This is a genomic window from Streptomyces sp. NPDC043996, assembly GCF_056435225.1.
The window spans coordinates 1-115,343 of the sequence record NZ_JBWKEY010000004.1 but is presented as its reverse complement, the minus strand read 5'-3'; the positions used below and the strand labels follow the sequence as shown (position 1 = coordinate 115,343).

80 protein-coding genes, 11 pseudogenes and 2 CRISPR repeat arrays (1 of these 93 running past the window's edge) are annotated in these 115,343 nt (G+C 70.0%); of the genes and pseudogenes, 46 read left to right on the top strand and 45 right to left on the bottom strand.

The window, feature by feature from the left end; translation table 11 throughout:
* Positions 1-795 (top strand): annotated as a pseudogene (locus AC07A4_RS11360) (transposase family protein) (it extends 11 nt beyond the left edge of the window).
* A gap of 179 nt (positions 796-974) precedes the next feature.
* Positions 975-1,355, top strand: coding sequence for a VOC family protein (locus AC07A4_RS11355; RefSeq protein WP_478596155.1), 381 nt, complete (start codon positions 975-977; stop codon positions 1,353-1,355).
* Positions 1,356-1,379: 24 nt separating this feature from the next.
* Here the strand turns inward: AC07A4_RS11355 and AC07A4_RS11350 are convergent, their stop codons facing one another.
* Positions 1,380-2,168 (bottom strand): hypothetical protein, encoded by a 789-nt coding sequence (locus AC07A4_RS11350; protein WP_478596152.1) that lies wholly within the window; start codon positions 2,166-2,168, stop codon positions 1,380-1,382.
* Between the two features lie 583 nt (positions 2,169-2,751).
* Here AC07A4_RS11350 and AC07A4_RS11345 point away from each other — a divergent pair.
* Positions 2,752-2,997, top strand: a complete 246-nt coding sequence (locus tag AC07A4_RS11345) for a hypothetical protein (protein WP_478596150.1) — start codon at positions 2,752-2,754, stop codon at positions 2,995-2,997.
* Positions 2,998-3,119: 122 nt separating this feature from the next.
* On the opposite strand, the gene AC07A4_RS11340 is transcribed toward AC07A4_RS11345, so the two are convergent.
* Both AC07A4_RS11340 and AC07A4_RS11335 read right to left on the bottom strand, forming a co-directional pair.
* Positions 3,120-3,494: a potassium channel family protein gene (locus AC07A4_RS11340; RefSeq protein ID WP_478596147.1), complete on the bottom strand. Its 375-nt coding sequence runs from the start codon at positions 3,492-3,494 to the stop codon at positions 3,120-3,122.
* A gap of 233 nt (positions 3,495-3,727) precedes the next feature.
* Complete coding sequence (locus tag AC07A4_RS11335; RefSeq protein WP_478596144.1) at positions 3,728-3,859, bottom strand: hypothetical protein; 132 nt, start codon at positions 3,857-3,859, stop codon at positions 3,728-3,730.
* A gap of 111 nt (positions 3,860-3,970) precedes the next feature.
* On the opposite strand from AC07A4_RS11335, the gene AC07A4_RS11330 reads away from it, so the two are divergent.
* A complete protein-coding gene (locus AC07A4_RS11330; protein ID WP_478596142.1) occupies positions 3,971-4,333 on the top strand; it encodes a hypothetical protein in 363 nt (120 codons plus the stop codon).
* Positions 4,334-4,760: 427 nt separating this feature from the next.
* Here AC07A4_RS11330 and AC07A4_RS11325 read toward each other — a convergent pair whose 3' ends face one another.
* Complete coding sequence (locus tag AC07A4_RS11325; protein WP_478596139.1) at positions 4,761-5,393, bottom strand: 2-phosphosulfolactate phosphatase; 633 nt, start codon at positions 5,391-5,393, stop codon at positions 4,761-4,763.
* A gap of 134 nt (positions 5,394-5,527) precedes the next feature.
* On the opposite strand from AC07A4_RS11325, the pseudogene AC07A4_RS11320 reads away from it, so the two are divergent.
* Positions 5,528-5,704 (top strand): annotated as a pseudogene (locus AC07A4_RS11320) (IS5 family transposase); the annotation flags it as partial.
* Positions 5,705-5,778: 74 nt separating this feature from the next.
* A pseudogene (locus tag AC07A4_RS11315) lies at positions 5,779-6,027 on the top strand (hypothetical protein); the annotation flags it as partial.
* 8 nt (positions 6,028-6,035) lie between these two features.
* Here AC07A4_RS11315 and AC07A4_RS11310 read toward each other — a convergent pair.
* The 4 genes from AC07A4_RS11310 to AC07A4_RS11295 all read right to left on the bottom strand — a co-directional run bounded on the left by AC07A4_RS11310 (position 6,036) and on the right by AC07A4_RS11295 (position 10,159).
* On the bottom strand, positions 6,036-6,650 hold the full coding sequence (locus AC07A4_RS11310) for a peptidase inhibitor family I36 protein (protein WP_478596137.1): 615 nt from the start codon (positions 6,648-6,650) through the stop codon (positions 6,036-6,038).
* A gap of 156 nt (positions 6,651-6,806) precedes the next feature.
* Positions 6,807-7,505 carry a response regulator gene (locus tag AC07A4_RS11305; protein WP_478596135.1) on the bottom strand — a complete coding sequence of 233 codons (699 nt, stop codon included), beginning with the start codon at positions 7,503-7,505 and terminating at the stop codon, positions 6,807-6,809.
* Between the two features lie 15 nt (positions 7,506-7,520).
* Positions 7,521-8,747: a sensor histidine kinase gene (locus AC07A4_RS11300; RefSeq protein ID WP_478596132.1), complete on the bottom strand. Its 1,227-nt coding sequence runs from the start codon at positions 8,745-8,747 to the stop codon at positions 7,521-7,523.
* Positions 8,748-9,325: 578 nt separating this feature from the next.
* Positions 9,326-10,159: a helix-turn-helix domain-containing protein gene (locus AC07A4_RS11295; protein WP_478596131.1), complete on the bottom strand. Its 834-nt coding sequence runs from the start codon at positions 10,157-10,159 to the stop codon at positions 9,326-9,328.
* Between the two features lie 602 nt (positions 10,160-10,761).
* Here AC07A4_RS11295 and AC07A4_RS11290 point away from each other — a divergent pair.
* Positions 10,762-12,534, top strand: coding sequence for a dihydroxyacetone kinase family protein (locus AC07A4_RS11290; protein WP_478596129.1), 1,773 nt, complete (start codon positions 10,762-10,764; stop codon positions 12,532-12,534).
* A 138-nt stretch (positions 12,535-12,672) separates the two neighbouring features.
* Here AC07A4_RS11290 and AC07A4_RS11285 read toward each other — a convergent pair whose 3' ends face one another.
* Together AC07A4_RS11285 and AC07A4_RS11280 are read right to left on the bottom strand one after the other, a co-directional pair.
* The gene (locus tag AC07A4_RS11285) at positions 12,673-13,326 is read right to left on the bottom strand and encodes a disulfide bond formation protein B (RefSeq protein WP_478596127.1); all 654 of its coding nucleotides are present in this window, start codon (positions 13,324-13,326) and stop codon (positions 12,673-12,675) included.
* An 18-nt stretch (positions 13,327-13,344) separates the two neighbouring features.
* Positions 13,345-13,509 carry a DUF5993 family protein gene (locus AC07A4_RS11280; protein WP_478596124.1) on the bottom strand — a complete coding sequence of 55 codons (165 nt, stop codon included), beginning with the start codon at positions 13,507-13,509 and terminating at the stop codon, positions 13,345-13,347.
* Between the two features lie 131 nt (positions 13,510-13,640).
* On the opposite strand from AC07A4_RS11280, the pseudogene AC07A4_RS11275 reads away from it, so the two are divergent.
* The 5 genes and pseudogenes from AC07A4_RS11275 to AC07A4_RS11255 all read left to right on the top strand — a co-directional run.
* Positions 13,641-13,829 (top strand): annotated as a pseudogene (locus AC07A4_RS11275) (transposase); the annotation flags it as partial.
* Between the two features lie 150 nt (positions 13,830-13,979).
* Positions 13,980-16,553: a hypothetical protein gene (locus tag AC07A4_RS11270; RefSeq protein WP_478596121.1), complete on the top strand. Its 2,574-nt coding sequence runs from the start codon at positions 13,980-13,982 to the stop codon at positions 16,551-16,553.
* Positions 16,496-16,636, top strand: coding sequence for a hypothetical protein (locus tag AC07A4_RS11265; protein ID WP_478596118.1), 141 nt, complete (start codon positions 16,496-16,498; stop codon positions 16,634-16,636). Before AC07A4_RS11270 ends, AC07A4_RS11265 begins: the two co-directional genes overlap by 58 nt.
* Positions 16,637-16,700: 64 nt before the next feature.
* Positions 16,701-17,441 (top strand): class I SAM-dependent methyltransferase, encoded by a 741-nt coding sequence (locus AC07A4_RS11260; RefSeq protein WP_478596115.1) that lies wholly within the window; start codon positions 16,701-16,703, stop codon positions 17,439-17,441.
* 95 nt (positions 17,442-17,536) lie between these two features.
* On the top strand, positions 17,537-17,665 hold the full coding sequence (locus tag AC07A4_RS11255) for a hypothetical protein (RefSeq protein WP_478596113.1): 129 nt from the start codon (positions 17,537-17,539) through the stop codon (positions 17,663-17,665).
* Between the two features lie 43 nt (positions 17,666-17,708).
* Here AC07A4_RS11255 and AC07A4_RS11250 read toward each other — a convergent pair whose 3' ends face one another.
* Positions 17,709-19,094, bottom strand: a complete 1,386-nt coding sequence (locus AC07A4_RS11250; protein WP_478597479.1) for a RodZ domain-containing protein — start codon at positions 19,092-19,094, stop codon at positions 17,709-17,711.
* Between the two features lie 390 nt (positions 19,095-19,484).
* Positions 19,485-20,273 (bottom strand): annotated as a pseudogene (locus AC07A4_RS11245) (oxidoreductase); the annotation flags it as partial.
* Between AC07A4_RS11245 and AC07A4_RS11240 the strand changes: the two are divergent.
* Positions 20,213-20,854 carry a helix-turn-helix domain-containing protein gene (locus AC07A4_RS11240; RefSeq protein ID WP_478596110.1) on the top strand — a complete coding sequence of 214 codons (642 nt, stop codon included), beginning with the start codon at positions 20,213-20,215 and terminating at the stop codon, positions 20,852-20,854. The pseudogene AC07A4_RS11245 and the gene AC07A4_RS11240 overlap by 61 nt on opposite strands.
* On the opposite strand, the gene AC07A4_RS11235 is transcribed toward AC07A4_RS11240, so the two are convergent.
* Positions 20,848-22,677 carry an acyl-CoA dehydrogenase family protein gene (locus AC07A4_RS11235; protein ID WP_478596107.1) on the bottom strand — a complete coding sequence of 610 codons (1,830 nt, stop codon included), beginning with the start codon at positions 22,675-22,677 and terminating at the stop codon, positions 20,848-20,850. The two genes, AC07A4_RS11240 and AC07A4_RS11235, sit on opposite strands and share 7 nt — an antisense overlap.
* A 311-nt stretch (positions 22,678-22,988) precedes the next feature.
* On the opposite strand from AC07A4_RS11235, the gene AC07A4_RS11230 reads away from it, so the two are divergent.
* On the top strand, positions 22,989-23,879 hold the full coding sequence (locus tag AC07A4_RS11230) for an NAD(P)-dependent oxidoreductase (RefSeq protein ID WP_478596104.1): 891 nt from the start codon (positions 22,989-22,991) through the stop codon (positions 23,877-23,879).
* 115 nt (positions 23,880-23,994) lie between these two features.
* Here AC07A4_RS11230 and AC07A4_RS11225 read toward each other — a convergent pair whose 3' ends face one another.
* Entirely contained in the window at positions 23,995-24,231 is a 237-nt protein-coding gene (locus AC07A4_RS11225; RefSeq protein ID WP_478596101.1) for a hypothetical protein, read from the bottom strand.
* Positions 24,231-24,617, bottom strand: coding sequence for a DNA ligase-like domain-containing protein (locus AC07A4_RS11220; protein WP_478596099.1), 387 nt, complete (start codon positions 24,615-24,617; stop codon positions 24,231-24,233). Before AC07A4_RS11220 ends, AC07A4_RS11225 begins: the two co-directional genes overlap by 1 nt.
* Positions 24,618-25,305: 688 nt before the next feature.
* On the opposite strand from AC07A4_RS11220, the gene AC07A4_RS11215 reads away from it, so the two are divergent.
* The 3 genes from AC07A4_RS11215 (at position 25,306) to AC07A4_RS11205 (ending at position 26,949) form a co-directional block, all read left to right on the top strand.
* On the top strand, positions 25,306-25,584 hold the full coding sequence (locus AC07A4_RS11215; RefSeq protein WP_478596096.1) for a hypothetical protein: 279 nt from the start codon (positions 25,306-25,308) through the stop codon (positions 25,582-25,584).
* Positions 25,585-25,614: 30 nt separating this feature from the next.
* The gene (locus AC07A4_RS11210) at positions 25,615-26,448 is read left to right on the top strand and encodes a helix-turn-helix domain-containing protein (RefSeq protein ID WP_478596094.1); all 834 of its coding nucleotides are present in this window, start codon (positions 25,615-25,617) and stop codon (positions 26,446-26,448) included.
* A 309-nt stretch (positions 26,449-26,757) separates the two neighbouring features.
* A complete protein-coding gene (locus AC07A4_RS11205) occupies positions 26,758-26,949 on the top strand; it encodes a hypothetical protein (RefSeq protein WP_478596092.1) in 192 nt (63 codons plus the stop codon).
* A 358-nt stretch (positions 26,950-27,307) separates the two neighbouring features.
* On the opposite strand, the gene AC07A4_RS11200 is transcribed toward AC07A4_RS11205, so the two are convergent.
* Positions 27,308-27,613 carry a DUF1330 domain-containing protein gene (locus AC07A4_RS11200; RefSeq protein WP_478596090.1) on the bottom strand — a complete coding sequence of 102 codons (306 nt, stop codon included), beginning with the start codon at positions 27,611-27,613 and terminating at the stop codon, positions 27,308-27,310.
* 188 nt (positions 27,614-27,801) lie between these two features.
* On the opposite strand from AC07A4_RS11200, the gene AC07A4_RS11195 reads away from it, so the two are divergent.
* On the top strand, positions 27,802-28,704 hold the full coding sequence (locus AC07A4_RS11195) for a LysR family transcriptional regulator (RefSeq protein ID WP_478596088.1): 903 nt from the start codon (positions 27,802-27,804) through the stop codon (positions 28,702-28,704).
* Between the two features lie 59 nt (positions 28,705-28,763).
* Here AC07A4_RS11195 and AC07A4_RS11190 read toward each other — a convergent pair.
* Positions 28,764-29,024, bottom strand: a pseudogene (locus tag AC07A4_RS11190) (transposase family protein); the annotation flags it as partial.
* A 475-nt stretch (positions 29,025-29,499) separates the two neighbouring features.
* On the opposite strand from AC07A4_RS11190, the gene AC07A4_RS11185 reads away from it, so the two are divergent.
* The gene (locus tag AC07A4_RS11185; RefSeq protein ID WP_478597477.1) at positions 29,500-30,702 is read left to right on the top strand and encodes a hypothetical protein; all 1,203 of its coding nucleotides are present in this window, start codon (positions 29,500-29,502) and stop codon (positions 30,700-30,702) included.
* Between the two features lie 141 nt (positions 30,703-30,843).
* Positions 30,844-31,005 carry a hypothetical protein gene (locus tag AC07A4_RS11180; RefSeq protein WP_478596086.1) on the top strand — a complete coding sequence of 54 codons (162 nt, stop codon included), beginning with the start codon at positions 30,844-30,846 and terminating at the stop codon, positions 31,003-31,005.
* Between the two features lie 168 nt (positions 31,006-31,173).
* Here the strand turns inward: AC07A4_RS11180 and AC07A4_RS11175 are convergent, their stop codons facing one another.
* Genes AC07A4_RS11175 through AC07A4_RS11165 form a run of 3 tightly spaced genes read right to left on the bottom strand, consistent with a single transcriptional unit; the run spans position 31,174 to position 56,448 of the window.
* Positions 31,174-32,379: an FAD-dependent oxidoreductase gene (locus AC07A4_RS11175; protein WP_478596083.1), complete on the bottom strand. Its 1,206-nt coding sequence runs from the start codon at positions 32,377-32,379 to the stop codon at positions 31,174-31,176.
* Between the two features lie 10 nt (positions 32,380-32,389).
* Positions 32,390-49,921 (bottom strand): amino acid adenylation domain-containing protein, encoded by a 17,532-nt coding sequence (locus AC07A4_RS11170; RefSeq protein ID WP_478596080.1) that lies wholly within the window; start codon positions 49,919-49,921, stop codon positions 32,390-32,392.
* On the bottom strand, positions 49,918-56,448 hold the full coding sequence (locus AC07A4_RS11165; protein WP_478596078.1) for an amino acid adenylation domain-containing protein: 6,531 nt from the start codon (positions 56,446-56,448) through the stop codon (positions 49,918-49,920). The genes AC07A4_RS11170 and AC07A4_RS11165 overlap by 4 nt, the downstream gene beginning before the upstream one ends.
* An 812-nt stretch (positions 56,449-57,260) precedes the next feature.
* Between AC07A4_RS11165 and AC07A4_RS11160 the strand changes: the two genes are divergently transcribed.
* The 5 genes from AC07A4_RS11160 to AC07A4_RS11140 all read left to right on the top strand — a co-directional run bounded on the left by AC07A4_RS11160 (position 57,261) and on the right by AC07A4_RS11140 (position 63,018).
* Positions 57,261-58,016: an AfsR/SARP family transcriptional regulator gene (locus AC07A4_RS11160; protein WP_478596076.1), complete on the top strand. Its 756-nt coding sequence runs from the start codon at positions 57,261-57,263 to the stop codon at positions 58,014-58,016.
* Between the two features lie 355 nt (positions 58,017-58,371).
* Complete coding sequence (locus AC07A4_RS11155) at positions 58,372-59,286, top strand: putative sugar O-methyltransferase (RefSeq protein ID WP_478596073.1); 915 nt, start codon at positions 58,372-58,374, stop codon at positions 59,284-59,286.
* The gene (locus tag AC07A4_RS11150; RefSeq protein ID WP_478596071.1) at positions 59,283-60,335 is read left to right on the top strand and encodes an NAD-dependent epimerase/dehydratase family protein; all 1,053 of its coding nucleotides are present in this window, start codon (positions 59,283-59,285) and stop codon (positions 60,333-60,335) included. The genes AC07A4_RS11155 and AC07A4_RS11150 overlap by 4 nt, the downstream gene beginning before the upstream one ends.
* The gene (gene rfbH, locus AC07A4_RS11145; RefSeq protein WP_478596069.1) at positions 60,332-61,636 is read left to right on the top strand and encodes a lipopolysaccharide biosynthesis protein RfbH; all 1,305 of its coding nucleotides are present in this window, start codon (positions 60,332-60,334) and stop codon (positions 61,634-61,636) included. The genes AC07A4_RS11150 and rfbH overlap by 4 nt, the downstream gene beginning before the upstream one ends.
* Positions 61,633-63,018, top strand: coding sequence for an NDP-hexose 2,3-dehydratase family protein (locus tag AC07A4_RS11140; protein ID WP_478596067.1), 1,386 nt, complete (start codon positions 61,633-61,635; stop codon positions 63,016-63,018). Before rfbH ends, AC07A4_RS11140 begins: the two co-directional genes overlap by 4 nt.
* A 253-nt stretch (positions 63,019-63,271) precedes the next feature.
* Here the strand turns inward: AC07A4_RS11140 and AC07A4_RS11135 are convergent, their stop codons facing one another.
* Both AC07A4_RS11135 and AC07A4_RS11130 read right to left on the bottom strand, forming a co-directional pair.
* The gene (locus AC07A4_RS11135; RefSeq protein ID WP_478596064.1) at positions 63,272-64,618 is read right to left on the bottom strand and encodes an activator-dependent family glycosyltransferase; all 1,347 of its coding nucleotides are present in this window, start codon (positions 64,616-64,618) and stop codon (positions 63,272-63,274) included.
* 192 nt (positions 64,619-64,810) lie between these two features.
* The gene (locus AC07A4_RS11130) at positions 64,811-66,043 is read right to left on the bottom strand and encodes a cytochrome P450 (RefSeq protein WP_478596062.1); all 1,233 of its coding nucleotides are present in this window, start codon (positions 66,041-66,043) and stop codon (positions 64,811-64,813) included.
* Positions 66,044-66,734: 691 nt separating this feature from the next.
* Between AC07A4_RS11130 and rfbA the strand changes: the two genes are divergently transcribed.
* From rfbA to AC07A4_RS11115, 3 genes are all read left to right on the top strand, one after another.
* Positions 66,735-67,640 carry a glucose-1-phosphate thymidylyltransferase RfbA gene (gene rfbA, locus AC07A4_RS11125; protein WP_478596060.1) on the top strand — a complete coding sequence of 302 codons (906 nt, stop codon included), beginning with the start codon at positions 66,735-66,737 and terminating at the stop codon, positions 67,638-67,640.
* Entirely contained in the window at positions 67,640-68,623 is a 984-nt protein-coding gene (gene rfbB / locus AC07A4_RS11120; RefSeq protein ID WP_478596059.1) for a dTDP-glucose 4,6-dehydratase, read from the top strand. The genes rfbA and rfbB overlap by 1 nt, the downstream gene beginning before the upstream one ends.
* Before the next feature lie 65 nt (positions 68,624-68,688).
* Positions 68,689-69,678 carry a Gfo/Idh/MocA family protein gene (locus AC07A4_RS11115; protein ID WP_478596058.1) on the top strand — a complete coding sequence of 330 codons (990 nt, stop codon included), beginning with the start codon at positions 68,689-68,691 and terminating at the stop codon, positions 69,676-69,678.
* A gap of 649 nt (positions 69,679-70,327) precedes the next feature.
* Here the strand turns inward: AC07A4_RS11115 and AC07A4_RS11110 are convergent.
* Positions 70,328-71,152 (bottom strand): class I SAM-dependent methyltransferase, encoded by an 825-nt coding sequence (locus AC07A4_RS11110; protein WP_478596057.1) that lies wholly within the window; start codon positions 71,150-71,152, stop codon positions 70,328-70,330.
* Positions 71,153-71,207: 55 nt separating this feature from the next.
* Here AC07A4_RS11110 and AC07A4_RS11105 point away from each other — a divergent pair, with 55 nt between their 5' ends.
* From AC07A4_RS11105 to AC07A4_RS11085, 5 genes are all read left to right on the top strand, one after another.
* A complete protein-coding gene (locus tag AC07A4_RS11105; protein ID WP_478596054.1) occupies positions 71,208-71,936 on the top strand; it encodes a GntR family transcriptional regulator in 729 nt (242 codons plus the stop codon).
* Between the two features lie 201 nt (positions 71,937-72,137).
* On the top strand, positions 72,138-72,506 hold the full coding sequence (locus AC07A4_RS11100; RefSeq protein WP_478596052.1) for an ATP-binding protein: 369 nt from the start codon (positions 72,138-72,140) through the stop codon (positions 72,504-72,506).
* A gap of 694 nt (positions 72,507-73,200) precedes the next feature.
* Positions 73,201-73,701, top strand: coding sequence for a glycine-rich domain-containing protein (locus AC07A4_RS11095; protein ID WP_478596049.1), 501 nt, complete (start codon positions 73,201-73,203; stop codon positions 73,699-73,701).
* A gap of 91 nt (positions 73,702-73,792) precedes the next feature.
* A complete protein-coding gene (locus AC07A4_RS11090) occupies positions 73,793-73,975 on the top strand; it encodes a hypothetical protein (protein ID WP_478596046.1) in 183 nt (60 codons plus the stop codon).
* Positions 73,976-74,203: 228 nt separating this feature from the next.
* Positions 74,204-74,596, top strand: a complete 393-nt coding sequence (locus tag AC07A4_RS11085; protein ID WP_478596043.1) for a transposase — start codon at positions 74,204-74,206, stop codon at positions 74,594-74,596.
* Positions 74,597-74,702: 106 nt separating this feature from the next.
* On the opposite strand, the gene AC07A4_RS11080 is transcribed toward AC07A4_RS11085, so the two are convergent.
* Positions 74,703-76,427, bottom strand: a complete 1,725-nt coding sequence (locus AC07A4_RS11080; protein WP_478596041.1) for a pentapeptide repeat-containing protein — start codon at positions 76,425-76,427, stop codon at positions 74,703-74,705.
* A 406-nt stretch (positions 76,428-76,833) separates the two neighbouring features.
* Here AC07A4_RS11080 and AC07A4_RS11075 point away from each other — a divergent pair, with 406 nt between their 5' ends.
* Together AC07A4_RS11075 and AC07A4_RS11070 are read left to right on the top strand one after the other, a co-directional pair.
* Positions 76,834-77,097: a hypothetical protein gene (locus tag AC07A4_RS11075; RefSeq protein WP_478596039.1), complete on the top strand. Its 264-nt coding sequence runs from the start codon at positions 76,834-76,836 to the stop codon at positions 77,095-77,097.
* A gap of 17 nt (positions 77,098-77,114) precedes the next feature.
* Positions 77,115-77,677: pseudogene (locus tag AC07A4_RS11070) on the top strand (CHAT domain-containing protein).
* Positions 77,678-77,898: 221 nt separating this feature from the next.
* Here the strand turns inward: AC07A4_RS11070 and AC07A4_RS11065 are convergent.
* The 5 genes from AC07A4_RS11065 to AC07A4_RS11045 are packed head-to-tail and all read right to left on the bottom strand — an operon-like array spanning position 77,899 to position 83,955.
* Positions 77,899-78,240, bottom strand: coding sequence for a hypothetical protein (locus tag AC07A4_RS11065; RefSeq protein WP_478596036.1), 342 nt, complete (start codon positions 78,238-78,240; stop codon positions 77,899-77,901).
* Between the two features lie 19 nt (positions 78,241-78,259).
* Positions 78,260-78,751 (bottom strand): IS701 family transposase, encoded by a 492-nt coding sequence (locus AC07A4_RS11060; protein WP_478596033.1) that lies wholly within the window; start codon positions 78,749-78,751, stop codon positions 78,260-78,262.
* A 32-nt stretch (positions 78,752-78,783) separates the two neighbouring features.
* Positions 78,784-83,109 carry an nSTAND1 domain-containing NTPase gene (locus AC07A4_RS11055; protein ID WP_478596030.1) on the bottom strand — a complete coding sequence of 1,442 codons (4,326 nt, stop codon included), beginning with the start codon at positions 83,107-83,109 and terminating at the stop codon, positions 78,784-78,786.
* Positions 83,110-83,122: 13 nt separating this feature from the next.
* Positions 83,123-83,449: a CU044_2847 family protein gene (locus tag AC07A4_RS11050; protein ID WP_478597475.1), complete on the bottom strand. Its 327-nt coding sequence runs from the start codon at positions 83,447-83,449 to the stop codon at positions 83,123-83,125.
* 23 nt (positions 83,450-83,472) lie between these two features.
* Positions 83,473-83,955, bottom strand: coding sequence for a hypothetical protein (locus AC07A4_RS11045; RefSeq protein ID WP_478596028.1), 483 nt, complete (start codon positions 83,953-83,955; stop codon positions 83,473-83,475).
* Positions 83,956-84,389: 434 nt separating this feature from the next.
* Between AC07A4_RS11045 and AC07A4_RS11040 the strand changes: the two genes are divergently transcribed.
* Positions 84,390-85,187 (top strand): hypothetical protein, encoded by a 798-nt coding sequence (locus AC07A4_RS11040; protein ID WP_478596026.1) that lies wholly within the window; start codon positions 84,390-84,392, stop codon positions 85,185-85,187.
* Between the two features lie 269 nt (positions 85,188-85,456).
* Entirely contained in the window at positions 85,457-85,741 is a 285-nt protein-coding gene (locus AC07A4_RS11035) for a hypothetical protein (RefSeq protein WP_478596024.1), read from the top strand.
* A gap of 218 nt (positions 85,742-85,959) precedes the next feature.
* Here AC07A4_RS11035 and AC07A4_RS11030 read toward each other — a convergent pair whose 3' ends face one another.
* A complete protein-coding gene (locus AC07A4_RS11030) occupies positions 85,960-86,286 on the bottom strand; it encodes a hypothetical protein (protein WP_478596021.1) in 327 nt (108 codons plus the stop codon).
* Positions 86,287-87,921: 1,635 nt separating this feature from the next.
* Between AC07A4_RS11030 and AC07A4_RS11025 the strand changes: the two genes are divergently transcribed.
* Complete coding sequence (locus AC07A4_RS11025) at positions 87,922-88,185, top strand: hypothetical protein (protein WP_478596018.1); 264 nt, start codon at positions 87,922-87,924, stop codon at positions 88,183-88,185.
* A 4-nt stretch (positions 88,186-88,189) separates the two neighbouring features.
* Here the strand turns inward: AC07A4_RS11025 and AC07A4_RS11020 are convergent, their stop codons facing one another.
* A complete protein-coding gene (locus tag AC07A4_RS11020) occupies positions 88,190-90,016 on the bottom strand; it encodes an IS481 family transposase (protein WP_478596016.1) in 1,827 nt (608 codons plus the stop codon).
* Between the two features lie 126 nt (positions 90,017-90,142).
* Here AC07A4_RS11020 and AC07A4_RS11015 point away from each other — a divergent pair, with 126 nt between their 5' ends.
* The 3 genes and pseudogenes from AC07A4_RS11015 to AC07A4_RS11005 form a co-directional block, all read left to right on the top strand.
* Positions 90,143-90,634, top strand: a complete 492-nt coding sequence (locus AC07A4_RS11015) for an IS110 family transposase (RefSeq protein ID WP_478596014.1) — start codon at positions 90,143-90,145, stop codon at positions 90,632-90,634.
* Positions 90,635-90,705: 71 nt separating this feature from the next.
* Positions 90,706-91,014, top strand: a complete 309-nt coding sequence (locus AC07A4_RS11010) for a hypothetical protein (RefSeq protein ID WP_478596012.1) — start codon at positions 90,706-90,708, stop codon at positions 91,012-91,014.
* Positions 90,992-91,075, top strand: a pseudogene (locus AC07A4_RS11005) (hypothetical protein); the annotation flags it as partial. The gene AC07A4_RS11010 and the pseudogene AC07A4_RS11005, both read left to right, overlap by 23 nt.
* Positions 91,076-91,414: 339 nt before the next feature.
* Positions 91,415-92,786: direct repeats of the CRISPR family, unit length 29 nt; unit sequence GGGACCATCCCCGCGGGTGCGGGGAGCAC.
* A gap of 92 nt (positions 92,787-92,878) precedes the next feature.
* Here AC07A4_RS11005 and cas2e read toward each other — a convergent pair.
* Genes cas2e through cas3 form a run of 8 tightly spaced genes read right to left on the bottom strand, consistent with a single transcriptional unit; the run spans position 92,879 to position 102,229 of the window.
* Positions 92,879-93,229 carry a type I-E CRISPR-associated endoribonuclease Cas2e gene (cas2e, locus tag AC07A4_RS11000; protein ID WP_478596009.1) on the bottom strand — a complete coding sequence of 117 codons (351 nt, stop codon included), beginning with the start codon at positions 93,227-93,229 and terminating at the stop codon, positions 92,879-92,881.
* Entirely contained in the window at positions 93,226-94,209 is a 984-nt protein-coding gene (cas1e, locus tag AC07A4_RS10995; protein ID WP_478596007.1) for a type I-E CRISPR-associated endonuclease Cas1e, read from the bottom strand. The genes cas2e and cas1e overlap by 4 nt, the downstream gene beginning before the upstream one ends.
* 4 nt (positions 94,210-94,213) lie before the next feature.
* Positions 94,214-95,005, bottom strand: coding sequence for a type I-E CRISPR-associated protein Cas6/Cse3/CasE (cas6e, locus tag AC07A4_RS10990; RefSeq protein WP_478596006.1), 792 nt, complete (start codon positions 95,003-95,005; stop codon positions 94,214-94,216).
* Positions 95,005-95,751: a type I-E CRISPR-associated protein Cas5/CasD gene (gene cas5e, locus AC07A4_RS10985; RefSeq protein ID WP_478596003.1), complete on the bottom strand. Its 747-nt coding sequence runs from the start codon at positions 95,749-95,751 to the stop codon at positions 95,005-95,007. Before cas5e ends, cas6e begins: the two co-directional genes overlap by 1 nt.
* Positions 95,748-96,941, bottom strand: a complete 1,194-nt coding sequence (cas7e, locus tag AC07A4_RS10980; RefSeq protein ID WP_478596001.1) for a type I-E CRISPR-associated protein Cas7/Cse4/CasC — start codon at positions 96,939-96,941, stop codon at positions 95,748-95,750. Before cas7e ends, cas5e begins: the two co-directional genes overlap by 4 nt.
* Positions 96,938-97,624 (bottom strand): type I-E CRISPR-associated protein Cse2/CasB, encoded by a 687-nt coding sequence (gene casB, locus AC07A4_RS10975; RefSeq protein WP_478595998.1) that lies wholly within the window; start codon positions 97,622-97,624, stop codon positions 96,938-96,940. The genes cas7e and casB overlap by 4 nt, the downstream gene beginning before the upstream one ends.
* Entirely contained in the window at positions 97,621-99,321 is a 1,701-nt protein-coding gene (gene casA, locus AC07A4_RS10970) for a type I-E CRISPR-associated protein Cse1/CasA (protein WP_478595995.1), read from the bottom strand. The genes casB and casA overlap by 4 nt, the downstream gene beginning before the upstream one ends.
* On the bottom strand, positions 99,305-102,229 hold the full coding sequence (gene cas3, locus AC07A4_RS10965) for a CRISPR-associated helicase Cas3' (RefSeq protein ID WP_478595993.1): 2,925 nt from the start codon (positions 102,227-102,229) through the stop codon (positions 99,305-99,307). Before cas3 ends, casA begins: the two co-directional genes overlap by 17 nt.
* A gap of 248 nt (positions 102,230-102,477) precedes the next feature.
* A CRISPR array of direct repeats spans positions 102,478-103,482; the repeat unit is 29 nt; unit sequence GTGCTCCCCGCACCCGCGGGGATGGTCCC.
* 867 nt (positions 103,483-104,349) lie between these two features.
* Here cas3 and AC07A4_RS10960 point away from each other — a divergent pair.
* Entirely contained in the window at positions 104,350-104,934 is a 585-nt protein-coding gene (locus AC07A4_RS10960) for a hypothetical protein (RefSeq protein WP_478595991.1), read from the top strand.
* A 210-nt stretch (positions 104,935-105,144) separates the two neighbouring features.
* Here the strand turns inward: AC07A4_RS10960 and AC07A4_RS10955 are convergent, their stop codons facing one another.
* Genes AC07A4_RS10955 through AC07A4_RS10935 form a run of 5 tightly spaced genes read right to left on the bottom strand, consistent with a single transcriptional unit; the run spans position 105,145 to position 108,985 of the window.
* Positions 105,145-106,077, bottom strand: a complete 933-nt coding sequence (locus tag AC07A4_RS10955; RefSeq protein ID WP_478595988.1) for a JmjC domain-containing protein — start codon at positions 106,075-106,077, stop codon at positions 105,145-105,147.
* On the bottom strand, positions 106,074-106,553 hold the full coding sequence (locus AC07A4_RS10950; RefSeq protein ID WP_478595985.1) for a GNAT family N-acetyltransferase: 480 nt from the start codon (positions 106,551-106,553) through the stop codon (positions 106,074-106,076). Before AC07A4_RS10950 ends, AC07A4_RS10955 begins: the two co-directional genes overlap by 4 nt.
* 50 nt (positions 106,554-106,603) lie before the next feature.
* Entirely contained in the window at positions 106,604-107,863 is a 1,260-nt protein-coding gene (locus tag AC07A4_RS10945) for an MFS transporter (protein ID WP_478595983.1), read from the bottom strand.
* A 32-nt stretch (positions 107,864-107,895) separates the two neighbouring features.
* Positions 107,896-108,525, bottom strand: a complete 630-nt coding sequence (locus AC07A4_RS10940) for a SagB/ThcOx family dehydrogenase (protein ID WP_478595981.1) — start codon at positions 108,523-108,525, stop codon at positions 107,896-107,898.
* Positions 108,497-108,985, bottom strand: a complete 489-nt coding sequence (locus tag AC07A4_RS10935) for a hypothetical protein (protein WP_478595979.1) — start codon at positions 108,983-108,985, stop codon at positions 108,497-108,499. Before AC07A4_RS10935 ends, AC07A4_RS10940 begins: the two co-directional genes overlap by 29 nt.
* 894 nt (positions 108,986-109,879) lie before the next feature.
* On the opposite strand from AC07A4_RS10935, the pseudogene AC07A4_RS10930 reads away from it, so the two are divergent.
* The 3 genes and pseudogenes from AC07A4_RS10930 to AC07A4_RS10920 form a co-directional block, all read left to right on the top strand.
* A pseudogene (locus AC07A4_RS10930) lies at positions 109,880-110,086 on the top strand (IS630 family transposase); the annotation flags it as partial.
* Positions 110,087-110,501: 415 nt separating this feature from the next.
* A pseudogene (locus AC07A4_RS10925) lies at positions 110,502-110,657 on the top strand (IS256 family transposase); the annotation flags it as partial.
* Positions 110,658-111,578: 921 nt separating this feature from the next.
* Positions 111,579-113,504: a hypothetical protein gene (locus AC07A4_RS10920; RefSeq protein WP_478595976.1), complete on the top strand. Its 1,926-nt coding sequence runs from the start codon at positions 111,579-111,581 to the stop codon at positions 113,502-113,504.
* A 55-nt stretch (positions 113,505-113,559) separates the two neighbouring features.
* On the opposite strand, the gene AC07A4_RS10915 is transcribed toward AC07A4_RS10920, so the two are convergent.
* Entirely contained in the window at positions 113,560-114,231 is a 672-nt protein-coding gene (locus AC07A4_RS10915; RefSeq protein WP_478595973.1) for an SMI1/KNR4 family protein, read from the bottom strand.
* 578 nt (positions 114,232-114,809) lie between these two features.
* On the opposite strand from AC07A4_RS10915, the pseudogene AC07A4_RS10910 reads away from it, so the two are divergent.
* A pseudogene (locus tag AC07A4_RS10910) lies at positions 114,810-115,248 on the top strand (endonuclease NucS domain-containing protein); the annotation flags it as partial.
* Between the last annotated feature and the right edge of the window lie 95 nt (positions 115,249-115,343).

Sequence of the window (115,343 nt, the reverse complement as noted above, 5' to 3'; positions counted from 1 at the left end):
ATTCAGCACGCCGACGGCCGGGGGGCTTCGTTGGTTCCGTATCCCTCCATGCTCGATGTTCCGCACGAGTTGGTCGAGCATGTCTCCTGGCTGATCTACGCACGAAGGCATGAACTGCGCTCGCCCTGGCGGAGGCTGAGCTGCTTCAAGCAGGCCCTGCTGACACTGGCCCATCTGCGGAAGAACGAGACGTATCGGCAGGTCGGAGCCGGGTTCGGAGTGTCGGAGGCGACCGCCTGGCGCTACGTGGACGAGACCCTCGAGGTCCTGGCCACCGGGGCCCCGGGCCTGCACGAGGCTCTCGTGGGTCTGGGTGAGGGCGACTTCGCCATCGTTGACGGCACCCTGATCCCGACCGACCGGATCGCCGCGGATGAGCCGTACTACTCCCAGAAACAGAAGCAGCACGGCATGAACGTCCAGGTCATCGCGCGCCCCGACGGCACCCCGCTGTGGTTCACCCGCGCGACACCGGGACGCACGCATGACCTGACCGCGGCCCGCGCCCATGGCATCATCCAAGCCTGCCTGACCAGACAGATCCTCGTCCTGGCCGACCGGGCCTACCAGGGGGCCGGCGCCACCGTCCGCACCCCCTACTACCGCCACCGGGAACGACCCGTCCAATACCAGGAGTTCAACTGCGATCACGCCCGGCTGCGGGCTCCGGGCGAGCGGGCCTTCGCGCAGCTGAAATCCTGGCGACTCCTACGCCGAGCCCGATGTTCCACCCGGCGTATCGGCACCGCCGTCCAAGCCGTCCACACACTCCTCACCTGCAGCTATTCAGGATGAAAGAGGCTCAGTAAGCGGGACTCAGCCGATGCTTCGGTGCTTTCGGTGGGACGGTTACCTCGTGGTTCCCTTCTCACCGAAAAGTACCTTCTTGTGCCCGGCTCGACGCCCCCTTACGGTTCCAAAAAAGCCAGCAGGAACAGGGCTGATTCCGATGAAGCCCCACCGCAGGGAGCGCGATGAGAATTCTCAAGACCTACGCCCGCCTCTATGCGGACAGCGTCGAGCAGTCCCTCCCTCTGCTCCAGCAGCTGACTGGCCGTACGGAGCCCGATCTCCGTTTCACCGAAGGCGAGGTGGAACTGGTGGGCATCGGTGACTTCCTCTTGTTCGCCGGTCCACCGGCGGAACGCGCGAAGCACCTGCACGGCTCCGCGACCGTCGTCGTCACCGACCTGGACGAGCTGCTGGCGGTCCTGACGGCTGCCGGGGCTGTGATCACCGAAGCCGCCACACCCGCTGCCACGGGTCGATACCTGTACGCGCGACACGTCGGAGGACCGGAGGTCGAGTACGTGGAGTGGACACCGGACCTGGTCCGCCGCATCGTTCCCCAGTGATCGCGTGAGCTCGCTTCCGTGGTGCTAACCCCGCCACCGCACCCCGTGCAGCTGGCGCAGCCGGTAGATCTCCCACCAGGCCACCGCCGTCACCGACACCGGACCGCCGAGGAACGCGCAGACCGCGAGCGGCACCGGGCCCGGTGGGAGACCGCCCGCCGACAGGCCGAGGAGGGCAAGGACCCAGACCAGGACCGCGGTGACCAGTGCGGGCAGTGCCGCATGCACGGCGGACAGGTTGACCGCATGGCGCAGCGCCGGACCGGAGGCGAAGCAGAGGAAGAAGATCACCCACCAGAACGGCGCCCAGCACACGAACATCACGGCCACCCAGAGCAGCACGTTGGTGTTGCCGGACAGCAGATCCATCCCCTGGGCCGCCGCCAGGAACAGCAGCGGTACCAGAGTCCAGGCGCCGAAGTACCACAGGGCTGAGCGGCCAGCGGGCCACAGCCGCGTCCGCATGGCCCGTCGCGTCCCGGGCCTGGCCGCCCCGAAGAGCAGCGCCACCGCCACGGCCGCACGCAACAGTGCCAACCAGGGCGCGAACACCAGCCGGTGCAGGAACTGTCCCGGTACCTCCGCCACGTCCTGCCAGCCACCGAACGCGGCCAGCAGCAGCCCCGACATGGCCAGGGCCACCCAGGCCCGCAGCCGCTGCACCTGGAGCATCTCGGGGTCCTGGACGTGCCCGTCGGGGTGTACGGGGAAGATCCGGCGCGCGATCTGGCGGGCCGTACGGCCCAGCTGGTAGCCGACCAGCAGCGGCACGGTCAGCCACCACAGGCACGGCAGGAACAACGAGTACGGCATCCGCCGCGCCATCGCCCGATACGTGATCCCGTCTGCTCGCTGGCGTAACTCCCGCAACGCGTAGGCGAATGGCCGTATCGGTCAGGCGGTCGGGTTCACCGGCTTCTCGATACGGCCCAGCCCAGCCTCCGATCATCGCCGTTCGCCCCATGCCGTGGGGCACTTCGAACCGGAGTGCGGCGCTGCTCGTCCCACTCCGGGCGGGTACAAGCGGCGCCGCGGGATCGGCCCGGCCCTCGTTCCCGCACCGACCCACGTCCAATACCGTGACCACCACCGGATACTGCCGATCGTCCTCCGGGCACGATCGGCCTCCGTAGAAACAGACTCGAAGCACAGGCTGCTCAAACGTCAGCAGGTGCATCTCGCGTAGTCCACTCAGCACCATGTCATTGACTGAGGCAGTGGCCACCCTGGCACCGGACTCCACTTGCTTGTGGGCTGCCATCTCCTGTTCCACTCCAGATTGCGCACGTCTTGCTGATGTCTTGCCGACCTGTTCCGCCAGTAGACGGAAGGGTCAGGGCCTTGCGAAAATCCACGTGAACGACCAGCCGAAGGAATCAGGAGAGAGGGAAATGGAATGAGGACCGCCAAATCAGTGAAGGTCGCGGCAGCGACCACCGTCGCTTCCGCCGCAGCTGTCATCGGGCTTTCCGCTCCGGCCGACGCGGCGCTGTATGACCACAGCGTCGTGGACACCAACTACAGCAATGTGAATTTCCTCATCAGTGATCTCGAAAAGGGTCAGACCGTGGCAGAAAGCGCGGCGTCCATAGACAACGAGAACAGGGTCGTGTCCGTCCAGGGATACACCTGGTCCAATTAGACGGGGGATCGCGGGTGCGCGGCTCCCGGAGTGTCCGGGGTATTACTCCCGCGTTATACCTAAAACCTCGAACCGGGTGCGCGAGGACGTGGCCACGGCCCCCGCCCGCCTACCGGCCGGAGTCAGCCGTCTTCGCGGTGCTGTTGTCTATGGGCCTTGGCCCGGGCCATCCGGCCGGTGTGTGTCGTGGTGAAGGCCTGGGCCAGCTGCGTGGCCAGGGCGGCGAAGGCTCCCACCGCGAGGAGCCCGTACAGCACCGTGAAGATCTTCCCCAACGGGGTCGCCGGCGCCAGATCCCCGTAGCCGATGGTCAGCCCCGTACACACCGCGAAGTACAGGGAATCCAGCACACTCCAGCGCTCCTGGCCGGTGTAGAAGACGGTTGCCGAGATCCACAGCAGCGCCAGCGTGCACGCCGTCCCCCGGAACGCAGGACGGCGCCACGCGGCCCGCAGTGCCCCGCCGAGCCGAGCGAACATGATCACAAGACCGAACACAGCGGCACCATAACCACACCCGGGCCCCATACGCTGGACCCTCGCCGACCCGACGTCGGCAAGCGGAAGGCGGGCCGGTGCACTGCCAAGGGATGGCCCTTGTACGCCCGGCAGTCGGGGGTGTCGTGGCAGGGATGGCCGAGGCGGTTGAGGCAGCCGATCGCGTACCGCCAGGGCATCGCGAACAGCGACTTGCCCGGCATGCTCGCGGTGACGTTGTGCGGTCTGGGGGCCTACGGGGTGCGGCCGCGCTTGTGGTCGTGTTCAGGGCGCAGCCCGCAGGCCGCGCCCTGGATCGCACCGCCGGGCGCCCCGTGGTACTGGTCGCCGAGCACCACACGCATCGACCTGGGTGGCTTGAGCACGCGTGTCCAATCCGCAGTGCACGTCCACACGAACTCGACCACCCCGTGACTTACTCCGGCGACCTGGCGGCAGCCCAGACCGGGAGCGTCGGCCACGTACTCTCCTCGAGCGTGCCGCTCGGCGCCGGCGCGACGATCGGCTTCAGCGTCTCCGTCAGGGACTTCGGCGACATCACCGGGGAAGCGGGCTTCACCTCCACCAAGGACTGGGGCTCCACGACCACCGAGACCCTGGACGTCACCGTGGGCACCACCGCGAAGGCGAGCGACGCCGTCCCCGCCTCGTCGACGGAGACCGCCTACCTGTGGTCCGACGCGTGCACGGCACGATTCCGCGTCACCTACCGCGTGAGCCTCGGCGGCTGGCTGCTGACCATCAACAACGACGGCTCCGACGGGCACTACTCCCGGGGGCTGGGCCCCGGCGCGATCCTGGGCCGGGCGGCACGTCCCTCCACCCTCACCGTCCAGTAGTACGACCACACCGTCGACTTCTACTCAGGCACCCGCGTCGGAGTCGCCCCCGGCCGCTACGACCCGCATCACAAGCCCCCGACCGACACGGTCTCCCGCGCGAGGCTCCTCGCTCCCACGAGCGCTCGCCGAGGCGCCGCGACGGGCGAACATCCCAGGCCGTAGACACAGCGAGGACCGTACGTACGTCCGCATCGCCGAGCTGGCGTGGGCCTGCGGTACTGGCCCCCGGACCGTCACGGTTCCGGGGGCTCTGTCGTGCGCGTGCACGACTCGTTCAACGAAGCCTTGTCCAACGCCCCGAGTCGAGCTGACCCGTATCCAGAGGCCGCGGCCGCCCTTGCCACCGTCATCGGGCATGCCGCAGACACCGCATGCCCGACCGGATGCCGGCTCTCGCATGGCGAGAGTCGGACCTCACCAGCGATCAGATCGGAGCCTCGTAGGCCAGCGGGGGCACGGCGCACGGGCGGAGGACCATAAGCGAGTCTTCCAAGGTCGCGACCATGGCAAAGGGAAACCGGTCGAGCTCGAGACAGAGCGCGACGTCATCCGGATGGACTCCTTGACGTACCCCCTCCGTCAGCTCGGCGGCGGCGCGCGACTCGCCAGCGCGGCGGAGGAACTCGGCCGCTTCCGTCCCGGCCTCGGTGGCCCTCCGGGCGATGTATTGAGCGCACGCCAGATCTTCATCGGCCTGCCCGTCCTCGCCAGTGACCACGAACGTGACACTGTCGCACGGGCGTGACCGCAAGAACCGGGCCGTTGCCTCCGCCACCACGAAGCTGGCGCACAGCACCAGCGACGCCTCCTTAACCCCAAGAGCGCCGACCGTCCCTGCCGTGGTCTTCTGCACAACGGTCCGTCCGCCAAGGTCAATAGACCGCAGCAGACCCGGCGAGTTGACGGTGTCGAACCCGGGCGCGGGCGGACCGTCTTTGAGCGCCACCCACTGTGGGTGGCGAGACTTGAGCGCCAGGGCGTCGTCCAGCGACTCAGCAAGAACGATCTTCTCCGCCCCCTGAGCAAAGGCCCAGGCGGCCACCGTGAAAGCACGCATCACGTCGACTACGACCGCAACCGACGGGGTTTCGACCAGCTCTGGGATACCAAGAAACGAGCGTCCATACGGTCATGATCGCGCACGCCCGACCCGACGCCCGGCACGGGCCATGCGGAAGGCCCTGCGGCGACGGCCGTGTTCCTGGGCGGCCTCCGGCCTTCGACGGCGAGGACTACAAGGCCCGGCATGCCGTCGAGTGCGGGATCAACCGGCTCAAGCGCAACCGGCTCAAGCGCAACCGGGCGGTCGCCACCAGGTTCGACAGACTCGCCGTCCGCTTCGAGGCCACCGTCCTGATCGCGGCGATCGGCGATCGGCGAATGGCCGTGACCGGCCTGAGCTGTCGGTTCCTCATGCCAAGCTGGCCGCGACCAGGAGCGACCTCAGCGACCTCAGCGACTCCGACAACACGTTCGTGGTGATCCAGCCCGACGAGGACGAGCCCGCGTGGTTCGCCTCCGTGGCTGTCCTGGACCAAGGCGGCTACGACGTCGTCCGCCGCGGCACCACCCGCAACGAGCACGAGGTCACCGCGGCGAACAGCATCAACGACATCGACCGCGACCCCACCAGCTGGTTGGCCGCCCGCGACTTCCCCGGACGGCCAACCAGGCAGGCCCCCGACTTCTAGAGCACGGCCTAGTGGCAGGGGATGACGAAGCGGACGGGGTTCCAGTCGCCGTGGGCGTCAGAGCTGTACGCCCGCGGTGTCGTGTAGATCAGGCGACCGCTGGGGTTGTACATCCGGGCCCGGCGGCTTTCCAGGTTGCGGGTCTGGTCGTTGATCCAGGAACCACCCCTGCCCCACGTGGACACGTAATACCGCTGATTGCACGTGACCATGTCGATCCGGCTTCCCTCGAAGTTGTCCCTCTGGTAGGCGCAGAAGGTCCTGGACACCCCCGAGCTCTTGCACGGGTCGGCGGCCGGGCGCATACCGTTGCCCGAGGCGAAGTCGCGCGGCCGGTCCTCGCCCTTGAGCGCGACGAGGATCTCGCCCTTGCCGTTGAGGTCGATCTTGTTGAGCGCGACCTGGGTCCCGCCCATCTTCTTCAGGTAACGGTCCACGTCCGCCTGGAGCGCCGTGGTCTGCGCGCTGGTGAGGTTCCCGGACTCGGCCTGCTGGGCGAAGCCGGAGACTGGGGGCGCCCCCGCGTCCGCCCCCGTGTCCGCCCCGGCCGTGCCCACGCCCGTGACGAGCATGAGCAATCCCCCCGCCGCCGCGACGGCGACGCGCCCCTTGGTTCCTGCCATGGTCTTCCCCCTTGCTCTCTGGTTGTGCGGTCGACACGAGAACCTAGGGGACGGGCTGGAAGGTTCGCGTCAGGCGCTCGTCGGACTTCGCGTGTCAACCGAGCGCGTAACGGGGGTAAACCTGAGCCGCAGTCGACAGCTGCGACAGCCCCGCGCTCAGCCGCCCGGCGACGGACGGCTGTCTCGGCCCGACGCGGAACCCGGCACCACGAGCCCGCTCTCGTAGGCGACGACCACGGCCTGGGCGCGGCTCTTCAGGTCCAGCTTGGACATGATGCGGTGCAGATGCGTCTTCACCGTGCCGTCACTGAGGAAGAGTTCGGCGGCGATGTCGTCATTGGTGAGGCCGCGCGCCACCAGGGTGAGGACGTCGAGTTCGCGCGCGGTCAGCTCGGCCAGCTGCTCGGGGCGGCGCAGCGCGGCACCTCGACGGGGCGTATACGCCTCGATGAGGCGGCGCACGACCGTCGGAGCGAACAGCGCGTCGCCGCCGGCGATGGTGGCGATGGCGCCGAGCAGGCGCTGCGGCGGGGTGTCCTTGAGGAGGTAGCCGCAGGCGCCGATGCGCAGCGCGTCGTACACGTACTCGTCCACGTCGAACGTGGTGAGGACGATGACACGCGGGGGCGGGGCGAGGTCCAGGGCGAGGATGCGTTCCGCTGCGGTGAGGCCGCTGATGCCGGGGAGGCGAACGTCCATGAGTACGACGTCGGGCCGGTGCCGCTCGGCCAGGGACACGGCTTCCTCGCCGTCCGTGGCCTCCGTGACGGACGTGAACCCGGGCGTGGCACGCACCAGCGCGGCCACTCCCGCCCGGATCAAGTCCTGGTCGTCGACAACGAGGACACTGGTCATGGACGAACTCCCCCCTTACGGCCCGTCGCCGTCCGGTGCGTCAGGCACTGGCGGCGCGGCGCTGGTCGGAAGGGTGAGCCGGACCTCGTACCCCCCGCCCCGCCGCCGGCCGGCGGACAGCGAACCCCCACAGAGGTTTGCCCGTTCCTGCATCCCGATCAAGCCGTACCCGCTCTCCGGCGCCGAAATGGCCGGTTCGTGGCCGTCGCCGCGCGCCCTGCCCTGGTCGCGTACGGCTACCGTCACGCGGCCCGGCTCATAGGTGATGTCCACGTACGCCCTGGTGGGCGCCGCGTGCTTGACCACGTTGGTCAGGGCCTCCTGTACGACGCGGTACGCGCACAGGTCCGGGCCCAGGGCCAGCTTCCGGACGGTGCCCTGAGTGCGGACGGTGACGTCGACGTGGGCCGCCTTGAGCCGGTCGGCGAGTTCCCCGACCCGGCTGAGCCCGGGCGGAGCGTGCCGCGGCGCGCCGCCGCCCTCCTCGTCGTCCGCGTCGTCCACGCGCAGCATCGACAACAGGCGCCGCAGCTCGTCCAGGGCCTCCCGGCTGGAGTCCGCCACGGCGGACAAGGCCGACCGTGCTGTTCCACCGTCGGTGTCGAAGACGTACGCGGCCAGGCCCGCCTGCACGGCGATGGCCGACAGGTGATGGGCGACGACGTCGTGCAGTTCACGGGCGATGCGGACGCGCTCGCCGAGGACGGCGTTACGCGCGTGGGCTGCCTGCTCGTGCGCCAACTGCGCGCTCAGCCGCCGCAGTTCACGATTGCGCTGCGTGATCAGACGCACCGCGTACCCGAAGGCCAGGCCGATCGCTGGGAGGAGGATCGCCTGGGCGAGCGCCAAGGCCAGGGGCAGGCGCCCGCACACCCCGCTGTACAGGAACGCGGTGCCGGTCAGCGAGGACGCGGCCAACGACACGCGTGGGGCGCGCGACGCGGCCACACTCACCAGGGCGATCATCGGGGCCCACCAGTTCAGCGAGGGCTGGTAGCCAAGCGCGAGATACCCGGCGTACGCCGCGCACGAGACGGCAAGGCCCACCACAGGGGCCGAGCGGCACCACGCCAGAGGCAGCGCGACCAGGCTGGTGAGCAGATACGCCCACCCATCGAATCGCGCCCACCCCTCGGGGTGGTACACGTGCCCCGCGACGCTTCCGCTCACCGCTACCCCGACGGCGAGCACGGCGTAGGCAGCCCGCTGGACGGACACGGACCGCACTGCTCTCACCTGCATCGGAGGATGGTAAGTTCGCGCACCACTCCTGTCGTCAGACCTACGGTTGAGTCGCCGACGGCCGGAGCGTGGCGGTGACCATGCGGCGGCCCCCGGGAGCGGCTCAGGGGGCGCAGGGCCCGCTGGAGGGGGCGGACCAGGGCTGGCGCATGCCGCGGACCTCGTCTCCGGAGGAAAGCTTCGTCCACCGCCTCGGCCAAGTCGTCGGCGGCGTTGGCCGGGCCGGTGTCGGCACCGGTTCGCGCTGATGCCGCGCGGTGCCCGCACCACGGATCACGCCCGTGAGCGGGAGAGCGTGGTGGGGCAGGGAAGGTGGTGTACGGCACGTGGCCTCGGCACGACGCCCGCGTGCGCAGCCATGACGGTACGTTCACGTCAGTACTCCCGCACATCCCGCGGGCCGCGCTCGGTGCCGCGCTGACGTGACCGGTCCGGTGGGGCCCGGCCGAGAGGCGGTTCGGCCGGATGGTCACGTCGCCACCATGCTGCGGCTCAGGGCGCCTGGGGCAGAGTAGGCCCGCCTCGGCTCGCGGTGGCAAGGGTCGGTCAGCCGTCAGCGTTCTCGCGTCGGCGCGTGCTCACGGGAAGACGAGCGTCGTGTCCACCGGCATCACGAGGTGCCAGCGGACCGTCACGTCGTCATACGGGCCGCAGGCCAGGACGCGGACGTCGACGGAGTCTGGGGCGACCAGGGGGAAGAACATCGGGCGGACGTCCCCGGGCGCGGGCGGCTGCGCGGGCACGGGAGCAGGCGAGTCCCACAGCGTGGCGACGCCCGGCTGGGCCCGTACCTCCTGGACGACCTCGTCAAGGCGTGAGTTGTCGGGCCAGCGCTGCCAGGCCAGGCGGAGGCAGGTCAGGAGAGGAACGGCCCAGCGGTTTTCCCAGTCGCGGAGCTGATAGCGGGCTTCCACGGAGAATGCCCATGTCATGACGTTGGCGCCCGGGCGGACGAGCCAAGGGCAGTGCCGGGCGGCGAGCATGTTGGCGTCGATCACGTCCCACGCTTGGTCGCAGACGTAGCTGACGTACCGCTGCTGGTGCATGAGCTGCACGAGCGCCGGGTCGAGGCCGCCGGGTGAGCCGGGGCGTGACTGCGGGGGCGCGGCATGGGGGTGGGCACTCGGGGGCTCGTGTCCGGTGATCCGGTACACGGCGGCCGCCTGGTGCGGGGAGAGGTCCAGAATCCGGGAGACCCCGGCGATCATCTCGCGGCTGTAGCGGCGGTCCTCGCCTTTCTCCAGCGCCCGGTACCAGCGCTCGGAGACGCCGAGCTGCAGGGCCATGTCGAGCTGGGTGAGGTAGGTGCGGTGTCCGCGCGGAGGTATGGAGCCGAGCACCAGCGCGGGATCTCGTGCCCTGCGCCAGGTGCGGAGCATGCGGCCGAGGTCCTCGCGTCGGGCGTTCGTCACGGTAATGGTCTCGCAAAGAAGGTGGGGCTGATCAGGGGATTTCGGGCGTGGCGGGCGCCGTGGGGCCCCTGCGTCGCTGATGGCAGGATCGCATGGCGCAGTTCGTAGCGGAACTTCAGGGTTCCGGTACCGGGGCGTTCCGGCCTTGGGCGTCGTACGGCGTTCAGGGTGGGCGGCACGTCCAGGGCGGGGCGTGGTCGGCGTGCTGGGCGGTGTGGCGGCCGCACCGGCCTTGGCCTGCCGCGCTCTCACCGGCACGGCGGCGTTGCGGCGGCGCCAGCGCCCGGTCGACAGCTTCACCGTGCACTGGATCGCGGGCGGGCGGTGTCGTACGCGTCAGCTGTCGGCAGCTGGCCACCGGGGCATACGGTCACGCGAGGTTGGGACCTGGGGCCTCGCGCCCTGGGAAGCGGGAAGCCGGGAGGGGGAAGCCGGAAGCCGGAACGACCGTGCCCCCTGGCCACCGTACTCACCTGGCCTCAGCCCACCCTCGAACCGGCCCGACCACTCGACCCCGACCACAACCCCGACCTCGACCACAACCCCGACCCCGACCCCGACCACAACCCCGACCTCGACCTCGACCAACGGAGAATCGACCGATGAGCTACTTCCTGCCGGAAACCACCCCCGTGCTGACCGCCGCGCGTGGTCTCGCCCTGGCCCACCCCGGCATCGTCGAGGTCAACAGCGCCCCGCTGTATCTGCGGGCCCGCGCCGCGCACCCCGACCGCCGTGTCGCCCTGGTGTCCGGCGGCGGCTCCGGGCACGAGCCGCTGCACACCGGTCTTCTCGGGCGCGGCGGCCTGGACGCGGTCTGTCCCGGTGAGGTGTTCGCCTCCCCGCACAACCGGCAGATCTACGAGGCGAGTGCGGCGGTCGCCAAGAGCGCGGGCGTACTGCTGATCGTCAAGAACTACACCGGCGACGTCATCAACTTCCAGATCGCGGCGGAGCGGCTGCGGCACGACGGGATTCCGGTCGCGACCGTCCTGGTCGACGACGACCTCGCCACCGACGCCGCCGACAGCGCGACGGGCCGCCGGGGCACGGCGGCGACGGTGGTCGTGGAGAAGCTGCTGGGTGCCGCGGCGGACCGGGGTGCTTCCCTGGAGGAGCTCCAGGCGCTCGGTACTCGTGTGGTGGCACAGTCGCGCAGCATCGCCGTCGCGGCCCGCGCCCAGACGTCGCCCGCGACGGCCGCCCCCGCCTTCACCCTGGAACCCGGCGTGCTCGACTACGGCGTCGGCATCCACGGCGAGCGCGGCACCCGCGCCATCGCCCGGCCGCCCGTCGAGGACCTGGTGCGGCGGATGGCCGACGACCTGCTCGACGCGCTGCCTGCGGGTTCCGATGACGTCCTCGCGCTCGTCAACGGGCTGGGCGCCACCACCGAGCTCGAACTCCACGCCGTCAGCACGCTCCTGAACGACCGGCTCCAGGAGCGCGGCCTGCGCCCCGCCGTGACCGTTGCCGGAACGTACACCGCCGCCCTGGACATGGCTGGCTTCTCGCTCACCCTCACCCGCCTCGACGAGGGCTGGGTCGACTTGTGGACGGCTCCGACCGAAACCCCGCTCATGCTGCCCCGGACGGTGCGCGGTCCGGGCGTCGAGACCACCGCCCCGGCAGCAGACCTCACCGGACAGCGGCCCGCGTCGACCGTCTCCGCGCCCACCGGGACCGCCCCTGCGTCGCACAGCCGGATCGTGCTCGACCGGTACGCGGAGGTCGTGGCGCAGGTCCGCGACAACCTCACCAAGCTCGACCAGCTCGTCGGCGACGGTGACTTCGGGGACAACCTCTCCGGGGGCGTGCGGCGTGCGGTGAAGCTGGCCGACGAGACCGGGATCGAGGGCACGGCCGCGCTCGCCACGGCGTTCCTCAACGACGTGGGCGGTACGAGCGGCCCGCTCTTCGGGCTGTTCTTCCAGCACTTGGCGTCCGTCGAGAGCGGCGACGGGCAGGCGCCGTCCGTCGCGGCACTGGCGCGGGCGGCGGCCGCCGCGAACGACGCCATCCACCGGGTGGGCGGGGCACGTGTGGGCGACTGCACGCTGGTCGACGCGCTGGCCCCGGCAGCCGCGTCGCTGGCCTCGGCGTCGAGCGGAGCGGCGACCGGCGACGGCGAGGAAGACGCCGCGTCCGCGCAGGCCCCGCTCACCACCGCGGCCCAGGCCGCGATCCGCGGCGCCCTCTCGACGGCGTCGCTGCGCCCCCGGCGCGGCCGCGCGAGCTACGTCGGCGATCACGCCATCGGCGTTCCGGACCCCGGCGCGCTCGCCGTCGCCCTGGTCTTCGCGTCCTTGGCCGATGTCCACGAGCCGACGTGGGCCACCCGCCTCCCGGCACCGGGGCATCTGACCGCGATCTGACCCGGCTTCCTGACAACTGCCTGGTGAGCGGCGTCCGTCCGCTCATCAGGCGGGCCCGCGCCCCCGGCCCGACGTCATGGCCATGGGCGGCCACGCCGGAACGGACAGGTCACCGGTTCGCCACCGCGGGCCACCGTGTCAGTCGACGTCGAGCAGGTGTACGTCGTAGAAGAACTGGTACCGCTGCGGGTCGTCCGGCAGGAACCAGTGGAAGCCTTCGAGCAGGAACACGGCGACCAGGTTCACGGCGATGACGAGCCCGAGGAAGCCCAACACCAGCTTCCCGGCGGCCCGTTGGGGAGGTCCGGTGATCTCCTCGCCTGCGGTGAGGTGGGCGAAGGCCATGACGATGCCGACGGCGACGACGGACGCCATGAACAGGATCCACGCCCAGACGTACAGATGGAGCCCGAGTACGGGATCTCCGTACCCTTTGTCCCCGGGCAGGATGTGGAGCATGGTCTGGCGCCAGGAGGCGAACCCTCCCGCGACGCAGGCGACGAGCGCGAGCCCCCACCCAGTCAGGTAATCCCGCCCGTGGACGCGGCCGCTGATCCCTTTTCGCACGATGTACGCGGCGCCCAGGGCGGCCAAGAGCATGAACATCCGCTGCACCACGCACAGCGGGCACGGATACTCCCAGCCGCCGAACTGCACGGCGAGCCCGCCGCACACCACGCCTGTCCAGCCCGCGGCGAAGAAGCACGCGAACCAGTACTGCACCTGCCCGAGGATTCCCGAGGGGCCGCGCTCCGCGAGCGGCGGCCTCATGGACGGAGACGGTGTCGTCATGTCGGTTCCTGGCCCCGTTCAGTAATTCAGGCCGAGGGAAAGGCTGCTGGTGATGTGGTGGGCGAGCAGGATGAGCGTGGCGACGAGGAGGACCCACCAGGCCCCGAGCACCACGACCTGAGAGCGCTGCTGGAACAGGGCCACCAGGGCGGCCAGGAGCCCGCCGAAGATCAGAGTGTCCATGGCCCGGACCGTAGCGACGGCGCTCGCGCATCCTCGGACGTCAAGCGGTGACGCGCCACGGGCTAGACCGATCGGCTCATCGTCTCGGACGACTCGCTCGTCTCCCTCAGTGCCCGGATGTCCTTCAGTGCCTGGATGGGTGGCCTGTTCCAGGCGCGGTGTGGGTGCTGATGGTCGACGAGACCGGGGACGTGAAGAAGGGCACCCACACCGTCGGTGTCCAGCGCCAGTACACCGGCACCGCGGGGAGGATCAAGAACGCGCAGGTCGTCGTCTACCTCGTCGTCTACCTCGTCTACGCGGGCCAGCGGGGGCATGCGGCTGGACCGTGACCGTCACGCACCTGCCTGGCACGAGTGATCGTGGCTGACGAGGCAAGATCACGATCTACGGCTGGAGCACTCATAGGACTTATGGAGAGTTCTTGTGGGCTGCGCCATGCGCAGGACGTCGAATGTACGCTCATTTTCATGAGCGCCATCGTGAACGTCCTCGATTTCGGGGCGGTACCGGGCACGGATTGCTCCGGCGCTTTCCAGCGCGCCGTCGACTCGCTGCACCCCCAACTCGGCGGCACCGTGAAGGTGCCTGGACACAGTCTCCCTTACGAATTCTCCCGTTCGGTGCTGGTCGACCGGAACAATGTACGGATCGTCGGCGAGGGGCCGACGGCCACCGTGTTGCAGGGCAAGGCGTATGCCCCGCCCCTGGTCTTCGGGGTGGCGCGGCGGCCGTCGGGGCGGCAGGTGAGTGACGGGCACTGGGCCGATCTCTTCGGGATGCTCGACACCAAGGCCGCCCCGAGCGCGGGCAAGCGCTGGGGGTTTCGGACACGGGTCCCCGCTCCTGTGGAAGGGCAGCCGCCCAGCGACGCGACCCTGACGTTTCCCTGTTCGCCCTTCCAGTTCGGGCCACGGAAGGGCGATTACTGGACCGGTGTCAGAAAGCTGACACTGGATTTCGTGGTGCGCAATGACAAGATGCCCTGGGCCGGGCAGCCGCTTTTCGGAATGGTCGACGCCTATCACCACCCTTCCCCTTTCTTCGCCCAGGTGGAGGTGTTCCCCGGTGCGCCCCGAGTGCTCTTCGTGTTCCGGACGACGGACGGACTGACCCGGGAGATCCGGGTGCCCTTCGACAGCGCGAAGGACGTGCTGCGCTGCTCGCTCCAGATCGACCTGGACGCGGCCACCGTGGCGGCCTGGACGGACCGGGTCCAGGTCGCACCCGACCTGGGCATGATCAACGACGGCTGGGGGGAGCGCACACTGGCGTTCACGCCCAACTGGTACGCACCGTTCAACATGGGGCAGGTGAGCCTCCTGTCGAGCGGCTGGGGCACCGGTGAGTACGGCCTCCCCGGTAAGCCCGAGACTCCCGTTCCCCTCACCTTCGGCGCGCTCAGGTTCTCCGACGTGCTGCGCTACCGGGACCTGGGCCCCGGCACCCCGGCCGACCCGCACCCCCAGCAGGACGGCAACGGCCCGGTCAGCGACCTGACGTTGCTGACCGACGAGGCTGGCGTCTTCGCCGTGCTGCCCATGGACCAGCCCGTGCGCAAGAGCGCTGACGGGGTCCCCGACCTGCACGCGCGCTACCTGACGAGCAGGCTGCCGGGGTACGGGCTGTTCATGACGGTCGGCGCCGATGACGGGTTCGACGGGAACAGGGTCGAGAAGCTGACGGTCAACTCGTTCGCGGCCCCCGGCCTGCCGGGCGCCGACTACGGCCAGGTGATCGGGCTGGGATCGGTGGTCGCCTTCTCGCTCGACGACACCAAGATCTGGTTCGGCGCGCAGGGGCTCAGCTCCTACCACCTCGGCGCCAACTACCCGGTAGAGCTGACGGCCAGCGAATTCAACAACCAGACGGACTGCGCGATCTACAGCTGGTTCCAGATGAGCCGGGGCGACAACCTCAGGGTGGGGCGCTTCGGGCGGTCGGCGTTCAAGGCACTGCGGTCGGGCGTCACCTACCGCAACGTGTTCGTCGCGGGCGTCGAGACCGCCGTGTCGGTCGTCAGGCTCTTCGAGTGCGGATCCACGCAGCTCGACAACTGGAGCTTCGACTTCGAGGGAAAGGGCCCCAGCGACAGCTACGTCTGGGCCAGCCTTCGGGACGACGTCGGGGGAACCCAGCTGGCCATCCGGGACTGTGTGGGGGTTCACGGCAGCGCCCGTACGGCCGCGATCCGGCTGGACAGCCACGAACGCGGCGCGGGGCTCAACGACTCACGCAGGCGCTCCGGCTGGTGCACGATCGAGCGGTCGTTCAACACCTACCTCGACCCCGGCATGCAGGCGGTGGTGGCGGTCGACGGGCCGGTGTGGCGCGGACTGTACGGGGGCGTGCAGCGACCGTACCCACCCCTGGTCGTCAACACGGCCACCCCGGGCGCATCTGCCAGGATCGGTACGGACTCAGTGCCGCCGCCGCGGTCCGCGCCACCCCTGCTCCCCGCCGGCGCCGACGATCCCGTCCTGGAGCTCGACGGCTTGATCGGCTACTACCGTGCGGACGCCTCACCACGGCCGGTCGACCCGAAGGTTCCCCTCACGGACGGATCGCTCGTGCCCCGGCTGGTCGACCTCAGCCCCGCCCACCACGACGGCAACGCGGTGGGCAGTCCCGCCCTCTACGAGACCCCGGTGATCAACGGGCTGCCGGCCCTGCGTTTCGCCGGCGGCTGGTACCAGTTCCCCACGCTGCGCGGCACCACCGGCGCCGCGACCGTCTTCCTGGTCGGCAAGCGGCTGCCCGCGTTCGACACGGGCCCGAACCGGCTCGACTCGCTCCACACCTACGGCTCCGGCTGGCTCCTGGGCGAAAGCCTGCGCATCCTCAGCGCGGAATCCGACACCGAATGGGCCGTCTACGCCGTCCGCTGCACCAACGGCCCCCGGCGCATGCTCCAGAGCTTCGTCAACGGCTACTCCTACGAGGTGCGCAGGCGCGACGCGGTACGTCCGGTCACCTGGGAGGCCCCGTGCTGGGCAGCCGTGACGACGGCCGGGACGTCTTCCAGGGGCTGCTGGGCACCGTGATCGTCTGCGACGCGGCAGTGGACGACCGGACGATCTCCGACACGTGCCGGTATCTGCTGCACACGTACCAGATCCCCGTATGAGGGTGCGTGCTCCTGCGGTGCCGCGCTCGGGCAGGGGCCCGAAGGAGCGGCATACGATCGGCACGTGGACAGCATCCCCGCCAACCGGCGGTTCTGGAACCAGATCAGCAGCGCCTACCAGCACGAACACGACCCGCACATCGGCGCCGCGCCCCGGCTGTGGGGCATGTACTCCATCCCCGACGCGCACCTGCGCGCCCTGGGCGACGTCACCGGCAAGCGCGTCCTCGAACTCGGCTGCGGCGCCGGCCAATGGTCCAGGGCGCTCGCCGCCGAGGGCGCCACCGTGGTCGGTCTCGACCTGTCCGAAACCCAACTCGCCGCAGCGTCCCTCGCGATGGGAGCGGCCCGCTACCCGCTCGTGCAAGGCGCCGCCGAACAACTCCCCTTCGCCGCCGACAGCTTCGACCTGGTGTTCTGCGACTTCGGCGGGCTCAGCTGGGCGCCCCCGCACCTGGCCGTCCCGCAGGCCGCACGCGTCCTGGGCCGAGGCGGCCGCCTGGTGTTCAACGTCGCCAGCCCATGGTTCGAAGCGTGCTACGACGAGGCCGCCAGCCGCGTGACCACGACGCTGCAGAAGGACTACTTCGGGCTGAACACCATCGCCGAAGACGACGGCGCGACCAGCTACCAGCTCACCTACGGCGACTGGGTGAGGGTCCTGCGCGGCGCGGGTCTCATCATCGACGACCTCATCGAGCCGCGGCCCGAACGCGGAACACCCAACGGCTACAACGAGACCGACCCACCCGACTGGGCACACCGCTGGCCAGCGGAACTGCTCTGGGTAACCCACAAACCGTAAGTCCCCCCCCGCCGCGCCGGGACGTGAAGGCATCCCCTCGCCGGACAGACCCCAGTCCGGTTCGTAGCCGTTCGTCGCATGGTCCTGGACCTGCGGTGTCGGCTCCTCGCGTACGGGAGGAATGGAACGACTTCAGCTACGACGTGGTCGGCACCGCCCCCGACCTCACCACGGCCCAGGACTGGGCAACCGCACGGGCGCGCGACGATGACTCCGCCGCGTAGCAGCCTCCTCCGCTGGCCGTACCCGCTGGACTACCTGAAGCTCTCAGTCGCCTCTGCTGTAGGTGAGACGTTCCACCTGGCCTGGCGAGAAATTGTTCGAGATCTCCTCGCCGTTGACGACGAGCTGGACGGCGGAGGCATCGCCGAGGACCAGATCGATGCGGCGTTTGTCGGTGAACTTCTTGGTCTCGCCGCTTTCCAGCTTTCCGTCGAACAGGAGCCGCCCGTTGTGGTCCTTCGCCGAGATCCAACTTCCCGCGCTGTCGGCGGTCACCACGACAGTGACCCGGTCCTTGGGCGCCGCGCCCGGCCAGGGCGACGAGGGCTCGGACGGCAGGGCGGAAGCCTGCGGTGTGGTCCGCCGGGAATCCGATGCGGCGGCGGGAGGGCTGCCGCTCTTCTTGTCGTCCCCTTGCCGAGTGAGGGCGAGCAGACCGCCCGCGAGCGCGCTCGCCACGGCCACGACCACGACCACGATCAGCAGGGTGATCACGCGGGGCTTGCGCGACGGGGCGGGCCGGAGGGGTTCGTCGACGCGGCCGGGGACGTCGGGCGCCCGGGCCGGTACGGGCGGCGCGGCGCGCGGCCGGTCGGGGGCGGCGAGCGCCATGGTGCTCGCGTCCGGTACGGGGTCCGGGTCCGGCCCGAGCGAGGCCAGGAGCATCGCGGGCGCGGGACGGTCAGCTGGATCCTTGGCCAGGCACGCGGCGACCAGTGGCCGTAGCCCTCCCGGCAGCGCGGAGAGGTCCGCTGGCTCGTGCACCGCCCGGTACATCAACCCCATGGGCGTGCCGCCCCCGAACGCACTGCCTCCGGCCGCCGCGACGAGCACGGCCCCGAACGCGAACACGTCGGCGGCACCGGTGACTTGGTCACCCCGGACCTGCTCGGGCGCGAGATATCCGGGCGTGCCGAAGGCCGCCCCGGTGGCGGTCAGCCGGGTGGCCTCCACGGCTCGCGCGATGCCGAAGTCGAGGACGCGCGGGCCGTCGTCCGCCATGATGATGTTGCCCGGTTTCAGGTCCCGGTGTACGAGCCCGCAGGCGTGGACGGCTTGGAGTGCCTCGGCCAGGGCTGCTCCCAGAGACCTCAACCGTTCTTCGTCCAAGGGCCCTTGCCGCTCGACCAGCTCGGCGAGCGTGGGCCCGGGGACGTACGCGGTGGCCAGCCAGGGTGACTCCGCGTCCGGGTCGGCGTCCACGACCGGAGCCGTGTGGAAACCGCCGACTTTGCGAGCGGCCCCGACCTCCGCGCGGAACCGTTCACGGAAGTGCGGGTCGGCCGCCAGCTCGGAGCGGACCACCTTCACCGCGACGGCCCGGCCGCCCGGTGAGCGGGCGAGGTAGACCTTCCCCATGCCGCCCGCGCCGAGTTCTCGCTGAACGGCGTAGACACCGATCCGCCGCGGCAGGTCCGCGCCGTTCTCCATCGCCTGCACGCCTCCCCCTGCGCACGGTCGCCCGTACGCAACGCCGTCCGTTCCGCACCGGCCGGACTCCGGTCCCGTGTCCGTCCAGCAGCGTAGACGAATTCATGGCCCGGCAGTCCGGGAAGCCGGACTCGGCCGCCGCCAGGCTGTGAGCGGGGCTGGCCTGCTGGTGTGTCCGGGGTCGTCGGGCAGCCGCGCAGACACCGGCCACCGCTGCGGCCTCGGTGAGGACGCGCGAGATGGTGCCGCCGGGTTACCGCCGGGTGCTCGCGGTGTACTAGGCCGTTGTCCCGGAGCGCCGCGTGGGCCCGTCGATCGCGGAGGCCGTGGAGCGGCAGACCACTGCGGCCGCCGTCGAGCCCCACGTTGAGGGCCCGACGGCGAGTGACGTCAGGCGGACCGGCTGACGTCGTCGAAGTCGGTGGAGGCCGACAGCTCGGCCCATGCCAGGAGGTCGCGCTCGAAGGCGTCGCGGCCGGCCTTGACGAGCCGGAGCGCGTCGGTGCCGAGCAGCAGGCGCGTCGGCGGCTGGTCGGCCGCCACGATGCGCAGCACCGCGGCCGCGGCCTTGTCCGGGTCGCCCGGCTGGTGGCCGCTGCCGCGGGTGCGCCGGGCACGCAGCGGCTCGAACAGCTCGTCGTAGTCGGCGATCGCACGCGGTGCGCGGATCATCGAGCGGCCGGCCCAGTCGGTCCGGAAGCTGCCCGGCTCGACGGCGGTGACGTGGATGCCGAGATCGGCGACCTCCTTGCCGAGCGTTTCAAGGATGCCCTCCACCGCGAACTTGCTGCCGTGGTAGAAGCTGAGGCCCGGCATGGTGATCAGCCCGCCCATCGAGGTGACGGCGATGACGTGGCCCGAACGGCGCTTCCGCATGTGTGGCAGCACGGCCTTGATCACCGCCACGGTTCCGTAGACGTTCACCTCGAACTGACGGCGAAGGTCGTCCATCGACGACTCCTCGAAGAGGCCGTCATGGCCGTACCCGGCGTTGGCGACGAGTACGTCGACCGGTCCCAGGCCGCGCTCAGCCTCGTCCACGACCGTGTCCACCGCGTCATGGTCGGTCACGTCCAGGATGCCGGCGTGCGCGTCGCCAGCGAGCGCCTCGAAGGCCTGTGCGTCGGCGGGCGTGCGTACGGTGCCCACCACCCGGTGGCCCGCGGCCAGCGCCGCGCGACCGGGGGACTGCCAGTCCCCCTTTCGCGGGCCGTGGGGGCGATCTCGGCGCCTATCGTGAACGGCATGGACCGCACACAGCTCTCGGTGAGTTCCTTCGTTCGCGGCGGGCACGGATCACCCCGCGCCAGGCGGGCCTGTCCGACGACGGCGGCTCTCGGCGCGTGCCAGGACTGCGCCGCGAAGAGATCGCGCGACTGGCGGGCGTGAGCGTCGACTACTACGTACGCCTGGAACGCGGACGCCGACTGAACGTCTCCGAGACCGTGCTTGACGCCATCTCCCGCGCGCTACGCCTCGATCCCGTCGAGCGCTCCCATCTGTTCCAGCTCGCCAAGCCCGCCGTGGGCAGGCCCCGCCGCACGGCGACGCGTCCGCAGCCGGTCCGCCCGGGGCTGCGCGATCTGCTCCGGATCCTCGAGCACACCCCCGCCCTGGTGCTGGGGCGGCGCCTTGACGTCCTTGCGTCCAACCGGATGGCACGCGCGCTGCTCACCGACTTCGACGCGCTGCCGCACCGCGAGCGGAACCCCCCTTCACGGAGAACGGACTCTCGGGCCCATGAGTCGAGCCGTCAGTAGAGTTCGGTGCCAGCTCCCCGAGTCGTGATGGGGTGATCGCGCCACAGCGCATCGTCCACGCCGAATGCGTCGACCAGGGTGAGCGCGTGCGGGGCGAGGCGCTCGACGAGGGTGTCCACACGGTCAGGCAGCGCCCGGACCTGAGCGGCATTGATGACCTCCTCGGCGAGGAGGTCGCCACTGTGATCCGCGATGTACCGCAAGGCGAACAGGTGGTGCACGTCCCGGAGCAGCGCCCTAGCCTCGGGGCTCGACGCGGCGTCGGCCGCGGCGCGCAGGGCGCTGGCGGCGAGCCGGTGCGCGTGCGCCTCGACCAGGGTGAGAGCCGCAGTGACCGAGCCGTTCCACCGGCGCAGGGGGCCGCCCGCTCCTTCCCTGCGCAGCCGGGCGCGGGCCCGCTGGTGCCATATGCGCTCGATGTCGCCGAGAAGATCCTGCACGCTGTCACAGTCATCGATACCGCGCGGGATCTCCGTGCGAGGCTGCTGGGGCACCCAGTGCCCGGTCAGCAGTTCACCTGCGGCCTTGGCCCAGATGACGGTGTTGTCCCCCTCGGCGGTGATCGCGCCCTCGACCGCGGCGAGCTGTCCGGCGATCCCGTTCGCCAGAAACAGACCGTGCGCTCCGCAGCGCTCGCGGCACTCGGTCATCACGGCACGCGCTCGCCAGGTGATCCACCCCTTGGCGATCGCGATGAGCCGCTCCGCATCATCGCGTTGCTCCTGACCTGCCTGGCCGTGCTCCGCCGCGGCTGCCGCGCTCCAGCGCCCGATCACCTGGCGCTGCAGGAGGGTGGCCGCGTACGCGATGGTGATCCCGTGCAGGAGCGGGCCGTGGTGACTGCGGTAGGCGGCCAGCGGGACTGAGGACCCTGTCGTAATCCCGGCGGTGTGCCGGTTGTGTGCGTGGCGTACGGCAAGGGTCAGGGCGTGCCGCATCACGCCCAGGGCGTACCCGGACATGCAGACTTTCCCGGTGGTGACCCGCCCTACCGAGTGCAGGAACCGCTTACGCCTGTTACCGATGCCGCTGGTGAACGTCCCGTCCCGAGTGAGACGTCCGTGGCTTGACTGCAGCATCGCCTCGAACGGCAGTCGGACGTGATCAAACATGGTGGTGCAGTGGTCGACCGGTGCGGTCGTGGTCTGCGGCAGAGGGCGGACTACGACGCCTGGCGTCACGGCCTCGCCGTCGTGGAGGGGCACCTTGAACAGAAAGACGCCCTTGTCCTCTCGGTCTCCCTTGTCGGCTGGCGCGCTGATGAGGAGGCGGGCCGCAACCAGCGCAACCTTCGCGCCTCCCAGCTTGCTCGTGTTCGGCATGAACTTGGCCGCGCCCACGGTAGGAGTGTGCAGCCTGAACTGCTGTCGCTGCGGGTCGTAGGTGGCTGTCGTCTCCATCTGCGAGGCGCTGTTGCCGTGCGCCATCTCCGTGCACAGGAAGACCCCCACCCGCCGCATCGACGTGAACTCGTCGATGTCCGCCCGCCCGTGGTCGATCATGCTCCCGAGCACCAGGTTGTAGTGGATGGACAGCAGCGTTCCCAGACCGGGATCGACCGGCCCCGCCCACTCGTGCAGCGCGCTCAGACAGCCGATGTCGGCCACCAGGGACTCCGCGTCCTCAATGGCCTCAGCCACTAAACGTAATCGGCGATAGGACTGGGCAGCCTGGTCGTGCGGGCTCAGCCCTTCCCGGTACCGGAAGGGCTCGGTAGCGAACAGTTTGCGCCAAACCTCGTGATACTGATGGTCACCGAAGAGGCAGCTGTTGAGGTCTGATACGGCAAGAGGCTTCTGAACACAGGCGAGTTGAGAGTTCACGCTCCGTTACGGTAGTGGATGGAGTGAGGGGAGATCATCCGGTCGCCCCCATGATGATCGCCACGATTCGCCTTCGGCGGGGCGTGGGTACTTGCCCATCTGCCGCCCCTTTGAATCTCCCGCCTTGCCCGTGCCGTGGCACATGGCCGAGAGCGGGCCAGTGAACCACGCGGTGGACCGAGAGCGCGCTCGCGGGCCGGTCTGAGACACCTCTTGACCTCAAGCGAGGTTCAACTTCTAGCGTGGCGTCCGCGCACCACAAGTGGACCTGTACGGACACAGTCCGCGGAACCGCGAAAGGGACGACGTTGATGACCACTGCCTCAGTACAGACTGATGCTCAGCCGGCCGTGACCGTGATCGGGTTGGGCGAAATGGGCTTCGCACTCGCGAGCGCCTTCCTGGACGGCGGGCATCCGACCACGGTGTGGAACCGTACGCCGGGGAAGGCCGACGCCCTGGTCGCCAAGGGAGCCGAGCGGGCCGCGACCGTCCGTGCCGCCGTCGCCGCCAGCTCGCTCGTGGTGGTCAGCGTGAAGGGCAGCACCGCGGTCCGCGAGCTCTTGGAGTCATCAGGTGACGCGCTGTCCGGCCGCGCCGTGGTCAACCTGACGGATGGGACGTCCGCGGAGGTCAGGGCTGTCGCCGACTGGGTCGAGAGACAAGGCGCGCAGTACCTCCACGGCCAGATCATGACGATCGCGCCGGGCATCGGGGCACCGGAGACAGTGATCTTCTACGGCGGCTCCGACTCCGTGTACGACCGCTACCAGCAGACGCTCCAGCGCATCGGCGGCGGGGGCACCCTGATCGCGGCCGACGCCGGTGTACCGACCCTGTACGGAATGGCCATACACGACACCATGTGGGGCACACTCAACGGATTCCTGCACGCAGCCGCTCTGCTGTCCAGCGAGGGCATCGAGGTGAAGCGGTTCCTGGACGACGCCAGCGCGTCCGTCGCCGCACTGCTGGCGTCCTTCCCGATGATCGCCGACGAGGTCGACCGCGGCGAGTACGCGACGGAGTACGGAGCACTGCAACACCACCGGCCCTCAGTCGAGGACCTGGTCCGCGAGAGCGGGGCGCGGAACATCGATACCGCGTTCCCCCGCTACACCCTCGACTTGGTGAACAAGGCCGTGGCAGAAGGGCATGCCAATGACAGCTACTCGCGTCTGATCGAGCACTTCCGGAAGTAGCGCTTCATGAGGCGGACGGTGGCAGCTGCTGACGCGGGCACCGGAGGCTGCGACTCAAGCTGAGCGGCGGCGAGACGTCCGGCGTCGACCTGGCCCGGGTCGCACTGCACGCCGCTCATGAGGCCGCCAGGAAGCGCGGGGTGAGCGAGGCCTGGGCTCCGCGGCGACGCCGGGCCCGGGCCCGGGTGCGGCGTGACGGCCGTGAGTCGGCCGGGTGCGCCGCTGCGCTCCAGGGCTTGTTCGCCGACCGGGCGCGGTTGAGCAGAGGCGGAGTGAGCTGCCACGGCACGAGGCCGTAGTGCTCGCGGATCTCGAGCACCGGCTTGACCAGCTGGTCGATCGAGGACGGCATCAGCCCGGCCGCATCACGCGCCCACCGGTGCCGCGCCAGGGTGTCGAAGAAGTACGACCGCTCGTCTCGCTGTCCGGCGCGGCCCGCTCGGTGGGTGTGCGGTGAGAAGACCTCGTCCAGCCCATCCGGTGGCGACCCAGATGCCGGGTGCGCGTGAGGATCTCGCCGTCGAGCACGGTGTCCGGGGGCGGGGCCATCGCCGGGACGGCCAGATCCATCCAGTTCGAGGTGACGTCCCGGCCGGAGCGGGGCAGCGGACGCACGGTCTCCACGGTGCGGAACAGCAGGGCCCGGCGACCGTCGAACTTCGGTTCCCACCACCAGTCGGCCCCGTGCGGCAGCTGTTTCGCGGTACGGGCGAGCGCGACGTCGACCGAGGGTTCCACCCTGTCCGCGCGTGCCGACCGGGACCAGGGCACACGTCGGCGTCCGCACCCCCGCTCCACGGTCCTGGGCAGGCTCGACGACCCGCCCGTGCCGGGGCTGAGGCCCTTGCGCTGTAACGCCCGGTCGGCTGTCGTCCGTACATCCGGAACGTTCCGCGGGGACAGCGCAGGAGGCATCTCGCGGTGTACAGCGGTGGGGTCGGGCAGCCGGGCTGCCCGACCCCACCCTGCGCGCTCGTGGGCCAACACGGGCGCGCTGGGTCTGCCGGTGACCGTGGTGGGAATCCCAGGGGGTACGTGGCGAAGACCTCGGGCATCGTCGCAGTGGCCCGGGCGGACGGGCAATGCGGGGCGTGCCAAGCGCAAATGAATGTGCGTCTTCGACGCACGCGGGTGCGTCGAAGACGGAACACCGTGTACCCCGGCGATGGCATCGCGGCTGGTCGCGGCGTCGGCGGTCGGCTACCTGTGGCCATAGATCGGGGTGTATGCCGTTATGCGGGACCGCTGGGCCATGTGACGGCTGTGAATCAAAGTTCGGGGGCCGGACCGGAGGATGACACGCTGTGTTGCGCCGCGTGAGGCAGGGCCAACTGTCTGCGGCACACGTCGAATTGGGAATTCCACCTGGCCCCCTGGTGCCCCGTGAGGGGTGCCGGGGCGCCACGGACTGTCTGGGGGTATGGACATGGACGGGCTCAGCGCTGAGGGCACTGCCTGGTGCGGTACTGGACGGGTGCGGCTCGGCCCGGGAGAGAGCGCGGTCATCATCGTGGTCGTCGTCCTCGCGGCCCTGCTCACGGTGCACGGTCTCCCGCCCGGGAAGGTAGCGGTACTGCTCGGTGGATCCGGGCTGCTGGCGGTGGTCCTCGTCCGCCTGGCCGCCGCGGGGCTGGTGCCGTCGGGCGCCCGACGGTGGGCGGCCGATGCCCTGACGCCCTCCGCGGCGCCGGGCTCCCGGCGGTGACGGGGGGCCGGGATGGGGCGCCGCTGGACGATGACGCTGGACCTGACCAGCCCGCTGGGGCAGCTCGCCCTGCACCTGCGGCACGGCATGTGCGGCAAGGGGATGACCATCGCCCAGGCCGCGGCGAAGCTGTACTGCTCGCCGACGAAGGTCCAGCGCGCCATGGCGGGCCGGGTGCTGCCCGACTGGGAGCTGGTCCGTGACTGCGCGCGGCTCTTCGGCCTGGACTCCGTCCTGCTCGAGGAACTGTGGCAGGCGGCGGAGCAGCAGCGGCTGCGTGCCCGGCACGGGGCACGGCAGACCTCGGCGCCCAGGGTGCGGCTGGTGCGCACCGCCGATCAGTTGTCCGCCGCGCTGATCCGGCTGTTCGAGGAGGCCCGGCGCCCGCGCTTCCGGGAGATGGCCCGGCGGGCGGAGCGGGCCGCGCAGGGGTCCCGGGACTCCGCGCGGATGTCCCACACGACCGCCTGGCGGATAGCCACCGGCAAGGGGCTGCCCGGCTCGAAGGAACAGCTGCGCGCTTTCCTGTTCGCCTGCGATGTGCCCCCGGTCGCGTTCCGCCAGTGGATCGACGCGTGGGAACGGGTCCAGATCCACGAACGCCTGGAGCGGCAGACCCGACGGCGCGAGCGCCAGGGGGAAGTGACTGTCTCACCGGAGGAGGCCAAGGTCCTCATGCGCACCGCGGGCCTGTCCCCGCGCGATCCCTATCCTGGCTGGACCCGGCCGTGGGCCGCGCACTGCACGGCCTGCCGGGCCTTCAGCCGCTTCCGCCTCAGCCAGGTGGCGCAGACGGGACAAGGATGCCGCGTCTGTGCCGTGTCACGGAGTCGGGCGCCCGAGACCGCCCCCGGGCGTGGGTGACGGCACGCGGGGGTGACGGCACTCGGCGGCGGCGCACCGGGCGAGCCTGCCTGATGCGCCACCGCCGAGCTGACCACCGCGGCGGCAGCCAGCCCCCGGTTGCCGCCGCGCTGGCCGTCCGCTGCAACGCCAGCGGACGCACCGCCTAGGGGAGGGATTCCTCGACGGGCGGGGCGCCCACGTCCCCGTTCCTTCGAAGGCCGCCCATGGACCATCGGCGTATTGCAGGCGGGCTGGGCAGGAAGCGATGATGGGCGCAAGGGCGGCCTGACCTGGCCGCCGGGCCTTCGAGCCAAGGGGGAGACACTCATGCGCACTGTTGCTCGTCTGTCTGCTGGCCTGCTAGCCGCCGTGACACTCACCGTGGGTTTCGTATCCGGCGCGTCCGCGGCCGAGTCCAGCCGCACCGCCCCCGCCAAGCCGCTGCCCTGGGAGGCCTCCCATCTCACCACCGGGGCTGGAGAGTTCACCACCCTCTGCGCCGGCGGCTGCCCGCATTAGCGCCAGCGCTGGCCGATGCGGGGCCGTGAATCACCCTGCTTGCAGGGCTGCGCGGGGCCGGGGCATCGCGGCAGTGGGGTAGGCCGGGTGGCGCGTGAGTCGGCGGGCCATGAGGATGAGCATCGCCTCGGCGCGCTCGGGGCAGGTTTCGTAGTCCCGTGCGTTTCTCCGTGCGTTCAGCAGCCACGCCGTGGGGTCGACCGCGTGGCGAGGTATCTGTGACCAGGTCCTTTCGCTTCACGGAACTTCCGCGGGCGAGATGGGGCACACACTTGGCTTCGAACCCGTCTCGTGAGTCGTCGTTCAGCACCGTGTGCGTATCAGGTGACGGATGCTCGGCGATGGCTGGGCCCGCCGGTCAGTCGATGCTTTCGATGATGCGGAAGTCGCGCTCGACGCCGTGGGGGAGGGCCACCAGCGCCTTCTGGTATGCCTCGCTGTCGTATGCCGCGACGGCCTGTTCGAAGCTGTCGAACTCGATCAGAACGACGCGGTGTGTGTTTCCGGCTTCGTGGGCGACGACTCGGCCGCCACGGGACGGGAGCAGGGACACGGTGCGCCCGCCCCCAGCCTGGACAGCCGGACCGGCCAGCTTGTCGTAGGCAGCCAGCTTCTCAGGGTCGGGAATAGCGCGGTAGACACTGACCCAGTAGCCCTTGGCCATGGAAACCTCCTGTGTTCGGCCGGACACGTCCGACTCCGAATTGACCCTCAGATCGGTCGATCCCGGTGACGGGTATTACCGCCTGTTGGATCGTCATACGCGCAGGTTAGGGCTTGATGTGCCGTCGGGGGAAAGACCGGTACGGGATAGACTCAGAACGGATCGTTATCAATCGGCAGGGAGGGCGCGTGGCGCCGGATACGGTGAGCCTGCGGTATTTCCTGATGCTGGCGCAGGAGTTGAACTTCACCCGCGCGGCCGCACGGATCGGTATCGCACAGCCCGCACTCAGCGCCCGGATGCGCCGCCTGGAGGCGGAACTCGGTACGGCCCTGCTGGCCCGCAACACGCGTAGCGTCGTATTGACCACGGCCGGTGCCGCGTTGGCGGAGACCGCGCCGCCCGCGCTGGCGGCGCTGGACCGGGCATGGGACACCGCCCGGAGCGCGGCGGCCGGTGAACTGGGCACGCTGCGCATCGGATACAGCCTCAGCACCGGATCCGAGACGGCACCGGCCCTGGTGGACAGGCTGATGCGCGGCAACAGCGGACTCGACGTCGGCGCGGTCCCGATGGCGACACCGGAGATCTCGCCCGCGGTCGCCGACGGCCGCATCGATGCCGGGATCACCCGCGGTGAACAGCCGGGCCGTGGTGTGCGGCGGTTCCTGCTGCGGCGTGCGCGCATCGGGGTCCAGTTGGCGCAGCACCATCCGCTGGCCGCACACCCGGAGATCGAGATCGCCGACGCGGCCGCGTATCCGCTGCGACTCCCTGACCGTGCGGCCAACCCCGTGATCCACGATCAGCTGTCCGCACTGTTCGAAGACGCCCGACCGCACCCCCGATTCCACACGCCCGCAGTCTCTTTCGACATGTCCCAGCGCGACCTGCGCGACGGGGTCACCCTCGCCCCGGCCGGAGAAGCCGCGGCCACGGCACAACCGGCCGGTCTCACCTGGCGACCACTGCGAGGCGCGCCCAGCCTGACGATCCACCTGGTCCTCCCACGCGAGCAGTCACCACTACAGCGCCGCGTCCGTGCCGTCGCCAAGACCCTGGCGCACGAGTTGCACTGGCTGCCGGACTGACGTGCCAGCGGCCAAGTGAGACGGACGCCTGCGGTCTTGCTGCATGAGCGTTTTGAGTGTTGTTTCTCCAGGGTGAGGCTGGTTTTGGTGAGGACGCTCATGTGGTTGGGGCTGATGCGGGATTTGCGCAAGATCTGCCAGGACTTCAGCTGTGCCATGCCTCGTTCGACAGGAGCCCGGGCCGTGGACAGGGCCCGGTTCCCGGGCCGCTCGGTGAGGGTGATTTCACCGCCCGGCGGGCGGCGCTTGGCGGTGGTGACCCAATCGCCCGCCCCGATGTAGGCCATGTCGGCGAGGATCGGAACGCCCTGGCGCTCGCAATCGGATCCCCGGGTTACATGGCCCGCGAGCGAATGCAGGGGGTGCCGACCGACGGACAAGCTGGGCACCGCGCCGCATCGGTCGGCCGACCTCCTTGATCACGATCGCCACCAGATACCAGAAGACCGCCACCTTCTGTGAAGCAGCGGTGATCAGGACACGCGAAGCGATCAGTGGGCGGGTGACCGCGCGGCGGGTCTTGGCGGCTCTCGCCGCGCAGGGCCTGGATCCGCTCGGCCGCAGCACCTTTGAGGGCGGCATTCCCGCGCCTCCACATCACTGTGCGGTGATGAGGGTGTCGGCGTGGTCGAACGCCAGGTGTTCGGGCAGGTCGTCCAGGAGCTCAGCGGGCGGTGCGGGCGTCGTCCCCGGCGGTGATCGGGGTGTGGGCGGGGGCGACGGCCGCGTACGATCGCGTACGCGACGGTGACATACCGGCCGCGCGGGTCACGGTCGGGGGCGTTCCAGACGCCGATCTGGCGCAGAACGTCGGCGGCCACCTGGACGTCGGCCTCCTCCGTCAGCTGGTGGGCAGCCGCGGTGCGCGACACCTGTACGGCGGCCGACCTCGGCACACGCCACCCGTACATCAAGACCACCGAAGTGTCCCCGACGATCACCCACTTCAAGGGCTGGTTCGTCACCGAGGGCACCACCGGCAACCAGACCGTCACCACCAGCACCCAGACGACCATCTCGGTCTCCGTCGGCCTCAACAACAACATCGAGGGCGGTTTCGCCCCCGAGACCCTCGGCAAGGCCGGCGTGATCGTGGGCCTGAACGTGAAGGTCGAGTACTCCTCCACCAGCACCGAGTCGAACTCGGTCACGTGGAACTTCGGCCAGCCCGGCTACTACGGCGTCTACAAGGGCACCAAGAAAGTCACCGGTACGTACGGAAGCCTCAACTGCAACCGAGTCCAACAGAGCGACGGCAACTGGGCGTTGAAGTGGATCGAAGGGCCCGACGGCGGCAACTTCACCACCTACACCACCCTCGAGGAAGGCGCGGTGCGCTGCCAGGACAAGGTGCCCCCGGGCAGCATCATGGCCAAGGCACAGACCCTCCTCGACTGCGGCTCGGCCGCCGCGAACGCCGAGCACCCGGCTGGTGCGGTGGCGCCGACGGCGAAGCAGAAGCAGGACCGCCTCGTGCGGCACCCGGCTCCCAACAGCGGCCCGTCCGCCGAACAGCCCAGGGCCACCGGGCGCAGCGCGCGGGCCGCTCTCGACTGCCAGGCCGAGATCTACAAGATCGCTGTACCCGGCAAGCCCCTGTCCTGGGGCGCCCCGATCCTGGCGGCCGACGGTGTCCGCCTGCGACCCTCGTCCATCTTCAGCGCCCACCTGGACAACTGGCGCCTGTGCAACGTGACGGAGCGCAACGGGGTCATCGAGGCGTCCCTGTGGAACTGGGGCATCGGCGGGTGCGCGACCATCTCCGGGCAGAACCCGGTCGCTGAACGGGCGGCCCTGACGACGGTCAACTGCACGGAGGACGACCTCCAGCGGTTCTACATCTACCGCGACGTCCCCGGCAGCTCGAAGATCGGCGTGCAGAACAAGTACACCGGCTACATGACGGGCTACGACCGGTACGCGGACGGGGAGTTCATACGCCAGTACTCCAGCGGCAGGCAGGACGGTACGGGTACGTACACCCTGATCCGAGTCTGACCGCCCACACCCCGTGAACGGCCCCGCACGCGAACCCCCGACCTTCCGGTTCCGCGCGGGGCCCTGCGCATCCCCACCTCGAGCCCGACCTTGGGACCAGCGGAGCAGCCGACATCTCGTTACAGCGGTCGGCACGCCCGCATGCGTGCGGCCCTGGCCAACTGCTCGGAACCGGGCACAGCCGTGAACTGGCTGCGCACCTCCCGCTCCGCCCTGGCCCACCGACGCCACCACGCCCGCGACTTGGAGAGCCCGCACCGGCTCGAGTCCGATCCGGTCGATCTGGACGAGGACTCCCAGTGAGACCTGCCGCACCAGTGCCGCACCGACACCGGCCTCGCCCTCGAGGTGTGGGCAGCCGGAGCGATTTTGTTGCTTACATCGACCACGGCGCCGCCGCACACGGTACGCCAAGGACCTCACCTGACGCGACAGAGCGGAGAGCGTGCCGGATTGCCGCGCGCACTCGGCTCAGTCGTCGAGGTCGTTCATCTCGTCCATGAGGTCGAGGAGTTCCGGCGTGATGAACTCGCTGACCGGGCACGTGCCGGAGAGCGTCGAGAAGTAGCGGTCGGACAGCTCGCTGCTCGTGGCGACCGCGCGCAGCAGGTCCACATGGTGGCCGGGCGGGTTCAGCTCGGCCGTCTTCAACGTGCTCTTGTAGTCGGGGATGAGGATCTCGGTCCGCTCGGCGGCGAACTCGTCGAGGGCCTTGCGTAGTTGCTCGGGGTCCTGAAGGGCGTCGCCTATCCGGTCCACCAGGAGCTGGGCCTGGAGGAAGGCATCGGTGATGCCGCGTGCCGTGATGGAGTCCTTGTGGTGGCTCGCGTCGCCGATGAGGGCCCAGCCGGGCCCCGCGGCCCGGCGGAAGAAGTTCAGCTGGTCACCGGTGCCGAACAGCCGCTCCACCTGGGTGCCCGCGTCCATCTCCGCGCGCACCTCGGGCGCCGTGCGCCGCGCGGCGTCGAGCAGGGCCGCGAGACCGTCGCGCTTGACCTCGGGGAAGCGCGCCTGCGGGAAGTACGCCGCCACCAGGGTCGCGCCGTCGTTGGTGGGCACCGTGCCGACCCAGCTGCCACGGGTCTGATAGAGCCGGAACCGCGAGGGCAGGCCCTCCCAGTAGCTGTAGTAGCAGCAGGTGAGGGTGGGGGCCTTGAGCTCGTACGGCGCCTCGACCTGCGCCGCCACCGTGGAGCGCATGCCGTCGGCGCCGATGACCAGGCGGGCGCGCTCGACCACCTCGGTCCCGCCGCGCGAGCCAAGCCGTACGCCCACGACGCGGTCGTCCTCGAAGACGAGGCCGGTGACCGGGCAGTTGTCGCGGAACTCCACGCCCGCGTCGACCGCGGCGCTCGCGAGGATCGGGTCGATGAGGAAGCGGCGCGGTGCGTACGCCGCCCGCTGGCCGTCGACCGGCCAGGAGGAGCCCTCGATACGGATGCCGGCGTACGTGTAGCGAGCCTTGTTCAGGGGCGGGCAGCCGGTGGCCACCACCTCCGGCAGGACGCCCCACTTGTGGAGGAGCGCGACGCCGGGCTGGTGGATGTACAGAGTGGACAGCGTCTCCTTGGGGAAGGCGCTGCGCTCGACCATGAGTACCCGGTATCCGGCGCGCGCGAGGAGCATCGCGGCCGGGGATCCAGCGACCCGCGCTCCGACCACAATCACGTCGTACACGAGAACCTCCTCAGGCTTCGAGGTGACGGTTGATGACCTCGCAGATGCCTGCCGCGTGCTTCGGGGAGGTCATCCCGAAGTGCGTGGACCGGATGTCGTACGTGTGCACGGCGCCCTCGACGTGCGGCTCCCACAGGGCGGCGTCAAGACCCGGGCTGAGCGTTGCCCGGAAGAAGAGCGCCTCGCCCCGGTAGCGGGGCTGAGTGAACTCCCGTGCCATCCTGACGTGTTCGACCATCAGGAGCGTGCCGTTCTCGATGAGCGCGGTGCGGTCGGCCGCGTCGTCACCGACGCTCGACGGCAGGTACTCGCTGAGGAAGGCCCGCGCCTCGGGCGGGTTGAGGACCACCTCCTGCCGGGCGAAGTGACCGCTCGGCGCGGCGTCGAGGAGCACGACGAGCGGAACCCGGTGCCCCCGGCGCTGCAACTCGGCGGCGATCGCGTGCGCGAGGGTGCCGCCGATGGAGTGCCCGATGAAGCGGAAGGGGCCCTCCGGCTGGACGGCGAGGATCTCGTCCGCATAGTCCTCGACCATGGCCTCGAAGGACTCCGGCAGTGGGGTCCCGTCGAAGCCGCGTGCCTGGATGCCGTACACCGGCCGGTCACCGAGCCGCACCGCCATGCCCAGGTACGACCAGGACAGGCCGATGCCGGGGTGGACGCACCACACCGGCGCCCCCGCGCCACCGGACCTCAGCGGCAGGACCACGCCGAACGGATCGCTGTGCCCGGTCGGCTCGGCGCCCGCGGTCAGCTGGGCCGCGAGCTGAGCGACCGTCGGCGACTGGAACACCGTCCGCATCGGCACATCCACCCGCAGGACCGACTGGATCCTGCTGACCAGGCGCGTAGCCCGCAGCGAGTGGCCGCCGAGGTCGAAGAAGTGGTCGTCGATCCCGACCCTCTCGACTCCGAGGACCTGCGCGAACAGACCCGCAAGCACCTCCTCCTGCGGGGTGCGCGGCGCCCGGTAGGACACCGGGCTGAGCAGCTCGGAACTGGGCAGCGCCCGGGGATCCAGCTTGCCGTTCGGGGACAGCGGGAGCCGGTCGAGGACGAAGAACGCGGCGGGCACCATGTACTCCGGCAGCCGCTCGGCCACGAAGGACCGCAGCTGCGCCGTGCTGACCTCGCCGTCGTCGGCCTCGATCGCGTCGGCCTCGATCGCGTCGGTCACGACGTAGGCGACGAGCCGCTTGCCGCTCCTGCCGTCCTGGGCCACCACGGCGGCCTGGGCCACCCGAGGGTGGGCGGCGACCGCCGCCTCGACCTCGCCCGGCTCGATGCGGAAACCACGGATCTTGACCTGGGTGTCGGCGCGGCCGACGTACTCCAGCTCCCCGTCGGCGTTCCAACGGGCGAGGTCACCGGTGCGGTACATGCGTGCCCCGGCCGGACCGAAGGGATCGGCGACGAAGCGCTCGGCCGTGAGCGCCGGGCGGTCGTGGTACCCGCGGCCCACCCCGGTGCCCGCCATGTACAGCTCGCCGACGGAGCCGTGGGGCACCAGGGCCAGGGTGGGACCGAGGACGTAGGCCCGCAGGTTGTGCAGCGGTCTGCCGATGGGAACGCCCCGGAGGGGGCCGTCCTGCGGCACCACGTGCGAGGTGACGTAGAACGTCTCGCTCGGACCGTAGCCGTTGACCACGCGGACCTCGGGCCAGACGGCGCGGACCCGTTCGACCAGGGCGGTCGTCAGGGCCTCACCGGCGAACACGAGGGTCTTCGGGCGCACCCGCTCGCCGAGCTGGTCGACGAGTTCGGCGAAGGCGGAGGGCACCGAGCTGATGACGTCCACCTCCCAGGTGTCCCGTTCGGCCAGGGCGAGCACGTCCCGGACCAGCTCCACGCTGCCGCCGGTGGTCAGGGACACGAACAGCTCGAACGCCGCGACGTCGAAGCCGATCGAGGTACTGGCCAGCATCCGCCAGCCGTGCGGCAGGCCGATGTCCTCGGCCAGGCTCGCCAGGGCGTTGGTGAGGTTGTGGTGCGTGATGCCCACTCCCTTGGGCAGCCCCGTCGAGCCGGACGTGTACACCTGGTACGCCAGGTGGTCCGGGCGCAGCGGCCGGACGCGGTCGGGGTCGGCCAGGTTCGTGCCGGGCAGGGCGGAGAGGTCCACGCGGTCGAGGGACAGCGGCTCCGTGTCCCGCTCGGGGAGCAGGCCCACCGTCGTGGAGTCCGTGATGACCAGGCGCGGGCCGGCCGTGGACAGGAGGTGCGCCATACGTGTGCGGGGGTAGTTCAGGGCGATCGGCACGTAGGCGGCCCCCGCCTTGAGCACGGCGAGGAGGGCCACGACCAGATCGGGTGTGCGCGGCAGGGCCACGGCGACACGGTCGTCGGGGCCGATCCGCCGCCCGGCGAGGTGCCGGGCGAGCCGGTTGGCCCGCTCGTTGAGCTGACCATACGTCAGGGACTGGTCCCCGCAGACCACCGCCGTCGCGTCGGGACGCTCGGCGGCCCGCCGCTCGACCAGCTCCGTGACGGTCGTGGCCGGCAGCTCCCGCGCGGTGTCGTTGAAGCGGCGCAGGACCAGGTCCCGCTCGGCCGCGTCGAGGACGTCCAGATCGGAGAGCGGCGTGTGCGGGTCGGCGGCCAGCTGCGCCAGCACCCGGCCGAGCCGCTCGGCGATCTTCTCGACCGCGTCGCGCGTGAACATGTTGTCCTGGTACTGCAGGCCGAGCCGCAGGTTCGGGTCGGTCGTACCGGCGAGCATCAGCGGGTAGTGCGTGCCGCTGAGCATGCGGATGCCGGTGACGGTGAGCCCGGACGCGGTGTGCGCGTCGGTGAGCCCCGAGCGGTCCACGGGGAACGACTCAAGGATCACCATCGAGTCGTACAGGACACCCACGCCGACCGCCTCCTGGATCTCGCTGAGGCTGTGGTGATGGTGGTCCATCAGCGCGGTGTGGTGCTCCTGAAGGCGGGTGAGGACCTGCGCGAGCGTCTCCCGCGGGGCATACCGCACCCGGACCGGGAGGCTGTTGATGAACAGGCCGACCATCTCGTCGGCGCCCGTCAGCTGCGGGGGACGCCCGGCGACGGTGGTGCCGAAGACCACGTCCCGCCTGCCCGTGAGATGGCCGAGGAGGATGCCCCACACACCCTGGATGAGGGTGTTGAGGGTGATGCCCAGCTCGCCGGCGCGGCGGCTCAGGGCGCGGGAGACCTCCGCGCCCAGGGGCAGTTCGAGCCCGTCGAGGCCGCCCTGCTCGGTGCCCCCGGCGGCCGCGAGCATCGTGGGCTCGCTCACGCCCTCCAGCTCCCTGGCCCACGCCCGCACGGCGGCCTCGTGGTCCTGGTCGGCCAGCCAGGCGAGGAAGGCGCGGTAGGACCGCACCCGCGGGAGCCTCGACACGTCGCCCTCGGACTCGTACAGCAGGATCAGATCGCGCATCAGATGGGAAAGCGACCAGCCGTCGTACAGCGCGTGATTGACAGTGAGGACCAGCTCGCTGTGGTCGGCGTCCATCCGCACCAGCGTCATCCGCAGCAGCGGCGGTACGGCGGGGTCGAAGTGCGCCGCGTGGTCGGCGGCAAGGAGCTCCTCGTAGCGCGCTGTGCGCTCGCTCTCCGCCAGGTCGCGCAGGTCGACCACGTTCCAGGGCAGCGTGACGCGGCTCTGGACGAGCTGGACCTCCTGGCCGCCCGCGGTGCTGGTGAAGGCCGCGGCCATGTTCGGGTAGCGGCCGAGCAGGGCCTGGCCCGCGACGCGCATCCGCTCCGGCTCCACGCGGCCTGACAGGTGCAGGACGAGCTGGATCCGGTACGCGTCGAAGGAGTCCTGGGCCAGCACGCTCTGGAAGAGGATCCCGGACTGCGTCGGGGTCACCGGCCACACGTCCACCAGGCCCGGGTAGCTCTCCTCCCAGCCCTCCAGGTCGCGTTGGGTGACCCGCACCAGTGGCACGTCCGACGGGGTCAGGCCGCCCGCGCCCGGTTGCGCGGCGTGCCGGGCCAGGCCGTTGAGGGCGGTGCTCCACAGCTCCGCGAGTTCCTCCGACTCGGCCCGCGTGAGCAGCTCGGACGCGTACCCGATCTCGGCGGTCAGCCGCGGGCCGTCCACGGTGTCGAGGACGAAGGCGTTGACCTCGACGGTGGCCAGGGCGGGCATGTCCGCGTCCAGGCCGGCGGTCAGGCCGTGTGCGTCGGCCGCCGCTGTCCAGCCCGTATCGCCGTCGCCGCGCTGCTGGTCGCCCGCCGGGAAACGGCCCAGGTAGTTGAAGGAGACCTGCCCGGTGCCGTGCGCGGCGAGGACCTGCGCGGTCCGTGGGTTGAGGTAGCGCAGTAGGCCGTAGCCGATGCCCTTGTCCGGGAGCGCGGCCAGCTGTTCCTTGACCGCCTTGATGAGGCCGCCCGCGGACCGGCCACCGGTGCGCGCCTCGTCGAGGTCGAAGCCGCCCACGTCGAGGCGGACGGGGAAGACGCTGGTGCACCAGCCGACGGTGCGGGACAGGTCGGCGCCGGGTGCCGCTGCCTCCTCGCGGCCGTGGCCCTCCAGGCGCAGCAGCAGCGAGGACTCGTGCACGCCCCGGTGCGCGCGCCACTGGGCCACCGCGAGCGCGAGCGCCGCTAGCAGGCCGTCGTTGGCACCGCAGTGGAAGGCGGTGGGCAGCGCGGTGAGGAGCGCCTCGGTAGCCGCGACGGGCAGCCGCACCTCCACCGTCTCCACGGTGGAGCGCAGGTCGACGGCCGGGTCGAAGGCCCGCGACCCGATGGCCGGATCCGGGCCGTCGACGACGGAGCGCCACAGCTCCAGCTCCGCCGCGCGCCGCGGCCGTGCCGCCTCCTCGACCAGGGCGTGCGCCCACTGGCGTACGGAGGTGGCGACCGGGGCGAGTGCGGGTGTGCGGCCCGCGCGGACCCGCTCCCAGGCCTGGGCGAGGTCCGGCAGCAGGATGCGCCAGGACACGCCGTCGACCACCAGGTGGTGCAGGACCACGATCAGCCGGCCTGCGGCCTGGGGGCCCGCGTCGAACCACACGAACCGCGCCATCCGGCCCGACTCCGGGGCCAGCAGGCCCACCGCCGCGTCGAGTTCGGCCGCGGCGCGCTCCCGCCACGCCGGGTCGTCCCACGCGCCGTCGCACGCCACGCGGCGGATCAGCCGCGAGACGTCGGTCGTGCCGGGCGGGGCCACGTCGAGTCCTGGCTCGGCGCCCGTGACCAGGCGGGAGCGGAGGATGTCGTGGTGGTCGAACACGGCCGCCAGGGTGGCGGCCAGACCGGACTCGTCGACCCCGGCCGGCAGATTCAGGACCATCGACATGGCGAACCGGTCGTAGCTGCCGGTCAGTTCGGTGAGGTAGCGCGCCACCGGAAGCAGCGGCATGAAGCCCGTGGCGCCGCCCTCCAGCTCCGCCAGACCCTGGCCGTGCGGGCCGTCCGTCCCGGCTGCCGCGGCCAGCTCCGCCACCGTGCGGTGCTCGAAGATCTGCCGGGCGCTGACCTCGATGCCCTGCGCCTTGGCGCGCGAGACGACCTGGACGGAGCGGATGGAGTCACCGCCGACCGCGAAGAAGTCATCGTCCACACCGACCTGCTCGACGCCCAACACCTCGGCGAAGACCTCGGCCAGGACCTGTTCCCCGGCGGTGCCCGGCGCGCGGTAGACCACACCGCTGGACTCCGGCTCGGGCAGCGCGGCCTTGTCGAGCTTGCCGTTCGGGGTCAGCGGCAGCCGGTCGAGGAGCACGAACACCGACGGGACCATGAACTCCGGCAGCCGCGCGGCGGCGAATCTGCGCAGCTCGTCCACGGACACACCGGTGGTCAGGTCGAAGTCGCCCTCGTCACCCGCGTCGCGGTAGCTGGTCGGCACGACATAGCCGACCAGCTGGGTGGTGCCGCGCAACTCGCGGGTGAGCACCACGGTCTGGGCGACACCGCGGTGTGCGGCAAGGGCGGCCTCGATCTCACCGGGCTCGACGCGGAAACCGCGGACCTTGACCTGGTCGTCGCCGCGGCCCAGGTACTCCAACTGCCCGTCGCCGCCGCGCCGGACCACGTCGCCCGTGCGGTACATCCGGCTGCCGGGGGAGCCATAGGGGTCGGCGGTGAAGGCGCCCGACGTCTGGCCGGGGCGCCCCAGATAGCCGCGGGCCAGGCTCGGTCCCGCGACATACAGCTCACCGGGGGAGCCCGGCGGGACCGGTGCCAGACGCTCGTCCAGGACGTACAGACGCGTGTCGGTGATCGCCGTGCCGATGGGGGCACGCCCGGCGGCCAGCGGGGTGCTCGCCGTGGCACACACCGTGGTCTCGGTGGGGCCGTAGGCGTTGATGAGGTGGCGTCCCCGCGCCCACGCGGTGGCCAGGGCGGGTGGGCAGGCCTCGCCCGCCACGGTCAGGACCCGCAGGTCGGTGAGGGTCCGCGCGGCGTCGGCGGGCAGGGTGCCCACCACGCTCGGCGGCAGCGTCACATGGGTGACGCGCCCCGCGGCCAGCCACTGGGCCAGCTCCTCACCGGCGACCTTCTGCTGCGGGGGCACGATGAGGGCGGCGCCGGTGGTCAGGGCCATCACGAGCTCCCAGAACGCGGCGTCGAAACTGGGCGAGGCCTGCTGCAGGACGCGCGCGCCGCCGTCGAGCCCGAAGTGCTCGCGATGGGTGGCGCTGAGGGCGGCAAGCCCCGTGTGGCTGACGCTCACCCCCTTCGGGCGGCCCGTCGAGCCCGAGGTGTAGATGACGTACGCCGGGTTCCGCGGGAGCAGGGCGGTGACCGGGTCGCTGTCCGGGCAGTCCCGCAGGGCCTCCTGGACCGCGGGGTCGTCGAGGGCGACCAGCCGCGTGGCCAGGCCGTCGGGGAGGTCCCCGGCCGCGCCCAGGGTGGTGAACACCACGGGGGGAGCCGCGTCCGTGACCATGTACGTGAGGCGGTCCGCCGGATAGTCCAGCGCGATCGGCAGGTACGCGGCACCGGCCTTGAGGATGCCGAGCGCCACCGCGACCTGGTGCGCGCTGCGCGGCATGGACACGCCGACGAGCTGCTCGGGGCCGATGCCCCGGGCGATGAGCCAGTGCGCGATCCGGTTGGCCCGCGCGTTCAGCTCGGTGTACGACCAGGCGTCGTCCACCGACTCCACCGCCAGAGCCGTGGGGGCCTCCTCCAGGCGGGCCCTGAACAGCTCCGGGAAGGTGGCTACTTCGACGCTCCGGCCGGTCTGCTGCTCGGCGAGGAGCTGCTCCCGGCGCTCGTCGGCGGTGAGGACGTCCGCGTAGCTGATGCGGTGCGACGGATGGGCGACCGCGGTGGACAGGAGCTGCTCCCAGCGGGCGATCAGCGACCTGACCGTGGAGGCGTCGAACAGCTCGGCGGAGTACTCCACCGCGACCTTGATGCCGGCGGGCGCGGAGCGGTCGGTGAAGGTCTCGCTGAGGCTGAACAGGAGGTCGTAGCGGGCCGTGCCCGTGCCCACGCCCTCACCGCGCACCCGCAGTCCGGGCAGCTCGAAGGCGGCGTCCGCGTTGTTCTGCAGCACCAGCGCGATCTGGAACAGCGGGTGCACCGACGCCGAGCGCCGCGGGTTGAGCTTCTCCACCAGCGTGTCGAACGGGATGTCCTGGTGGGTGTAGGCCGCCAGGCTCGCCCTGCGGACCTGTGCGATCAGTTCCGCGAACGTCGGGTCCCCCGTGGTGTCGGTCCGCATGACCAGCGTGTTCACGAACAGGCCGATGAGGTCCTTGAGGCTGTCGTCGGACCGCCCGGCGATACCGCTGCCGATGGCGATGTCCGTGCCCGCGCCGAGGCGGGTGAGCAGCGCGGCCATCGTGGCCTGGAGCACCATGAACGGCGTCGCCCCCGAGGCCCGCGCCAGCTCCCCGATGCCCTGGTGCAGCTCGGCGGGCAGCGTGAACTGCAGCAGGTCACCGCTGTAGTCCTGGACCGCGGGGCGCGGCCGGTCGCCGGGGATGGTGCACTGCTCGGGCAGCCCGGACAGGTGCTTGGCCCAGTACGCGTACTGCTGGCTGAAGACACTGTCGGGGTCGCTGTCGTCACCGAGCAGCGCGTGCTGCCACAGTGTGTAGTCCGCGTACTGCACCGGCAGCGGCTCCCACGCCGGTGCCTTCCCCCCGGCGCGGGCGGTGTAGGCGGTGGCCAGGTCCCGCGCCAGCGGCGCCGCCGACCAGCCGTCCGCCGCGATGTGGTGGATCACCAGCGCGAGCACGAACTCCGTGGGCGCGGTGGTGAACAGCCACGCCTTCACCGGCACCTCACGGGCCAGCGCGAAGGCGTGCCGGGCGGCCGCCGCGAGCGCGTCCTCGAGGCGCCGGCCCTCCGCCAGCTCCTCGACGTGCAGGCGCAGACGTGCCCGCTCGGGAGTCCACACGTCCTGGAACGGCTTGCCGTCCACCTCCGGGTACACCGTGCGCAGCGACTCATGCCGGGTGAGCACGTCGTTCAGGGCGGCCTCGAGCGCGGCCACGTTCAGCGCGCCGCTCAGCCGCAGCACCAGGGGCATGTTGTACGTCGCCGAGGGGCCCTCGAACTTGTGGAGGAACCACAGGCGCTGCTGGGCGTGCGACAGTGGAAGCCGCTCCGGGCGCTCCTCGACGCGCACCAGCGGAGCCTGGACGCGGGCGCCGCCGTCCAGGTGCGGCGCCAGGCCGGCCACCGTCGGCTGGTCGAACAGCGTGCGGAGCTCGACTTCGGCGTTCAGCTCGGCACGGATGCGGTTGACGAGGTTGGCGGCGAGCAGCGAATGCCCGCCCAGCGCGAAGAAGTCGTCGTCGATGCCGACGCGTTCGAGGTCGAGCACCTCGGCGAACAGCTCGCACAGCAGCCCCTCGCGCGCGTCGCGCGGGGCCCGTCCCGCGGCGGCTCCGGCGAAGTCCGGGGCGGGCAGGGCAGCGCGGTCCAGCTTGCCGTTCGCGGCGCGCGGCACCGAGGCGATCGCGACGACCGCGGCGGGCACGAGGTGCGCGGGCAGTCGCTCCCGCAGATAGCCGCGCAGCGAACCCACCAGGGCGCCGATCCGCGCGGCCGCGGCCGGGGAGTTGGCCAGCGCCCGGTCACTCCGGCCGGAGGGCAGGAAGGTGCCCGTGAACGGGCGTGCCGCCGGCGGGCCGTCGGTGAGGACGACCGCCTCGAAGCACTCGGCCGACGCCGACCAGGTCAGCAGCGCGCCCCAGCCGCGTTCGGCGGCCCACTCGTGCACGTCCTGCGGATCGAGGGCCGGGCCGACCGGGCCGACCGGGGCGGCGGCCAGGACGCGGGCGCCGACCGCCAGGTCGAGCTCCCCGGTGAGACGCGCGTTGGGAATGCCGGTGACGCGCACCGGTCCGCCCCGCCGCGCGCACAGCTCCGCCAGGGCCGCCAGGGTGTCGGCGTCGCGGCCCCAGGCCAGCTTCGGCACCCCGGACAGGTCCACCGGCTCGGCGGGCCGCTTGTGCAGTACCACCTCGTAGCGGTGGCGGGTGAGCTCGTTGTGCGCGGCGCCGGGCTTCAGCCGGATGTCGGCGCCCGCCGCGCCGTGCCGCGCGGCCCACTCCGTGAACCACTGGGGGTCCAGGAGCAGTTCGGGCTCGGTGAGGACCGCGCGGACGATCGCCGCGCGCGCCGCCGACGGGGTCGCGTCGGGGTGCTGGGCGTACTGCACGCCCGTGCTGAACACCGGCAGCGTCGCCGCGTTGCGCACGTCCCCCACCACGATCCGGCCGCCGTCGGCCAGGAGCTCGAAGGCCTGCGCGAGAACGCGGTCGAGGTAATCGGCGTGCGGGAAGTACTGGACCACCGAGTTGAGGGCGATCACGTCGAAGTGGCCCCGGGGCAGCCAGGAGATGTCATCGGCCTGTGCGTGACGTAACGTCACCTTCTCGGCGAACCCGGCCCGTTCGGCCTCGCCGGTCAGCCGCTCGATGACCGCCGAGGACAGATCGCTGGCCCAGTAGTGCTCCACGTGCGGCAGCACATGGGCCATGATCAGGCCCGAGCCGACACCGAGTTCGAGCACGCGGCGGGGCCGCCAGCACAGGATCTGCTCGACCGCCGCGTCCCGCCAGTGCCGCATCTGCGCCGGCTCGATGGGCATGCCGTCGTAACTGGAGTTCCAGCCGAGGAAGTTCTCGCCCCACTCGGTGCTGGCGCCCGAGTACACCTGGTCGTAGATCTCCTCCCACTCGTGGACCTGCCGCTCGGCCTGGTGCGTGTCGTCGATGCCGTCCAGGTCCGGTACGACGTAGGCGACCAGCTGTCTGCCCGCCGCGCCCGCGCCGCTGCGGGCGACCACCACGGACTGGGCGACGCCTGGGTGCGTGGCCAGTGCGCGCTCGACCTCGGCGGGCTCGACCCGGACACCGCGGATCTTGACCTGGTCGTCGTCGCGGCCGGTGTACTCCAGCTGGCCGTCGGCGTTCCAGCGGGCCAGATCGCCGGTGCGGTACATGCGCGCGCCGGGCGGGCCGTAAGGGTCGGCGACGAAGCGCTCGGCGGTCAGGCGGGCGTTGCCCAGGTAGCCGCGGGCGATGTTCCCCGCGACGTACAGCTCACCGATCACACCCGGCGGCACCGGGGTGAGACCCGGGCCGAGGACGTAGGTGCGCATGTTGCCCAGCGGCGTGCCGATGGGGGTGGGGTCGGTGGCCTGCCAGGCGTGGCCCGGCGGGAGGGCGAAGGTGGTGGCGTAGAAGGACTCGGTCTGTCCGTAGGCGTTGACGATCCGCGCCCCGGGCAGGGCCCGGCGGATGCGGTGGAGGAGGGCGGCGGGCAGCGCCTCACCGGCGAAGACGACGGTCTCCAGGCCGCGGACGGCGGCCATGCGGTCGCCCAGCTCGGCGAAGACCGACGGCACCGTGCTGATCACGCTGGCCGGGACGGCCTCGCGCTCGGCGAGCACCAGCGCGCTGTCGACGACGTCGACGGTGCCGCCCTGGGCCAGGGTGGTGACGGTCTCGAACACGGAGACGTCGAAGTTGATGGAGCTGCCCGCGAGCATCCGGGTGTCCGTGTGGACGCCGACGCGGTCGGCGAGCCGGGTGACGCCGTTGACGACGTTGGCGTGGCTGATCACGACGCCCTTGGGGGTGCCGGTCGAACCGGAGGTGTACATCACGTACGCCGCGTGGCCCGGCCGCGGACCCACGGCCCGCGCTTCTCCGCTGTCGCCGGAGTCGAGGTCGACGTCGTCCAGGAACAGCGCGGGGACGGCGGACTCGGGCAGGACGGCGACGGTGGCGGCGTCGGTGAGGACAAGGCGCGGCCGCGCGTCGGCGAGGATGTGTTCCAGGCGGGTGCTGGGGTACGCGGGGTCGATCGGCAGATAGGCGCCGCCGGCCTTGAGGATGCCGAGCATGCCGGTGATCAGGTCGGCCGAGCGCGGCAGTGCCAGGCCCACCACGGTCTCCGGCCCGACCCCGCGTCCGGCCAGCTCCCGTGCGAGCCGCTCGGCGCGGGCGTCCAACTCGGCGTAGGTGTACGCCACATCACCGCAGCTGACGGCGGTCCTGTCCGGCGTCCTCGCGGCCTGCCGCGCGACCAGGGCGGGGATGGTCAGCTCGGGCGTCGGCGCGGCTGTGTCGTTGACGCCGGTCAGGAAACGGTCCCGCTCGGCGGGCGTGAGCAGGTCCACGCTGCTGAGCGGGGCCCGCACGTCCTGTGCCAGCGCGGCCAGGACCCGGCCCATGCGCCCGGCGACGGCGGCGGCCTGCCGCTGGTCGAGGAGGTGGCGCTGGTACTGGAGGTGCACCTTCAGATGGGGCTCGGCGAAGGCCATCACCACCAGCGGGTAGTGGGTGCCGGACAGCGGGCTGATCCCGGTCACGGTGATCCCGGCGGCCGAGTAGGCCTCGCTCAGCCCGGCACTGTCGACCGGGTAGGACTCGAAGACCACCATCGTGTCGAACAGCGTGCGCAGCCCGGTGGCCTGCTGAATCTCCAGCAGGCCGTGGTGATGGTGGTCGAGCAGCGCGCCCTGGCGCTCCTGCAGGGCGGTGAGGAACGCGCCGAGCGACTGGCCGGGGGCACACGTCGCCCGGACCGGCAGTGTGTTGATGAACATGCCGAGCACCCCGTCCGCGCCCGCGACCTGCGGCGGGCGCCCGGAGACGGTGGTACCGAACACCACGTCCTGACGACCCGTCAGGTTTGCGAGGAGGATGGCCCAGGCGCCCTGGACCAGGGTGTTGAGGGTCACCCCCAGCTCACCGGCGCGGCGGGCGAGGGCGCGCGACTGCTCCGGGGCGAGCTCCACGTCGACCTGGCCCACGCCGGTCGGCGCGACCTCGGCGGGGGCGGTGTCGGGCAGCAGCAGCGTGGGCTCCTCGACACCGTCCAGCTCCCGCGCCCAGGCCCGCGCCGCCTCCTCGCCGTCCTGCTGGGCCAGCCAGGCGAGGAAGTCGCGGTAGCGGCGTGGCCGGCCAAGGGCGGTGGCGTCCCCGGCCGAGCCGTACAGGCGCAGCAGGTCCCGCATGAGCAGGGGGATCGACCAGCCGTCGAACAGCACGTGGTGGGCGGTGAGGACCAGGTCCCAGGCGTCGTCCGCCAGCTTGATCAACGCCATGCGCAGCAGGGGAGCGGCGGCCGGGTCCAGGCGGGTGGCGTACTCCTCGTCGAGGAATCGCTCAAGCCGGTCCGCGCGCTCGCCCTCGGCGAGACCGCTGAGGTCCGCCTCGTGCCAGGGGAGCGCGACGCCGTCCTGGATGATCTGGACGCGCTCGCCGGTGCTGTCGGCGGTGAAGGCAGCCCGCAAGTTGGGGCAGCGGTCCAGCAGCGCTTGACCGGCGGCCCGCAGCCGCCGCGGCTCCACCGTGCCGGTCAGGTGGAAGACGAACCGCATCCGGTAGGCGTCATGCGCGGCACCGGCCAGCTCGGAGTGGAAGAGCAGGCCGTTCTGCATCGCGGTCAGCGGCCAGACATCCGTCAGCTTCCCGTACCTCCGGGACCAGCCGTCCAGCTCGCTCTGGCTCACCCGCACCAGCGGTACGTCCGAGGGCGTCAGGCCGCCCGCGTCCGGCTCGGCGGCGTGCCGTGCCAGGCCCTCCAGGGCGGTGCGCCACAGTCCGGCGAGCTCCTCCACCTCGGCCCGCGTGAACAGGCCGGAAGGAAAGTCGAGCCGGGTGGCCAGGCGCGGGCCCCGCTCGGTGTCGGACACATACGCGCTGATGTTCAGGGCCGCGAGGGCGGGCATGTCCGCGGTGGGTTCCGCCTGGAGCTCGGTGGTGCCCTCCACCTGGGTGAAGCCGAGGTCGCGCGGCTCCTTGCGCGCGTGGGTCGAATCCGCGTACCGGCCGAGGTAGTTGAAGGAGATCTGGCCGGTCGCGTACCGCTGGAGGAGGTCGCGGGTGCGCGGGTTCAGATAGCGCAGCAGCCCGTACCCGATGCCCTTGTCGGGCACGGCGAGCAGCTGCTCCTTGACGGCCTTGACCGCGGCCCCGGCCGCGCTGCCGCCCCGCAGGGCGTCGTCGATGTTCACGCCCGCCACGTCGAGGCGGACGGGGAAGACGCTGGTGCACCAGCCGACGGTGCGGGACAGGTCGGCGCCGGGTGCCGCTGCCTCCTCGCGGCCGTGGCCCTCCAGGCGCAGCAGCAGCGAGGACTCGTGCACGCCCCGGCGCGCGCGCCACTGGGCCACCGCGAGCGCGAGCGCCGTCAGCAGGCCGTCGTTGACCCCTCCGCGGTAGGCGGCGGGCAGTGCGGTGAGCAGGGCCTGGGTGGCCGCCGTCGGCAGCTCCACGCGCACGTGCTCGACCGTGGCCATGGTGTCGATCGCCGGGTGGAAGGGGCGCCTGCCGAGGGTCGGGTCCGTGCCCACGACGATCGAGTGCCACAGGGCCAGCTCCTTGGTGCGCAGGGCGGAGCTGGCCTCGTCGCTGAGGGCGTGCGCCCAGCGCCGCATCGAGGTGCCCACCGGCTCCAGGTGAGGGGCGTTGCCGTCGCGGATCTGGCGCCAGGCCTGGGCGAGGTCCGGCAGCAGGATGCGCCACGACACGCCGTCGACGACAAGGTGGTGCAGGACGACGACCAGGCGACCGGCGCGCTCGGTGCCCGCGTCGAACCACACGAACCGCGCCATGACGCCTTCGGCGGCGTCCAGGCGGTCGGCTGCGGCGTTGAGTTCGGCGGTGGCCCGCTCCCGCCAGCCATCGGCCCACGTGCCGTCGCACGGCACGCGGTGGATCAGTGACGTGATGTCGGTCGTGCCGGGCGGGGCCACGTGGAGTCCCGGCTCGGCGCCCGTGACCAGGCGGGAGCGGAGGATGTCGTGGTGGTCGAACACGGCCGCCAGGGTGGCGGTCAGTCCGGCTTCGCCGATGCCCAGGGGCAGGTCGACGGTCATCGCCATGGTGAACCGGTCCAGACCGGCCCCCAGTTCCAGCAGGTAGTGGCCGATGGGCAGCAGCGGCAGGAAGCCCGCGCCGCCGCCCTCCAGTTCGTCCAGGACGGGGCCGCCCAGGCCGCGGTTGACGGCGATCCCGGCGAGCTCGGCGACCGTACGGGCCTCGAAGATCTGCCGGGCGGTGATCTCGACGCCCTGGGCGCGGGCGCGGGAGACGACCTGGAGGGAGCGGATGGAGTCGCCTCCGGCGGCGAAGAAGTCGTCGTCGACACCCACCTGTTCGACGCCGAGGACCTCGGCGTACACCGCGGCGAGCACGTCCTCGACCGGGGTGCTCGGGGGCCGGTAGGCGGTGGAGGTGAACTCCGGCTCGGGCAGCGCGGCGCGGTCCAGCTTGCCGTTGGGGGCCAGCGGCAGCCGGTCGAGCAGCACGAAGACGGAGGGCACCATGAACTCCGGCAGTCTGCCGGAGACAAAGGCGCGCAGCTCGCGCGGGGAGACGGCGGTCGTCAGGTCGACGTCCAGGTCGCTCAGGCTGTCCACCGTGCCGTGCCCCGGCCCGGACGCGCCCGCCGGCACCACATAGCCGACGAGCCGGGTGGTGCCCCGGCCCTGGCGCGTGACCACCGCGGCCTGCGCGACGCCCGGGTGGGCGGTCACGGCCGCCTCCACCTCGCCGGGCTCGATGCGGAAGCCGCGCACCTTGACCTGGTCGTCGTCGCGGCCGGTGTACTCCAGCTGGCCGTCGGCGTTCCAGCGGGCCAGGTCGCCGGTGCGGTACAGGCGCGCCCCGGCGGGGCCGTAGGGGTCGGCGACGAAGCGCTCGGCGGTCATGCGGGCCTGCCCGAAGTAGCCGCGGGCCACCTGGCCCCCCACGTACAGCTCACCCACCACGCCCGCTGCCACCGGCTTGAGGCCGGGGCCGAGGACATAGGCGCGCATGTTGCTGATGGGGGCGCCGATGGGTGTGCTGGTGAGGCCGGGCGGGGAGCCGCCGGCGGTGTGGGTGGTGGCGTAGAACGACTCGGTCTGTCCGTAGGCGTTGACCACGCGCACGCCCGGGATGGCGTCACGGACCCGCTGCACCAGCGCGGCGGGCAGCGCCTCACCAGCGAAGACGACCGCGTCCGCGCTGATCTTGCCGCCGAGCTGGTCGAGGAGTTCGGCGAAGACGGACGGCACGGTGCTGATGACCCCGCCCCTCCAGCCGCCGCGCTCACCGATCACCAGGACGTCGCGGACGACCTCCAGGGTGCCGCCGACGGCCAGGGTGGCGAACGTCTCGAAGACGGACACGTCGAAGTTCACGGACGTGCTCGCGAGGGTGCGCGTGCCCGCGCCGATGCCGACCCTGTCGGCCAGGGCGAGCACGCCGTTGACGACGTCACGGTGGGTGACGGTCACACCCTTGGGCGTGCCGGTGGAGCCGGACGTGTACATCACGTACGCGGCGTTCGCGGGCCGCGGGGCGGCCAGGCCGAGGCGCGGGCCGGCCGCGGCGAAGTCCACGTCCTCGACGCACAGGACGGGCACGTCGCCGCCGGGCAGCACTCCGGCGGTGGCCGTACTGGCCAGGATCAGCAACGGGCGGGCGTCGGAGAGGATGTGGCCCAGACGCGTACTCGGGTACTTGGGGTCGATCGGCAGATAGGCGGCGCCCGCCTTGAGGATGGCGAGCATGCTCACGACCAGGTCGGCCGAGCGCGGCAGCGCCAGGCCCACCACGGTCTCCGGCCCGACCCCGCGTCCGGCCAGCTCCCGCGCGAGCCGCTCGGCGCGGGCGTCCAGCTCCGCGTAGGTCAGCTCCAGGTCCTCGGACACCACCGCCGTCCCCTCGGGCGCCGCCGCCACCTGACGGTCGATGAGTGCCGGCACGCTCAGCTCGGGAACCTCGGCCGCCGTGTCGTTGAAGGCGCCCAGGACGTGTGCGCGCTCGTCGTCGGAGAGCAGGTCCGACAGCGCCACGGGCCGCGAGGGCTCGGCGGTCAGCTGCTCGACCAGGCGCACGAAGCGGTCCACGACGGCCTCGGCCGTGGTCCGGTCGAACAGGTCGGTCGCGTACTCCAGGAAGACGTACAGGCCCGGCTCATCGGGATCGTCGAAGAAGTTGAACTCCAGGTCGAACTTGGCCGTCGGCGTCGGCAGCGGCCCGAAGCGCGCCGTGAGGCCGCCCGGAAGGCCGGTCTCGATCCAGCCGCGGGTCTCCCAGGTGAACATGGTCTGGAACAGCGGGTGGTAGGCGCTGGAGCGCTCCGGGTTGAGGCTCTCCACCAGGAGCTCGAACGGCGCGTCCTGGTTGTCGTACGCCGTCAGCGCCTTGTGCCGCACCTGCGCGAGCACCTGCTCGAAGGACGGAGTGCCGGACAGATCGGTGCGCAGCACCCAGGTGTTGACGAAGAAGCCCACCAGGTCCGCGAGTTCGTCATCGGTGCGGCCCGCGATGGTCGAGCCCAGCGTGATGTCCTCGCCCGCCCCCAGCTGGTGCAGCAGCACGGCGAGCGCGGCCTGGAACGCCATCGGAGTGGAGACCCCCGCCCGCTTGGCCAGGATCTCGACCTTGGCGAGCAGGACCTCGTCGAGGGTGATGCCGACGCCGTCGCCTCGGTGGCTCGCCACCGGCGGCCGCGGCCGGTCCGTGGCCAGGCGCATCGGCTGGGGCACGCCCGCGAGCTCCTCGCGCCAGTAGGCCAGCTGCGTGGACAGCACGCTGTCGGGGTCGTCCGCGGCGCCCAGGACCTCGCGCTGCCACATCGTGAAGTCCACGTACTGAACGGGCAGTTCGGGCCAGTCGGGGGCCTCGCCGGTGACGCGGGCGGTGTAGGCGGCGGCCAGGTCGCGTGCGAGCGGGGCGATCGACTCGCCGTCGGCCGCGATGTGGTGCACGAGCAGCAGCAGCTGATGCTCCTGAGGGCCCGCGCGCAGCAGGGCCGCGCGGACCGGGATCTCCTCGGACAAGGCGAACGGGCGGGCGGCGGCCGACCGCACCGCCTGCTCCAGCTCACCGGCGGCCACCTCGAGGAGGGGGATGTCCAGGCGGACGTCCTCAGCCGGGAGGACCTGCTGGGCGGGCACGCCATCGGCGCTCTCGACGATCAGGGTGCGCAGGGTCTCGTGCCGTGTCACGACATCCCGCACCGCCGCCGTCAGGGCGGCCTCGTCAAGCTCGCCCGTGAGCCGCACGAGGAAGGGCACGTTGTAGGTCGCGGACGGGCCCTCGAACCTGTCGATGAACCACAGGCGCCGCTGGGCGAAGGACAAGGGGATCATGACTGGGCACTCCTGTTGATGGTGCGCAGGCGGGGCGTGGTGGCCGCCGACGCGTTCGACACCGTGCGCGCGAGGTCGGCGATGTCATCGGCGGCGAAGACCGCCCTGATGGGCACGCTGACCCCGAGCGTCTTGCCGATCCGGCTGGTGAGGCGGCTGGCCAGCACGGAGTCACCGCCCAGTGCGAAGAAGTCGTCGCTCATACCGACGCGTTCGAGCTTGAGCACCTTGGCGATCAGCTCGCACAGCTGCTCCTCCTGCGGGGTGGAGGGAGGGACATAGGCACGGCTCGTGGCCTCGGGCGCGGGCAGCCGGGCCTTGTCGACCTTGCCTCCGGCGGTCAGGGGCAGCGCGTCGAGGACCGTGAAGACGGCGGGGACCATGTACGAGGGCAGGCGCCGCGAGACGAACGCGTGCAGCTCCTCCGGCGCCGGGGCCGTGTGCGCGCCGTCGGCCGTGGCCGCGACGACGTAGGCCACCAGCTGCCGCCCCTGTTCCACGGTGTGCGGCACGACGACGGCCTGCGACACGCCGGGGTGCTGCGCCAGGGTGATCTCGATCTCGCCGGGCTCGACGCGGAACCCGCGGATCTTGACCTGGGTGTCGGCGCGGCCCTGGTACTCCAGGTCGCCGTTGGCGTTCCAGGCCACCCGATCGCCGGTGCGGTACATGCGCTCACCGGGTGCCCCGAAGGGATGGGCCACGAAGCGCTCGGCGGTCAGGGCGCCGCGGCCCAGATAGCCGCGGGCCAGGCCCACGCCGGACACATACAGCTCACCGGTGACCCCGGGTTCGACCGGGGCCAGCTTGTCGTCCAGGACGTGGACGGCCTGGTGGTCCATGGCGCTGCCGATGGGGAGCGGCTCGGTGACGTCCTCGGCCCGGCGCAGGGGGTGGCTCGTGGCGTACACGGTGGTCTCGGTGGGGCCGTAGATATCGTGGACGGTGAGGCCGGGGACGGCGCGCAGAACGCGGCGCACCGCCGTGGGGGAGACCACCTCGCCGCCGCTCCAGAGGGCCTTCAGGCCGGTGAAGGCCTCTGGCTGCTCCTCGGCGAGCGCCCGGAACAGGGCCGGGGTGAGCAGCGCCGCCGTGACGCCCTGCCCGGTGATGAGCCGGGCCAGGGCCGCGGCGTCCAGGTGGCCGGGCGGGGCCACCACGACGGCACCGCCGCACAGCAGCGGGATCCACAGCTGGAAGGTGGAGGCGTCGAAGGCGAGCGCGGACTGCTGGAGGACCCGCGCGTGCGCGGCCCCCTGGAAGCGGCGTTCCACGGCGAACCTGGCGACACCGCGGTGGGTGATGCCCACGCCCTTGGGGGCGCCCGTCGAGCCGGACGTGTAGATGACGTGCGCGAGCTGCTCCGGATGGCCACCCACCCCCTTGAGGGGGCCGGCCGGGGCCGCGGCGAGCGCGGCGAGCGTTTCGGGCTCGTCGAGGACGAGGCGGGGCCGGTCGCTCCCGGGGAGCTTCGCGCCGGTCGCCGCGTCGGTGACCACGACGACCGGCGCGCTGTCACGGAGCATGAACCGCAGCCGCTCGGCCGGGTACGCGGGATCGAGCGACAGATACGCGCCGCCCGCCTTCAGGATCGCGAGGAGCGTCACCACGTACTCCACGGAGCGGCCGAGGAGCACCCCGACGACGCGGTCCCGCATGACGCCGCGCTCGCGCAGCAGGTGCGCCAGGCGGTCGGCCCGCTCATCGAGTTGACGGTACGTCAGCTCGAGGGCGCCGAGAGCGACCGCGACGGCGTCCGGCCGCTGTGCCGCCAGCCGCTCGAAGATCTCCCCGAGGGTGGCGTCGGGCACCGTCTCGACGGCGTCCCCGTCGAGGGCCGCCGGGCGCCCTGCCTGCTCGCCGCCCTCGGCCGGGGCCAGGTCGCCGATGCGCGCGTGCGGCCGCGCGGCGATCTCCTTGAGGACCCGGCCGTACAGGTCGGCGATCCGCCGCGCCCGCTCGCGGTCGACCACGTGCGGCCGGTACTGCAGGCTCAGGCGCAGGTGAGGGCCGTCGGGGTAGACGAAGACGGCTACGGGGAAATGGCTGGCGGTGAAGGAGCGGATCCCGCTGACGGTGATGCCCGCGGCCGCACCAGCCTCCGCGATGCTCTCGCGGTCCAGCGGGAACGACTCGAAACCGATGAGGCTGTCGAACAGGGCGGGCAGCGTCGAGGTACGCAGGATCGCGGTGAGATCGTGGTGATGGTGATCGAGCACCGCGCCGCCCTGGCGCTCCTGAAGAGCCGTCAGCATCTCGGCGACGGTGCCGTCGGGGGTGCGGGGGACGCGCACCGGAAGGGTGTTGAGGAACATGCCGACCATCGAGTCGACGCCGGGCAGCGTGGTGGGGCGCCCGGCCACGGTGGCGCCGAGTACCACGTCCTTGCCGTCGCTCAGGCGGCTCAGGACGATGCCCCAGGCCCCCTGCACCAGGGTGTTGAGCGTGACCCCGGCCTCGGCGGCGCGGCGCGGCAGCGTGCGGGCGGCGTCGGCGGGCAGCTCCACGTCGACCTGACCGATCCCCGAACCGCCGGTGTCCGGGCGGGCGCCCGGCGCGATGAGCGTCGGATCGGTGAGACCCGCGAGCTCCTCGGCCCAGACGCGGGCCGATTCCCGCGGGTCCTGCCGGGCCAGCCAGGCGAGGTAGTCGCGGTAGCTGCGCGCCGGCGGCAGCGCGGCGGCGTCGCCGTGGGTGGCGTACAGGCGTAACAGGTCCCGGGTGAGCAGGGGTACGGACCAGCCGTCGAAGTGGGTGTGGTGCGAGGTCAGCACCAGCTCGTGACGGTCCGCCCCCAGCGTCAGGAGCGACATGCGCAGCATCGGCGGGACGGCCGGGTCGAAGGGCACCTTCAGATCGCTCGACAGGAACTGCTCGTAGGCCGTGTCCCGCATGGCCTCGCCGAGGCTGCTGAGGTCGAGATACTGCCAGGGCACGGCGATGCCGTCGACGACGAGCTGGATCAGATCGCCGTCGGGGCCGGGGACGTACGCGGTGCGCAGCACGGGATGCCGGTCGAGCACGGCCTGGGCGGCACTCCGCAGTCGGGGTGCGTCCACCGGCCCGGACAGGCGCAGCGTGTACTGGCAGACATAGGTGTCGAAGTCCGAGCCCTGCTCACGCTCCATCATCGAGTGCACAAGCAGGCCCAGCTGCAGCGGGGCCACCGGCCAGATGTCGGACAGGCCCGGGTACCGCTCCTGCCAGGTGTCGATGTCGGCCTGGCTGATCCGGACCAGCGGCACGTCGGACGGCGTCAGGCCGCCCCCGCCGGGCTGTTCGGCGTGCCGGGCCAGAGCGGTGAGGGCCTGGGCCCACAGGTCGGCGAGCTCGCGCACCTCGGCCGGGGAGAGCACGCCCCGCGGGGCGGTGAACAGCGCGCCCAGACGCGGACCGGAGGGCGTGTCGGTGACGCCGGCGTTGATGTCGATCTCGGCGTGCGCGGGTGTGCGGGGGTCATGGCCGGTGTCCAGCGTGGCGAGTTCGGTCACGCCGGGCACCTGGGTGAAGCCCAGGCCCCGCAGGCCGGCGGGCATGTCCGAGGCGGCGGAGAAGCGGCCCAGGTAGTTGAAGGAGATCTGCCCGCTGCCGTAGCCCCCGAGGACCTCGGCGGTGCGTGTGTTGAGGTGGCGCAGCAGGCCGTAGCCGATGCCCTTGTCGGGCAGCGCGCGCAGCTGCTCCTTGACGGCCTTGACGGCGGCGCCCGCGGCCGGGCCGCCGGCGAACGCCTCGTCCAGGTCGACGCCGGTCACATCCAGGCGGACGGGGAAGACGCTGGTGAACCAGCCGACCGTACGCGACAGATCGGCGCCGGGGGCCGCGGCTTCCTCGCGGCCGTGGCCCTCCATGCGGATCAGCGTGGCGGGCTCCCGCACACCCCGGCCGAGCCGCCACTTCGCCACGGCGAGGGCGAGGCCGGCCGCCAGACCGTCGTTCACACCGCCGTGGAACGCGGCGGGCAGCGTGGTCAGCAGCGCCTGGGTGACATCCGCCGGAAGCTCGACGCGGGTCTCGGACAGGGTGGAGACCGTGTCCACCGACGGGTCCAGGCGGTGGTGCCCGAGCACGGGGTCGGGGCCGTCGACGACGGCGCGCCACAGGTCGAGCTCGGCCACCCGCCGCGGGCGGTGGGCCTCCTCGGCCAGCGCGTGGGCCCAGCGGCGCACCGAGGTGCCCACGGGGGCGGGTTCGGGCGCCTGGCCGTCACGGATCCGCTGCCAGGCGGCTGCCAGGTCGGGCATGAGGATCCGCCAGGAGACACCGTCGACGACCAGGTGGTGCAGGACCATCAAGAGCCGTCCGGCGCGCTCGGCGCCGGCGTCGAACCACACGAACTGCGCGACGACGCCCGCCGCCGGGTCCAGGCGGCCGGCGGCGGCGTCCACCTCGTCGAGAAGCAGCTTGCGCGCGGCCTCGGGCACACCGGCTCCGGTGTGCCGTGGCTCATCGGGGGCAACGCGGTGGATGAGGCCGTCCACGTCCACCGATCCCGGCGGCGCGACGACGAGGCCGCCGCCTTCGGTGTCCACGAGGCGGGCGCGCAGCAGGTCGTGACGGTTGATCACGGCCCGCAGGGTGGCGGCGAGCCCCGCCCGGTCGATGCCTTCGGGCAGGTCCAGGAGCATCGACTGGGAGAAGCGCGCGAAGCCGGGACCCCGGCTCATGAGGAACCGCGTGACCGGCAGGTGCGGCAGGAAGCCCACACCGCCGCCGTCCAGTTCCTTGAGTGTCTGTGCGCCGTCCGCCCCCGGCACGGCGGCCGCTTGTGCGAGCGCGGCCACCGTGCGGTGTTCGAACACGTGCCGCGAGCTGAGCTCCACGCCGTGCGCGCGGGCCCGCGAGACGACCAGGAGGGACTGGATGCTGTCGCCGCCGAGCGCGAAGAAGTCGTCGTCCACACCGACCCGGCCCAGGGCGAGGACCTCGGCGAAGGCGCAGGCGAGGACCTCCTCGGCAGGTGTGCGGGGCGCGCGGTAGGCGGCGCCGCGGAACTCCGGCATCGGCAGGGCCTTCTTGTCGGCCTTGCCGTTCGGGGTCAGCGGCACCTCGTCGATGACCATGACGACGCTGGGCACCATGGAGGCGGGCAGCCGCCGCGCCACGAACGAGCGCAGCTCCGCCGCGCCGAGTCCGGCCTCGAACGCCACGTGCCCGGTGCCGCTGCCGCGCTCGGCCTCGTGCGACTGCGCGTCGGCGACCGGCGCCACGTAGCCGATCAGCTGCTTGCCATGGCTCTCGGACTCGTGGACCACCACCACGGCCTGGCGCACCCGCGGGTGCGCGGCGAGTGCCGCCTCGACCTCTCCGGTCTCGATCCGCAGCCCGCGCAGCTTGACCTGGTCGTCGCCGCGGCCCAGGTACTCCAACTCGCCCTGCGCGCCGACCCGTACGGTGTCTCCGGTGCGGTACATCCGTCGGCCCGCGCCGGCGAAAGGATCTGCCACGAACCGCGCGCCGGTCAGCGCCGGGCGTCCGAGATAGCCGCGGGCCAGGCTGGGACCGGCCACGTACAGTTCGCCCGGCTGCCCGTCGGCGACGGGGGTGAGCCATTCGTCGAGCACATAGAGGCGCGTGTCGGCGATGGCCGTGCCGATCGGGGCGTGGCCCGAGGTCAGGGGAGCGCTCATGGAGGCACACACCGTGGTCTCGGTGGGGCCGTAGGCGTTGATGACGCGGCGGTCGCGGGCCCAGCGCTCCGCGAGCCGCGGGGGGCAGGCCTCGCCGGCGACGGTGAGGACGCGCAGAGCGGTCAGGGTCTGGTGGGCGTCGGCGGGCAGGGTGGCCAGGATGCTGGGCGGCAGCGTGATGTGGGTGACCCCGCGCGTGTCCAGGTCGTGGCCCAGCGCGTCACCTATCAGGCGCTGTTCGTCGGGCAGCAGGAGTGTCGCCCCGCCGCTGAGGGTGACGAGCAGCTCCGATACGGCCGCGTCGAATGTCGGCTGGGCGAACTGGAGGACGCGGGCGCCCGCGGTCACGTGGAACCGCTCCACCTGGGCGGAGCTCAGCCCGGCGAGGCCGGAGTGGGTGACGGCCACCCCCTTGGGGCGGCCCGTCGAGCCGGAGGTGTAGATGACGTAGGCGAGATGCGGCAGCGCGAGCGGTGCGGTGCGGTCGGCGTCGACGGGGTCGGTGACGGCGGACTTCTCCCAGCCCGCGCGGACGTGCTCCGTGTCGACGGCGACGAGCAGCGGGGCGAGGGCCGGGGGCAGTTCGGGGGCGAGGGCCGTGGTCGTGAGGATCAGGGCGGGGCGGGTGTCGGCGGCCATGAAGGCGATGCGCTCGGCCGGGTGGTCGGCGGCGATGGGCAGATAGGCCGCGCCCGCCTTGACGACGCCCAGGATGACGGCGACCTGCTCGGCGGAGCGCGGCATCGCCACGCCGACCAGCTGCTCGGGGCCGAGGCCGCGGCCGATGAGCCAGTGCGCGACGCGATTCGCCCGCTCGTTCAACTCCGCGTAGGACCACGTGTGGTCGGCCGCCTCGACGGCTGGCGCGTCCGGAGCCACGGCGACCCGCGCCTCGAACAAGGCGGGGAAGGTGGCCGGGGTGGAGGGGCGCGACTCTCTGACGGGGGTCTCAGCGGAGGTCTCAGCGGAGGTCTCAGGAATATCGGTCACAAAGGCTCCAGAAGCTCAAGAATCCGTGCGGGATGCGGTGAACGGAGCGAGATCGGTTCGCTCGAGGGTGGAGCGACAACGCTCCGGACACCAAGACGGGTTCCGGCACTGACACGTGACGCCGGGAGCTGGAGAGGAATGGTGAGGCAACCGAATCCAGGACGCGGCCGGTTCTCGTCAGAGGGGGGCGGTCCGCTTCTCCGTCGGCTTCCGTCTTGGTCGCCAGTCGTGGAACAGAAAGGTAAGCACGCTGACCCGGCGGATTGTCAATGGTCGGTGAGGCGTGAAGCGTGCAGCCAGACGGTGTTCTCCCTTCGGGAGCACTGACAGGAATGTCCTGTCAACGGGATACCGGCACCGCGCAGGAACGGTTTACCCGAGAGTCATCAGAGGTATGTTCTGGCGCAGTCGGACTGGCCCGGTGGCGCGGTGGGACACGTATGGCCCGGTGCTGGTGAGCGGCGGACGTGAATCCTTGATCGACTTAATCGAGTGCCTCTTTGGATTCCATTCCTCCGCTTAACGCCGCACGATCACGCCGGGGCATCAAAGAAGCGGTGCCGAGGCGCCAAAGAGGTGGCATCGGGGTGCCATTGAGGCGGCATCAAGGCGCCAAAGAGACGGCAGAGTCGCCTATGGCGCGGTGTCACGCGGAAAGCGTCGCGCACTGCCGACGTCGTCCGGTTCGGACGCACTCCTTTCAGGAAACGGAAGTTCACAGTATGCGATACGAGATTCTGGGTCCGCTCCGCGTCATCGACGACGGAGAGGGCGTGAAAACCATCAAGGCGCAGAAGGTGGAGATCCTCCTCGTCACTCTGGTCATCCGCCGCGACCAGGTCGTCAGCAGTGACCAGTTGACCAGAGAGATCTGGGGAGACGAGCCTCCGCGCAGCGCCACGGCGTGCCTCTACGTGTACGTCTCCCAGATCCGCAAGATGCTCCGCCGCCCGGAAACGGAAGCGAACCCCATCCTCACCAGACCTCCGGGGTACATGTTGACGCTGGGCTCGGACGAGATGGACCTCCGCGACTTCGCCCACCTCATGAAGGAGGGCCGGGCCTGCCTCAGAGACGGCGCCTACGAGGCCGCGGTGCGCAGCTTCGAGGGTGCGCTCGCCCTGTGCCGGGGGCCGCTCCTCGCCGACGTCGCTCCGGGGCCCATCCTCCAGGGGTTCCGCACCTGGCTCAACGAAGCCCAACTGGAATGCATGGAGGGCCTGATGGACGCCCGCATGGCCCTCGGGCACCACCGTGAACTCGTCAGCGACCTCTACCTGCTGAGCACGGAGCACCCCTTACGGGAGGCCTTCCACCGGCAGCTCATGCTGGCGCTGCACCGCAGCGAGTCCCGGGGCGACGCCCTGCTCGTGTACCAGCGGGCGCGCCGGACGCTCCGGGAGGAACTGGGCATCGAGCCCGGCCCCGCGCTGCGGAACATCCAGCGGGCCATACTCACGGCGGACGGCGGGCAGTAGCGGGCGCGGTCCGCGGGCGGTTCCCGTCTCCGGGGCGTATCGCATCCCGTCGGGGCGGGACCGCCCTGGAAGTGGGACCGCCGGGGAAGCGCGGCGAACAGAACATGCATGAGGTCTCGTCCTCGGTAGGCACCGCGACTGCGAAGACCCTGGCCCAGCCGCCTTAAACGGGCCTTGAGTTGCCCTTGGCCCGCAGGACTTCCGCCAGATCGCGGACATCCCGCGGACGCCGCGGACGAACAGCGAAGACGCCCCGCCGAATGCCGCGAAAGGATGGTTCTAGATCCACTTTAGCCGGGCGGGTCAGACTCCGTGCACCCGGTCACGCGGAACACCTAGGAGTGTGAGAGTTCGGATGGCAGGGACCTTTCAGCCCAGTCGGCAATGGCAGCGCATCAGTGAGAACTGGGTCACCGAAGAGGGGTCGCATGATCTGACGGACTTCAAGTCGGATTCGCGAAACTACCACCTCGCTCTGTGGGACCCGCGCAAGAACGGCATCAGGTATGTGCGCGCCTTGGTCTATGAGCTCGCCACGCGCCTCGGGCCCGAGGACTGGAAGAAGATCCAGAATACCGAGAACCGCCATGTGGGAAACCCGGTCGACGTCCGCCTGAACGGCACCTCGCTATGCCTCGACTATCTGCAGTCGGCGCTTGAGATCGGCTTCATTGAGAAGGAACTCGACCTGCGCGGCGGCCGCGTTCTGGAGATCGGCGCCGGCTACGGACGTCTCGCCCACACGATGCTGTCGAACTACGACATCGACCGCTACTGCGTCATCGATCTGAACACCACGCTCGCGCTCAGCAGGCGGTATCTCCGCGAGGTCCTCGACGAGAAGCAGTTCGCGAAGCTCAGGTTCGTCTCGGTCGACGAGATCGCCGAGGCGACCGCCGGGGACAGTTTCGATCTGTGCGTCAACATCCATTCAATGACGGAAATGGCACCGGAGACCGTCGACGCGTACCTCCGGCTCATCGACGAGAAATGCGCCGCGTTCTTCGTGAAGAACCCGGTCGGAAAACACGTCGACAAGACCATGGACGGCCACCACAAGGGTGACGAGGCCGTGCGGGAAGCGCTGGCGAGCGGCCCGCTGCGGCAGGTCCTCGACATTCACGACAGCGCGGCCGTGGAGGCCGCGGTGCCGCTCTTCCTCGACGCCTACCGGCCGGGTGACGCCTGGACCCCCGTCGCGCACGGGCGCGGACTGCCGTGGAGCTACTTCTGGCAGTGCCTGTACCAGAAGGACACCGCGGACTCGTGAACGGTGTGCCGACCGGTCAACCGGTCCTCGTGCTGGGCGGATCCGGCTACCTGGGGCAGCATGTCTGCGCGGCGTTCGCCGTGGCGGGCGCGCGGGTGATCCGGGTCAGCCGCGGCGCACAGGACGACGCCGCCAGCACGCGCGGCCGCACGCTCGCTCCGGGCGGTGGGATCGAGACCGTACACCGCGACCTCACCACCACCGACACCACCGGCCTCGCCCGGCTGTGCGCCGACCTGGAGGCACAGGTCGTCGTGAACGCCGTCGGCGCGGTGTGGAGCGGCACCGAGCAGCAGATGACCGAGCTCAACGCCCGCCTGGTGGAACGCCTGACGGGCGCCGTCGCCGCCCAGCCGCACCGGCCCCGCCTGATCCAGCTCGGCAGCGCCTACGAGTACGGACCGGCCGGGCCGGACGACCTCGTCGACGAGGACTGGCCGCCCGCACCCGCCACCGCCTACGGCCGCACCAAGCTGGAGGGCACCCGGACCGTCGTGCGCGCCGTCCGTGACGGGGCGGTCGACGCGGTGGCGCTGCGCGTCTCCGTGGCCTGCGGGCCCGGCGCGCCCCGTACCAGCCTGTCCGGGACCGTGGCCGATCGCCTGGCGACGGGCCACGACGAACTGCGGCTCGCCCCCCTGCGCGCCCACCGCGACCTGGTGGACGTACGGGACGTCGCCGACGCCGTTGTCGCGGCGTCCCTGGCTCCCGCGCCCGCGCTCGCCGCGGCGGGGGCCGTCATCAACATCGGCCGGGGCGAGAGCGTCCCGGTCCGCGAACTCGTCGACCTCATGATCACATGCAGCGGCCGCACCGTCCGGGTGCGGGAGGAGGAGCCCACCCAGGGCGCCCGCTCGGACGCCCTGTGGCAGCGCCTGGACGTGTCTCGGGCGCGGCGCGTGCTCGGCTGGGTGCCGCGCCGCACCCTCACGGACTCGGTGCGCGATCAGCTGACGGCTGCTGGGGTGTCCGGCTCCTGCCGGCCGGACGGTCTCGACTCCGGTACAGGCCTCGACTCCGGTACAGGTAAGGGAAGGACAGCACCATGAGCGAACGGGCCGCGCACATCCTGGACGAGGTCCGCAAGTACCACCAGGACATCCAGGACGACCGGGGTTTCGTCCCCGGCGTCACGGAGATATGGCCGTCCGGCGCCGTGCTCGACGAGGAGGACCGCGCCGCCCTGGTCGAGGCCGCCCTCACCATGCGGATCGCGGCGGGCAAGTCGTCCCGCGCGTTCGAGTCGGCCTTCGCCCGCAGAATGCAGCGGCGCAAGGCGCACCTGACGAACTCCGGCTCCTCGGCCAACCTCCTCGCGGTGACCGCGCTCACGTCCCCCCAACTCGGCGAGCGCAGGCTCAAGCCCGGTGACGAGGTCATCACGGTGGCGGCGGGCTTCCCCACGACCGTCAACCCGATCCTGCAGAACGGCCTCGTCCCCGTCTTCGTCGACATCGACCTGCGCACGTACAACACCACCGCCGAGCGCGTCGAGAAGGCCATCGGGCCCCGCACCAAGGCGATCATCATCGCGCACGCACTCGGCAACCCCTTCGAGGCCGCGGAAGTGGCGCAGATCGCCGATGAGCACGACCTGATCCTCATCGAGGACACCTGCGACGCGGTCGGCACCACCTACCGGGGCCGACTCGCCGGCACCTTCGGCGACCTCACCACCGTCAGCTTCTACCCGGCCCACCACCTCACCATGGGAGAGGGCGGCTGCGTCCTCACCTCGAACCTGGTCCTGGCCCGGATCGTGGAGTCCCTGCGCGACTGGGGCCGCGACTGCTGGTGCGAGCCCGGCGAGAGCGACACCTGCCGCAAGCGCTTCGGCTACCGGATGGGCACGCTGCCGGACGGCTACGACCACAAGTACATCTTCTCCCACGTGGGGTACAACCTGAAGGCCACCGACCTGCAGGCGGCGCTCGGCCTGAGCCAGCTCGACAAGCTCGACGAGTTCTGCGCGGCCCGGCGGCACAACTGGCTGCGGATGCGCGAGGGCCTCGCCGACGTCCCGTGGCTGATCCTCCCGCAGGCCACACCGGACAGCGACCCGAGCTGGTTCGGCTTCGTTCTCACCGTCCAGCCCGACGCGCCCTTCCACCGCGCGCGGCTCGTGGACTTCCTGGAGAACCGGAAGATCGGCACGCGCAGGCTGTTCGCCGGCAACCTGACGCGCCACCCCGCTTACGCCAACCGGGAGTTCCGGGTCTCCGGAGAGCTGACCAACAGCGACATCGTCACCGAGCACACTTTCTGGGTCGGCGTCTACCCCGGCCTCACCGACGAGATGATCGACTACGTCGTCGCCTCCATCACCGAGTTCGTGGGCAGCCACCGGTGACCGCCCCGGCACGCACCCGGGCGCGGTCACCGCTCAAGGACCGCCAGGACACCGCCCTGGCCGACCGGGTCGCCCGGTCCGCGGCCGCGCTGAGCGGCGACTCGGCGGACGAGGTTCGCGGCTGGCTCCAACGGCGGCGCGAGACGGTTCCGTTCGCCGTGGACCGCATCCCCTTCGACGCCCTCGACGGCTGGTCCTTCGCCCCGGACACCGGGAACCTCGTGCACCGCAGCGGCCGCTTCTTCACCGTGGAGGGGCTGCGCGTCAGCGTCGGTGAGCAGCCGGACCGCGTCGCGTGGCAGCAGCCCGTCATCGTCCAGCCGGAGATGGGGATCCTGGGCATCCTGGCCCGGGAGTTCGACGGGATCCTGCACTTCCTGATGCAGGCCAAGATGGAGCCCGGCAACCCCGAGCTGCTCCAGCTGTCGCCCACCGTGCAGGCCACCTACAGCAATTACACCCAGGTCCACAAGGGCGCGGCTGTCCGCTACCTGGAGTACTTCACCGACCCCTCCCGCGGCCGCGTCCTGTCGGACGTGCTGCAGTCGGAGCACGGCTCCTGGTTCCACCGCAAACGCAACCGGAACATGGTCGTCGAGGCGGTGGGCCCCGTACCGGAGCACGAGGACTTCCGCTGGCTCACCCTGGGCCAGATCCATCAGCTCCTGGCCCACGACCACACGGTGAACATGGACGCGCGCTCGGCCCTGTCCGGCCTGTACGGGCCCGGCGTGCCGCGCGCCCGGCACTCCGACACGGAGCTGTTGTCCTGGCTCGCCGCACAGCGGTCCGTGACCCCGATCCGGGGCGAGCGCGTCCCGCTCGCGGGCGTACCCGCCTGGACGCGCGGTGCCTGTTCGCTCGACCACGACAGCGGCCGCTACTTCAGCGTCGTGGCCGTGTCGGTGCAGGCGGGCAACCGGGAGGTCAGCCACTGGACGCAGCCCCTGTTCGCACCGCGCGGGCAAGGCATCACCGCCTTCCTGGCCCGCACCGTCGAGGGCGTGCCGCACGTCCTGGTCCGCGCCCGCGCGGAGGGCGGCTTCCTGGACGCGGAACTGGGCCCCACCGTCCAGTGCACTCCCGGCAACTACGCCCATCTGTCGGCCGCCCGGCAACCGCTCTTCCTCGACCTGGTGCTGGGGGCCGATCCGTCCAGGATCCGCTACTCCGCGCTGCACTCCGAGGAGGGCGGCCGCTTCCTGGACGCGGTGAGCCGCTACCTGATCGTGGCGGCCGACGAGAGCGAAGCGCCGCTCGACGCGCCGCCCGGCTTCCGCTGGGTCTCGCACGACCAACTCGCCGCGCTCACGCAGTACAGCCACTACGTGAACGTCCAGGCGCGCACGCTCCTGATGTGTCTGAACACGCTGAAGGCCTGAGCACAGGGCCCCGAGCCCAGGGAGCCCTGAGCCCTGAGCACAGCGGCCCCGGCCAAGGGACAGCGCGACGGATGGACGGCCGGGCCTCGGTGGAGGCCCGGCCATCGTGCTCGCCACGGATGGAGACCTGCCACAGACGTGCCGCATCAGTACGTGCAGCATCAGTACGTGCCGCATCAGAGGCGTGCCACAGACGTGCCAAAGGGGCCGACGCGACTCTCCGCGCGGCCCCCTCGTCACGTCACGGCGGGTCTCACCGTGAGCGATAGCGTTCCACGAGCCGCTCCAGCTCCGGCACCACCTCATTGGGCGACGGCTGGGCGAGCAGCTCCTCGCGCAGCCGGCCGGCCCCCTCCCGGAACGACGGCTCGTCGAGGATCCGCACCAGGCCCTCCCGGACCCATGCCGCGGTCGCCTCCGGGGTGGCCCCGCCCATCTTCTCCATGAGGCTGCCGTCGCCGTCCGCGTCCACCGAGAACCACAGCCCGGCCCCGGACTTCTCCAGGCGCGGACCCCGCTCGGAGTTGTCCGGAACGACCCGGCTGATCATCAGCTGCGGCACTCCGTGGGCGATCGAGGCGAGCATCACGGGTGCGCCGCCGTGATGGATCACGGCCGTACACGACGGCATGATGACGGCTACCGGCACGAAGCGCACGACCTTCGTGTTGTCGGGTATGCGCTTCAGCTCGCTGTGGAGCTGCTCGGGCAGGGTCAGGATCAGCTCGATGTCGAGGTCGGCGAGGGAGTCGAGCATCGCCTGCAACTGCTCGGTGGTGAGGGCCTGTTGGGTCGACGTCTGCTCCAGGCTCAGGCCGAAGGTGGCGAGGACGCGCCGTTTCTCCGGGGCGCGACGGGTCCAGTCCGGTACGACGGAGGGCCCGTTGTACGGGATGTAGCGGACGGGGAGGTGCGGCACGTCCAGCGCCCCTACCCGCATCGAGCCCAGCATCTGCTCGATGGTGAAGTGCCCGGTCACCATCTCATCGGAGAACGACTTGCCGACCTTCTCCGCCCAGTCCGCCAGCCACTGCGCCACCGGATCCTCGCGCTCCGCCACCGGCTGCTGCTCCCTCACCCGGAGGTAGTGCCGCCGCATCCGGGCCTCCACGTCGAGCCCGATCGGCATACGCGCGTGGGCCGCGCCCACGGCGGTGGCGGCGATCGAGCCGGCGTAGCTCACCCAGTCCCACACCACGAGATCGGGTTTCCACCAACGGCTGTAGGCCACCAGGTCCTCGATCATCGCCTCGTTCATGGTCTGGAGGGTCTCGCTGAAGAACCGGTAGAGCCACTTCAGACGCTCCCAGGTGAGCTCCTCCTCGCGGTTCTCGGCGAAGTCGACCAGAAGGTCGCCGCGTTCCGCGAGTTCCTCGCCGATCTTCCGGTGCTCCGAGTCCTGCAGCTTGGCCAGCTTCTCCACCATGGGGTCGTCTGGGCCGACCGGAACCGCCGTCAGGCCCGACGCGGTGATGACGTCGGTGATCTCCGGGGCGCTGGCGACACGCACCTCGTGTCCCGCCGTCTGGAGCGCCGAACCCAGGGGAACAGCGGAGTGGAAATGTGTGCGCCAGGGGAACACGACGAACAGGACACGCATGGCGATCTTCTCCTCGGTAGGCCCCGTGGGATGGGGAATTCTCGCCTGTTCGGCTAAAGCGGACCTTGAACTCTTCTTGGAGTCTCCTGCGCTCGCGCGGCGCGGTGCCGGTCCACCCGTACCTACCCGCGTCCGGCCGGGAGAGGAAGCCCTCCCGGCCGGACGCGGGCGGCGTCGCGGGCGCCTGATCCCTCAGAAGCGCACCGGCAGCGCGTTCAGATGCATGCCGTCGCCGGGACGCGCCACGAACTCCAGTTGGTCGCGCGCCACGGCAAGCCGCGGGCCCTCGTTCTTGAGGAACAGATGGTCGAGCACGACCTCGGCCTCGATGCGGCCGAGCGTGGCGCCGATGCAGTAGTGCGGGCCGTGGCCGAAGGCCATGTGGCCGACCCCGGGCCCGAGTTCACGGCTGATGTCGAGCTGCAAAGGGTTGCCGGCGTACTGGCGGGGGTCGTAGTTCGCGGCCAGCAGGCCGGGGATGACCGCCTCGCCGCGCTGGACCCGCACGCCCTCGAACTCCAGGTCCTCCATGGCGTACATGGGGGCGCCGACCGGCACGGAAGAGGTGAAGCGCAGCAGTTCGGACACGGCCTGGGGGAGGAGTTCGGGCTCTTTGCGCAGCCGCTCCAGCTGGTCGGGGTGGTCGAGGAGGGCCAGGGCCGCGTCCCCGACGAAGTGCGCGGGCGGGATGATGCCGGTGTTGACGAGCAGCATCACGATCGCGATGATCTGCGTCTCGCCGAAGTCGCTCTCCTCCTCGCTGACCTTCAGGAGCGCGGAGATGAGGTCGTCCTTGGGTGTCTCGCGGCGCAGCTCGATCAGTCCCTTGCAGCGCTCGACCATGCGCTTGAGGGAGGGCACGAGGCGCTCAGGGTCCCCGGACAGGGTGTCCGAGATGCCCTTGCGCACCTCCTCCTGGTCGACTTCCGGGATGCCGAGGAGCTCACAGATCGCGTCGCTGGCCATCGGGTGGCTGAACTCCGCGAGGAAGTCGGCCTCGCCCTTGGCGGACACGGCCTCGTACAGCTCCCGGGTGATGCGCTGGAGCGTGGGGCGCAGCGCGTTCACACGGCGGGCGGTGAACGCACGTGTGATGAGGCCGCGCAGGCGCATGTGGTCCGGCCCGTCGGACATCACAAGGGTGCCTATGTAGTCGCGGTACTCCGGCGGCAGGCCGTAGGCGGCGACCATCTGGTCCGCGATGCTCGGCCCGTCCTGGTCGGAGAGCTTGGTGGCGTCACGGGCGAATCGGGGGTCGAGGAGAATCGCCTTCATATCCTCGTACCGCGTGACGAGCCACATGGGCGTGTCCACCTCGGAGAGCGTCACCTTGACCAGCGGCGCCTGCTCGCGCAGGGCCCGGTAGCCGCTCGCGGTGGCCACGAACTCGGAACTCAGACGGGGGATGTGCTCTGACACCGACACGATCTCGCCTCCATAGACAGACCTTCTGCGTGCTGGATGGCCGGGTCCCGGTTCGGGGCGCGGTTGTCGCTTCCCTGATTCCCCGAGCGGAAGAGCATTGACGCGACATCAATGCGGGGATCCGGCTGGTCTGGGCAGCGTTCAAGGGACTGCGGCGGAAAATCCTGAAGAATACGCGTACACGGGTGGGATGCGCGTCCCGAGCCCTCGTCCTGGCGACAGTACAAGAGAAAGTGAGCGGAGTGAAGAAATCCGCAACTTGTGCGGTCAGTTCCGTACGTGAGGAACGCCGGCAAGCGTCGCCACACCGTGTATGAGCAGCGCGGATGCCCCTCAATAGGCTGTCCGCTCACCGCGATTTCCGCCCCTCATGCGCTGTTGAGCTGGGACATCTCACCTCGCCGGGGCCGTCGGTTTTGGCTGACTCAAGGTTCGCTTTGGATGAGCTGCCGACGATGTAGCGGATCTCCGTGGTTCCTGATCGAAGTGCGCTCTGAACCGAGTGATTTCTCAACCGAGTGATTTCTCAAACGAGTGATCTCTGAATGAGCGATCTCTGCATAGGTGAGATCCCTGACCGCAGTGCTCTGCGCTCCCAGTTCTCTGTGACAAATGGAGGAGACGTGGTCCACCCGATGTCCCGGGCGGCGAGCCGAGTGGCCGCGCCCCGCTGCCGAAAGGCCTTGATTCAGTGAAGGGCATAGTTCTGGCGGGCGGCAGCGGGACCCGGCTGCAGCCCATCACGCTCGTGGGGTCCAAACAGCTCGCCCCGGTCTACGACAAGCCGATGGTGTACTACCCGCTGTCCGTGCTCATGCTCGCGGGCATCGACGACGTCCTCATCATCGCCCGCCCCGGTGAGGTCGACCTGTTCCGCAAGCTCTTCGAAGACGGCAGCCGACTCGGCATGCGCATCGACTACGCGGTCCAGGACGAGCCACGGGGCATCGCCGACGCGTTCCGCGTGGCCGCCGACCACATCCGGGGCGGGGCCTGTGCCCTGATCCTGGGCGACAACCTCTTCTACGGTGCCAACCTCCCCGCCGTGTTGCGCAGAAGCGCGCGCGAGCTGCGCGGCTGCGTCCTCTTCGGCCATCAGGTCGCCGAGCCCCAGCACTTCGGCGTCGCCGAGATCGACGCCAAGGGCCAGGTCGTATCGATCGAGGAGAAGCCCGAGCGGCCCCGCTCGAACCTCGCGATTCCCGGCCTGTACTTCTTCGACGACACCGTCACGGAAATCGCCGGGAACCTCCGGCCCTCCGCTCGCGGCGAGCTGGAGATCACCGATGTCCTCAAGGCGTACCTGGCGGAAGGGCGCGCCGACATGGTGTGGCTCGGCCGGGGGGTCACCTGGATGGACACCGGGACCCACGAGAGCCTTCTCGACGCGGGCCGGTTCGTCCAGACCATTCAGCACCACCAGGGCACGCGCATCGGCTGCATCGAGGAAATCGCCATGTACATGGACTTCATCACCGCTGACGCGTGCTACGAACTCGGAGCCCGGATGGGCCATTCCCCCTACGGCCAGTACGTCATGGACAGCGCCCGCGAGTACCGCCTCAACCCGACGCTCGCCAACTTCCTGGAGGCGTGATGCGTCTGCTGGTCACCGGCGCCGCCGGCTTCATCGGATCCGCCTACGTCCGCGCGCTGCTCGGCCCCGCCCAGGTCGAGACGGCGGGTGAGGTCTCCCATGTCACCGTCCTCGACAAGATCACCTACGCGGGCCGGCTGGACAACCTCGATCTGACCCATCCCCGGCTCTCCTTCGTCCAGGGCGACATCTGCGACGCGGAGGTGGTTGACCGGCTCATGAAGGACGTCGACCAGGTGGTGCACTTCGCCGCGGAGTCCCACGTCGACCGCTCCATCACGGCCGCGGACGCGTTCGTCCGCTCCAACGTCACCGGCACCCAGACACTGCTCGACGCGGCGCTGCGGCACGGCGTCGGCCGCTTCGTGCACGTGTCCACCGACGAGGTCTACGGCTCCATCGCGACGGGTTCCTTCCGTGAGACGGACCCGCTCTGCCCCAACTCGCCCTACGCGGCGTCCAAGGCGGGCTCCGACCTGATCGCCCTCGCCTACCACCGCACCCACGGCCTGGACGTCCGGGTCACGCGGTGCTGCAACAACTACGGGCCGCGGCAGTTCCCCGAGAAGGTCATTCCGCTGTTCGTCTCGCGGCTGCTCGACGGCGGCGAGGTGCCGCTGTACGGGGACGGCAAGAACGTACGCGACTGGCTGCACGTCGAGGACCACTGCCTCGGTGTGGACCTCGTACGCGCCGGCGGGCGGCCCGGCGAGATCTACAACATCAGCGGCGGCACCGAGCTAAGCAACCTGGAGCTCACCGAGATGCTGCTCGAGGCCTGCGGCGGCACCTGGAACCAGGTGGGCCATGTGCCCGACCGCAAGGGCCACGACTTGCGCTACTCGATCCACGACGACAAGGTCCGCGCGGAGCTCGGCTACCGCCCTCGGCGTGACTTCGAGGCCGGGCTCGCCGAGACTGTCGCCTGGTACCGGGACAACCGCTCATGGTGGGAACCGCTCAGCGGTGGCGCCACGGCGTGACCGGGCGGGCATCCCACGGAACTCGACCGGCCGAGGCCCCCGGCCCGGCTCTCTCAGGAGGACGTGTGGCACCCCTGCACCAACCGCTGCGCTGTGGCGTGCTTGGCTGCGCGGACATCGCCTGGCGCCGGACCCTCCCGGCGATCGCCGCCGCGCCCGGTATCGAGGTGGCTGCCGTGGCCAGCCGCGACGAGGCGAAAGCGGCCCGGTTCGCCGCCGCGTTCCACTGCGTGTCCATGCCGGAGTACGCGGGGCTGCTCGCGTCCCCGGACATCGACGCCGTCTATGTACCGCTGCCCGCGATGCTGCACGCCGAGTGGGTCGAGAAGGCCCTGCGCGCGGGCAAACACGTACTGGCCGAGAAGCCGCTCACAGGCGACACCGAAAGCACCCGACAGCTACTGCGGCTGGCCGAATCCCTGGGCCTTGTGCTGCTGGAGAACGTGGCCTTTACCCACCACGCGCAGCACACCCACGTACGCCAACAGCTTGCCGCCGGTGTCATCGGGGACGTACGCGACTTCACCAGCGTGTTCACCATCCCGCCGCTGGCTGAGGACAATATGCGCTACCAGCCCGACGTGGGCGGCGGCGCCCTGCTGGACATGGGCATCTATCCGATCCACGCGGCGCTGTACTACCTCGGCGCGGATGTCGAGGTCGTACACGCCGTGCTGCGGGCGCACGCCCGTACCGGCGCGGTGGTGTCCGGACGGATCCTGGCGGTTACCCCCGGCGGTGTGACCGCCGACCTCGTCTTCGGGATGGCACACGCGTACCGCACCAGCTGCGAGTTCGCGGGCAGCAAGGGGCGTCTCCTGCTCGACCGGGCGTTCACACCACCGCCGACCCACCAGCCCGTGCTGCGCGTCGAACGCCAGGACCACCGCGAGGAGCGCACCCTGCCTCCCGACGACCAGTTCGCCAACGTCGTAGGGCACTTCGTCGAGGCTGTACGCAAGGGGACCGCGGCCCCCGACCACGCGGCGACGAGCCTGCGCCAGGCCGAACTGGTCGCGGACGTCGAACGCAAGGCAGTGCGGTTCGATGTCTAGGGCGTCCGTGTCGTTGCTGGGGTTGTCGGGGGGTGGTTCTCCGGTCTTCGCGGGTACGCCCGTTGATCAGGTGGTGAGGGTGTGCACGCGCTGCTCCCGCTGGGGCTCCTGTGCGGGCGGGCACGGTCCAGCGGTTTGGGGCCTGGATCGTTGGAGTCTGCGGGGGTTAAGGGGAGGGGAGTCCGCGGGTGAGAAACGAGAAGGGAGCTGGTGGTCGAACCGGGATTAATCGACCTCGACCGTGTGACGTCGTTGGCGGAGGGAGACCGCAGATGGAGATCATTGAGCGCCACTGGCTTGTCCAGATCGACTCCACCATCGTCCGTGCCCATCAGCCGCCGCCACCGGCCGATGAGGGGGACTCATCGAACGGACGAACCGGACGATCACGCCCTCGGCCGATCCCAGGGACGCTTGATCACCAAAGTCCACCTTGCCCGCGCTGGCTGCGGCGGCCCCCTCGTGATCCTGCTGACTCCAGGCCGACGCCTGGCGGTGGGCCGATCGTCTTCCGGGCTGGTGTGAGGTCAGGGGCTGCCCCGCACCGGACTCAGTGGGGCTCCCGTTCGTGGACTCCATCGCCGTCTGACCGGCGGCACAGCACGGCGCCCCGCACGTGCATCGCATGCGGGGCGCCGTGGGTGGGGGCTTAGGAGCTTGGAGTGATCCCGGTTGCGAGCATGTGGGAGCTGGCGGACAGCAGTTCTGGGTAGGGCTCTGCGAGCCGTGCGGCCTCCAGTGCGGCGCGGAACATGGGCGTGTCCTTCACTGATGCCCCTGTGTGCTGTTCGGTGCCTTTGAGTACTGCCCACGCTGGTCCTTCGATCCCGTGCACCGTCACGTCGCGTACTCCGGCGTCGGTGAGTTCGCCGGCGAGTCCGTCGGCGGTGTGGAAGTAGGCGGCGGTGAAGCCCTTACGGCCGGGCTCGTGCACGCCGGTGGACAAGATGTCCTCGACCGCGTCCCGCACCCTGGGCACGTCGAGCAGGCCGGTGGCGGTGTGTTCGAACAGGGAGGCGTACCGGCCGATGGCGGCTGCGGCGAGTAGGGCGCCGGGCTTGGCCACGCGTACGGCCTCGGCGAGGGCCTGGTCCCGGTCGGACCGGTCCAGGAGGTGATAGAGCGGCCCCAGGAGGAGTACGACGTCGTAGGCGTCGTCGCGGGCGGTGAGGCTGCGGGCGTCGCCGAGCTCGGCGGTGGCTCCGGCGCGGGCGGCTTGGTCGATGTGGCGGGGGACGGGGTCGACGACGTGGACGGTGTAGCCGTCTTTCACGAGCCACTGTGCGTGGATGCCGGGGCCTCCTCCGACATCGAGGACGCGGGCCGGGGCCGGTGGCAGATGGCGGCGCAGAATTTCTTGGGTGCGGACGAGTTCAAGCGCTCCGTCAGCGCTGGTGGTGAGCCGCGCGGACTCGTCGGTGACGGCGCTGTAGTACTCCAGGACTTCCGGGGCGATCGCTGGATCTGCTGTCATAGCTGGGATGGTCGGCCCCGACCGGTCAACCTGTCCAGTGTTCGAGGAGCTACGTATGGCCGTTCTCAAGTACGAGCTGATCGCGGAATCGCTACGGGAACGGATCGCCGATGGCGAGTTCGATTCCGATGCTCTTCTCCCGTCGCAGCGCGAGCTGTGCACACAGTGGGGAGTCAGTCGCGCCACCGTGATCAAGGCATACGACGCGCTGGAGCGTGACGGCCTGGTCGTGGCCCGGCAGGGACAGGGCTACCGCACCGCGCCCACACCGATCGCGCGCCCGGCGGGCAGCAGGAAGGCCGGGAGCGCCCGCACCACTGGCGGCCGAGCCTTCCGGATCCTCGGAACGCCCACGCGAATCGTTCCTCCCGGGCGCATCGGGGCGGCCCTTGGCCTGACCGACGGACGAAGCGCACTGCGCCGTGACCGCGTCGTCGAACTTGCCGACGGGTCGCCCTTGTCGCTCGTGTCCGCCTGGTTCCCTCCAGAGGTTGCGGACGCGTGCCCGAAGCTGGCAGGTGATCGGCCAATCATGGAAGGGACCACGTGGTACGTGCGGCGGATGACCGGACGGACTCCGGTGCGCGGCGTGGACGTAACGACGGCCCGCCTCGGCACCGAGGAAGAGGCCGCGGCGCTGGAACGGACAACGCCGTTCACCGTTGTCGTGGTGCTGCACACCGCCTACGACAGGGACGACAGGCCGCTGGTGGTTGAACACGGCGTGACCGCGGGCGACTTGTGGGAGGACTCCGACACGTACCCCATGGGCGACAGTCGCTGACCCTTCGTCAACCCTTTCAAGGCGGGTACTGCCGACCCGCTTGACTGGACCGGTCCACCGGTCCAATGTGTGGGAGGTGACTCACGTCATGCCGTAGCAGCGGAAGGTCCCTCCCTCATGGCCATCTCCGGACCAGGGAAAGACGGTTCTCCCACCCGTCACTGCGAGACCCACCCCTGTGTCAGCGGCACACCGGCGGCCGTGCGCGGCATGGTCCGTGCCGCCCTCACCGCGTGGGGCGTAGCGCCCGCCGTCACCGCTGAAGCCGTCCTCATCACCAGCGAGCTGGCGACGAACGCGGTGCAGCACGCGGGGTGCCGGTCGGTCCGGGTGGTCGTGGAGCGGTTGGCGCCGGACCGGTTGCGGCTCTCCGTGGTCGATCGGGTCCCGTCCGCACCGCCACACCTGTCCGTTCCGGAGCCCGGAGCGGAGCGAGGCCGCGGCCTGTTCCTCGTCGACGCCATCGCCGACCGCTGGGGCTACGACCTGCTCGGCAGCCGTCACCGAGGCGCCTTCTGGGGCAAACGCGTGTGGGCCGAGCTGCACGCCAGCGACAAACCCGATCTCTGAAATCCCCCTCCCCTTCGGCTCTCGGACAGGAGCTGTCCATCCCATGACGATGAGAGATCTGCACACCAGCGATACCGCCTGGATCGTCGCGAGCCGCCGCCTGCACAGCCGGGCCCCGGCCGACGACGACGCCCGCCCCCACCCACCGGCCGCGCTTGCGGACGCCACCCAGGCCCCGGCCGCTCGGTGCCCGCAGTGTCAGTGCGAATCGTCCTGCAGCGGGCGGGGCGGAGAGCCACTGTGAGCGACCACGACGAGCCGCCTTTTGACTGGGGCTCCGCCCTCCTCATGGCGATTGGTGCCGTGCTCGGAGCCCTGAGCACTGCCCTGTTCGGGGTGGCAGCTCACTCCGCGCTCACTGGCGAGCCCTCGCCGGACGTCCCGATCCTGACCTCGGACGCGCCGCCGTCTGAATAGGAGGTCCTCCTAGTCCCCGGCGGCGGGATGCCCAATCCCCGCCGATCCCGCCGCCGGACCCCCGCCCTGAGCTTGGGGCGCCATCCACGCCCTACCCCAGGCCCCAAGGGCGACCCACCAACTCCGCGCGGCACATGCCCCGGCAAGACTGGCCGCGCGGGGCGGGCGCCTCGCCCCCGAGAGGGGCCCGCCTCCGCAAGTCCGCTGCCAGGCCGAGTTCCTTGGACCGACCCCGGCCCGGCAGGTCCACCGCACCACCCGACGAAGGGAGTACACGGTGACCGTCCAACAGGAACAGACCTTGCAGGAGGTGTCCAGTGCGCGAGACCTCATCACCCCCGAGGCATTCGCCGACGTCGCCGTCACGCTCGTGGACAACAACCCGGGCATGGTGGCCGACGTCGCCGAACGCATCACCACCGAAGCGCTCGGATTCGTGGCGGCCTGCGCGACGTTCCCCGATGAGCGCCTGCGGCCGTCCCGGGTCGTGGATGAGGGCTGGCACGCCCTGATCCTCCACACCGGCACGTACGCGCGCCTGTGCAAGGCGCTGGGTGGGTTCGTCCACCACGTGCCGGAGCGTCCGGACCGGTCCCGGCACGATCCCGGCGCACTCCTGCGTACCGTGCAGCGGATCGCGGACGCTGGTTTCGAGGTCGACGTGAGGCTGTGGCTGCCGCCGACGGACGAGACGATCCCGGTCGCGGCGGAGTGCGAGCACACCGAGCCGGGCGGCGAGGGCACGTGCACGGGAGATTGCAGCGGCGGCCCCAACTGACCAGCCCCCGCTCGTTCAGGTGAGCCCCCGTCGCACGCCTGCCGTGCGGCGGGGGCTCACCGCTACCGTGCTCGTGGAGGAGGTGGTTCACATGGAGCATTCCGACGACAGGACACGTTGGTTCCTGCCGTTCCTGCACCCGGTGTCAGAGGCCCGGTGGCCCGGCCGCGGACGCGTACGCCGGTGCCCGCTGCATCCGGACGTGAAGCCGGTGCTCGTCCTGGGCGGGATCCAGTACTGCCCGGCCTGCACCCGCCCCAGCAGGACCTCGTAGAGCCGCTCTCCTCCCTGGCGTCCGTCCCGCACTCCGGGACGGGCGCCGGTTCACGCAGCTGGGCCGCGCCGGATCATCGACACTGTTGGCGAATCCGGGGCCTGAACGTGACGTCGGCCTTCGTGACCCGTTGTGGACGTGAAGGCCGCCGACGTTGTGTTTGGGGAGGGTGTCGGTGTCGTTGCAGGCTAGGAGAATGTCGACGGGGTTCCTGAGGAATCGGCCCGGGTGGCGCGGGCGGCGTTCCCGAAGGGCAGCCTGGCGATGTGGATACGTGGTGAGTTCGGCGAGCTGTTCTCGGACGCGGACCTCGCCGGGTTGTACTCGAGCAGAGAGAAGCCGACGTGGTCGCCGGGCAGGCTGGCGCTGGTGTCCGTCATGCCGTTTGCCGAGGGACTCTCGGACCGGCAGGCTGCGGACGCTGTGCGCGGGCGGGTGGACTGGAGGCATCTCCTCGGTCTGGAGTTGGCCGATCCGGACTTCGAGCAGTCGGTGCTCACTGAGTTCAGGGACCGGCAGATCACCGCAGACGCAGGGGGCCAGCTCCTGGACCGGGTCCTTGGGGAGAGCGGGAAAAGGCGTGGGAGGGCGGCCTGTTCCCCCTGGCCTCCTATTCGTTGAAGCTCTAAGTTCGGGGCGCCGGTCGAGGCCGGAAGATAGAGAACAAGCTGAGGGCAGTGTCGTGGTCTCCCGGTGTGTGCTGGGCGGCTACGTTCGTGGCGCCGGCCTAGCGTTTCACCCGGCCGCGAACGGCGAGGGCAGCGAGACCGAGCAGGACCGGTTCGGTCAAGCGGGACAACATCTCGGTGTAGGTGCCAATGGTGGTCAGATCCTGGCCGGACGAGCGGAAGATCACAGAGTTGATGACTATGCGAACGGATTGCTCGAACCGCCGAGTCGATATTCGCTCTGCGTACGGTCCTATGGGTTTGACGGGATCGGAGGTGTCGGTGGTCAGCGCGATGCTACGGCCGGTGATGGTACCGGTGGTCTGCGGGTTCGGGACGTGTTGCGGTAGACCCCACAGCATCATCACCAGCACGGTGGCAGTCATGGCAACCAGCAGCCATCCCAGAGCCCGCGAAGCGCGCAGCCCGTATCCCGACAGCGCCCAGTACACGGCTAGCAGGCCCCGCTCGCCCTGCGGGGTGTCTCGGCTATGGCGGCGCATCTCCATCTCGCCGTAGTAGAAGTCAGCAGCGCCCGGCTCGTCCTTGCCGTCCTCGAACGCCTTGCGCATTTGCCGGTACATCGGCGCCAGCGCGGCCGGTTCAAGTACCTCTTCCCATGCCCGCGCGGGGGTCCAACTCTGCGCACTGGTGCCACGGGAGGCTCGCCAGTGCTGCTCTTCTGCCAGGGTTCGCCGCGGAGTCCAGCGCACCGGCAGCCCGCGTTGCCACCACAGGCCGGAGGGCACGGTGGCCAGTGTGCACCGGCCCTCCAGCCGCAACTGATCGAGGTGGATCGTCCCGGCAAACCGGCATTCGGCCAAGTCGACGTCGGTCAGCACCAGATGCGCGGCGTCCGCTCCCCGTAACGACACCGCCCGCGGCCTTGGGTCCCCATCAGCCCTGGCTGTCTCCCTCTCATGTGTGGTGAAGGTGCGGGGATGAGCGGCGATGCTCACCGGGTACTCCCACACCGTGTCACTCAGGTCTACGGCGGCGTGTCTCAGGCGCAACGTCGCCGTGGACGCCCAGCGCGTCCGTCGACAGCGCACTTCGGCCACTGCCGCCTCTATGATCACAGCCGTCTGGAACACTGCCCCCGACAGATCCAACGCTCCGGGCCCCACAAGCGCACCCAGTCGGGCAGTACGTTCGAACACTGCCCCTGCGAATGAGGTGTCGCCGCCGATCCTGGCGTGGTGGAACAGGACGTTACTGCCGATCTCGGCGCTGCTGAACTCGGCCTCCCCACCGATCTCCGCAGCACCGAACCCGAGGTAGCCATCGATCCTGATGCCCCTGAACCGGGCATGGCCCCTGATCTTGGCGCGTCCGAACTCGGCGTGCCCTCCGATTACCGCAGTCTGGAACCGGGCGTCGCCGTCGATCCGCGTATCGCTGCCCCCAAGGGCACCAAATCGGGCACTTCCGCTGATCTTGGTGTTGTCGAACTCGGCGTCGCCGCCGATCCTGACGCCGTTGAACCGCGCATCGCCGCCGATCTTCGCACCAAAGAACCAGGCGTTGCCGCCGATCTCCCCAGCACGGAACAGGGCGTCGCCGTCAATCCTGGCATCGCGGAATTCGACGTTGCCGCCGACCTTGACCTTGTCGAACCAGGCGTTGCCGGTGATCTCCGCTTCGAGGAACCAGGCGTTGCCGGTGATCTCCGCGTCGCCGAACCGAGCATTGCCGTCGATCCTGGCGCCGATGAATATCGCATCACCGATGCAGGGGCGCTGTGTTCTGGGGTCCGAGACCGCTTTGAGTATCTCGATGAGCACTTCCTCAGTGAGCGAGGTACCGCTGTGGTCGATGTCAGCACGGGGCTGCAGGCTGGCCAGATATGCGGAGCGGGCGGCGCCATCGAGGTGGGCCAGGCATGCAGTGTGCGGCTCTACGCTGCGGCCGCGGCACCCGACGCCGCCCTCTGCGGCGCCGTGTCCGCAGTAAGGCCAGCTAGGTGCGGACGGGGAGGTTGTGTCGGACGAAGTGGCAGCCATATCCCGCCAGACGCGGAACCATCAACGGCTGGTTGCCACGGCTCAACCTTGCGCACGGGAGCTGGAAAGACCTTAGGGGAGCAGCCTGTTGCCCTTCTCGTGCGACCGTCGGCGTAGTGTCGGACGGTTGCTCAGGTGCCGCTCAAACCGGCTCCGGAGACCGATCTGCGGTCCGATGATCGGGCCCATGGGCATCAACTCGATATCCCTATCCCTTGTGCTCGCTCTGGCAGGCGTCATCATGAGCGCGGCCATCGCTGCCAGCGGCGCTCGCTGGACGGCAGCCCGCACTGTACATTCGGCCCGACACAGTGCCCCTGTCGACCGGCGGCTCGAAGGGCTCTACGGGTTCCTGGACGTTGCGGCGGACCTCGGCGCGCTGAGCTGGGGAGACGCGCGGAGCATGGAAGAGAAGCAGGTCCAGATGCGAACGACCCTGCAGCGATCGTAGATCGTTGCACCCCCGAGTTGGGGAGCGGGCAAAACCGTGGGAGAGCAGCCTGTTGCCCTCCCACGGTTTTGCCCGCTCCCCGGAGACGGGTCCGGCGCTTACCGACCAAGGCTAGCGTCCTGGCGCACCTGCCCACCTACCCGATCGCGCACTTCGCTTGCCACGGCACCAGCCACCCCACCGACCCATCGAACAGCCCGCTACTCCTCCACGACCATGACACCGACCCACTCACCGTCCGCGACCTCACCCCCATCGAGCTGGGCCAGGCGCAGCTCGCCTACCTGTCTGCCTGCCGCACGGCAGCCGTCGATGCCGCCGAGCTGCTCGATGAGGCCATCCATCTGACTTCGGCGTTCCAGCTTGCCGGTTTTCGCCACGTCATCGGGACCTGTGGGAGATCGATGACCAGATTGCCGTCACCGTCGCCGATGACTTCTACAGTCACCTCACCACCGAGGAGGGCACCGTGGATGCCAGCCGAGCCGCCCACGCCCTGCACCACGCCATCCGGGCTGTCCGCGATCGGCTGCCCCGCACACCGTCGCTGTGGGCCGCTTACCTCCACGCCGGTGCCTGACCACGGTCTCGTACAGGGAGGGAGTGTCTGACACGGCAGTGTAGTTCGGGCCGGTGTTGTGATCACATGACGGCGGCTGCGGTGACCGTGTTCCAGCGCCGGTGGGCGCTGATGGCCCAGTCCTGGTGACGTCGACGCCACCAGGACCCGTTCAGGACGTGCTCGAGATCGCGGTGGGGGACGGGCAGGGCGAGCGCCCGCAGCAGGACGAGCAGTTCGCGTCAGCTGAGGGCAACGAGTCCGTCGTGCGGGGTGGTGCTGCCGACGCGGGCGACGGCGAGGAGCACGGAGGCAACCAGGCTGAGCAGGCTCCACTTGTGCCAGGAGTTCCAGCAGGTCACCTGCCCCTGGTCGAGTCCCGCGGTGGCCTTGGCTGTCTGGAAGTCCTCCTCGATCCGCCACCTGCAGGACACCACGTCCACAAGATCGGACAGGGCGACCGGGGTCGCCGAGTGGCAGTGGAAGAACGACGTCTCCCGGGTGTACCGGTGGCAGCGCAGGAGCAGGAGGCTGTGGCCGTCCGGGCTGTCAGGCGGGGTGTCGTCGGCCTCCACGTCGATCACCGCCCAGTCGTAGTGCCGGTCACCTTTGGTGCCGACGCAGGCGCCGCCAGGCCCGGCGCGGCACCCGCGCGGCGAGTTGGGCGCCTGTGAAGCGCCCGGCCGGGGTGGAGGCGCGGTGTGCGGCGGGCACCGCGACGGCGTAGCCGTAGCCGAGGGAGCGGATGTGTTCTCGCAGGTCGCGGCCGCCGTAGACCCCGTCGCCGGCGACCCACCGGGCGGGCAGGCCCGCGTCGCGGGCACGCTGGAGCATCGTCGCGGCGAGCTGCGGTTTCGTGGCGAAGCCGGTCTCGTCGGGGACGCCCGCCAGGTCCCGGCGCTCGTCGTCGCAGGTCCATGCGGCGGGCAGATACAGGGCACGATCGATGAGGGCATGGCCGCCGCGGGCGGCGTAGGCGAGGTGGACGGCGACCTGGCAAAGACCGACCCCGCCGAGTGGAGCAGAGTACTGGTGGGCGGCTTCGACCGCGTCGGTGGAGGACTTCGCGTCCCCGGTCTCGTCGATGACGAGCACGGCCCGCCGGGCCCCTCGCTGAGGGCCCCGGCTCACGCACACGTGTCCCGGTACGGCAGCGATGGCACGAAGGACTCCCACTCCACCTCGTTGAGTCCGCCGCCGGCGAGGGCGCACGCCAGTCTCGTCGGCTTGGCGCGCGCGTCCGCGATGGCCCCCACGTTCCACAACCGCACCACGCCGTCCGCGCCGTTGGTGACCAGTGTGCGGGTGTCGGGGGAGAAGGCCATCGTGAGAACGGGGCTCGAGTGGCTCTCCGCTGCGGCGCCGCTGAGGTTCTGCGGGCCGTCCTCGTCGGGCGCCCAGATCACGATCGTGCCGTCGGTCGCCCCGGTGGCCGCCGTGGCCCCGTCCGGTGAGAACGTGATGGCGGAGATCGCCGTGCGGTGACCCTTGACCGGAAGCCCCAGTCGGCGGTGCTCGTCGTAGGCACCCCCGATCCGCCACAGCGTCAGCGTGCCGGACGGGCTACCAGCGGCCAGGATCCGTCCCGCCGGATTGAATTCCACCGCCGAACCGACGTTGCCCGGACCGGGCAGTTCCCGGGCCCCGCTGCCGGGCATGGGGCCGGAATTGCCTACCGGCCACAGTTGAACGCTCGCCCCGACCGGGTCGCCGCGCTCCCGGACGACCCGGGACAGCGGCTGGTTGGGCGCGATCCGTGCCATCGTGCCGGTCTGCCTGCTGAACGCCACCCGCGTGACGAACTGGGGGAAGACCGTGCCCATGGTGAGGGGGATCGTGCGCGAGCCCGTCCGCCAGCGCACCACATAGGCGCTGTCCGAGATGTGCAGCGTCCGGCCGTCGGGCGTGTAACGCAGCGCGGTGATCCGGTCGAGCGTGGTCCTTGGGGTCGCACCACGCCGTACCGGGTTCCTCGTGTCGCTGACGTCCCACAGCTGCACCGTGCCAGCGCCGCCCACCGCTAGTTCCCGGCCGTCGGGGCGGAGCGCCAGGGCCGTGACGCCGCCTGGGACGCGCGTGCGCACGGTGGACATCCGGACCGCGTGATCCGGCGAGGTGATGTCCCAGCAGTCGATCCGGCCGTCCTGGCGCGCGGTGACCAGGACGCGGCCGTCCGCCCGCAGGGCCAGAGAGGGGGAGCGGGAGGGCAGTTCGCCGCCCAGGGCCTGTGGTCGGCTCGGCGGGCGGAGGTTCCACACCGTCCCATAGCCCCCGGCGGAACCGTCGTGCCGCACCATGACGCGCCGTCCGTCCGGCGAGAAGCGGATCGCGACGGCCTCGCTCTCGTAGGGCGAGGGGAAGACGTCGACGCGACGGGCCCGGGAGCGGTCCGTGAGGTCCCAGAGCACGGCGCTGCCGTCGTCGCCCGCCGTCGCCAGGGTCCGGCCGTCCGGTGCGAAGACCGCCGCCGCGCGGGCGTCGGTGAGGGTTTCGAGCAGTACGGGATGCTCGGGATCGGCCAGATCCCAGCGCATGACACCGCCGGTCGCGGCGGCGGCGATTGTCCTCCCGTCCGGGCTGAAGGAGATCTCGGAGATCTCGTACGGGTCGGTGTACGTCTCGGGCTTGAGCGGCGGCAGGCGCAGGCGCGCCACTATCCGCCGTGGCGCGGCGACGCTCCACAGGGCGACCGATCGTTCACCGGCCACCGCGATGAGACGGCCGTCGGGGGAGAGGGACGGCGAGGTCGACCACGGGGTGGCATCGCCGTCGGATGGCCTCGGCAGTACCCGGAGCGGCGCCCCTGTCGCCGTCGGGCGGGCAGGCCGGGAGACGTCCCAGAGGGTCACCGTGCCGTCCTGGTGGCCGATCACCAGACGTCTGCCGTCCACGCCGAACTCCGCGTCGCCAGCTGCCGTGCCGAGCACCGGTGACACGGTGGCCTCGGCGGCGCCGGGAGCGTCCGCGGAGCGCACCCGCACCCGCAGGTCCGCGTCGAAGGTGGCCAGCTGCTTTCCGTCCGGACTGAGGTCGGCCATGGCGCCGATGTCGAGGCGTCGCAGCGCCCGTCCGGGCCGGGTCCCGCCGACGGCGTAGGTGGTGGAGAGCACGCCGTCCTCGCCGGACTTGGAGGTCTGGACGAGGAGTCGCTTGCCCCGGTCGTCCGTGAACCCGATGCCGGCACCCGAGAAGGTCGCCGCGAGCCTGGTGGTGTTCAGCGTGTTGACCAGGCTCGCCCGGACCTTGGCGGTGCCGCGCAGCCGGTCGGCGGCCATGCCCAGTTGCAGGGCCAGCCGCGGATTGCTCTCGCGCAGCCGCTCGGCCTGTGCGGCCAGTCCTTCGGCGGTGGCGACCAGCTCGCCCTTCGCCTTCTCCTCCTTCGCCTGCCGCTCGCCCTCGGCGTAGTCGAGGGCGACGATGAGGAGGGTCAGCAGTCCGGTCGTCAGCAGGGACAGCACCGTAATGGCGGCGCTGCGCCTCCGCCGCCGGCGCCGCTTGAGCGCTTTGTGGTGGTCGTAGCTGATTTGGAGGAACGCGCTGATGCGGGGCGGGAGGGTACGGGTGCGGGCGGCCCAGCTGAGCGCGGCTTTGAGATCGGCGCTTTCCAGGAGACCCTCGGGGTCGTCCGGCGTCGCCTCCCACGTGCGCCGCTGCGACTGCACCTGGCGCAGCCAGGCGTCGAACGGTGCGTCCCGCGCCACCCACTCTCTCAACTCGTCCCAGGTGCTGATGAGGTACTCATGGACCAGATCGACCATGGGCCGGCCCTGGTACCTGCCGCCCGACGGTGTGTGCGTGATGACGAGCCGGTGCCGGGCGAGGAGGGCCAGGACGTCGTCGAAGGACGAGTCGGCGATCAGATCGCGCAGTTCCTCCACCGAGCGCATCTGACGGGTGTCGGGCGTCTGTTCTGTCTCGTCGTGACGGACCAGTGCGCTGAGGATGCGTTCGGCCACGGGGCGGCGACCGGCGCCGAGTTCCTGGAAGGCCCGCTCGTACCAGCCCTTCAGGCATCCGCTGAACCTGCCGATCCTGTTGTCGTACGCCTCCCAGGTGAGCCGGTTGTCGCTGCGGTTCTCCCACAGCAGCGTCAGGGTCTTCTCCAGCAGCGGCAGCAGAGCGACATCGGCCCTGCCGTCCGCGGCCGAACGGGGACGGGCGGCCAGGGCCTCGGTGACGATGGCTTCCGGCAGGCCCTCCTCGAAACGGAGCCCTACGCTGTGCGCGGGTCGGATCACGATGTCGCCCAGTTCCTCGGCCGTGAGCGTGGGGAAGAGGTCGATCTGCCCGTGCTTGACGGCTTCCAGCAGGTCGGGCGCGAGCACGTGCAGCCGGTGGTAGAAGTCGACGCGCATGACCAGCAGCACGACCACCGGCTCGTACGAGCGGATGACCTCGGTCAGCTGCCGCAGGGCATCGGCAGCGTGGACGGGCGACTCGGCGGCCGCGAGCAGATTCTCGAACTGGTCGAAGACCAACAGCAGTCGGCGGCCGTCCGCCTCGCTGGCCAGCCGTCTGCGTACGGCGTCGAGCAGCCCTGTCTTACGGACCCCCGGCAGCCCCTCGCGTTCCAGGTCGGCGGCCCAGTCCCGGCCGGTGCGCGCGGTGCAGGTGAGCCAGTCGTGCGGCAGCTTGGGGAGGACGCCCGCCTGCACCAGGGACGACTTGCCGGAACCGGAGGGACCTTGCAGCAGGACGCCACGGTGCCGCTTCAGCTTCCGCAGCACCTCCTTCAAGGCGGCGTCCCGGCCGTGGAACCACTTGCTGTGCTCCTTGCCGAAGGGTTCGAGGTCGAGATAGGGACAGGTCTCCTGGGAAACGAGCGCGGGGCAGGCGGCGCGCAGCGCCTCACCCGGGGCCGCGTACGCCACGTTCACGCCGCGGTAGTGACGGTCGGGGGCGGTGATCTCGGTGACCATGCCGAGGGCGAGACCTGATTCCACGTCGAGGACCGGTCCGCCGCTGAAGCCCTGCGCCAGTGAGTTCGCGCCGTCCAGTTGGAGAAGCACGCGGCCGTCGACGTTGAGATAGCCCTGGACGACGCCTTTTCCGTGGCGGCCCTCGAGGTGCGCCTGGGCCGGAAAGCCGAACGACCGCACCCGCTGCCCCTCGAAGCCCTGGGCCGATCCGATCGCCAGCACGGGAAGGCCGACGGGCACCTCGTGCAGCCGGACGACGGCGATGTCCTCGCCGTCCGGGTCCCGCCAGGGCGCGGCGAGGACCGTCCCGAGTGCACGCGGCGCGTTCGTGGCCTGCGGAAAGCACACCCGGACGTCGTCGCCGGGGCCGAGACCGACGGCATGCAGGACGTGTGCGCAGGTGAGCAGCAGGCCGTCGCCGGCCAGGAACCCCGCGCCGGCCACAGTGCCGTCGGACGCGAGGACCTGCGCGACGGCGGCCTCGGGGCTGGGCGGCTGCGACGACGCCGGCTCTTCGCTCCGTGCCGTCAGCATGGCGGCGCCGTCCTCAGCCCGGGCCCTCGCCCGTACTCGCGGCGGCGTTCCAGGTCATCGCCACCTTCAGATGGCAGCCCGCCTCGCTCTTGGCGATGACGGCCCCGGCCTGCGCGGCGAGGTTCACGCCGAACTCCACGGTGACTCCGTCCGGTTCGGCCCGCCGCAGTTGTTCCAGGACAGCCCGGGCCATGTCAGTCACCGGTCCCATGGCCGCCTGCAGATGCTGCGGTAGTTCCCGTACGACGTCCGTCGCTCGGCCCGCCTTGACCGGCCCCTGAGAGTCAGCTGGCACTTCGTCCGGGTCCACCTGCACCAGAATCGAGCCCCCGCCCGCCATCGGGACCCGCACAACCGCCGATGTCAGCACATGTCCTCCCCCACGCATGCTCGTCGACTCAACGTAGCCGATCGGACACGCTCCCGGGTCTGAGTAGACGGGAACGCTGGCCGCGGCTTCTCCTCACCTTCCACGCTCCTGGCCCGGGTATCCGTGGCCGCTGCTAGCGTCCGGCCTCGTGGGAGCGGCAGCGCGCGGCCACCTTGGTCGGGCGGGCCGTCGGCGAGGTGGTCCAGGCGCTTGGTGGCGGAGGAGCCGGGCTGCAGGCCGAGCACTTCCATGGCACGGTGCCGCTGGACGCCGGCCGCGGCGGCGACGCGCTGCACGTAGCCCTCCAGCCACTCGGCGGGGCGGGGCAGCGGAGCACCAGCTATCCGGGCCGGGAGTCTGTCCTGGCCGGAGCGGGCGGCGACAGCCTGGCGGGCCTGGTCCAGGGCCAGGTGGGGGTGGGCCCGCTGGTAGTCGCGCACGGCGCGCTGCTGCTCGCGGTTGCGGGGGTCGATCATGACGTCTCACGTCCCTTGTCGGCCTGCTGCCCCACACGCATCGGCCGTCCAGGAGGAGGGCATGACGGCATCGCTCGCGCGAGTTTCAGACGTCTAGGTCACCTACGGCGGTGTGGGCGTCGAGGTAGCGGACCGGGCGCGGCGCGGTTGCCCTTAGTGCATCCGCCATCCTGGTGGGCGCGACCGACACCCGGCACGGATGCCGGGGCGGTCCTTCGACCGCCCCGGCGGCGTGCCCCCCAGACCAGCACGACCCGGGTAACGACGCGGCAAGGGAATCGGTGACAGGGAGCCCAGCACACGGGCCCTCACTCTGCGGGCCTGAGGTATGGATGATCTGTCTCGGTATGCTCTGCTGCGCGCGGTTGGTCCAGCGCGACGACGGGAGCCCTGATGCGATGTCCCCGTTGAACGACTTCCCGGGGGGATTTCTCATGCGTCATCATCTGCGTCCGCGATGCACCGTGATCGCCGTGGCCGGCCTTGTTGCTGCGGCGGTGAGCCTGGCGGCGTGCGGCGTTGAGGACGGCAGGCTCGGGCCCGCGACTGCGGCCTCAGACACACCCGACGCCAAGCCGAAGGATCCCTTCGACGGCCTGTCCAGCCCTGAGATCGCCGAGAAGGTCATCAAGGCGATGTCGGGCGCCAAGTCACTGCGCATGGCAGGCCGGGTCGCGGACAAGGGAATCGGCCTGGACTCGCTGAACGTAGCCTTCGATACCGCTGGCCGGTGCGCGGGCACGGTCGGCCTGGTCCGCGCGGGCTCCATGAAGCTGGTCATCTCGGGCGACACCGTCTACCGAAAGTACGACGAGGGCCTTCTGCGCGCGGCGGGCAAGGACGCGAAAGAGTCCGATGCCAGCATAGAGACCGTGGTGGAGCTGCTGTCGGGCCGCTGGACCAAGACGAGCACGACGAGTCCCGAAGGCAAGGCCTACGTCAAGTTCTGCGATCTCAGCTATCAGCTCGCCCCCTACAAGCGCGCCGCCTCCACGGCACGTAAGGCCGGAACGACCACGATTGCTGGCACCCCCGCTCTCAAGCTCACCAACAGCGACGGCAAGGACCACTACACGCTCTACGTTGCCACGAAAGGCAAGCCGTACCTCCTGAAAGCCGAGCAGGTAGCAGGCGGTCAGCCGACGACGCTCACCTTCCACGACTACGACAAATCCGTGAAAGCCAAGCCACCGACCGGCGACGTCTTCGACCTGGACAAGCAGACGGCCTGATCTGGCTGTCCAGGAGAAGGGCATGATGGCATCGCCCACGCGCACGGCACGCCCGCGCCCGCCCGGGTGGATCCCGTCGGGCGCGGAATCCCGCGGCCGCAGGGAGAGTTCCGGCGGCCCAGCTGTTCCTGGCCAGCGCACCCGCCCCGGCCGATGGGCCGCACCGAGCCGCTGGCCCGATGTCTGGGGGCTGATGTCCTGCACTGCCGCCACCGACACCTGGACCGGAAGCCGTCGCCCCTGCCCAGGCCGCCCCCTACGCTGCCGCCATGACGCTGAACGCCGATGAGCATGAGCTGCTTCGCTTGATCGCCCAGTCACCAGAGCCCGTGGCCGCCTCCGACTTCTTTCACACCATCCACCCGGCGGACTTCGAACGCAGCGCCGCTGAGGATGATCCTCGGCGCGTGGCATGGCAGGAGAAACAGATCGGGCTCTTCACAGCGGAGATCGGCTTGCACGACGGCGGTTTCATCCGGGTTACCCACCTGGCGAATGGGGAGCGGCCAGACCTGGTAGAGGCCACCGAGGCCGGCCACGCCGCGCTGAACTGAGAGCCTTGCCGGGGCGGGCCCGCCGCGGCTTCACGGGCAGCCAGCCGACCTCTCCTGCTGCTGTGCCCGGCTGGATGCCCCGGGCACAGCAGCCCCCGCAGGCAACGCGGGATTGCACGGGACAGCGTGGCGGTGGGCTCGTTGAGCCTGCCGACGATGCTGCGCAGCTGCCCTTCCTTGCGCCCGCGGTGCCGTGGACCACTGCTCCGGCCGAGGGCTCATACCCGCTCTGCCTTCGGCAGCGTCCACAACGCGGCGATGAAGGACTCGATGCAGTCCCGATCAGCCTTGACCTGTGCGGGGGTGACAGCCGTGTGCGGGAGCTTGCGGGGCTGGGCCTGGCGCTTGAGATCACCCTCGTGCACGATGTCGTTGCGCCGGTGCGAGAGCTTCCCCAGCCTGGCCTTCAACTCTTCCGCCCCCATGGGCGGCTGGATCACGGCCCCCAACTGCTGCCAGCAGTTCTTTGCCCCGAGCATCTGCAGTCCGCGCTCGATCTTCCTGGGACTCTGGAAGGTCATGGCCAGCAGCTTCTCGTCGAGCACGTGCCGTCGCTCAACAATGACGCGGACCACACCATGTGCGACAACGACACCGGGTTTCGCTGCGCGCTGCTCACTGACGGACCTGGCTAGAGCCTGTCCCGGCGGAGCGTGAAGCTTCCCGGACCTCTACCCGCTGGCGTGCCCATGGGGCTCCTGCCGGGTCCACCAGTACGCCGCCGGAGACCGCCGTGGGTTCCGGGTCACGGTGGACACCGAGAATGGATCTGATCTGCGATCACATGCTTGGCCTGCTGCTGCCGCACCCGGCGTTCGTCGCTGTGGAGGATCTCAGGATCGTCGGCTCGACGCTGACGATCACCGCGGCGACGATCGGCACGACAGCACCGTGCCCGATGTGGGGCGAACTCCCGCTGCACCCACGGCCGTTACCGACGACGGCTCTTGCCGCTGCCACTCACAGTGCCGTGCTGCGGGCGCCGCCCGACTCGCTCCGTCCACGCTGCGTTCCTGCCTGCGGCTGGCGTGTGGTTTGGATCGAGGAATGGCGTCGATCTTGTGGTGATGTCTGGCGTATGGCGCTGTTCTGCCCGCGATCCTGGTGCTGCTCGCCACGTAGGTCAGTCGCCACCGCCCCCGCCTACGTCGCCTCCGCCAAACCCAGCGCCGCGGACAGCACTCGGCCCGCCCAGATACCTCCTACGCCGCCCCCGGGACTTCCGCGCCACTCTCAGGCCACCGAAGGTCTCCACGAGGGCCATGAAGATGGCCAACGCGAGCATCCCGCGTTCCTGCCCCGTCAACAGCCGTTCACCCTGCGGGGGCGACCCGTCCTGCCCTGCACGCTCCCGCTTCTGGGAAGTCATCACCCGCCGCACCACCCCGCCGTCAGGCCTCACCAGGCGTGTACCTGCCTCCCGGTGACCCACCGCCCGTGCGTGCTTGCGCCTCACATCCGCCGACGGCACGCCCAATTCCCGGGACAGCTCCACGCCGCACGCAGCACACCGCCACACGTTCGACCGCGGGGCAGTGGCCGTGGCCGGCGCCGCAGAATGCCCGGCAGACCGCGTGTGCTCCTGACGGCCGCGCCATTTCCCCGGGTCTGTCAGCCATCCTGCCGGGGCATGCCCGGCCTCCCGCGCATGCTGCGCCGCCGCCCGCATCGCCACGTTCGGGTCCAGCTCGACCCGCCCACCGCATGCCCCACACCACCACGTAGCCACGCTGCCCCCGTCACCGTCCTGGACTACTCGCTCCGCCGTCCGTTCCGCAAGTCGTCCCACAAGAAGCGTTCCAGAAGGCCCGTACGGAGCCGACTTGCACGCCCCCAGGATCCTGCACCGCCACCTGGCCGTGCAAAGCACCATGGTGGCGGGGCCGCGTAGATGTCAGAAATCGTCACAAGGTCGATGCCTTTCCTCGATCCAAGTGACAGGCTGCAGTAGGGCCCGATTTGTAACAACCTGCGGATGCTTGTCAGGCACGGACCTCTCGGGTTACTCGCCTGAGGTGTCTGACACCCATTCCTCACCCGAGATAACAGGCCCGCCCGGTTGAGCCGCCCGGGCCCCATTGCTCCACATCTGCAGGGCGGTCGCGTCGGCCCCGCCGAGCCGCGCGGCTCGTCCTGCTCGTTGCCGTTCTGCGGCGCCTGGGGCTGCTCTCGACCCACGCTTGGAAGGCATCGAGGGCGCCGAGTGGGCCACCGACCGCTACACCGAGGCCCTGCACGAGGTCATCCCCGACAAGACGCAGGGGAAACAGCCGCTGCAGGCGGAGCTGGAACAAGCGCCATCGGGCACGGTCGTCGACCTGATGGCCGCACTCGAGCAGTCCGTGCAAAGAGCCCGCGCCTCACGCGGCGAAGCAGATGTGCACGAACTCAAGCCGAAACGGCCCGCGAAGATGGCTCTGTATCGGCTCAAGAGTTCTTTGTGAGGTCTCAGGACATGGCTGACGGTTTGTCGTCAGGAGATGCTTGACGTTCCTTCTGGGTGCCCATGCCCCTGACGATGAGACGAGTGACTGGTCCGGGGTTCTTGCGGGGCCGGACGGCGATTTCGTCTTCTCCGTGGAGGATACGGAAGTGCGTGTCCTCGATGACGACGGTGACGATCTTCCCGGCATGGCGGGGGCCGAGCTTGATGAACTGCTTGGCGACCATGATCCTTCCGCTCGCGTGGACCTTGCGCTGGGCCCGGATGGATCCGGCCGGCAAGGGTGGAGGGGGCAGCCGTGAGGTGGCCGTCCGGGCGCCGAGGAGTTTCCCCAGCTGTTCGGTGGGGACGGGGCAGGGCCAGGTGCCCATGAGGGCGTTGTCGGCGATGGCGTGCATGAGGTGCCCGTCGAGCCGGAGCGTGATGGTGCGTCCCGCCAATGCGAAGCCGACCTGCTGGTCGGCGCCTCCCACGGATACCTCGCCGTCACGGTTGACCTTGCGGTCGACCTCCACCGGTTCACCGGCGGCCAGCATGGCCTTGCCGCTCCGGGCCCTGGGCAGGGCAGCTGGTGCCGGCTCGGGTCCGGCGGGGCGGGCGCCGTAGCGCATGGTCAGGTAGGCGAGGTCTTCCGGCCTCAGCCGGGACGGGACGGTGGTGACCAGGTGCCCGTCGAGCAGGAAGTGGACACTGCGCTGATTGGCCCAGACCGTCAGCGTCCGGCCGGCCAGCGCCTGATGGATGCCGACCCGCAGCCTGCTGCCCACCAGGGTGAGCTCACCACTGGGTGGCACTCTCACTTCGAACTCCACCGCTGACCCATGGGGCGGGACAACAGGAGGCTCGATCACGTTGATGGCCAGCTCCGGCCTGCGAACGGCCCCCTCGGGCTCCTCGTCACCCGCGGGGGCGGGAGTGTTGGGCCGGAAGAGGCTGACCGGGATGGCCATGCCCAGTGCCTGGTGCGGGCGCTGGTGGTTGTAGCTGTCCACCCAGCCGTCCACCGCTTCCTGAGCCGCGGCGAGCGACTCGAACGGTGCCACGTGGTCAAGGAACTCCTCCCGCAGAGTCCGATGGAACCGCTCGATCTTCCCCGTGGTGGTAGGAGAGCGGGGCTTGGTCAGCCTCTGGGTAACGCCGTTCTCCCGGCAGATCCGCTCGAAGAGCACCTCCACCGGCTGCGGCCGCTGATGGCGGCCGGTGAACTGCTTACCGTTGTCGGTCAGGACCTCGAAAGGGACACCGTAGCGGCGCATCGCGGCGGTGAACGCTGAGCAGACCGCGCGGGCGCTGGGGACCGCGACGACGGAGGCAATGACGACGAAGCGTGAGTGATCGTCGATGCCGGTGACCATCTTGCATTCCCGGCCGTCGGCCAGCGGCACCCCGCCGACCAGGTCCATCTGCCACAGGTGCATCGGCGCCTCACGCTGCCATCTGCGGTACTGGCGCGGATGCTGCTGTTCCTGCCGACGGACCAAGCCGTTGCGCGACAGCACCCGGTGCACCGTCGCGCGCGACGGCGCCACCTCCAGCCCTCGCCGGGCGAGCTCGTGAGAGATCCGCCGGGCACCCCATCGGGGATGCTGCCGACGCATCTGGCAGATCAGGGCCTCGACCTCGGCGGACAGCCGTTTCGGGCTGTTCCGCGGCCGCCGGGACCGGTCGGTGAGACCAGGCATACCCTCCTGCTCGAACCGTTTCCGCCAGCTGTGGAGCGTCTGCCGCGACGTCCCGTACCGGGTGGCGACCTCCCCGATCGGTGACCCGCCGAGCACCTCTCGGACAGCTCGGTAGCGGTACTCGGTCAACTGCTGTGCATCCACGACCACCGACCGAACCACCCTCACCTCACCGGTGGACGGGAGATCACAGACGTTCAACCGAACGTGTCAACCATGTCCGGAGTACAAACGGTCAAGCATCTCCTGAGCCCTCACACCGACAGACGCTGACGTGTGGCCACCGGCGGGGGTGAACGAACCATCGAACCGACACGATCTGTTCCTTCAAGGGACCCCTCTCCGGATGCAGACGAGGTGATTCTTGGGGGCGATACTCATCGAGATATTCACGTGGCCGCCGTGATGGTGATGACAGGGAAGACCCTGGCCATCGAGAGTTTCCCGGGAACCGCGGCCGGATACGGTCAACTCGCGCAATGGGCATTCCAGTGGGGTGTCGTTCGGCTTGCCGGAGTGGAAGGGGCCGGGAGGTACGGCGCAGCTCTGTCCCGGTATCTGCTGTCGCATGGCATCGACGTCATGGAGGCCCCTGGGCCGGGGTACCCGGCTCGTTACCGACGGAGCAAGACCGACCAGGGCGGTGCGGAAGCGGCTGCCCGTGCCGTGCTCAGCGGCCGTGCGCGCTCCCGCGTGAAGTCAGGGAACGGCCGGATAGAGGGCGTACACATGTACACGGTGGCCCAGGATGCCGCTGTCAAAGCCTGAACCCAGCCACCAACCAGTTCAAGGCGGTCTCGGTCACTGCCGATTCAGCGCTGTGGGAAGAGCTGGCCGGCATGAAACGACGAGTGCTCGTCCGTGCCTGTGCGCTGTTCGGCAACGACAGCGGGGAGGCGGAACCGGTGCTGCGGGCTACGCGGTTCACGTTGCGCACGCTGGCCGAGCGGATCGAGCAGCTTGGCGCGCTGGGCCGAGAGCTGCAGCAGCGCCTGTCCGGGCTGATCAAAGCGCATTACCCCCAACTGCTTGCCGCCGTGGGGGCGGACCTCGTGGCGTCGCTGTCTTGCTGGTCGCGATGGGGACAAAGCGGACTGCCTGTGCGGTGCGGCGTCGTTCGCCGCGTTGTGCGAGGCAAGCGCGGTTGAGTACTCCTCGGGCGGCAGATGCCATCGTCGGCTCAACCGCAGCGGAAACAGGCAAGTGAATGCGGCCCTGCACCGAATCGTGCTGACCGGGCTGCGCTGGGACCCGCGTACCCAGGCGTACGACGAGCGCCGGGTGGCGGAAGGGAAGATTCGGCGTGAGATCATCCGCTGTCTGAAGCGGTATGTGGCCCGGGAGGTCTACCGCCTAGTCTGCGGTACTTGTCCTGACCGGGACCACCCCTGCGGCACACCGTGCCGCACGACGGCGCTTGGCCCGCCGAGGGACGATCCCCGCGAGTGCAGGGAGCACGACGGCACCGATGGCGCCTCGCTGGTGACCGAGGGATCCCTGCGGGTGCGGGGAGCACGGTCTGCGTGGCGAGGGATTCAACCACGTCGTGGGGCCATCCCCGCGGGTGACGGGAGCACGAGCGGCCCCGCAAGGTGCTGGAGAAGAGCATGGGAGCATCCCCGCAGCTGCGGGGAGCACTCTCGACGTCCACCTGGTCCACGTGGTCTTCCGGGGCCATCCCCGCGGGTGCGGGGAGCACGGGTGCTCGGACAGGGGGACGGCGCGGCCGATGGGACCATCCCCGCGGGTGCGGGGAGCACAAGACCTTGACGGTGACCGTCGGGAGGGCCGCGGGACCATCCCCGCGGGTGCGGGGAGCACGCGAGCACGCGTCATCCGCAGTGGGAGGGCGTGGGACCATCCCCGCGGGTGCGGGGAGCACGGGTTTCGCGACGTCAACGGCCAGCTGCGCACGGGACCATCCCCGCGGGTGACGGGAGCATGCCGAGAGATCAGCGACGGCTCGAACTTGGCTGGGACCATCCCCGCGGGTGCGGGGAGCACATGGCGCACCAGTCGGGCAGCGCGCGCAGGGCGGGACCATCCCCGCGGGTGCGGGGAGCACAGGCGTTCGGCGAAAGCGAGATGCTCCGTGCCGGGACCATCCCCGCGGGTGCGGGGAGCACCTCGCCCATGGATTCGGCTCCTCTCAGGCGATGGGACCATCCCCGCGGGTGCGGGGAGCACCGAGACCGGCCGCGGCGACCGGGCCGTCCGCGAGGGACCATCCCCGCGGGTGCGGGGAGCACTCCGGCGTCCGTCTCGCCTCCGGGCAACGGCAGGGACCATCCCCGCGGGTGCGGGGAGCACCTTCGTCTTCCAGACGCTTGAGGCGCTCGATGGGGACCATCCCCGCGGGTGCGGGGAGCACCTCCCAGTGCCGCGCCTCCGCCAGGAGTGCGCGGGACCATCCCCGCGGGTGCGGGGAGCACGACGGCGGCGGCTTCCTTCACGGTGTAGAGCAGGGACCATCCCCGCGGGTGCGGGGAGCACATCTCCTGCAGCGCGGTCGCCGACGTCGCGGCGGGACCATCCCCGCGGGTGCGGGGAGCACTAGGCGTCTCCCTGCCCGTCCGGCGGCCGCGGGGGACCATCCCCGCGGGTGCGGGGAGCACCGCCCCGGGGAGATCGACGACGCGGTGACCGGGGGACCATCCCCGCGGGTGCGGGGAGCACTCCCTTGATGGGGCGCCGCATCGTGACGTGGCAGGACCATCCCCGCGGGTGCGGGGAGCACATCACGATCGAGGCCCGCGACGTCACGGAGTGGGGACCATCCCCGCGGGTGCGGGGAGCACGGTCCAGCTCCGACGCGGTGGCGAGCGTCGTGGGGACCATCCCCGCGGGTGCGGGGAGCACCACCCGGTGGTGGAAACGCTGGCCCTGCTCGCGGGACCATCCCCGCGGGTGCGGGGAGCACACTGCTTGACCTGGTGTTTTGTCGGCGCGCGGGACCGTTTCGGAGCGGTTTCCCCGAGTCCGGCGAAAGTAGCAAAAGGGGCATAGGGGAGGCTAGGTTTTGCCGAATCGGCGGCGTTTCGCAGCGTTGCTCCAGCCGGGCTTCGGTGCTGTAGAGGCCGGTGAGGGCTGTGTGTTTGGGCGGCGGATGAGGGTGAGTCCCTCGTGGTCGACTGGGTGCCAAGCGTGGTCGTGAGTGCGGAAGGTGAAGCCCTGTTCGTTGTTGGTGGTGTGGGCGAGCAGAGCGCGGCCCTGGCCTGCGTATTGCTGAACCTCGTCCCACAGGGTGTCGCGGACGCGGGCGGAGGGGTTGCCGATGAAGACGCCTGCGGAGATTTCGAGAAGCCAGCGGGTGAGGAATCCGCGCAGGCCGGGTGGGCAGGTGGTGAGGACGATGACGGTCACCAGATGACCGCCTCGTCTGCGTCCGTGGCGGCCTCTCCGGAGCCGTAGTTCACTCCGGCTGCCACCTGGTGGCCTTGGTCGCTCTGGAGCGTGACGCGGTCCTGTTCGCCAGTCCGGTCGTCAGTCGCAGTCTGGGCTCCGGGCAGCAACAGATGCTTGATGTCGTTGACACAGCGGTCCAGGAGCCCGGTCTCGTTGATGCGGTCACGCAGGCCGCGGCGAGTTCTGGGGCCCACGTCCTCGGGGCCCTCGGCTGCGATGTCGAAGGCGAGGGGGATGCCGATCTCTGTCTTGTAGAGGTCTGCGATGTCCAGGACGAAGGAGAGTTCGTGCCCGGAGTGGACGAATCCGAGGCCGGGGCTGCATCCGAGCGAGGCGACGACGGCATGGGAGATGCCGTACATGCACTGGGCTGCGGCGGTGATGCCCTGGTTGACGGGGTCGTCGCTGCCGAAGTCGCCTGGGGTGTATTTCCTGCCGTGCCAGCGGATGCCGGTGCGGGCTGCCTGGGCGCGATAGCACTCTTTGACACGGTCGCCTTCACGTCCCAGGAGCTGGTGGCGGGTCAGGCCGTCCGGGTTCTCGTCTGGGAAGCGCAGCCGGTACATGGCGCGGGCGACGGTGAGGCGGCTGCGCAGGTTGGCCCACTGGGTGGCTTGGGCTTCGACGAGGGCGGCTGAGCGGCTCAGTGCCCGGCCGCCGGCGTAGTAGCGCACGCCGTGTTCTCCTACCCAGGCAACCGCCGCTCCGGTCTCGCCGAGAATGCTCATTGCCTGGTGGGTGATGCGGGTGCCGGGGCCGAGCAGGAGGGTGGCGACAGTGGCGGAGGGGATGTGGGTGGTGCCGTCGGCGTCCTCGACGGTGATGGCATTGGCGTCGCGGTGGACGGTGCAGCGTTCCAGGTAGATGAAGGAGACCCGCTCGCCGGTACGGGTGAGGTGGCGCGGGGTGAGGGCGGCACGCTTGCCGACTGTTGGCACCTGCCTACTCCCCGGGTGCGGAAGGCGTCGGGACAGGGGCGAGGGTCATGAGCCCGCAGCCGTATGCCTTGGCTTTGCCCAGCCCCTGGGTGAGGGTGCGGCGCAGGGCGTGGGGGTCGGTGACTTCGAGGCGTCCGTCGAAAGTGACCGTCACCACTCTCACCCGGTGGGCCTGTGATCTGTCGTCGCGGGATTTGGCGAAGGACAGTGTGCGCTCGTCACGGACGGTCAGTTCGTACTGGTCTCCGTGGTGAGGATGGTTCTGGTGGGTGGTGCCGCCGGGCAGCAGGCGTTGGTCCTGTGGTTTTTCCAGGACGCGGAACCCCGCCCTTTCCTGGCGTTTGGGGTCCAGGAGCCAGCCCCGCTGGTGGACGGGGGTGACATGCGCGGTGCGTTTGGTCGGTTCGCCGTCCTTGCGCCGGATCTGGTGCACCGGGTTGGCAGTGAGCCGGAACCCCCAGATGCCACCTGCGGCGAGGCGGTCGAGGAAGGGGGCGTACGGGCGGCTCTGCCAGCCGGGGGTGTCCGGATCGAGGGCGGCGGCTGGCCAGCCGGCCTGTTCCACGAGGTGGGTCAGGTCGGGCCGACCGGGACTCACGACGTACAGGAAGACCTCGGCCCTGGCGTTGTGGTCCAAACGCCACAGCACCCTGGGCCCTGGAGCGCCGCCCGTGCTGGTGGTCGGCAGCAGCCCGGGGAAGGAGGCCATGACGGCCGCGTGCAGCGACTGCGGTGAGGAGAGCAGACGGCGGGCACCGGGCCGCGCGGTGTTCACACGAAAGCGGGTCAGATACATCAGAGGGTTTCCTCGTCCACGGCGTCGAACGGGTCATGGCGCGGCACGGGGCGGGCGGCGGCCGACTCGCAGGGAGCCAGCACGGCGCGCGGGTTGGGCACCTCCACGGTTGTGCTGACCACGGAGCGCAGTGCGTGACGCCGGTGCGCGGCAGCGAAGCTGAGGGGCTGATCGCGTAGGACATCGCCGTGCTGTTCGCCTGGGGCGGGCTCGCGCAGAACGACCAGGGACACCGTGTGCTCCTTGCGGCGCAGACGCTGGTACCAGCTGGCGGCCTGCCAGGGCTCATCGCGCAGGGCCTGTGCGAGGGAGCTGTCGCGGGTGCCGATCTCTACCGGGAGGGCCGGTGGGCAGGAGCGTCTGCCGAGGAAGAGAGGGTGGACGGGCCCACGCAGGGCGGTGTGGAGTTCGTCAAGGAAGGTGCGTTCTCCTTCGAAGGCGGCGACGAAGACAGCGTCGGCGAGGTAGAAGCGCTCGGACAGTGGCATGGATTTGCCGGTGACAGCGTGATGGGCAGTCTGGAAGTCCCGTACACGGGTGCCTGGTTGATCGATGCGGACGCCGAAGCGCAGCGCGGACAGGCGGGCCAGGCCGGCGTCGTCGCTGCGGCCGAGGCCCTGGGCCGCGGCGAGCATACCGATGACGCCGCTCTTGGTGGGAGCGGACTCGGTGGTGCGGCGGGCGAAGCGGGCCGACGCCCCCCACGCTTGCAGGGGCCCGGCCAGCCGCAGGACCAGGACGCTCATACGGGCTTGTCCAGGCGCTCGGCGACGGCCTGGCCTACCGCCTGGACCAGTTCGCTCAGCCGGTGGGCCTGCGTGCCGAGGCCGACGAGCTGCTCGGTGCTCGGTCCGACCCGCAGGACCCAGGAGAGGGTGGACTCCTCGTCTCCGTAGGTGCGTTCCACGTCCGGGACGTACTCGGCCAGACGGGCCACCGCTGCACGCAGGTGCCCGCTCTCCCCGGTAACGGGTTCCTCGAACGCGGCGACGTAACTGATGGGCCGGGTGGTGCGCAGTTTGACGATTACAGCGTCGGGAAGGGTGTGGTTCCCGAATGTGTTGATCTTTCCGGTCGGCAGTGACTCGAGGAAGCTCTGTACGAACGCCTCGACCGCGCGCCGCACGGGAGCGGTTCGCGGGTCCTCCTCGCGCAGTCCTTCACCGAGGTTCTTGGCGAGCTGGTGGATGCTGAGCGCCGCGTAGCGGTAGAGGGTGGAGGAGTTGAAGTCGACGGTGCCGATCATTCCGGCGCCCGATTCCGCGTCGGTGTTCTCGTCGTCCACGGCCGTGTAGTAGTCGGACTCGTTGTCGACGCGGTGCACACTGATGGCGTGGGCGACCTGGACGGCGGCATCGACGTTGAAGTCGGCGGAGTCGGCGACCATGCGGCCGAACAGTGCGATGTCGACGGAGTGCCGGGTGTCGGCGATCTCCCGGGCTCGCGCCTTGTTGTCCTTGTCCTTGAGATGGGTCTTGATGTCGGCCGCGCCCTCGACAGCCAGCGCGGCGAGACCGTCGAGCTGCCGTGCGCTGAGGAACATCAGGTACTTCGACTCCGGCGCTGGCTCTGGCCCGCCGTTCTTGGCGGCGTCGGCCTTCCGCTTGGGAGCCTCGATCTTGGAACCGGTGGCCGCGTGGATCACCTCGGCGGCGATCTGGAGTGCCTCGGCAGTGCGCAGGGCGGGATCGAGGCTGGTGATGCGGGCGGCGAGGACCTCGGCGACCTTCTTCGTCCGTACACCCAGTTCGCTCGGGTTAAGGAGGTGCTCCTGGGCGAAGTAGGTGCGGGTGGCGCGCTTCCATGCCTGGCTGGACACGCGGGCGCGGGGCGCCCCGCCGTAGACGGCTGACTTCGGTGCGCCGGTGTCGTCCCGGTTGAGGTTGCTGGGCGGCACTGTCTGCAGCGCGTGCACGTCGAGGAAGATGCGGTTCACGAGGCGTCCTTGTCCGTGAGATCAGTGATGTCGTCGATGTCGTCGGAAGTGGCCGGGGGGTGCGTCTCGTTCTTCTCGGGAGGCCGGGAGGAGTGGAACGACCGTCCCCAGGTCCGGCGTACGGCCTCGCGGCTGGTGGGCTCCTGCCAGCGGTAGAGCTGCCCGGCCAGGAGGGCGTAGTCCAAGGGGATGTCCGCGCCCCTCAGCAGCAGGACGATCTCGCGCAGACGCTGGGCCAGTACGGGCAGGCCGGGTGCGGTGCCGACGCGGACGAAACGCTTGCGGATGGGCTCGGCGATCTCGCCCGGCGGCATCAGCTGGCGCACCGCGGCACCGAGTCCCCTGGGCGCGGTGCGAGAGCCGGGCCGGTGCATGGCCGTGCCGCGGGACTGCTGGTGCAGCGCCCACAGTGTGAGCGCCACGTGTACCGCATCCTCGGCGCGGGTCACTTCGTCCTCGCTCAATAGCCGCCCGCCCTCGGCGGGCCGGCCGTGGAGGACTCCGGTGTCGGCCAGCCCCCACAGATCCGGCACCTGGGAGAACTCCTTGCCCGCGCCCCGGCGCAGCCGGGCCAACGCCCCCACTGCGTAGGACTGGTCGCCCAGATACCCCCGTTGCAGTGGGACGATGTGGTCGCTGGTGAGCGTGCTGACGCGCTGCTCAGTGGTGGGGGGTGTGGTCATGCAGGCACCTTTGGAGAGGAGTGGGGCCCCTGTGCGGAGCCGTCGTCCGGCGGCCGGTCAAGGGGGTAGGGATCGCCGAGCGCGTTGCTAAGGCGGATGCGGAACCATTTGTCGGCAAGGGCCGAGTTGAGCCACTCGGAGCCCTTCCTTGTCGCCACCACCCGGCCCTCCCACGCGGCGTCGCCCGCCTCGCTCATGAGGCGTTCGCTCAGGCGCCGCAAGTGCCGGTGGACGTGTCGCTGCCAGCGAGTGCGGTGAGCGTCGGGGTCCTCGGCTGTGGCCAAGTCGCGCAACCAGATGCGATAGGGGCCGTCCAGGGTGGCGAAGCCTAGGCTGCGGGCGGCCGAGCGGGGGCCTTCGCTCGCGCTGCCCGCAGCGCGGGCGAGATCCGTGGCGAGATCGCCGAGCGCGGTGACCGCCTTCTCCGCCTCACCGACCGCGTCGATGGCCTGCCGGGCATATACACGGTCCTGCTGATGCAGCAGCACCACGGCCATGGCCAGCCGGTCGTCGACGATCTCGTCGATCACCGACTGCTGGGTTCCATAGACCGCCCCCAGGACGCGCGCCCGGATCAGGAAGCCGCAGGGCAGCTCGCCCTCCGTCACCAGCCGGGCAATCCATTCCAGGATGCCCGGCCGTAGCATCTTGGCGGCCTCACCGCCCTGGGCCGCCTCGGCCCGTCCCACCACCAGGGCTTCGATACCCCGCCACGCTGCCCGGGCCGGATCATGCTCCCGCGGCAGGTACACCAGCGGCTCTCCGCGTTTCTTCTCCTGGGCCGGGCTCCTGCGCCAGGCGGTCATCGGCTCGTCGCCGTGCATGTTGTGCGCGGCGAGCGGATCGCCGTAGCCCAGCACGACGCCGTAGGCACCGTCCGCGTCGAAGCGCAGGCGCAGCCGACGGCTCTGCCAGGTGTACAAGTCACGCAGGCCCGCCGGCCGCTCACGGCCCGTCGGACCGGGGCCGCACGGCTCGCGCCGCCAGGCCGGAGCGTCGTCAGGGGAAAACCGCACGCCGCTGGTGTCGGCGGCGACCAGATTCAGGAGCAGGGTCTGGCGCAGTGTCTGGCCCTCGGCGAGGACCCCGCCCAGTGTGCCCGCCCACCCGACCCCGAGCGGGTACACCTTGCCGCCCTTGACCCGGTCGTCGCCGTCGATCCCCGTCTTGATGCCGGAGGTGTCATACGCGTGCGCGTGCACGACCCAGCGGGCCGCCTCGGCGAAGCCGAGCCGCTCGACGGCCGGCATCCGGGAGCTGAAGAACGGCTCGCCGTTGGGGACATCCGTGACGATCCGGTTGAGTGAGAAGACCTCGTCGCGCACGGTGCGCAACTCCGCGACCTGGAAGAACGGCGTGCGCGGGTGCAGCAGGTCGAACCGTTCACGGTGAGCGTCGAGATAGGCCGCGACCGGCGCGAAGCAGTCGTCGTCAGCCCACATGCACGCCCAGTGCTCCGTGTCGCGCGGGCCCTGAAGCGCATCGTGGGCCAGCGCGAGCAGGAGACGTATCAGGGCGAACTCCTGCGTGGGCAGATCCCCCACAACGCCACGGAGCTGGCCCGCACGGGCGAAGACATCACGCAGCGACAGTTCGTCCTGGATGCCGTTCTCATCCAGTACCGGAATCCAGGGCCGACTGGTGAGGTCGAACGCCAACACGCCCTCCAGCGCGGCTGGTTCATCGGATCTGGTCACTGCTCACCTCAAGGCCGTCGCTTTGGCTGTAGCGGAGTGAAAAGCCTGCCAGAGAGGTCTGACAATCAGCGTCCAGCGCCAGAATCAGCTGGCCAGCCAGCCAGTGACTGTCCTTCCCCTGCCAGGCCGGCACGTACAGCTCTTCCAGCTCGGCGATCGCGCGGTCCATGACCTCGGCGTACGAGAACTGGAGGGGCAACCGCAGCCCACAACTGGCCGCGGCCCGCGCCGCGGCCGCCGTCGGAGGCCGGTCCTGAGGCAGCTCCAGCCCGCCTTGGCCCTTCGCCAGCCAGGGCAGTGTGGCCAACGAACCGTCGGCCCGCCGCTGCACGACCACCACCTCCAGGCTCTCCTTGCTGTCGCGGACCTGGGCCCGTCCGGCCCGGGTGTCGTCCGCGTCTCCCACGCCCGCCGCCACCCACCCGATGAGCGGCCGGCCCGGCCGCCCCACCGCGTCCAGCCGGAACACCTCCGCCCGCCCGGCCCGCTCCGCACGGTGCTTCTCGTGGCGCTCGCGCGCCACGGCCATCGCCTCGGACCACGCTGCGGGGCCTGCGCAATCATCGGCGTACGCGCCCTGGACCAGGGAGTTGATGTCCCCGGGCAAACGCACAGGCGGACGCGATCCCTTCAGGTGGGGCAGCAGGACGGCGGCGGAGCGCAGCAGCGCATACGCCCCGTACACAGCGACCGACCCCCGCACCGGAACAGGCACCTCCCCGCTCCAGTCAACACCGGTGACCAGGCACCGGGCCGTACGCAGACGCTCGGGGCGCTGCACCTGTCCCGCGCCGCGCCGGTGCCGGTGCAGGCGTCCCATCCTCTGGAGCATCAGGTCGACCGGGCACAAGTCGGTGACGAGCAGGTCGAAGTCGACGTCGAGCGACTGCTCGGCGACCTGGCTGGCGACCACGATGTGTGCCCCGGCCGGGCGCCGCCCGCCCGCCTTCTCCGGCGGCCCGAACCGGGCGAGGAGATCGGCGTCCTTCTCCGCCCGGTCCACATCGACGAAACACGAGTGAGCGACGGTCACGGCCTGTTCACCGAAGCGCTCACGCAGCGCCCGGGCTGTCTCCAGGACCCGCCGGACCGTGTTGCGTACGACCAGGACGCAGCCCCCGCCCTCCAACTCGGCCGCCAGCCGGTCGGTCAACTCCCGCTGGCCGTCGTCGAACGGTTCCAGATGGACATCGCCGCCCCGGGACGAGGCCGCGGTCCCTTCGACGACCGGATCCTGACCGGCCGCAACGGCGGTCAGCAGCGGATAGGAGGCGGCCCGCGCCACCTCCTCAAACCCCCCCGCATCACCACCGGTCTCACCACCGGCTCCGGCATAGGCTTCCGCGAGCTGACGGCGACGGGCCGAGGGCAGCGTCGCGGACAGCACCACCACCGGCACTCGGTAGGCACCCAGCCACGACAGCACCCGGTCCAGATAGACACTCATATACGTGTCATAGGCATGCGCCTCGTCGATCACCACGACCTTTCCTGCGACCGCGAGATGACGCAACGCCACATGCCGGCTCTTGAGCCCGGCGAACAGCAACTGGTCCACCGTCCCCGCGACGAACGACGACAGCATCGCCTTCTTCCGCCCACGCAGCCACGCATGGGCGACCAACTCGGCTGGAGCCACACGCTTCTCGTCCGAGGGCCGCCACCGCCCCACTTCTTCGTCCACGCCGACCGCAGCGATCCTCTGCCGACCAGCGCGCATCAGCTCGGCGTACTCATCGTTGAGAGCGGCCTTGGAATGCGCGAGCAGCACAGACCGCCTGGTCCCCTCCCGCGCGGGCAGCCGACCAAGCCACTCCAGCAGCCGCGGGAACATCGCGTTTCCCGTCGCCATCGTGGGCAGGGCGAAGAACACTCCGCCCGCACCTGATCGGGCCGCGAAGACCTCGGCGACCGCGAGTGCGGCCTCCGTCTTCCCTTCCCCCATCGGCGCCTCAACGATCATCAGGCCAGGCGCGGGCATCTCACGAGCCAGCCGGACCGCGGCCTCCTGCACCGGCCGGGCTCTCGCCCCCGGCGGCAGATCGAACCGTGAGGCGAACACCTCCCGCGCGTCCCCGGACGGCTCTTCGGCCCGCCACGAAGAAGGCAACCTCAGCCCACGCCAGGCCGCAGCGACCCGCTCCTGACCGGTACGGGTCTCCTGCGGGAAGTACGGGAACAGGTCCGGATTGCTGGCGATCCAGTCGGCGACGATCACCACAGCGGTCAAAAGCACCTGCACGGGCTGCGGCAGCTTCACCGACCGCCAGGCACCGAGCCGCTCCTGCACGCCGTGCTCCTCGGCACACGCATCGAGCAGCTCCTCCTGGACCCGCCGCCAGAGCTGGCCACTCGCCCCCGGCGCCCGAAGCAGATACGGCCGGTCATACAGATCATTGAGCTGCCCGTGCTCCGGCGGCACCCCGTGGTGGCCGCCCGCGACGACCGCGAACTGCCCGCTCTGCCGGGCCGGCCAGCCGTACCGCTCCTCCAGCCATTCACTCAGCAGCACCTGCCCCGCCAGCGCGTGCGGGGCCATCCTGCGATCCGCCCCGAACTGGCCTCGGGTCTTCATCTCCAGGCCCTGCCCCCGCATCGCGTCAGCGAGCTGATCGACCTGACACGCGAAGGCCGGCGTAGCCTTCCCAATGTCATGCACCGCCGCCAGCCACATGACCAGCGACCGGGCGTCCTCCGCTCCGCCGGGCAACACCCCAGCCGTCAGCGCGCGGACGTTCGCGGGCAGCCACTCGTCCCACAACAACCCGGCCACCGCAGCACTGTCCTCCATGTGCTGCCACAGCGGTAACCACCCGTCGGTATCCCGGTCGTGCTTGGCCCACACAGAACGCACCGGCCCCGCAAGCCGGCCCCCGAGCCCCGCACGTACCTCCCCGTCAACTGTCATGCCAGAGGCATACAGGCAAACCCAAGACCACCGCAGCGATACAGAGAAAGCACACCCCCTTACGAACAGATCAAGAAGAATCCGGACACCAGTGCACAGCACGTCGTATCCTCCGGCGTCAGACACACCCGCCGCACGAGCACCCGCCAGTACCAAGGAGCCTGCCGACCCTAATGTCTCATATGTCGGATTCGGTGAAGCTGCTCGAAACCAGCACTTGGCAGCGATAGACCCGCAGGTCAAGGAGTGTGCTCCCCGCACCCGCGGGGATGGTCCCGTATGCGCCGGCCAGTTAGGCGGGAAGGAAGGGTGCTCCCCGCACCCGCGGGGATGGTCCCACCACGGCAACACCCGCGGGTTCGTCGGGTGGGTGCTCCCCGCACCCGCGGGGATGGTCCCAAGTCGCGGCGCTGCGCGCGAGCCTGCTACGAGTGCTCCCCGCACCCGCGGGGATGGTCCCTCGTTCACCGCGAGTGCCACCGCAGCGATACCGTGCTCCCCGCACCCGCGGGGATGGTCCCCGCTGGTCGTCGTTCCGGAAGAAGTCGAGGGCGTGCTCCCCGCACCCGCGGGGATGGTCCCGTGTTGTCCAGATGGTTGAACGGCGTGTTCCGGTGCTCCCCGCACCCGCGGGGATGGTCCCGAGGTAGTGGTGACTGATACTCACCACACCTTGTGCTCCCCGCACCCGCGGGGATGGTCCCTCGTCCGAACGAGCTAGGCATGTGCCCGTGTCGTGCTCCCCGCACCCGCGGGGATGGTCCGGTCATTAAGTGGCGCGCTGGCGGCGTCGACAAGTGCTCCCCGCACCCGCGGGGATGGTCCTCAGTCCATCGCGCTCATGATCCGCGCCCACCGGTGCTCCCCGCACCCGCGGGGATGGTCCCCATGCCAACGGGTAACGGCGGAGACCGCGACGGTGCTCCCCGCACCCGCGGGGATGGTCCCTTGGCCTACAACGGCACGGGCCGGCCGGAGCCGTGCTCCCCGCACCCGCGGGGATGGTCCCTCGATGCGGTAGGTCTGCTCCACCTCGGCACCGTGCTCTCCGCACCCGCGGGGATGGTCCCCGTCGGCGCCGCCCACACCCCGAAGTGCGGCTGTGCTCTCCGCACCCGAGGGGATGGTCCCGGCTACGACACCCGCCCCGAGGGGTACGGACTGTGCTCCCCGCACCCGCGGGGATGGTCCCGTGGCGCAGACGTCGGCGAACCGGGCTTTCCGGTGCTCCCCGCACCCGCGGGGATGCGGATGCAAGTCGCGGTGCCCGGGTGGGACTTGTACCAGTCGGCGCAGCTTCAGCACGGCCCATCGCGCAGTCGACGACACCCCAGTCCATACACACAGCACACTGCCGGATAGCCACCATGACCACCTCAAGCGCGAGCGCCACCAGGCCGCCCACCTCCGCTCCTTGCAGCGCGGACCCGCCCGGATGGCGAACGCCCTGTCCCCGTGCGTCTCGCGATCTTCGACACGATGCGCGCCGCCGAGGTTGCCCTCACCGAGTGCGCTGACCAGACCGCCGCCACTGTGCAGCGTTCCCCGATGGTGAATGCGTCGCGGTCGTGGCCGACCGCCGACCGGGCCCGCCGCGTCGGCTCGCGCGCGGACGTGCTCGACCCGCGACGGTGGCGGTACACCGGGCGCCGGACGGCGTCGTACGCGCGCTCTGCCTGCTCGCTCGCGGCGAGTCGCGGCCGGGCCCGTTCATCGCACTGCCGGAGCGGGAGAGCGGAGGATCACGGCCGTCGCCGGGGGGGGCGGCGCCACGATTTGCGGTGGTGCGATCAATGTCCTGGGCGGCGCAGGTCAAGCCCCACTTGCGCATTGTCTGGGGTGGGGCAGATCAGGGACGGGTTCGGCGAGGGCAACGTGCACCGGGAGTTGCATCTACCCAGCGTCACGCCCAGCAGCTGACGTCGCTTGCTGGACTACTGCAGTCAGCTAACCGGAGTCTGGAGGCCAGGGCTCAGGAGCAGGAGAAGCAGGCGGTGGAGGCAGTTCCGGCGCGGGTGCTGGGTCAGTGCCTGTTCGCCGAAGTGGCGTACGCGGGTCGGTGGTGGGCGTCACGATGGTCGTTGAGAGCGATTCACTGGCCGGGCCAGGGAGGGCGGGGTGTGGTGACCACGGTGATGTGGGAGTCGCAGTTCGGGGCGTCGCACGAGGGCAGGGCGGCGGCAGTCCTGGACGACGGCAGCGAGCCGAAGTCTGCGCTCTTCGATGCGGGCAGTTCCGCCGAGGTGTACCAGACCAGCGACTGGTGGGTCTACGACGGCACCCCCGGCACACCGCGGGCCTGCGCGCTGCGGGCGGCGTGCTCGTGCGGCTGGCGCGGAAAAGAGCAGTTCGCCATCGACAGGGGGCGCATCGACCCCGATGCCCCCGATGACTACGACGTGAGCGGCCCGTACCGCGCCTGGAAACGGCACGTTGATGCGGTCGAGCGGCAGACTGTGCCCCTCCCGGCTGACGTGCAGGACCTCCTGGAGCAGGTGCGGCAGCGCCTGACCGTACTGGCCGAGGACGCTCCCCTCGCCGCGCTGCGGGCCATCGCGACCTTGGAGGAAACCGTTGCCGAGACGGGGCAGAGCGCCGCGTTCGGGGTACGCCAGGATGAGCCGGACTGGGACACGATCGCCACGAAACTCGGCCTGACCGAAGCCGACTCCCGCACGCGCCTGTACAAGTACAACCTCTACTGAGGCAGTCCCAGCAAGCGCCGAGCCTGCGGTCGGGTGGCAGATCGCATGGCGGCTTCACCGCGCTCAAGGCATCGGTCGGCCGTACGCGCGGACCCGGCAAGTTGCTGCTGGGCAGCGTGGATCATCGGCTAGAGCCTGTCCGGTGGGTGGTGCGATGGGCATCGGCGCACGTGGCCGACCGCACGCCCCGCCAACGCCCCTGCGTGAAGATCAGCTATCGAAGGTTACGTCGTACCGCGTCGAGTCCACGATGAGTTGCTGTGTTGCGTCTCGTGCGAGGCGGTCGGCGTCCAACTTGTTGAGCTCTTCGGAGAGTTGGCTCAGGACGCTGCGGATCTGCCGTGCTGCCACGTCCGTGTCCAGCGAAACAAAGGCATGGCCTTTTGTTGCGGCGATCTTCCGGATCACTTGATCCAGCCGGTCCGTGATGCGGAAGGAGCGGAATTCGAAGGCGATGTGCATCGAGGGCGCGTCCTGGCTCTTCGCTGAGTGCGCTGTCCCGGCCTCCAGGAACATCGCATCACCGGACGTGAGGGTTACGTTCTCCGGCTCATCCAAGGTATCCGCCGGAGCGGGGCCGCCGCGCCACGAGCTCCCCTCGGGGACCCCTTGGAGTACCCAGTCTTTTGTGCCATGCAACTGGACTGCGAAGATGTGAAATTCATCCCGATGGACGACAAGCGCCTTGGCGTGTGGCGGCGTGAAGAACACGTCTGCCTTGACTTGGGTGCCGGTGAGCGCGGCGAGGTCGTTGACCATGTTCCGGACTGGAGGGTGCCACTCCTCCAGTGATTTCAGGATGATGGTCGATCCCTGATGGAACTGTTTCACCACCAAGGCGGCGTCCGCGTAGAGCGGCTGCTCAGCGAAGGCAACGCGCCGCGTCTGGGTGAACTCCCTTGGGGAGACTTGCTTTCCGTCTCGAACGAGACCTATGTAGGGGTACCTGAGCAGCCCCCCGTTGAGGGCCGTCTCCAGCTCGGGCACCCCGAACGTCTCACGTGCCTTGCGTGATGCTGCGAACCGTCGCGGAATCAGCTCCGCCCCGTCAACGGAACCGCCGAATATGGGCAAGGCCCGTGCGAGCACCCTCAAGTCTGCTGCGCGGCACTCTGCTTCGCCTGCTGTCTGTCCCACGCTCATCGATCTCCCCTCGCCTGGATACCGCTGTTTAGGTTCCATCTCATGACGATGCGCTGCTCCACCATGCCCACACTGCGAAAGAGTCTGCGCTTTTCGTCTTCCCCGCCAAGGATCTGAATCTCGACAGCTCCTGCTCCACGACTGGACGCGTCTTGCGCGCACGCGTGAAGCAATTCTCGCCCGAGCCCTCGTCCTTGATGTTGAGTGAATATTTCCATGTTGAGGATGAACGCCGTTGTGTTTCCAGCGTGGCGCCTGAGCGCATACCAGAGGTTTCCGACGTGCTCGCCCTCCGGGCCTTCAACCGTGTACAGATGGTTGTCGGCTGTGGATTCCCTCTGTGGCAGTAGCCTCGCAAAGTCGGCGCGCGCCCGTTCCATGGCTTCGCCCATCACGAAAGTGCCAGCGGCCACGTTCCGTTGCGCATAGTCGGCTATGACATACGGCTCATACACGGCGTATTCCGCATCGGTCATGAGGCGAAGGTGAACTAGATCTTGTCTCATGGCTTCCTTCATCGGCAACGTCACTTTGTGGGTGTCGCAGGTGCTACCGCAGACAAGCGGTCCGGTACTCGACGCTCAAGTGCACGCACACTGCGGCTCGATACGGATGCGAGAGTTGACGCCACAATGACGGCGCTTACGCAGAGCAGGATCTCCTTGCTGCCAAAGGCCATTGCCAGGGGGCCTGCGAGGAGTTGTCCGAGCGGAACAGCGGCCGTGGCGCCGAGGAGTTGGTAGGAGAAGACGCGGGCCAGCCGGTCGCCGGGGACGTTTTCCTGCATCGCGGTGCTGCCGGCGACACCAATCTGTTCCATGGCCATGCCGACCAGAAGCGCGATGGGCAGGAGATAAGCAAGTTCAGGGGAGATGGCCAGGCCGGCCGGCAGGAGGGCGCTGAGGGCGGTCATCATCACCCCGAAGCCCAGAGCCTTGCGGGGTTGCCATTTCAGTGCCAGATAGCCGCCCGCGATCGTGCCGAGCGCCTGCGTGGCCAACACAAGTCCCCATGCCCGCTTGCCGATGGATTCGTCGGCGATGGCCGGGCCGAGAACCTGAATACTGCCTGCCCAGACCACCTGCCAGACGGTGGACTGGAGGACCACGATCCACAGCCAGCGGTGTGAGATGAACTCCGACCAGCCCTGCTTCAGATCGATGAGTACCGAGCGCTTGCCCGCAGTCTTCGGGAGTTCCGGCACGTGGACTCTGTTGAAGATCGCCCCGGCCAGGGCGAAGGTCAGTGCGTCGACGATGATGCCCCACGGAGGGCCGGCGACGGCGGCGATGATGCCTCCGGCGGCCGACCCGATGACCAAGGCACTGTTGGTGAACATGCGGAAGATGGCGTTGGCTTGCTGGAGGAGGCTTGCCGGAACGGTCTGCGACACCAGTGCTGATGTTGCGGGAACGGAGATGGCCGCGAAGATGCCGTTGAGCACTGACATCACCATGAGGAACGGCAGGGACGTCACGCCGACCAGCAGTCCCACGCCGACGGCCAGCTGGGTTGCGGCCGCGGCGTAGGAGGAGCCCTGCAGCAGCAGGGCTCTTCGCACTCGGTCCGCCAAGACTCCGCCCAGGAGCATCATCGCGGCGTTCGCCATGGACCGCGCCCCAACCACCAGTCCTAGCTTGGTGGGGGATCCGGTGATGTCGAGGACGGCGAACGCGAGGGCAATGTGGGCTATTCCGTTGCCGATCGTGGTGACGCCCCGGCCGATGGCCATGATGCGGAAATTGGAATGGCTGAGTGGGCCTTCCGTCACGTTCGATTCAGCCATATGCTTCCTGCCCCCTGCTGTTCTGTGCATGGTCAGTTGAGGAACGGGGTCTCCGGCGAGCGGTACCGGATCGGTGAGCCGTCTGGGTTGCACTGTGGAAGACCGCAGCTGAAGAAGAAGGTGGGAAACTCGCCGATGCCGTCGATGGTCAGGAGATCTTCGACCTCACTGTCTCGGAACGCGCCGGTGAGCCCTGCGCCGAGTCCGAGAGCCGTCGCCGTCATCGAGAACACCTGGGCCACATGGCCCACGTTCTGGAGGAGCATCTTGTATGCCCGAGGGTGGGGGTACTTCCAGGCCATGCGCTCAGGCACGGCCGTGGTGATGACTCCAAATCCAGCGGAGGTGAAGAAGCCTTGAGCGTGGGTGAGATGCTCAAGTTGTTCGCGGGACACCTCAGGGTGGACGCTGATCAGGCCATGCCTGATGTTGTCATACCGATAGATCCCCGGCGAAACACCGTTGACGTTAACCGCGACTACGTAGGCTTCCGTTTCGTGGCGTGCTCCGCCAGCGGCGCTGGCCCGCAACTGGACGACACCCATTTCTCCGGCGTCGGAGAAGCGGAGTGGGGCGAACGTATAGTGCAGCAGAGTCGAAAGCGACTCAAGAGGGATCGGGGAATCGAAGAAGTCACGATGCGTCCTTCGGCCCTCCAGCACATCCTTGAAAACTTGCCGCCATCTCCGTATGAACTCGCGGGAGCAACAGAATCTCAACTGAGGGGTCGATCGGCTTCGCACCTCGCGGCATGTCACGATCGGCCAGCGCATCGCCATATCGCTCGCGCTCATCGGTGCCTTTACTGGCAAACGGCGCGTCTCGTATGCTCTGGTGGAACTGCCAGGCCAAACCGCCCCATTCGCACCACGGGGTGGGCCAAACAGATTCACCGTCCCCCACTTCTTCGAGGAAGCCCAGCTCCAGCAGCTGCTTCAGAGCCCGAGAAATAGCTTCTGAATCTCCCTCGACCTCTTCCAGGTTGATACCGGCCGGCGACTCGATCAGCATCCGCGCGATCGATCGATGGAGTCGAACCCTGCCCTTTACTCGCGGACTCGAGAGATACACGCCGTCTCTCTTGACTTGAAACATCACCGGATCGATCGGGCGCGCCTCCACCTACATCCCCTTCACCGTTGCCTGCCGATGTTGAACAACGAGAAAAGTGTTGCCCCTCCATACGGAGGGACAACACTTCCGGCTCAGCCCACCTGGTCGAAACAGGCCAGGGCTTCGCTCTATTCCTGGACGATCACGATGAGGTCAACAGTCTCTTCGTTCTGCATGACGCCTCCTCTCATATCGCTTGGGAAAGCACCCCGTCAGGGCGCTCCTGGAGATTATCCAGACCATGAGGCCGACTCAACGGCACACTTTCAATCCCGAAGGAATTTAGAATTCCGTATCCAGTCGCCCATAAGGTGGACCTCAGTCCAACGCCAAGGGGTTCCTGCGGACTTTGTTGAAGCATTGCGAGAATGCTTCAAAGGCTCGCCGTAGATGGCGCCATATGGGGCATTCGCGGCGCAGGTAAGTTACGCAAAAGGGAAGATTCTCGGCAACTGTCGTAGAGGTGAGAGTCTTGGGTGTTCCCGGTAAAATAGGTCTTGCTGAGGCCGCTGGGATTGGAGACTGAGTCGGCTTGAACACGTCACCACCCTGGAGTTGCTGGCACCCCCGGGGGGCGGGATATGGAGAACGCCAGGACTGCCCAGTGAACTGTTTTCATCCTGAATATTCACAGGTCAGGAGGGTGTGGATGGCGTGGCCCGCGGTTCCGGTGCGGCAGGTGGAACATCGGGCTCGCTGTAGCAGGCGCCAGTACTTGAGTTGAGCGAAGGTGCGTTCGCCGGAGGGCCCGCAGTAGGGCGCGGCCGCGGTTGAACTCCTGTCGAATCGCCTCCACATGGCCTTCACGGCCTGGCCTAGTGCTTTGACCAGGAAGGTTCGCCGGGTTGGAGGTTGGGGCAGTTGGATGGACGGTGACGTCCGTTCTGACGGCTGGAGGCGTGTGTGGCCGAGCCTGTGCGCAGACTGACCGATCAGGAAGGGCAGAAGCTGCAGCAGGTCGTGCGCCGGGGCAGCACCAACCCGGTGCGCTACCGCCGGGCGATGATGCTGCTCGCTTCGACCGGCGGCAACCGGGTCCCGGTAGTCGCCCATCTGGTCCAGGCCGACGAGGGCACGGTGCGGGGGGTGATCCACCGGTTCAACGAGATCTGCTGGTAGCGCACCGTCAGTCCCTCGACCTGCTCGGCGAACGTCCGCCGACCGCAACTCAGAGAGTCACAAAACAGCCCCCGCACCGACAGCCTGATCGGCACCGACCGCCCGCCGACCGCGACGTCGGCAAGCGTGCGGGAGTAGCGGCTGTGCACCCGCGTCGCCCCGAGACCGCGGTCCGGACACGCCACCGTCAACTCGCTGGTACAGGCAGCGATGCGAACCACACTGCCCGCCGACCACACCCGTTCCACCTGCACCGCATCCAGATGCGGAGACACAGTTCCTACGAGGTCATCACGCTCACCGACCATGCCGCTACCCGTGACGGAGTGTCACTAGCGCACGGTGGCACACCCTCGCTTCACGAGAATCTTGCCAGGGCCACGTTCGCGTGTACACCGACGACGTCCCGAACGAGCGGGCCGCGTTGAAGTGCGTCTACATGGCGATCATGTCGCTCGACCCCACGGACCAGGGCCAGGGCCGGTGGACCATGCGCTGGAAGACGGCGCTGAATGCCTTCGACATCACCTTCGACGGCCGCCTCTCCGCAGCCCGTCAGTAACCGTCAACCCCGGTTACACCGCTCGTTTGACAGACCCGTCTATTGCGGAGCCGAGTTGGTCCGGCCCTGGTCCGGATCTTGGTGTGCGGTCCGCTGTGCGGACGAGAGGGCCGCGCGGTACCACGTGGCACAGGTAGGCGTGGCGTCTTCTGGCGTCCACGTGGTTTAGGTGATGCCGTTGGTGCAGGTCGGGCCTTGTGGTGCAGGTGCTTCGATGGTGTTCGTGAGACTTGGTGGGAGACACCGCACCATGACCCAACTCCTGGACCACCCCTGCCTCGCCGCACTCGACGCTCGCCTTGATGTGATCGCCCGCGTCGGCTGAACCCGGCCCGCCGGCGACGGGCCCACGCCCCGCGGCCGCAGGGCCCGGCTGGTGCGCCGGCCTCGCGGTGGGGACTCCACACGCGTCCGCCTCACAGTTGCCGGACCGTTGAAAGCCGTTCGACTCCGTGGAAGAGGCGGGTCCCGGACCTCCACAGGGTCGGTAATGCCCATACGCAGGCCCGTTGTCTGGAGCCGGTGGTAGGCGAAAGTAGCCGGTGTGTCGATGTGACGCCGATGGCGGTCGTGTCCCTGGTGCCGGGCACGTGGCCTGGGCCCTGGGAGCGGGTCGCAGTCGAATCACCGACCTCCTGTCACGTTTTGCAAACGTCCGGCATGGCTCCCAAGTGGCGAGTGCAACGTGATCGCTAACAGGTTGCGCGAGCGTGCGCGGTGCTTCCCCGTTGGCTGAACACGTTTGGATGTCTGGATAGTTGGTTGCTGTCTGAGCTCAGCAGGGCCTAGGAAGGTGGGTGGCAATGCGAGAACCAACCACTGGGAGAGGACTACAGCTTCGTGCGCAGTTCACTGAGGCGAAGAAATATATTCGCTCACTTAGTCATGGGTGTAGCGGCTGCCGTGCTTCTCGGATCCGGGGTGGCGACCGCGCTGCCCGAGCCCGCCTACACCCCGGCCCCTGACCCCAACGCTGCCCCCTCCTCCCGCCCAGCGGCGGGGCCGGAGAGCGAGAATCAAGCCGGCAACCGCCCAGTCTCCGGCAAGAACCCGGAGGCTGGCCCGACGTTCACGCAGACGGGCGGTGTGTGGCAGGTCAACACCACTGAGGTGGTCCTGCGTAACACCGTGACCGACAAGGACAATGACCGGGCCAACCTGACGTTCGAGGTCTACACGACCGACGCCAACGGCAACCCGAAGACCAAGGTCAAGTTAGACGACAGCGAGTTCGGCGTCCTGGTGTCGGAGTACGTGGCATCCGGTGACCGCGCGCAGGTCAAGGTCGACTACGACAAGCTGAAGCCGGGCGCCACCTACACCTTCCACACCTCCGCCTACGACGGCAGCTTGTATGAGACCGAATGGTCCCCGTGGGCCAAGTTCAAGGTCCGCAACCGGTCGGTCGACATCAGACTCCCCGAGCCCAACAAGGACGCACCGACCCTGAACCAGGACGACCACCAGGTGCGGCAGTCGATTCCCCAGCCGTCCGTGAAACCGGCCCTACCGACGGTGCCGCCCGTCGGCCGCCGCACGGCGGATGGCTGGAGCTGTGGCGAGCTGAATGAGAAGACGGGTATTCAGCCCTGTTCGCGTCTGCTGCCGGACGACAGCAACGAGACGCGTGATGCCCTCACCAAGGGAGTGGGGCGGGCGAGGCCGGAGCTTCCTCCCCTCGTCGACTGGTGCAAGGGGCTCAGTAAGTCGCACATCAAGCGGTACGAGGCGTGCATCGGCAGCTTCACCTATGAGTACGAGGGCATCGTCATTAAGGACGGCAGGCCCACTGGTGAAGTCCTCAACGCCTCATGGGCCGTAGGCCAGGAGGTGAAGCTGTCGGGAACCTCGGCGACACTCACTCAGCAGCTCACCCTCGTGCCGACGAACATCGACGCCAAGTTCGGGTCGGTCACGCTCAACGTGGAGTTCGACTGCCTCCCGGGGGACCGGTGCTCCAACGGCCCGCAGTCGTGGGACGGGGCCCTGGTGTGGGCGGGCGCGGACCCCTTCTCGCACTCGGCGGTCGGAAAGATCGACCACACCTGGAGCGCGGCCGACAAGGCTGACACCCTCGACCTGTCCACGAAGATCACCGCCTACGCGCCAGTGGCGAACCCAGCCGCCTCACGCTGGACGGCAGACGGCGCGCAGATCCGCTGCGACAAGATCTCCTCCACCACCAAGCCGGGCTGCACGTTCCACAAGTACATCCCGACGTGGGTGATGAACTTCAACAAGACACCCGCAGCGGTCGCGCACGCGTGGCTCATCCAGGCCAAGCTGCCCAACCACCCAGGCAGCGAGACACGCAACAAGCCGATGTTCTACCTGCCAGCCGCGGCCAAGAACGCCCACGGTCGCGACCCGAGTAAGAACCGCGAAGTCATCTGCCCCACCAACGACGACAACACCGGCTGGGCGACCAAATACGGCCACCCCGACACCACCGTCCTGCCCGACATCAGCGCGAACGACAAGCGGTCGTGCGATGAGTTCGCCTACGCCTCCAGCTACAACTCCGGCGGCATGCCCGCCACTATGGGCGGCAAGAACGAGGTCACCTCGGGCAACAAGTGCGCGCAGACCTACGCCACCCGCGTCAAACAAGGCGAATGGCACCTGTACGACGACACCCGTAAGGCTGCCCCGACCTGGAAGGAAGTCTGCGGTCGCTCCTCCATGTCCGGGTGGATGAACTCCACCTCGATGGGAGGCGCGTTCAGCTCCGGGTTCTCCCAGAAGTACCGGCTGCTGGATCAAGACCCGTACTGGGTGGGCTTCCCTCAGTTCGGGCACTGTGACGCCACCAAGGCAACGGTAACCTGCACCGTCCCCAAGCCCTAGGCAGTAGTCAGGCGACCTCGGCGGGGCTCCCGGCCCTGGCCGGGGCCGCCTGACCTCAGCGGGGGCCGTCCAAGAGGATCCGGCCCGGCGGAAACTGGCGTGCATCCCGGGGGTCCACCCACGTCAGCCCTCCGCCCGCGGTCAGCGCAGGCCAGTTGTGCTCATCGCGCCGCCCGCCCGGTTCGATGAGGCAGCGGCCCTGCTCCAGAGCCTCAGCCAGCTCAGCCAGCCACGCCTGCAGCGGCCAGCCCGCGGTGAAGGCCGGGATGGGCTCGGGCTCCTCGTCGGCGGCCCACCGGCCGAGGTTGCCCCAGGACGGCTCATCCAGGCGGGCGTCGATGTACCGGCCGTACCAGATGTCGTCCGGCGTGCAGGAGATCGGAATGCACCCCGGCTCACGCTCCCAGTCCCGTGTCTGCAGCACATAGGCGTCATGCACCTGCTCCAGCCGGTACCAGCCCTGGCCACCCGGCAGGAACCCGGCGGACCACCCGCCCTGCCCAGCCGCGGGACCGTCAATGCCATCGTGAAGCCGATACCACGCCCGCAACGCGGGCGGGAAGGAAAGACCGATCGAATCCTCCACGGCCGAGATGTCAGCATCGCTGGCCGCAGGGCGCAGTAGAGCGGCGGAAGCCGGGGCGTGAGCACGCAGCCACCCTTCGACACGCTCCCAGGCGACGGCGACTTGGACGCCCAACTCCCGTGGGTTCCATCGATCTGCCATAGCGCTACCGTACAAGCGGGCACACCCACTCCTCGAGACCCGCAGAACCGCAACCTAACGAAGCACTACTTGGCCGTCTCGTTTGGGGCATCGGATAGTCGGTCTGAGCGTGTCGTTGACCGACGCGCACCGGGCGCGGCGCGAGCTGACACTTTCAACCGGCGCAACCTGACGGCCGCTAGCGGGATCGCTGTGAGGGCGAACGGCACGATGGCCTTCAAGTTTCAGACCAGAACACAGCGGGTGTGCCTGCCAGACCGCGCGACAACTGGCACGGGGACGGACTGCTGACGCCAGCGTTGTCGTGGCTTGCGGCTGGAGAGTAGGTGCTTAGAAGGCACTCGTGCTATCGATCAAGTAGTTGGCTCTGACCTGCGGAAACGTGTCTTTGTCGCGTAGTTCTATGGGGCCCGGGGGACACATGGGGGAATCGTAGATCCCTGGTGCCTGGGGGAGACGCGGGATCCCCAGGCAGGCCATATGTAGGGTCTCACGCTATCTTCACGCTCCCAAGGGCTCTCGCGGAAACAATCCTGTACCTCATTGGCGTTGGTGATCTCCGAGCCGAGGAGGGGAAGGTGTCGGGGCTGAAGCTCTTCAACATGAGTGGCGGCGTGACCGAGGTCGTGCCGCGTCTGGCTGCGGCCGAGGCGGATGTGCAGGACCTCGTCGAGGCGCACATGGAGACGATGCTGGGCGTCAGGTTCCTGGCGAGCGAGTACGTCATCGACTGCGTCGAGGGCGGGCGGATCGACTCGCTGGGTCTCGACGAGAACGGCGCGCCGGTGATCGTGGAGTACAAGCGCGGCACCGACGCGGGCGTGATCAACCAGGGGCTGTACTACATGGCCTGGCTGACGTCCCATAAAGGATGCATTCCGGAGTCTGGTCCGCGACCGGCTCGGAGTGACGGCCGCGTGCCAGATCCTGTGGAGCGCACCGAGGCTGATCTGCGTCGCCGGCGACTTCACCCGCTACGACGCGCACGCCGTGCGCGAGCACCGGCGCTCGATCGACCAATGCCACGAAGTTAAGGCCCCGATGACGATGTCAAGGCGGTCGCAAGATGTGGCAGGACCTCTGCTATCCAGGGGATCGACCAAGATCTTCCT

Excerpts from the sequence above, each read along its gene's own strand:
- AC07A4_RS11355 (WP_478596155.1), top strand. The coding sequence starts at position 975 with ATGAGAATTCTCAAGACCTACGCCCGCCTCTATGCGGACAGCGTCGAG.
- AC07A4_RS11110 (WP_478596057.1), bottom strand. The coding sequence starts at position 71,152 with ATGACAGCAGATCCAGCGATCGCCCCGGAAGTCCTGGAGTACTACAGC.
- casB (WP_478595998.1), bottom strand. The coding sequence starts at position 97,624 with ATGACCACACCCCCCACCACTGAGCAGCGCGTCAGCACGCTCACCAGC.
- AC07A4_RS11210 (WP_478596094.1), top strand. The coding sequence starts at position 25,615 with ATGACGCTGGACCTGACCAGCCCGCTGGGGCAGCTCGCCCTGCACCTG.
- AC07A4_RS11160 (WP_478596076.1), top strand. The coding sequence starts at position 57,261 with ATGCGATACGAGATTCTGGGTCCGCTCCGCGTCATCGACGACGGAGAG.
- AC07A4_RS11225 (WP_478596101.1), bottom strand. The coding sequence starts at position 24,231 with ATGCCGTCCTCGATCGACCAGCTGGTCAAGCCGGTGCTCGAGATCCGC.
- AC07A4_RS11310 (WP_478596137.1), bottom strand. The coding sequence starts at position 6,650 with ATGGCAGGAACCAAGGGGCGCGTCGCCGTCGCGGCGGCGGGGGGATTG.
- AC07A4_RS11010 (WP_478596012.1), top strand. The coding sequence starts at position 90,706 with ATGAAACGACGAGTGCTCGTCCGTGCCTGTGCGCTGTTCGGCAACGAC.
- AC07A4_RS11105 (WP_478596054.1), top strand. The coding sequence starts at position 71,208 with ATGGCCGTTCTCAAGTACGAGCTGATCGCGGAATCGCTACGGGAACGG.
- AC07A4_RS11055 (WP_478596030.1), bottom strand. The coding sequence starts at position 83,109 with ATGCTGACGGCACGGAGCGAAGAGCCGGCGTCGTCGCAGCCGCCCAGC.
- cas3 (WP_478595993.1), bottom strand. The coding sequence starts at position 102,229 with ATGACAGTTGACGGGGAGGTACGTGCGGGGCTCGGGGGCCGGCTTGCG.
- AC07A4_RS11040 (WP_478596026.1), top strand. The coding sequence starts at position 84,390 with ATGCGTCATCATCTGCGTCCGCGATGCACCGTGATCGCCGTGGCCGGC.
- AC07A4_RS10950 (WP_478595985.1), bottom strand. The coding sequence starts at position 106,553 with ATGACCGATGCGGAATACGCCGTGTATGAGCCGTATGTCATAGCCGAC.
- AC07A4_RS11155 (WP_478596073.1), top strand. The coding sequence starts at position 58,372 with ATGGCAGGGACCTTTCAGCCCAGTCGGCAATGGCAGCGCATCAGTGAG.
- AC07A4_RS10915 (WP_478595973.1), bottom strand. The coding sequence starts at position 114,231 with ATGGCAGATCGATGGAACCCACGGGAGTTGGGCGTCCAAGTCGCCGTC.
- AC07A4_RS11090 (WP_478596046.1), top strand. The coding sequence starts at position 73,793 with ATGGAGCATTCCGACGACAGGACACGTTGGTTCCTGCCGTTCCTGCAC.
- AC07A4_RS11290 (WP_478596129.1), top strand. The coding sequence starts at position 10,762 with ATGAGCTACTTCCTGCCGGAAACCACCCCCGTGCTGACCGCCGCGCGT.
- AC07A4_RS11325 (WP_478596139.1), bottom strand. The coding sequence starts at position 5,393 with ATGCGTGCTTTCACGGTGGCCGCCTGGGCCTTTGCTCAGGGGGCGGAG.
- AC07A4_RS11035 (WP_478596024.1), top strand. The coding sequence starts at position 85,457 with ATGACGCTGAACGCCGATGAGCATGAGCTGCTTCGCTTGATCGCCCAG.
- AC07A4_RS10955 (WP_478595988.1), bottom strand. The coding sequence starts at position 106,077 with ATGAGCGTGGGACAGACAGCAGGCGAAGCAGAGTGCCGCGCAGCAGAC.
- AC07A4_RS11050 (WP_478597475.1), bottom strand. The coding sequence starts at position 83,449 with ATGGCGGGCGGGGGCTCGATTCTGGTGCAGGTGGACCCGGACGAAGTG.
- AC07A4_RS11230 (WP_478596104.1), top strand. The coding sequence starts at position 22,989 with ATGACCACTGCCTCAGTACAGACTGATGCTCAGCCGGCCGTGACCGTG.
- AC07A4_RS11075 (WP_478596039.1), top strand. The coding sequence starts at position 76,834 with ATGGGCATCAACTCGATATCCCTATCCCTTGTGCTCGCTCTGGCAGGC.
- cas6e (WP_478596006.1), bottom strand. The coding sequence starts at position 95,005 with ATGTATCTGACCCGCTTTCGTGTGAACACCGCGCGGCCCGGTGCCCGC.
- AC07A4_RS11170 (WP_478596080.1), bottom strand. The coding sequence starts at position 49,921 with ATGATCCCCTTGTCCTTCGCCCAGCGGCGCCTGTGGTTCATCGACAGG.
- rfbB (WP_478596059.1), top strand. The coding sequence starts at position 67,640 with ATGCGTCTGCTGGTCACCGGCGCCGCCGGCTTCATCGGATCCGCCTAC.
- AC07A4_RS10945 (WP_478595983.1), bottom strand. The coding sequence starts at position 107,863 with ATGGCTGAATCGAACGTGACGGAAGGCCCACTCAGCCATTCCAATTTC.
- AC07A4_RS11345 (WP_478596150.1), top strand. The coding sequence starts at position 2,752 with ATGAGGACCGCCAAATCAGTGAAGGTCGCGGCAGCGACCACCGTCGCT.
- AC07A4_RS11270 (WP_478596121.1), top strand. The coding sequence starts at position 13,980 with ATGAGCGCCATCGTGAACGTCCTCGATTTCGGGGCGGTACCGGGCACG.
- AC07A4_RS11250 (WP_478597479.1), bottom strand. The coding sequence starts at position 19,094 with ATGGAGAACGGCGCGGACCTGCCGCGGCGGATCGGTGTCTACGCCGTT.
- AC07A4_RS11045 (WP_478596028.1), bottom strand. The coding sequence starts at position 83,955 with ATGATCGACCCCCGCAACCGCGAGCAGCAGCGCGCCGTGCGCGACTAC.
- AC07A4_RS11215 (WP_478596096.1), top strand. The coding sequence starts at position 25,306 with ATGGACGGGCTCAGCGCTGAGGGCACTGCCTGGTGCGGTACTGGACGG.
- AC07A4_RS11180 (WP_478596086.1), top strand. The coding sequence starts at position 30,844 with ATGCGTGCGGCCCTGGCCAACTGCTCGGAACCGGGCACAGCCGTGAAC.
- AC07A4_RS11305 (WP_478596135.1), bottom strand. The coding sequence starts at position 7,505 with ATGACCAGTGTCCTCGTTGTCGACGACCAGGACTTGATCCGGGCGGGA.
- AC07A4_RS11300 (WP_478596132.1), bottom strand. The coding sequence starts at position 8,747 with ATGCAGGTGAGAGCAGTGCGGTCCGTGTCCGTCCAGCGGGCTGCCTAC.
- rfbH (WP_478596069.1), top strand. The coding sequence starts at position 60,332 with ATGAGCGAACGGGCCGCGCACATCCTGGACGAGGTCCGCAAGTACCAC.
- AC07A4_RS11280 (WP_478596124.1), bottom strand. The coding sequence starts at position 13,509 with ATGGACACTCTGATCTTCGGCGGGCTCCTGGCCGCCCTGGTGGCCCTG.
- AC07A4_RS11350 (WP_478596152.1), bottom strand. The coding sequence starts at position 2,168 with ATGCCGTACTCGTTGTTCCTGCCGTGCCTGTGGTGGCTGACCGTGCCG.
- AC07A4_RS11135 (WP_478596064.1), bottom strand. The coding sequence starts at position 64,618 with ATGCGTGTCCTGTTCGTCGTGTTCCCCTGGCGCACACATTTCCACTCC.
- AC07A4_RS11200 (WP_478596090.1), bottom strand. The coding sequence starts at position 27,613 with ATGGCCAAGGGCTACTGGGTCAGTGTCTACCGCGCTATTCCCGACCCT.
- cas5e (WP_478596003.1), bottom strand. The coding sequence starts at position 95,751 with ATGAGCGTCCTGGTCCTGCGGCTGGCCGGGCCCCTGCAAGCGTGGGGG.
- AC07A4_RS11285 (WP_478596127.1), bottom strand. The coding sequence starts at position 13,326 with ATGACGACACCGTCTCCGTCCATGAGGCCGCCGCTCGCGGAGCGCGGC.
- AC07A4_RS11205 (WP_478596092.1), top strand. The coding sequence starts at position 26,758 with ATGCGCACTGTTGCTCGTCTGTCTGCTGGCCTGCTAGCCGCCGTGACA.